The following is an 83074-nucleotide window of genomic DNA, read 5'->3' as shown; positions in this document are numbered from 1 at the left end:
CCCCCCCCCCCCCCCCCCCCCCCCCCCCCCCCCCCCCCCCCCCCCCCCCCCCCCCCCCCCCCCCCCCCCCCACTACCGCACTTTCGACGTGCGGTCCGCAGAGAAGGACTACGGGTTCTGCCGCTCCGCCGTGTCGACCACATTGGTGAGCAGCTGCACCCGGGTCATCGGGCCGATGCCGCCGGGGTTCGGCGAGATCCACGCGGCGACCTCGGCGACGGCGGGGTCGACGTCGCCGACGACACGGCTCTTGCCGGTCTCCGGGTCGGTCTCGCGGCTCACGCCGACGTCGAGCACCACTGCGCCAGGCTTCACCGCTGACGCCTTCACGATTCCGGGCACTCCGGCGGCGGCCACGATGACGTCTGCCGTGCGCAGGAGGTCGTCGAGTCCGACGGTTCCGGTGTGGGTGAGCGTGACGGTGGCATTGAACTCACGACGTGTGAGCAGCGGACCGATCGCCCTGCCGACGGTGACGCCACGGCCGACGACGACCACGTGCTTGCCGGCGAGGTCGATACCGTGACGCTGCATCAGCTCGATCGCGCCTCGGGGCGTGCACGGCAGCGGCGTGTGGATCGGCCGGTTCACGTTGAGGATGAGACGGCCCAGGTTGGTCGGGTGCAGTCCGTCCGCGTCCTTCTCGGGGTCGACCCTCTCGAGGATGGCGTCCGTGTCGAGGTGGGCAGGCAACGGCAGCTGCACGATGTAGCCGGTGCACGCCGGGTCCGCGTTGAGCTCGTCGAGCACGGCCTCGAGCTCGTCCTGGCTGATCGTGGCGGGCAGGTCGCGCCGGATCGACTCGATTCCGACCTCGGCGCAGTCGCGGTGCTTGCCTGCGACGTACCACTGCGAGCCCGGGTCGTCGCCGACGAGCACGGTGCCGAGCCCCGGCACGATGCCCCGCTCGCGGAGGGCGCTGACGCGCTCCTTGAGCTCGGATTTGATGACGGAAGCGACGGCCTTGCCGTCGAGGATCTGCGCGGTCACTACTGCACGAGGCCCGGGTACAGCGGGAACGCGTCTGTGAGCGCCTTCACCCGGGTACGCAGGCCGGCGATGTCCGCACCGGGCTTGAGCGCCGTGGCGATGACATCCGCGACCTCGGTGAACTCGGCGTCGTCGAAGCCCCGCGTGGCGAGCGCAGGGGTGCCGATCCGGAGACCGGATGTCACCATCGGCGGGCGCGGGTCGAACGGGACCGAGTTGCGGTTGACGGTGATGCCGACCTCGTGGAGCGCATCCTCTGCCTGCTGGCCGTTGATCTCCGAGTTGCGGAGGTCGGCGAGCACGAGGTGCACGTCTGTGCCACCGGTCAGGACGTCGACGCCGGCCGCGCGGGAGTCTTCGGCGGTCAGTCGCTCGGCGAGGAGGCGGGCGCCGCGGAGGGTACGAGCCTGGCGGTCCGTGAACTCGGGCTGTGATGCGAGGAGGAACGCCGTCGCCTTGGCGGCGATGACGTGCATGAGCGGTCCGCCCTGCTGGCCGGGGAAGACGTTGGAGTTGAGCTTCTTGGCCAGCTCCATGTCACGGCTGAGGATGAAACCGGAGCGCGGGCCGGCGAGGGTCTTGTGCACCGTCGACGACACGACGTCGGCGAACGGCACCGGCGACGGGTGCAGGCCGGCAGCTACAAGGCCGGCGAAGTGCGCCATGTCGACCCAGAGCTTCGCTCCCACCTCGTCGGCGATCGCGCGGAACGCGGCGAAGTCGAGCTGGCGGGGGTATGCCGACCATCCGGCGATGATGACCTGCGGCTTGTGCTCGAGCGCCTTGTCGCGGACGACGTTCATGTCGACGAGGAAGGTCTCGGGGTCGACGCCGTACGACACGGCGTTGTAGAGCTTGCCGGAGAAGTTGAGCTTCATACCGTGGGTGAGGTGGCCACCGTGGGCGAGTTCGAGGCCGAGGATGGTGTCGCCTGGGGTGGCGATCGCCGACAGGACGGCCGCGTTCGCGGTCGCACCCGAGTGCGGCTGGACGTTGGCGTACGCTGCGCCGAACAGGCTCTTGGCGCGCTCGATGGCGAGCGACTCGGCCACGTCGACGTACTCACAGCCGCCGTAGTAGCGACGGCCGGGGTAGCCCTCGGCGTACTTATTGGTGAGCACGCTGCCCTGGGACTGGAGGACGGAGACGGGAACGAAGTTCTCGCTCGCGATCATCTCGAGGTAATCGCGCTGGCGTCCGAGCTCCTGCTCGAGGACGGCGGCGATCTCGGGGTCGACCTCGGAGAGAGGCGCGTTGAACGTTGAGGACAAAACTGGCTCCTTTAGACAGCGGCGGACAAATGTCAGGTAATCCGTATCAACCCAGGCGTTCGGCCGAATCCGTGTCAGTCGCTCCCCGATGGTGACCATCCGAGGCGGAAATTCTCCTCCGCCTGCACGCCAGTTACGACAGACCGATCATAGCAGCGGATGCCGACACGGCCACCTTCGTGCTGTCATCGGTCCGAACTCGACCCGAACCCCTCGGCAACCCAGGCGCGACGTGCTTTGATGGTGCGGTGACCCACCGAAAAGCCGCCGCATGAGCCCCGCCCGCATCATCCCCCAGCCGACCGAACTGCATGTCGCAGCGAGTGATACGCCGTTCACGCTCATGGAATCGTCCCGGATCCTCGCGACGGATGCCGCGGCATCCGTCGGCGCTTACCTGGCCGGCATCCTGCGGCCGTCGACCGGATACCCGCTGCCCGTCGTGAGCCCCGTCGACGGTGCTGTCGCCGGCCCGGCGGACATCGCCCTCCACCTGGACCTCGCCGACGACCTCGGTCTCGGCGCCGAGGGATACCGGCTCGTCACCGGGGCGTCGGGGACACAGCTCACAGCCGCACGTCCCGCGGGCCTGTTCTACGGCGTGCAGTCGCTGCGACAGATGTTCCCGGCGGATGTGGAACGACGCTCGGTACAGAGCGCCGCCTGGCAGGCCGCAGCCGCGACGGTCACCGACCGCCCGCGGTTCGCCTGGCGTGGTGCGATGCTCGACGTCGCCCGTCATTTCTTCGACGTCGCCGCGGTGTCGCGGTTCATCGACGAGATCGTCCTGTTCAAGATCAACGTGCTTCACCTCCACCTCTCCGACGACCAGGGCTGGCGGATCTCGATCGCCGGCCGGCCCGAGCTCACCGGGATCGGCGCGTCGACCGCAGTCGGTGGCGGGGCCGGTGGTTTCTACACCGAGGAGGACTACGCAGCCATCGTGGCGTACGCCGCCTCGCGGTTCGTGACCGTCGTTCCCGAGATCGACGTGCCTGGGCACACCAACGCCGCCCTGAGCGCCTACCCCGAACTCAACGCCGACGGCGTCGCCCGTGAGCCGTACACCGGCATCGACGTCGGCTTCTCCAGCCTCGATGTGGACAGCGATGCGACCTGGGAGTTCCTCGACGACGTGTTCCGGTCGGTCGCCGCACAGACCCCGGGCAAATACCTGCACATCGGCGGGGACGAATCCCACACCACTCCCCCCGAACAGTTCCCGGCGTTCATCGCGCGCGCGACAGCGCTCGTCGCGAGCCACGGCAAGATCCCGATCGCCTGGCACGAGGCCGGACGCTGCTCGGACCTCGCCCCTGGCACGATCGGTCAGTACTGGAGCTATGTCTCCCCCCAGGACAACGCGGCCGAGAACGCCGCGGCGTTCGTCGACCAGGGCGGCGCGCTCATCCTCTCCCCCGCCGACGTCGCGTACCTCGACATCACCTACGACGAGACGACGCCGATCGGCCAGGCCTGGGCCGGAGGCCCGACGACCGTCAGGGCCGCATACGAGTGGGAACCTACGGCGATACTCCCCGGGGTGTCCGACGAGAAGATCCTCGGCGTCGAGGCGCCGTTGTGGACCGAGACCGTCGCCACCATGACCGACATCCACTACCTCACCTTCCCACGGCTCCTGGCCGTCGCCGAGATCGCCTGGTCGGCGGAAGCGTCCGTCGCGCCCGGCCGCGACTGGGAGGGCTTCTCCGCCCGGCTCGGGGCGTGGTACCCGCGATTCCGTGCGCTCGGGATCGCGGCGTGGCAGGAGGGCACCGAGGAGCCCGGCGCCGTCGCTGGCCTTTCAGACGAAACTCTGGGATGATCGATAGTGATTGCAAAGACCACTTTGCAATCACTATCAATCACCCGGCCCTGGCGCCGACAATGGCAGGAGTTACGCAGATGACCACGACCCCCGGCGCCTGGATGAAGAGCGAGCTCCACAGCCAGCCGGAGGTGTGGGCACGCGCCGCCGAGCTCACGGCCGAGCGGAATCTCCTTCCGTCGGCAGGCCAGCGCATCGCCGTGATCGGCTGTGGAACGTCGTGGTTCATGGCGCAGTCCTATGCAGCACTCCGCGAAGGAGCGGGCCAGGGCGAGACGGACGCCTTCGCGGCCTCAGAGGCGTTCCTCGACCGCGACTATGACGCGGTGATCGCCATCACCCGCTCGGGCACCACGTCCGAGGTTCTCGAGATTCTCGGGGATCTCAAGGGACGCATCCGAACCATCGGAATCGTCGGAGACACCTCGAGCCCCCTCGTCGACCTCGCCGACGATGTCATCGGCCTGCCGTTCGCCGACGAGAAGAGCGTCGTGCAGACCCGGTTCGCGACGACGGCCCTCACCTTCCTCCGCGCGTCCACCGGAGCGGATGTGACGGGCTCGATCCGCGATGCGGAACTCGCACTGACCGAGGACCTCCCCCACGAACTCGTCTCTGCAGAGCAGGTCACCTTCCTCGGCCGCGACTGGACCGTCGGCATCGCCCATGAGGCGGCGCTGAAGATGCGGGAGTCCTGCCAGGCCTGGACCGAGTCGTACCCGGCCATGGAATACAGGCACGGTCCGCTCGCGATCGCCGCCCCTGGCCGCGCCGTGTGGATGTTCGGAGACGCGCCGACCGGGCTCGACGCCGACATCGCCGTCACGGGCGCCCGCTTCGAGAACTCGGCACTCGACCCGCTGGCCGACCTCGTCCGTGCTCACCGGGTCGCGCTCGAGCGCTCCCTCGCCGCAGGCCTCAACCCCGACCTCCCCCGCAACCTCACCCGCTCGGTCATCCTCAGCGCATGACCGGCACGCCAGCCCTCGGCGACGGCGCCGCTGTCCTCGCCTTCGACGTCGGCGGAACGGACACCAAGGCCGGACTCGTCGACACCCACGGCGTGATCCGGGAGGTCGTCAGGGTGCCGACGCCGTACAGCACGGACGGCAGCGGCGATGCCGTGATCGCCCAACTCGTCGTCTTGACCGCCCGGTTCTCCGAGCGGCATCCTGACGTCGTCCCCGAGGCCGCAGGCCTCATCGTCCCCGGCCTCGTAGACGACGAGGCCGGGATCGGCCGCTACGCGGAGAACCTCGGCTGGCGTGACGTCCCCTTCCGCGACAGCGCATCGGCCGCGCTCGGCATCCCCGTCGCTTTCACCCACGACGTGAGGGCAGCAGGCACGGCGGAGTACCGGCTCGGCGCGGCGGGCAACTACGGAAACGCCCTCATCGTCGTGATCGGCACCGGGATCGCGAGCGCCATCTTCATCGACGGCCAGCCCTATTCGGCGTCGGGTTACGCCGGCGAGATCGGGCACTCGGTGGTCGACCCCGGTGGCGTCCTCTGCGCCTGCGGCGGTCACGGCTGTCTCGAAGCGGTCGGATCGGCCGGTGCGATCACGCGCCTGTACAACCGCCAGGTGACGGCGCCCGTAGCCGGGGCCAGGGAGGTCCTCGCCCTGGCACAGGCCGGCGACCCGATCGCGGTCTCCGTCTGGGACACGGCAACAGACGCGCTTGGGCTGGCCCTGGCCCAGTCGGTCGCGCTGCTCGCCCCTGAGGCCATCGTCCTCGGCGGCGGTCTCGCCCAGGCCGGCGACGCCCTCTTCGCACCGGTGGAGAAACGGATGAACTCGCTGCTCACCTTCCACAGACGCCCGGTGCTCCTTCCGGCGACCGTCGGTGAGAACGCGGGCCTGGTCGGAGCGGCCATCGGCGCCCGCGAACGACTCGAACTGGTCAGCGCATGATTCTCACCGTCACCCCGAACCCCGCCCTCGACAGCACGATCACGCTCGACGAGCTCGACCTCGGCGAGACCCACAGGGTCACCCCGGCCGTGACGCGGGCGGGCGGCAAGGGGATCAACGTCGCCAGGGTGCTCGTCCAGCGCGGCTTCGACACCCTCGCCATCGCCCCCGTCGGCGAGAACGACCTCGCCGAGTTCGAGCGCGACCTCGGCCCCGTCCCCGCAGTGCTCGTCGCCGTGCCCGGGCCCGCGCGCCGCTCGACGGCCATCGTCGAGCGTGTGGCCGGCCGCACGACCGTCCTCAACGAATCCGGCAGGGAGGTCCCGCCCCGCGCCTGGTCCGAGGTGAAGGATGCCGTTCGCTCCCGGCTGGCCGGATCCTCCTGCCTCGTCGTCTCGGGGAGCATCCCGCCTGGAGCCCCGGACTCGCTTGTGGCCGACCTCGTCTCACTCGGGCGGGACGCCGGCATCCCGGCGATCGCCGACGCGTCTGGTCCGCACCTGCTTCGAGCCGCAGCCGCGGGCGCCACCCTGCTCAAACCGAACCGCCGCGAACTCGCAGAGGCCACGGGCGAACGAGACCCGCTCGCCGGGGCCCGCGCTCTTCAGGACGCCGGCGCAGGACTCGTGCTCGTGTCGCTCGGCGAGGACGGCATGATGGCCGTCCCCCGCGAAGGCAACGTCTGGCTGGCTGAACTCGACGTCATCCTGCCCGGCAACCCCACAGGGGCAGGTGACGCCGCCGTCGCAGGAGCGGCGTCCCTGATCGCTGCGGGAAGCGGCGACATCCGGGCGATCCTCTCGCGCGCGACCGCGTGGGGTGCCGCTGCCGTCCTCGAACCCCAGGCCGGAAGCGTCCACCCGGACTGCGACGCACTCGAACACCGGCTCACACTCACCGAACTTCCCAGCTGACGAGGAATCATGCCGCTCACCCCCACCAGCACACTGATCAGCCGCGCCGCCGACGGCCGCACCGGCGTCGGTGCCTTCAATGTCATCTCCCTCGAGACCGCCGAGGGCCTTGTCTCAGCCGCTGAACGAGCCGGGCTGGGCGTCATCCTGCAGATCTCCGAGAACTGCATCTCTTATCACGGAGGCCTCGAACCGATCGCAGCGGCGACGCTGGCCCTCGCCTCGTCCTCGTCCGCCGACGTCGCCGTCCACCTCGACCACGCCACGGACGAAGCGCTCGCCCTGGCCGCGATCGACCTCGGATTCGGCTCGGTCATGTACGACGGCGCCACCCTGGACTACGCGGACAACGTAGCCGCCACGCGGAGGGTCGTCGCAGCGGCCCATTCGGCCGGCGTCTTCGTCGAGGCTGAACTCGGAACCATCGGAGGCAAGGACGGAGCACACGCCGCTGGTGTCCGGACGGACCCGGCCGAAGCGGCGTCCTTCGCCGGCGACACCGGTGTCGACGCCCTCGCAGTCGCTGTCGGGTCCTCTCACGCCATGTCGAGCAGGAGTGCGTCCCTCGACATCGACCTCATCGGGCGCATCGCCGACGCCGTGCCTGTGCCCCTCGTCCTGCACGGCTCCAGCGGCGTCCCCGACGACCAGATCGTCCGTGCCATCCACGCAGGGATGACCAAGATCAACGTCTCCACACACCTCAACGGGTTCTTCACCCGCGCCGTCCGCGCAGCTCTCGATGCGGATGCCGGACTGGTCGACTCCAGGAAGTATCTCGGTGTGGGGCGCGCGGCGCTGAGCGCTGAGGCCGAACGGCTCCTCGTCCTGTTCGCGGGTCGGCCGTCCTCGTGAACCGCGCCGACCGGCTGACGGCCGTGCTCGACCTGCTCGCCCGGGACGGCAGAGTCGACGTCGACGACATCGTCAGCCGTCTGGACGTGTCACCGGCAACGGCGAGGCGCGACCTCGACACCCTCGCCGAGCAGCAGCTCCTCACCCGGACGCGCGGAGGAGCAGTCGGTCATTCTGTCGCGTACGACCTGCCGCTGCGCTACCGCCACGAACAGAACGCCGCGCAGAAGGAGCGGATCGCGCAGGCGGCGAGCGCGCTCGTGCATCCGGGCTCGATCGTCGGGCTCTGCGGGGGGACGACATCGACCGCGATCGCCACCTTGCTCACAGCCAGGGCCGACCTGACCGAACCGTCGACGGCCCCGAGCCTGACCATCGTCACCAACGCGGTGAACATCGCCGCCCAGCTCGCTGTCCGCCCCCAGTTCAAGGTCGTGGTGACCGGCGGGGTCGTCCACCAGCGGTCATACGAACTCGTCGGCCCGTACAGCGACCTCATGCTCAGGGAGATCACCCTCGACCTCGCCTTCGTCGGGGTGAACGGGATCGACCCCGAGTTCGGCGCCACCGTGCACGACGAGGGCGAGGCCAGGATCAATCAGCTCATGGCCACACGCGCCGAGCGCGCCGTCGTCGTCGCGGATTCGCACAAGATCGGCAGACGCGCGTTCGCCTCTGTCGGCGGCGCCGAGGTCTTCGACACCCTGATCACCGACGACGGGATCGACGACGAACACCGTGCCGCATTCACAGCGAGCGGCATCACCGTTATCGTTGCTCCGTGACCACCGCTCCTGACGCGCCGCTGATCGTCCACTCCGCCACCCTCGTCTCGGATGGGATGGTGTCGCAGGATGGCTGGCTCTCCGTCACCGGCAACCGGATCAGCGAGGTCGGAACAGGCGACGGCTGGCGCTCGCGCATCGGCCAGGGGTCCCCTGAGCCCGTCGACGCCGGCGGGAGGATCCTCACCGCAGGCTTCATCGACCTCCACTGCCACGGCGGCGGCGGGACCTCGTTCGCCGACGGGCCAGACGGCATCCGTACCGCGCTCGCCGTCCACCGTGCGGCAGGCACCACCCGTTCTGTGCTCTCCCTCGTCACGGCTTCCGTCGACGACCTGATCGACCAGCTGGGCGTCATCGCCGACCTCGCAGCCGGAGACCCCACCATCCTCGGCGCGCATCTCGAAGGACCGTTCCTCGACGCCGGCCACAAGGGCGCGCACGACCCCGAACTCCTGCTCGCCCCGCACCGGTCGACCGTCGCGCGGCTGATCGATGCTGGAAGGGGTGCTCTCCGTCAGGTCACGATCGCCCCTGAGCTTCCCGGCGGGCTCGACGCCGTCCGGCAGCTCACCGACGCCGGCGTCACCGCGGCAGTCGGACACACCGACGCGGACTTCGCCCAGGCGACCGCCGCTTTCGAAGCGGGTGCCGGCATCCTGACCCACGCCTTCAACGCCATGAACGGCCTCCACCACCGCGCCCCAGGGCCGGTCGCGGCTGCGACGGCTTCGGACAGCGTCGTGCTCGAACTCATCAACGACGGCGTGCACGTGCACCCCGAGATCATGCGGATCGCGTTCGCCGCCGCCCCAGGCAGGATCGCCCTGGTGACGGATGCCATGGCCGCCGCCGGTTCCGCCGACGGCGCTTACCGACTGGGGACGCTCGACGTCACGGTGACGGACGGCGTGGCCAGGCTCACCCACGGGGACTCCATCGCCGGATCGACTCTCACCCTCGACGCCGCGCTCCGCCGCGCTGTCACCGAGGTGGGGATCGGGCTGGCGGCTGCCGTCGCAGCGGTCACGTCGACCCCGGCGCGGGCCATCGGCCGCGGGGACGACCTCGGCCGGCTCGTTCCTGGCTATGCGGCCGATCTGGTCCTGCTCGACGCCGATTTCACCGTCACAGCCGTATGGGCGGACGGCGAACAGGTCCGCTGACCCGCTCAGCCGTTGTCGCTCGGCGGGTGGGTGTGCGAGGCGTCCTCGGCGCGGTCGACGCTCTCGGCCAGCTCGTCGCGCATGAGCAGGTCGCGCCGAACGTGATCCGACCGGTACGCGGCCCTTCCGACCATGTGCGCCGAGATCGGCGCAGTAAGGCCCTGGAAGATGATGATCGCCGTGATGAGCGCGAACGAGCCGATGCTGAGCGAGTTGAGGGCGATGTCGAGGCAGATCGCCATCAGCCCGAGGATCTGCGGCTTCGTTGCGGCGTGCAGGCGGGAGAGCACATCGGGGAAGCGGAAGAGCCCGATCCCCGCCGCCGCGCACATCAGGGCGGAAACGAGGATGAGGAACACGGTGATGCCGTCGCGGATGCCGTCGGGAATCATGCGTCGTCCTGCTGAGCCATGAAGCGGGCAAAGCTCACGGACCCGACGAACCCGAAGGCCGCAAGAATGAGCATCACCGGCAGGGTGTCGGTGTGATGATTGAGGGACATCTCCGTGCCGAGCACACACATGATGGTGACGATGAAGACGTCCGAAGCGATGACACGGTCGAGCAGGCTCGGGCCGCGGATGATCCGGTAGAGCGCTGCGATGCCGCCGATGCTGAACAGCACTCCGGCGATGATGAGGGGAATCTCCATCAGTGGGGCCTCCCGTGGCTTGCCCTCGTGAGTTCGTTGGGTTGGCGGACCCGCCACACGTCGTCGCGGGATCCGATGGCCATCACGAGCCGCTTCTCCGTCGCGAAGACCTCTGCGCGGAATTCCTCGAGGTCGGCATCCGTCCGCACGTTGATGACGTGCACGAACAGCACCGACTGCTCGCGGTCCAGGTCGACGACGATGGATCCGGGAACGAGGGAGATGGCCTCGGCCGTGAGCGTCGTGATGAGGTCCGAACGGGTGTCGAGCGGGATGGCCAGGATCGCGCTCGACGGACTGTAGCGGGGGTTCACCACGAGCCAGGCGACGCCGATCGACGCACGGACGATGTCGACGATCAACCTCACGAAGAAGACGACGACGTACCAGAGGTTGATGCGTCCTGACAGGTCGATCGCCGGCAGGTAGAACAGCAGCGACACGAGGATCGCCAGGATGATGCCGCTGAGCACGCTGAGGACGGTGAACTGCCCCCAGACCAGGCACCAGAGCAGGACCAGGCCGGTGAGGAGGACGACCTGGCTGCGCGCGCTCGTCCGGCGGTGCGACTCCGGGCTCATTCGACACCTCCGGGGAAGACGGATTCGACGTACGTGGACTCGTTGCCGGTGTTCGCGGCCGCACGGGAGGCGATGTCGAACAGCGGTCCGGCGAACACGGTGAGCCCGATGGTGAGGGCGACCATCCCGGTGGTCGCCGCCACCATGAGCGCAGGGACACGCTTCGAACGCACCGTTTCCCCCTCGTCCTCTGGCCCTTCGGCCAGAGAATCGAGAAGCGGAGATGAATACCCGGCCACGTCGGCGCTCGAACGCCAGAACGCCATGTTCCAGACTCTCACGAGGGCGTACAGCGTGAGAAGGGAGGTCAGCGCTCCTGCGGCGATCAGGACATAGCTGAGGGGGGTGCCGAGGTCGACGCCGGCCTGGAACAGGCCCACCTTGCCGAGGAAGCCGGAGAACGGCGGGATGCCGCCGAGGTTCATGGCGCCGATGAAGAAAAGCACAGAGACCAGCGGTGAGGCCCTGAGAATGCCGCCGAGGCGGTTGATCGATGTCGTGCCGCCCACACGCTCGACCAGCCCGGTGGCGAGGAACAGGGTGGTCTGGACGGTGATGTGGTGGACGATGTAGAAGATCGTGGCGGCGAGTGCAGCGGTCGACCCGATCGAAATGCCGAAGATCATGTAACCGATGTGGCTGACAAGGGTGAAAGACAGCAATCGCTTGATGTCGGCCTGGGCCAGGGCGCCGAGCACGCCGATGATCAGCGTGAGGAACGCGATCACCATGAGCGGAATGTCGATGTCCACATCGGTGAACAGAACCGTGTCCGTGCGGATGATGGCGTAGACGCCGACCTTGGTGAGCAACCCGGCGAAGACGGCCGTCACCGGGGCGGGCGCTGTCGGGTAGGAGTCCGGCAGCCAGAACGACATCGGGAAAACCGCCGCCTTGACGCAGAAGGCGATCAGCAGGGCGATACAGAGGATCAGCTGCACATCGGCCGGGAGATCGCGGACCCGTTCGGCGATGAGCGCGATCGTGACCGTGCCCGTCGCCGCATAGATGAAGGCGATGGCGGCCAGGAAGATGATCGACGAGGTCAGGCTGATGATGATGTATGTCACACCGGCTCGAATGCGGGCGCCGGTTCCTGCGAGGGTGAGGAGGACATAGCTGGCGGCGAGCAGCATCTCGAACGCGACGTACATGTTGAAGAGGTCTCCGGCCACGAACGCGTCGAACACCCCGGCGGCAAGGATCAGGTAGGTCGGGTGGAAGATCGACACCGGCGTCTCACGGTCACCGTCGGCGATACCCTGCCCGACGGCGAAGATGAGCACCCCGAGAAGCATCAGCGCGGAGATCAGCACCATGATCACCGCAAGCCGATCGGCGACGAGGACGATGCCGAACGGAGCGTCCCACCCTCCGACTTCGACAACCACGGTTCCGTGGGTGTCCACGTGGGCGAGAAGGATGACGGCCAGCACAGTCACGGCAGTCAGCGTGAGCGTGCTCACCGCGATCTGAGCGCGACGGAACCGTCCGAGCACAAGCGCGACAGCTGCTCCGGCCAGCGGCAGGAGTACGACGAGGGGGACGATGGCGTTCATCGGGCCTCCTCGTCCGGTTTCGGTTCGGTGTCGACCTCTGGTGTCGGGTCGATCTCGACGGGGGCGGCGGCACCCGCGCGTTCATTGCTGGCGTCGAGTACTTCCTGGATGGCGTCCTCGTCGAGGTCCACCGCGTCGAAGGCGGCATCCGTCGCGGCCTCGGTGTCGTCTACGTGCTGGTCGGGCACGACGTCGCCCTGATCACCCAGCTGGGCGAGCCACCAGGACCGGTAGATCAGCGCGAGAAGGAATGCAGTGATCCCGAAGTTGATGACGATGGCCGTGAGCATGAGCACCTGGGGAACCGGGTCGGTCATCGACTCATCGGACGCCGTCCCGCTCACGATCGGCGCGGTTCCGCTCTCGCCGCCCACGATCAGGATGAGGAGGTTGGTCGCGTTGCCGACGAGCATGAACCCGATGAGCACCCCGGTCAGGCTGCGTTCGAGCATTACGGTGATCCCGACCGCGTACATGACGGCCATGAGGAGGACGAGGGTGAGGGAGGCGGTCATCGGTCGGCCTCCGTCTCGGAGAAGTCGTCACGGGATTCGGCAGACAGGTCGGCTTCCTCCTGTTGGCGGTCGATTTCGGCGCCGAGGCTGCGGAGGATGTCGAGAGTGAGGCCGACGACGACGAGGTAGACGCCGAAGTCGAAGATCGTGGATGTTCCGAATGACAGGTGGCCGAGCAGGGGGATGTCTGTTTCGAAGTACGCGGACTGCAGCGCCTCCGCCCCGAAGAGCAGGGATCCGATGGCACTGCCGACGGCCAGCACGATGCCTGCCCCGAGGATCTTGCCCGCGTCGATCGGGATGGCCTCGGCAAGTTCGAATCGTCCCCCAGCCAGATAGCGGGCGACAAGGGCGAGACCGGCGAGGAGACCGCCGGCGAAACCGCCGCCTGGCGCGTTGTGCCCAGCGAAGAGGAAGTAGATGGAGACGACGATCGCCGGGTGGAACAGCAGACGGACGAGCACCTCGAGCAGCACTGACCGGTGGTCGGGGGCCAGGGTGCGACCGGCGAGCAGCCAGCTCATCCGGTTGGAGCTCGCCTCGGCACCCGGCGCGACCGGATCGGGGAGCACCCTGCGGCGGTTGCGTCCCCGCCGCTGCTGCTTCGATCCGCTGAGACGTGGAAGAGGACCTGCACGGCCGGTGACGAAGAGCAGGCTGGCGATTCCCGTCGCCACGACGACAAGCACAGCGATCTCGCCCATGGTGTCCCAGGCGCGGATGTCGACGAGGACGACGTTGACGATGTTCCTGCCGTGGCCTTCCTCGTAGGCGAGCCGCGGCCATTCGCGCGCGATGCTCTCTTCCTGGCGTGCGCCGAGCGCGACGACGGCCACGATCGCCATGATGATGCCGACGCCGATGCCGACAGTGGCTCGAAGGACGCGCTTCACTGGTTTGTTGCGCTGGGCGATCTTGATCGGCAGTCGCCGGAGCACGAGAACGAACACGACGAGGGTGACGAGTTCGACGAGAGCCTGGGTGAGAGCGATGTCCGGTGCGCCGTGCAGGGCGAAAAGGGCGACCATGCCGAAGCCGGTTGCGCCGACGAGCAACACCGCAGACATCCGCTGCCTAGCCCGCCCGGCCATCACGGCCGCGATGGCCATGGCCGCGGCGATGAATACCTGCTGTGGGTAATCGAACAGCCGGATGCTGTCTGGCCAGGTCCTGTTCATCGTCGCAGCTGCGCCGAGCGTGACCACGAAGACGACGAGGATGGTACCGAGGTACTGGGGCAGGCCACCGCGCTGGGCGAAGAGCGTGGTGCGGGCGGAGAGCCTGTCGATGAACCGCACGCTCAGCCAGTAGCCGCGCGACATGTCCATGGTGTGCGGAAGCGACGCCTGCACGCGGGCCACCCACTTGCGGTGCCAGAACAGCAGGAGGCCGAGGCCGACCACGACGGCCGAGATGAGCAGCGCGGGCTCGAGGCCGTGCCAGAGGGCCAGGTGGTACGTCCCTTCACCCATCGTGTCCGCGTACGGCTCGAGGTACGGCGACAGGGCGGACGCCCCGATCCCGAGGACGATCGTCGCAGCGGAGAGGATGCCGGGGGCGATGAGGATTCCCCAGCCGTCCGCGTGCAGGCGAGTGGGTTCGGCGTCCGGCCGGGTGGCGAAAGCGCCCCAGAAAAAACGCGCGCTGTACGCGACGGTGAGGACGGAACCGACGGCTGTGCCGATCAGTGCGACCCACCCCCACGGGTCGCCGTGGGCAGCGGCCTCGAAGAAGGCGCCGAAAACGGCCTCCTTCGCCACGAATCCGAGCAACGGCGGAATCCCGGCCATCGATGCGACCGCGATGAGCGTGATGACCGCGAGGGAACGGGATTGCCGGCCGACGCCGGAGAGCTGACGCCAGTCGCGGGTGCCCGCCCTGTGGTCGATGATGCCGACGATGAGGAACAACGCCGCCTTGTAGAGTGCGTGGGCGAGGAGCAGCGTGGCACCGGCGAGGCCGGCGTCACGGCCGCCGAATCCGACGACCACCATGAGGAAGCCGAGCTGACTGACCGTGCCGTATGCGAGAACGAGTTTGAGGTCGTACTGGCGCAGCGACCTCCACGCGCCGAGCAGCATGGCCCAGACGCCGAGACCGATGAGCACAGGCGCCCAGCCCGGGGTTTCTGCGTATCCGGGCGCAAGACGGGCAACGAGGTAGATGCCGGCCTTCACCATGGCGGCCGCGTGCAGGTAGGCGCTGACAGGGGTCGGAGCCGCCATCGCTGCAGGGAGCCAGAAGTGGAACGGGACGATCGCCGATTTCGACAGTGCGCCGACGAGGATGAGCAGGATCGCCGCCGTTGTGGCCGGTCCGGTGAGCCCGGCATCCACGATGGCCGCGAGTGAGGTCGTGCCCGCCTGGACGCTGATCATCACGACGCCGACGAGCATGATGAGGCCGCCGAACGTGGTGACGAGGAGGGCCTGGAGCGCGGCGCCTCTGCTCTCCTTGCGGTCGATGTAGTGACCGATGAGCAGGTAGGACAGGACGCTCGTGATCTCCCAGAACATGAACATCACGAGGATGTCATCTGCGGTGACGAGGCCGTACATGGTGCCCGCGAACGCGAGGAGCAGAGCCGCGAACCGGCCGAGTCCCGGTTCGTCCTTCGAGAAATACCTGGCGCAGTAGACGAGGACGAGCCCGCCGATCCCGGTCACGATGAGGGCGAGCAGCCAGGCCAGCGTATCCACCCTGAACGAGAGCGAGATCCCGAGCTGCGGAATCCACTCGAACGATTCGGTCGCCGCTCCACCGGACAGGACGGTAGGCGTCTGCGTGACGGTGTAGCCGAAGGCCGCGAAAGGCAGAACCGAGATCAGGTAGAAGACACGGGTCGAGAGCAGGCGGGTGAGGGTCCTGGTGGCGCACGAAACAACGAGGAAGGCCAGCAGGATCAGCGCCATGGAGGTCTCTCGGTTGCGTGCGGTGGTCCTCCCAGTTTAAGGGGCGAAGCGCCGCCGCCTGACCACTCGCCCGTTCCCAGAGCCTCTCTCTGGGCGGTTCAGCGCCGCCCGGGCCGTGACGCCACCCGGAGCGTCACGAGAACGACGACGAGGCCGACGAGTACGAGGACGATGTTCGCGATCGGCAACGCGTCGAGCCCGCGCCAGTCGAGCAGCACAGCGCCGAGCAGCGCCCCACCCCCGATCCCGATGTTGAATGCCGTCGTATAGAACGCGCTGGCCGTGTCGCGGATCCGGGAACTCGCGGTGTGCAGGAGCCGGGTCTGCAGAAGTGGGGGCACGAGCCCGAACGCCAGCCCCCAGAACACGACGCCTGCAAGCGATACCCACAGCACGGGCGTGGCGACGGCGATGACACCGACCGCGAACGCGGTGGCCGCGAGAGCGATCACCAGGCCGGAGCCGGTGTGCTTCGCGAAGACCGTTCCGGTGAGGATGAGGCCGAGTGCACCGGCGATGCCGTAGGCGAACAGGACGACGCTCAGATATTCGGGAGCGACGCCGACCTGGTCGATGAGGTAGGGGGCGATGAAGGTGTACAGGGTGTAGTTGCCGACCATCACGACGGCGACGGCGACGCAGAGAAGCGCGACGCCGAGGATGCTCGGATCCCGCCCTGTGGACGCCTCCGCGTGCGACGTGTCGTCGCGCTGCACCGGTGGGAGCCAGCGGATCACGGCGAGCACGCCGACGAACAGTGCGCAGGCGATCGCGGCGAATGCCCAGCGCCAGCCGATGGCCTGGCCGAGTGCAGTACCGAGCGGAACGCCGAGCACGAGGGCGACGGTCCCGCCGGCCAGGGTGATCGAGACCGCGCGTGCGAGGTGCTCACGGTCGACCAGGTGCGCCGAATAGGCGGGGACCATGGCCCAGAACAGCCCGTGGGCGAGGCCGCCGAGCACGCGAGTGGCGACGACGAGTTCGTAGGTCGGTGCGATGGCTGTGAGCAGGTTGCTGACGCCGAGCACGAGAAGGATGGCCACCATGAGGGCATGACGCGGCACCCGGGCGGTGAGCGCCGTCAGCGGGGCGCTCGAGAGAACGACGGTGAAGGCGAAGACCGTGACGAGCAGCCCGATCTGGGAGGGCGAGACGCCGAGCGATTCGCTCATCTCGGGCAGGAGCCCCGTGGGGATCATCTCACTCGAGATCGAGAGGAACACCGTTGCGGACAGGGCGATGAGCCCGATCCATGGGAACGGAGCCGGGCTTTTTTTGGGATGAACCGCGCGGCGCGCGACAGGAATGGGGGAAGTGGTCATCGGGGAATCCAACGACGGCGTTCACTCGGTCGCCGTGGCGAGAACCGAGTTCGTCTACGCGCCGATGTGCGCGCCCAGGGCCGAGCGGGATGCGCTGACCATCGTCCAGTGTACGCGAGACCCGCCGATCCGGCGAGGAATCGGCGGCAACCGGACTGCAATACCCTAGAGGCGTGACTACCCCCGACGCCGCGCGCGAGCACCACAACCACTGGGTCCTGACCTTTGTCTGCGGAGACCGGCCCGGGATCGTGCACGCCATCAGCGGGGCGATCGTCTCCGCCAGGGGAAACATCACCGAGAGCCAGCAGTTCTCCAGTGCGGACACCGGCAGGTTCTTCATGCGCCTGCAGGTCGAGTCGCCCGGCGACCGCGCCGAATTCGAGGCGGCAATCGCGCCAGTCACTGACACATACGGCATGACCTGGCGGCTCGACGTGGTCGGCCGCCCTCTCCGCACCCTCGTACTCGCCTCGACGGCTGCCCACTGCGTCAACGACCTCCTGTTCAGACAGCGCGCCGGGCAGCTCAGCGTCGAGATCCCCCTCGTGCTCTCGAACCACGGCAGTCTCCGCGACCTCGCCGCCTTCTACGGCGTGCCATTCGAGTCTCGTCCGGTGACGGATGCCGCGTCGAAGGCAGCGTTCGAGCAGCGGATCCTCGACGCTGTCGAGGAGTTCGACATCGAACTCGTAGTCCTGGCCCGATACATGCAGATCCTCTCTCCTGAACTGTGCGAGCGGCTGGCGGGGCGCGCCATCAACATCCACCACTCGTTCCTGCCCGGATTCAAGGGCGCGAACCCGTACCGGCAGGCGCACGCCCGCGGCGTGAAACTGATCGGGGCGACCGCGCACTTCGTGACCAGCGATCTCGATGAGGGACCGATCATCGAACAGAACGTGGTGCGCGTGGACCACTCGAGAAGCCCTGCCGAGCTCGTGGCCATCGGCCAGGACGAGGAGAGCCGCACCCTCACCCAGGCGGTGAAGTGGTTCGCCGAGGACAGGGTGCTCCTCGACGGAGCCCGCACCATCATCTTCAAGTGAGCACCGCTTACACTGGACCGGTGCAGGAATCCAGCGACAAAGTCTCTCTCACCCCCAATGACATCCTGAGGTTCTTCCTCGAGATCTTCGCCGTGGTCAGCCTCGCCATCTGGGGCTTCTCCGCGTGGCCGCTGCCGTGGAACATCGTCCTCGGCATCGTGCTTCCCGCCGTGGCCATCCTGCTCTGGGCACTCTTCCGCTCCCCCAAGGCCGTCTTCCACATCGACGTCTATGGCAAGGCGCTCGTCGAGATCGCCGTCATGGGTGCGGCTGCGCTTGCCTGGTGGGACCTCGGGGTACCCGTCGTCGCCGTCGTCTTCGGCGTTCTCGCGGCCATCAGCGGAGTGGTGAACGGCCGTCGGGAACTGAGCTGATGACGGTCGTCGACCGACTCGTCGCTGCCCTCGGCGATGCGGTGTCGACGGATGCCGCTGTGCTGGCCATCACGCAGGCCGACAAGTCCGGCCACGTGTCGGCCTCAGCACCCCTCGCCGTCGTCACCGCCCGCTCCGTCGCGGACGTGCAGGAGGTGATGCGGATCGCCACCGAAACGGGCACGCCCGTCGTCACCCGCGGCGCCGGCACCGGCCTCGCCGGAGGGGCCATCGCTTCTTCGGGCGAGATCGTCCTGTCGACCATGGCGATGGACCGCGTACTCGAAATCAACGAGGCCGACCAGCTCGCCGTCGTCGAGCCGGGGATCCTCAACGGCCGGTTCAACGAGATCCTCGCCGGTCACGGGTTCTGGTTCGCTCCCGACCCCGCATCGAAGGCCATCTCGACCGTCGGCGGCAACATCGCCACCAACGCCGGTGGCCTGCTCTGCGCCAAGTACGGCGTGACACGTGACGCCGTACTCGGGCTCAAGGTCGTCCTCGCCGACGGACGGCTCCTCGACCTGGGTCACCGCAGTGTCAAAGGCGTCACCGGCCTCGACCTCACCGCCCTGATGGTCGGCTCAGAGGGCCTCCTCGGAGTCATCGTCGAAGCGACCGTCAGGATCAGGCGGGCAGTACCTGGCACCATCGCTACCGTCGCGGCGTACTTCCCCACGGTGACGGACGCCGCAGCCGCAGCAGCCGCGATCACGGCAGCGGGCATCCAGCCCGCCGTGATGGAGCTGATGGACCCGGCGTCTCTCGAAGCCGTCGCTTCCCTCCTCGACCTCCCTGGAACCGTCACAGGCGAAGCGCACCTCGCCGTTCAGACCGACGGGCCCGCTGCTGGCGCGGAGGCCGAAGCGGCGGTGGCCGTCATCCGGTCACTCGGCGGGCGGGCGGACCTCACCACCGACCCGGTCGAGGGCGAACGGCTCCTTGCCGTCCGCCGGTCGATGCACCCGGCGATGGAAGCCCTCGGCACGACCCTCATCGAGGACGTCTCCGTGCCGCGGACGGCGCTTGCGGCCATGTTCGCCGAGATCGTCCGGATCGAGCAGCGCTACGGCATCCGCATTCCCACCGTCGCCCACGCCGGAGATGGCAACCTGCATCCGAACTTCGTCTTCTCGGGACCGGAGGTGCCCGAACTGATCTGGCAGGCGGCCGACGAACTGTTCGTGGCTGCCCTCCGTCTCGGCGGAACGCTCACAGGTGAGCACGGGATCGGGATCCTCAAGAAGCGGTGGCTGGGCCAGGAACTCGGCGAAGACCAGCTCGACCTCCAGCGGCAGATCAAGCTGGTCTTCGACCCGCACGGCATCCTCAACCCGGGCAAGGTGTTCTGAGCGCTACGCCTTCAACGCGGGCTCGCTCTGAGGCTCGCGTGCTGACGGATGCGACGGCTCCGGGACGACGGCATCCGTGCGCCGGTTCCTGACCAGGCCGGTGAGGGTCAGCAGGAGACCACCGAGCGCCCAGGCGGAAAGCACGGCCAGCGGGAAGCCGACCTCGGCCGCAGGGAAGTACGACAGGTCCCTGAGCAGGGTCGCCGCGGCGCCAGGCGGGAACCACGCCCCGACGGCGCCCCAGGGTTCAGGAAGGAACTGCGGCGGAGCGGCGGCAGACGCGATCGGGTTGGCGATGAGCACGAACAGGATCACCCCGAGTGCGATTCCGGCTCGCCCGAGAACGGTGTTGAGGCCGACGACAGGAGCGGCGATCGCCAGGAGCGCCAGCGCCACGGCAGCCGAGTTCGGGAGGAAGTCCCCCTGCAGGACGCCGAACCAGCCCTGCAGGATGCCGGCGATCGCCAGGCCGCCGACGACCGCGTAGCCGAGAAGCGCGCCGATCCGGCGCCAGACGCCGACGACGGTGAGTGAGATGGCGATGCCTCCGACGATCCCGCCGATGACCAGCGGGAACGTCGCCGACGCGAGGCCGGTGCCTCGCGGGTCCGTTTCGGCGAGCGGAACGACATCCGTCACGGTGACGACGATCGGTTCAGGCAGGACGATCCCCTGCGCGGCGGCAGCCTGGTTGGCCACCTCCTGCAGCCGACCGGCGAGGCCCGTGAGCATCTGAGTCGCAACGGGGCTGGCCGCGGATGCCGTGAGCACTTCAGGAGGCTGGGAGAGCACGATCGCACCGTAGACCGTGCGGTCCTCGATGAGGGCCCTGGCGTCTCCTGCACTCTCGACCTCGACCAGGTCGAGGAGCCCTGCTGCGTTCTCTTCGAGAGCGGCAGCCACCTGCTGCACCTGGGCGGTCTCACCCGAGATCGCGACGGGAAGATTTTGCGGTTCGCTCGTCACCGCCGGCCAGGAGAAGGCCAGAAGAATGCCAGCGACCACGGCGGCGAGGCCGAGGACCAGAACGGTGATCCGGCCGAACGACGTCGGTTCGGAGGTCCCGGTTGTGTGTGTGGACATGACTGCTCCTAAAAAGAATGTTCGTTCTTTATAGCGTGACACCGGTCCCGCAACTTGTCAAGAACGATCATTCTTTTTAGGCTGTGTTCATGCCCAAAGTGAGCACCGAGTACCGCGCTGCCCGTCGCGAGGAGATCGCGGAAGCCGCTCTGCGGTGCTTCTCGGAACGTGGGTTCCAGGCGACGTCGATGGCCGACATCATCGAGGCATCCGGGCTGAGCGCCGGCGCGATCTACGGCCACTACGCCGGAAAACAGCAGATCGTCATCGCGGTGGCCGAACGAATCCTCGGGCAGCGGTCGATCGAGCTCGAGCATTTCGCCTCCGCCGAGTCGATCCCCTCCCCCGCCGAGGTGATCCGCTTGATGGTGACCCGGGTGGCCGGGGAGTTCGCCGGCACACGCGCGCTCCTCCAGGTCTGGGCCGAGGCGGTGGTGTCTCCGGAGATCACCGAGCTCGTCGACCACGTCTTCGAGCGGGTACGAGCGGCGCTCGTGCTGTACCTGGGAGCCTGGGCGGCTCAGAACCCCCACCCGACCCGCGAGGACCCCGAGGAGTGGGCAGCGACGATCGCCCCAGTGCTCTTCGGCATCGGGCAGGGCTACGTCGTACAGTCGACCCTGCTCGAGTCGTTCGACGCCGACGCCTACTTCAGCGGCGTCGAGGCACTCTTTGCACGACGCGAGGATGTCTAAACCCCTTGCCCACGAGGCGAAGCCTCGTGAAAGGCGGCAGCCAGAACTCAGGCAACCTCGAAAAGGAGAGGGCGACCCTCGACCATCTACACGACGCGAGGGCGCCTAGATCCCCTGCCACCCCGGCTTGTTCGCATAGGTGTACCGGTAATAGTCCGCGAGCTTGAGCTTCGATGCTGCGGCTTCGTCGACGACGACCGTCGCGTGAGGGTGCAGCTGGATGGCGGACCCGGGCACCATCGCAGACAGCGGGCCTTCGAGCGACGCGGCGATGGCATCCGCCTTGCCCTCACCGAACGCGAGCAGGACGAGGTGCCTGGCCCGGAGGATCGTGCCGAGCCCCTGCGTGATGCAGTGCATTGGCACCTGGTCGGGCGAGTCGAAGAATCGGGCGTTGTCTCTGCGGGTCTGCTCGGTGAGGGTCTTCACCCGCGTGAGCGAGGCGAACGAGGAGCCCGGCTCGTTGAAGCCGATGTGTGCGTCGGTGCCGACCCCGAGGATCTGCAGGTCGACACCACCGGCTGCGATGATGGCGCGTTCGTAGTCCGCCCCGGCGGTCTCGATGGTCTCGGTACGTCCGTCGGGGACGTGGATGCGCTGCGGGTCCAGACCGAGGGGTTCGACGACCTCGCGGGTGATGACGGAGCGGTAGCTCTCGGCGTGAGAGACCGGGAGGCCCACATATTCGTCGAGCGCGAACCCGGAAACGCGGCTCAGGTCGAGGTCACGTGCGCGGCCAGCCATGGCCTGGTAGACGGGCAGTGGCGTGGACCCGGTGGCGAGGCCGAGGACGGCGTCAGGTTTGCGCCCGATCAGCTGGACGATCGCATCCGCAACGAGTTCCCCCGCGTCGTTCGAGTTCCCGACGATCACTACTTCTGCCACATCCGCCTCTTTCACGTTGTTTCCCCCAGTCTGGCAGAACCGCCCTCCCGGGTACCTCCCGGAATGCTGCTGGTAGTGTTTTCGGATTCCCCTCCCACCAGACCAGAGGATTTTCCGTGCCCCGAAACCGCACTACGACGGCATCCGTTTTCGGCATCGTCGCCATCGCCGGCCTGATGCTCACCGGCTGCGCCGGCGGACAGTCCAGCGCTGAAGCCTGCACCGTCGTACAGACGACCATGGTCCAGGCCCAGGAGGACCTCTCCGAGAGCGTCGCATCGTTCGGCAACGACCCGGCGGAGGGCGCGAAAGCCGTCGACAAGCTGGCAACGGCGTTCGCCGGCGCCAACGACGACATCACCAACGCCGATGTGAAGAAGACCACGGACAAGGCCGAAAAGGCCCTGGACGGGTTCGCCGCCGAGATGAAGAAGGCAGCGGACGACCCGGCCAACGTGGACTCCGAGGGCCTCACCGACGCCCTCGACGACATCGAGACCACGTTCGCAGCCGTTCAGAAGGCCTGCGAGGCCTGACACCACGCCTCGACGACGAATGCCCCCGATCTCGCGATCGGGGGCATTCGTGTGTCAGCGGGTCTTAGCCGAGACGGGCCTTGAGGTTGGCCGTGATCTCAGCGAGGAACTCCTCCGTGGTCTGGTACGACTGCTCAGGGCCGACGAGAAGCGCAAGGTCCTTGGTCATCTTCCCTGACTCGACCGTCTTGATGACGACGTCTTCGAGGGTGTGGGCGAACTCGATGAGCTGGTCGTTTCCGTCCAGCTTTCCACGGTGCTGCAGCCCGCGTGTCCAGGCGAAGATCGACGCGATCGGGTTGGTCGAGGTCGGCTTGCCCTGCTGGTGCATGCGGTAGTGACGCGTCACCGTGCCGTGCGCTGCCTCAGCCTCGACGACCTTTCCGTCCGGCGTGGCGAGCACGCTGGTCATCAGACCGAGCGAGCCGAATCCCTGCGCGACGGTGTCCGACTGGACATCGCCGTCGTAGTTCTTGCAGGCCCAGACGTAGCCGCCCTCCCACTTCATGGCGGATGCCACCATGTCGTCGATGAGGCGGTGCTCGTAGGTCAGTCCTGCGGCGTCGAACTGCTCCTTGAACTCGGCGTCGAAGATCTCCTGGAACAGGTCCTTGAACCGGCCGTCGTAGGCCTTGAGGATCGTGTTCTTCGTGGAGAGGTACACCGGGTAGTTGCGGGTGAGACCGTAGTTGAGGCTCGCACGGGCGAAGTCGCGGATGGATGCGTCGAGGTTGTACTGAACCTGAGCGATACCGTCTCCAGGCGACTGGTAGACCTCGAACTTCTGCGGTTCCGAGCCGTCCTCGGGTGTGAACTCGACGGTCAGCGTGCCCTTGCCCTTGAACAGGAAGTCGGTGGCGCGGTACTGGTCGCCGAAGGCGTGACGGCCGATGATGATCGGCTTGTTCCAGCCGGGCACGAGGCGCGGAATGTTCGAGATGATGATCGGCTCACGGAAGATGACGCCGCCGAGGATGTTGCGAATGGTCCCGTTCGGGCTCTTCCACATCTTCTTCAGGCCGAACTCCTCGACCCGGGCCTCATCGGGCGTGATGGTCGCGCACTTGACGCCGACGCCGTGCTTCTGGATGGCGTGGGCGGCGTCGATCGTGATCTGATCGTCGGTCTCGTCACGCTTCTGGATTCCGAGGTCGTAGTACTCGAGGTTGACGTCGAGGTACGGGTGGATCAGCGTGTCCTTGATGGACTGCCAGATGATGCGGGTCATCTCGTCGCCATCGAGCTCGACGACGGTTCCTTCAACCTTAATTTTTGACAATGGAGAGCTCCTAGCTTGTGGGGCCTTACGGGCCGCGGACTAGCTTACCCGAGCCGCGCAACTATCTTGATATCGAGAGATATCGCGGCGCAGCGACCGGACGCTCGGCACGCGACATCCTCCGCTGTGAACATCTGACGAATTGTGTCACGCACGAAGGCATCGCTACCGATGAGACCTCCGTTCGGGCTAGCCTTGCACCATGCCTGAGCTGAGACTTGAAGAACTGTCCGCCTCCACGATCGTCGCGGTCAACGCACTGACGCTCAAGCCCGGCCAGGAACAGTTCGTCGCCCCCGTGTCCTATTCGGTCGCCGCGGCCGTCGTGAACCCGGAGACGAGCTGGCAGCGTGTCATCCTCGACGGAGACGAGGTCGTCGGCTTCGTCCAGGCGAACTTCGACCCAGAGGGCCAGGACGAGTTCACGAGCATCCTCTGGCGAATCAACGTCGACGCGGACGACCAGGGCCGTGGCGTCGGCACCTATGCCGTCAAGGCACTCAGCGAAGAGGCCGCAGCGCGCGGCTTCGATCACGTCAACGTCATCTACGAACCGGGCGAGTCCGGGCCGGAGGCTTTCTTCCTCCGCGTCGGCTTCGAGCCCGTCGGCGAAACGCAGTATGGCGAAACAATCGGCGTCCGCAAGCTCTGATTCCGGGCGGCTGTCCCCCGACGATTTCGTCGAGGCGGTCCTCGACGTGGCCGCATCCATCCCGCCGGGACGCGTGATGAGTTACGGCCAGCTCGCCGCGACGCTCGGCTCGAGGTCAGCCCGCGGTGTCGGGCGCGTGATGGCGCACCACGGCAGCGAGGTGCCCTGGTGGCGGGTCGTCCGCGCCGGCGGCCTTCCTCCTTCGGGACATGACGCCGAAGCGCTCGAGCACTACCTGGCCGAGTCGACGCCGATGGCGGCGATGGCGGACGGCGGTTACCGCCTGACGCGGTCGGCGTTCCTGTGAGGGACGGCACCGTTGCGTCGCGGCGTGCGACGCCCGCGCGGGCCAAACGGCTTCGCGCGGGTGTTTTCACACCCGCGCGAAGCCGGAACACCCGCGTCGGCCCGCTCTAGACGAGCGAGTCCCGCCACGCCGCATGCAGCTGGGCGAACCGCCCGGTACCCGAGATGAGGTCGCGGGGTGTCCCGTCCTCGACGATCCTGCCGTGCTCCATCACGAGCACGCGGTCGGCGATCGCGACCGTCGACAGCCGGTGGGCGATGATCACGGCCGTACGGTCGGCGAGCAGGGTCTGCAGCGCCTCCTGCACGAGACGCTCACTCGGGATGTCGAGTGACGCCGTCGCCTCATCGAGGATGAGCACGGACGGGTCGGCCAGAAACGCGCGCGCGAAGGAGATCAGCTGGCGCTGCCCTGCCGACACCCGCCCTCCGCGCTTGTTGACGTCGGTCTCGTAGCCGTTCGGAAGCGAACGGATGAACTCGTCGGCTCCGACGGCCTTCGCCGCCGCGGTGATCTCGTCAGCCGTGGCATCCGGCTTGCCGATGGCGATGTTGTCCGCCACCGAGCCTGAGAACAGGTACGCCTCCTGCGTCACCATGACGATGGCCCGGCGCAGGTCCTTCGGATGGAGGTCGCGCAGGTCCACGTCGTCGAGCGTCACCGTGCCGTCCGTCGGGTCGTAGAACCGCGAGATCAGCTTGGCGAGTGTCGATTTCCCGGCACCGGTCGAGCCGACGAGCGCGATCGTCTGCCCGGCGGGGATGTCGAGGGTGAAGTTCGGCAGCACGACGGTGTCGTCCTTGTATGCGAAGGTGACCTCGTCGAAACGTACGTGGCCGTGCGCCGTCCACAGGTCGACGGGCTGGACCGGGTCCGGCACCGTCGGCTTCTCCTCGAGCACGCCGGAGATCTTCTCCAGCGCGGCCGCTGCCGACTGGTAGGAGTTGTAGAACATCGCCATCTCCTCCATCGGGTCGAAGAAGCGCCTCGTGTAGAGCACGACGGCCAGCAGGGCACCGATGGCGAGCGAACCGTCGACGACACGGAAGGCACCGACCAGCAGGACGGTGGCGACCGCGATGTTCCCGATCAGCACCAGCCCGGGGTCGAACACGCCGAACAGCTGGATGACGCGGGCGTTCACGTCGCGATAGTCCTCGACGAGACCGCCGAACTCCTTCTCGTTGCGCTTCTCCTTGCGGAACGCCTTCACGGCACGGATGCCTGTCATCGTCTCGACGAACTGCACGATCACCCGTGCGGATGCGACGCGCGACTGGCGGAACAGGACCTGCGACCGCTTCTGGAACCACCGGGTCAGGAAGTACAACGGGATGAGCGCGCCGAGCAGCACGAGGCCGCTGGTGCCGTCGAGGAGGAACAGCGCGATTCCCGTGAACAGCATGTAGAGGAACCCGGACACGAGCTGGTTGATGCCCGAGTCGAGCAGCTCACGAATCGCGTCGAGGTCGCTCGTCTGGCGCGAGATGATCCGCCCAGACGTGTAGCTCTCGTGGAACTCGAGGCTCAGCTTCTGCGTCTGCAGGAAGACGCGCTTCCGCAGGTCGATGAGGATGGCCTGGCTGATCCGCGCGCTGAGCACCGTGTACCAGGCGATGAGCCCCGCTCCCACGATCCCGGTGACGAGGTAGATGGCGACGATGAGGAACGTCGGCATCCAGTCACCCTGCTCGAGCACGGCGGGGAGGCCGCGGTCGATGCCGAACGCGATGAGGGCAGGCCCGGCGACCTGCGCCGCCGTCGACACGACGACCACGAGCATGGTGAGTACGACGCGCAGCCGGAGAGGGCGCAGCAGCGACCCGAGCAGGCGCAGCGAGCGCTCCCGGATCTGGGCGCTCTCACCTTTGGTGAAATCGTCGCGTTCTTCGCCCTCGACGCCCTGTACTGAAACGTTGGTCATGCGCCCGCCTCCACGGTGTCGGCGTCGACACTGGACTCGTCGAGCCTCTTGTCGATCTGATCTGCTGCTTCGCGCTTCTCCTCGTCCTCGAGGCTGGAGATCACGAACTTGTAGTGCTCACTCGTGGCGAGGAGCTCGCTGTGCCTGCCGACGGCCGTCACCTTCCCGTTCTCGAGCAGTGCGACGCGGTCGGCGAGCATCACCGTCGACGGCCTGTGCGCGACGATGAGAGCGGTGGTCGACGCGAGCACGCGCCGCAGGGCCGCTTCGACGAGCGCCTCGGTGTCGACGTCGAGCGCCGACAGCGGGTCGTCGAGCACGAGGACTGCCGGCTTGGCAGCGACGGCTCGGGCGAGGGCCAGGCGCTGGCGCTGTCCGCCTGACAGGCTCAGTCCTTCCTCACCGACCATGGTGTCGACCCCGTCGGGCAGGTCGCGCACGAAGTTGGCCTGTGCGATGTCGAGCGCCTCGTCGAGGACGGCTTCCCCTTCGGCGCTGCGCGGGTCGAGGTCGCCACGACCGAGCAGGACGTTGTCGCGGACGGATGCCGAGAACAGCGTCGCATCCTCGAACGCCATCGCGATGTGCCTGCGCAGGTCTTCCCTTGACAGGTCTCGGATGTCGACGCCGTCGAGGGTCACAGCACCGCCTGTCACGTCGTACAGCCGCGTGGTCAATGCCGTCAGCGTCGTCTTCCCCGATCCGGTCAGCCCCACGAGCGCCATGGTCTCCCCCGGCTCGAGTGTCAGGGTGACACCGTTCAGCAGGTCGGGGAATCGTTCGGGCGAATCCTGGTAGCGGAAGTGGGTGTTCTCGAAGCGGAGTCGGCCACGCACATCCGCGATGGTCTTCGGGTGCTCAGGGTCGGTGATCGTGTTCCGGGTGTCGAGCACCTCGAAGAACCGGTCTGTCGCCGTGCGCGTGTCGAAGGTCATGGAGAGCAGGAAGCCGATCGACTCGATCGGGAACCGGAGCACCGTGGCTGTCGCGAAGAACGCGAACAGCTGGCCGACGCTGATCTCACCGGCCGACGCGAGCCACACACCGGTGAGAAGGCACAGCGCGAATGCTACGTCCGGCAGAAGCAGGAGCCACAACCAGATGCCCGCGATCGCCTTGGCCTTCTCGATCTCGGTTCCTCGCAGGCTCTCCGCCTGCGACTCGAAGTTGCGCAGGGCGTACTTTCCCCGGCCGAACGCCTTGAGCACGCGGATGCCGTGGACGGACTCCTCGACGGCGGTCGCGAGGTCACCTGCCTGGTCCTGGCTGCGCCTGGCGATGATCGAGTACTTCTTCTCGAACACGAAGCCGTAGATCCAGATCGGAACGGCCAGGGTCAGGAAGATCGTGCCGAGCAGCCAGTGCCAGTAGAACAGCACGACGGCGCCGATCACGATCGTGACGGTGTTCACGACGAGGAGGACGAGGCCGAATGACAGCCAGCGCCGGATGAGGTTGAGGTCACTGACCGCCCGCGACAGGAGCTGGCCGGACTGCCAGCGGTCGTGGAATGACACCGGAAGATCCTGCAGCCGCGCATACAGGGCGTTGCGCATCTCGGCCTCGACGTACGTGCCCGGCTTGAGGACGAACCAGCGCCTGAGCGCGATCATCACGGCTTCGATCACGCCGAGCCCGAGCACGGCGAGCACCGCCCACCAGATCTGCGACGTGTCACCGGTCGACAGCGGGCCGTCGACGAGTGCCTCGAGGATCAGCGGAATGCACAGGGCGACCAGGCCGGCGGCGAGAGCGGCCGCCATGCCCAGGGAGATGCGCGGCAGGGCCTTGCGGGCGTACGGGAGTATGCGCCAGAGCGCAGCCGCCGTCGACAGCTCGGACTTGTGGGACTTCTTGTCGTCGGGATGACGAGACATGTGTGAACTGATCTTCCTGCGCGGCCACGGCGGGCAGCGCGGTAAATTCCCGGGAAAAGGGATGCGTCACCAAGGGTGAACGTCGAACGGAGAGGGAGGATTCCGGCAGAACCGGAATCAAGCGCAGGTCGCGCCGAAGCGCTGTGCGACCGGGTTATGAACCCGGAAGGGCCGGTCGGCGTGCGCCGAGCGCACCACGGACTGAGACGTGGGAAACCGTCGACCTTGATGTCGGCGATGTGATGTTGTACGTCATGACAGTCCTCCTCAACCGGTTTTGCGTCACTCCACTGCCCCGCGAACCGGCAGGACCGGAACCGCGACAGCCTTTCACCCTATGCCCAAGCCAGCCGGTTGGGCAAGAACTTTTTTCCGGCTCAGCGCACCCGGACGGAGAGGCAGGTGACGCAACCCTCGAGCTTCTCGAATTCGCTGATGTCGACGGAAACGACGGTGTAGCCGCGATCCTCGAGCAGAGCTGCGGTCGCGGGTGCGGCGGCGGAGAGCAGCACGGTGTCGTCGGCCAGCACGACGACGGCGACGCCCTCGCGCTCGGGGACGGCCAGGAAGTGCGGGAAGAAGGCCGGGTCGTCGACGAGGTCGGGGTGGCCGAGGATCGTGCCGTCCGGGAGGGCGGTCACGCTGCTCTTGAGGTGCAGTGCCTTCGTCACCGGAACGACGACGACGGTGTAGCCGAGGGGTGCGGCGATGGCGCGGAGCTGGCGGATGCCGTCGGCGTTGGTCCGGCTGGACCGGCCGACGTACACGGTCGATCCGACCTTCAGCACGTCGCCACCCTCGAGGGTGCCGGGGCTCATGATCCGTTCGATGCGCAGTCCCAGGTCCCGAGCGGCGTCTTCAGCGGCCTCGGCCTCTTCGCGGCGGCCGTCCGTCCCCGCGCGGGCCACGACGGCGGTGTCGCCGAGCAGGACGAGGGTGTCTTCGACGAAGACGGAGTCGGCCAGCGTGTCGGCGAACGCGACCTCGCTGGTCGCCCAGCCGTTCTCGACGAGTGCCGCGACATAGCCGTCCCACTGCGTGTCAGCGAGTTCGGTGTCGACCTCGGCGCGTTCCAGGTGGGTGAGCTGGCCGTCTGCGAGGTTGCCAGCAGGCATCCTGACCAGCGCGATGCGGCGGTCAGTGGCGTGCGGCGCCGTGCGGAAGGCGAGCGAACGGTTGTACACGGAGCGACCGATGGTCGCGGCAAGTATGGTGACGACGATGACGTAGACGCCGTTGATGGTGAGGAACGAGCCCCACAGGTTGCTGATCAACGCGGCATCGAGGGCTGAACCCGCGGCCATGATCGTGATCCCTGAGCCGATCAGGCAGGCGACGATCCCGGTGAACAGTCCGGCCGCGAGAGCCGTGTACCAGCGGACCAGGCCGCCGATGAGGGCGAAGACGAACAGCAGGAGCACGGTGAAGACGCTCGACAGGAAGTAGAAGTCGCTGACCTGGCCGATCACCGCCGCCTGGTACTGCTGCGCGACGTAGAAGAGGAAGACGCTCGCCGCGTGGGTGACGACCGCGACGGTCAGAGCGGCCAGGATTGAGGAAACGAGCCGGCGGCCCCACGAAACAGTCATGCTGCAGAGCCTATCTCCCAGCGGGAGCCGCATCGTGCGCGTGCGACTCCCCCTGCGTGACGTGGAGCGGTTTCAGAGCCCGCTCATCGGCGACTCAGTGGAAGAAGTGGCGTTCCCCGGTGAAGTACATGGTCACGCCGGCCGCCTGCGCGGCAGCGATGACCTCGGGGTCGCGTACGGAGCCGCCCGGCTGCACGACCGCACGGACGCCGGCGTCGAGGAGCACCTGCAGCCCGTCGGCGAACGGGAAGAACGCGTCGGATGCCGCAACGGATCCGGCTGCGCGGTCGCCTGCGCGGGTGACCGCGAGCTGGCAGGAGTCGACCCGGTTGACCTGACCCATCCCGACTCCCACGGATGCCCCGTGGCTGGCGAGCAGGATGGCGTTCGACTTGACCGAACGGCAGGCCTTCCAGGCGAAGGAGAGGTCGGCGAGCGTCTCGGCGTCTGCCGGTTCACCGGCTGCGAGCGTCCAGGTGGAGCTGACGGCCTCACGCGGGAATCGGTCCGCCTGCTGCACCAGGATGCCGCCGGAGACCTGCTTGGCCTCGAGAGGTTCGGGGGTGAAACCCTCCGGCAGCTGAAGCAGGCGCAGGTTCTTCTTGGTGCGGAGGACATCGAGTGCGTCCTCATCGAAGCCGGGGGCGACGAGGACCTCGGTGAAGATCTCCCTGATGGTCTCAGCCATCTTGAGGGTGACCATCCGGTTGGCTGCGATCACTCCGCCGAAGGCCGAGACGGGGTCACACGCGTGGGCACGGCTGTGCGCCGAAGCGATGGCGTCTGGGGCCTTCGGGGCGGCGACCGCGATGCCGCACGGGTTGGCGTGTTTGATGATCGCGACAGCCGGCTCGGAGAAGTCGTAAGCGGCCCGCACGGCGGCGTCGGCGTCGACGAAGTTGTTGTAACTCATCTCCTTACCGTTGAGCTGCGTCGCCTGGGCGATGCCCTGCCCACCCGAACGCAGGTAGAGCGCTGCTTCCTGGTGCGAGTTCTCGCCGTACCGGAGCACGTGGGCCAGTTCGGCCTGGATCGTCAGGGACGCACCGAAGCCCTCGGCGGTGTCGGTGAACCAGCCGGCGACTGCTGTGTCGTACGCGGCGGTGTGGGAGAAGGCACGCGCTGCCAGGTCGCGGCGCTGTGTGAGTGTGGTTCCGCCGGAGTTCAGGGCGTCGATGACCTCCCCGTAGCTCGCCGGTGACACGACGATGGCGACGTTCGGGTGGTTCTTCGCGGCGGCTCGCACCATCGCGGGGCCGCCGATGTCGATCTGCTCGACCACGTCGTCGTTCTCGGCGCCGCTGGCGACGGTCTCAACGAACGGGTACAGGTTGACGACGACGAGCTGGAACGGCTCGACGCCGAGGTCATCGAGCTGCTGCTCGTGCGACGCGAGCCTGAGGTCGGCGAGGAGCCCGGCGTGGACGGACGGGTGCAGCGTCTTGACGCGCCCGTCGAGCGATTCGGGGAATCCTGTCACGTTTGCCACGTCGACGACGTCGAAGCCTGCGTTGCGGATCGTCTGCGCGGTCGAGCCGGTGGAGACGATCTCCACGCCGGCGCCGGCAAGCGCCCTGGCGAGGTCGAGAAGGCCGGTCTTGTCGCTGACCGAGATCAGTGCACGCCTGATCGGGACGAGGTCGCGTTCCCGGTAGAGGCTCTTGTCGTGGCTGGGGCCTGCCATGGTGTTACTCCTTGATTGAGGCGGGAAGGCGTCGGGTCGACAGCGCGCTGAGGTCGAGGCCGTTGGCGATGTCGAGGACGGTCTGCACGAGCAGCCGGCGTTCGACGGGTTTGATGCGTTCGTGCAGTTCGTGCTCGGTGTCTCCCGGGAGGACCGGGACGCGTTCCTGAACGATGATCGGGCCCTGGTCGACTCCGTCGTCGACGACGATGATCGATGCCCCGGTCTGCTCGACGCCGGCGCGGATGGCGTCGCGGACCCCGTGGGCGCCAGGGAACTCGGGGAGGTAGGCCGGGTGGGTGTTGATGAGGTTGGGTGCGAGGGCGCCGACGACGTTCGGCGGGAGCAGTCGCATGAGCCCGCTGAGGACGACGAGGTCGGGGCTCCAGACCGCGATCTGCTCGAGGAGAGCGGCGCCCCACGCGTCCCTCGACTCGTACGAGCTGTATGGGACGACGAATGAGGGGATGCCGAACTCCTCTGCGTGTGCGAGGCCCGTCGCTGCGCGGTCCGCGCCGACGGCGACGACCCTGGCCGGATACTCGGCGTCGGCAGAGGCTTCGAGGAGCGCACGGAGGTTGGACCCCGTGCCCGAGATCAGCACGACGATATTCAGCACGCGGCAATTCTACCGGTGACCGCGCGATCGGACGGCCAGATGTCCGAGGGACGCCTCAGCGCACGCGGTCGGAGGCTCGCATCGACGGCACCGGTTCAGCGTGTGACGTGTGAGTCGAACCGGATGCCATGCCGATCGCGGCGGCGATCGTCACCTCGGCTGCGGCGAAAGCTGCCACCAGCCAGGGGTTGGGACCGACCTGCACCAGGCGGCCAGGCCCGATCGCGCCTCCGGAGATCCAGGCCAGCAGGCCGAGCAGGACTCCGGCCACAACTCCGATCCCGACAGCCGCGAGGAGCAGCCTCCCGACCAGCGGACGCCCGCTTAGAGCGCTGACCAGCCGGGGCCTGACGAGCGTGGCCGCAAAGAACCCGATGAGCACGGGGACGAGGAGTCCGAGGAACCCGAAGGCGAAGTCGCCGCTGGGCACTGCGCCGAGGATGGGGAGCCCAGGCACGGGTCCGACGATCGTGTTCACGGGGGAGATCGCACTCCCGGCCCCGAGCGCGAAGCCCGGGCCGACCAGCCACGATGCGGTCCACACGACGAGGTTGGGCACGAAGGCGATCTGCGCGAGAGTCGTGGCTGCACCGCCGGCGACGCCGAGCTGGGCACCCTGGTAGAGGCTGGTCACGAGTCCGAAGTTGACGAGGAGGAGCAGACCGAGAAGCACGGCGGACACCGCGATGATTCCGGTGACGGCGGCGAACCCGCCGCGGACGGCAGCGGAGAACACGGCACGATCGAACCGGTCGAAGCGCTCGTCGAGGCGTTCCCGGATGCGCGACACGAGACGTCCGATTCGCCCGCCCTGGCCCGCCGGCATCCGGTGCCACCCTCTGATCACCCCGATCGTCAGGCCGACGCCATAGACCAGACCAGGCAACAGGAGCGACTGGACGATCGACGGCCGCAAGACCTCGTCGAGGGCACTGAAGGCGGCGAGTCCGCCGAGGAGGACGACGGTGACCAGCCCGGCGAGGACGGCGCTCTGCCAGTAGCGCGTCGCGACGGACCTGACGCCCGCACGCGCACCCATGACGACGGTGAACGCCGTCAGGGCGAGCGGCGCGATCGTCAGGAAGAACGGCTCAGCAGCCGCAGGGAGGCCTGTACCGGCCACGACGGCCGAGGGAAGCACGACCCGGATGTCGACGCCGTTCCCGAGGAGCCAGATGTCGACGGCGCCCCGCCAGAACACGAACCAGTCGACGGAGAACCCGTATTCGACGGCCCAGAGCAGGGTGAGCGGGACAAGTGAGATGCCGATGCCGATGGCCACAGTGATGAGGGCCTCGAGCGCGGCGAGCATGGCGAGCGTTGTACGGTTCATTCGACTCGAAGTTTAGCTGGCATGCCGGCGGTGCCCGGCCGGAACACGACGAAGGGCGGCAGTTTCCTGCCGCCCTTCTGTGTTGCCTGACCTACAGTCCGGCGATGATCTCCCGCATGAGCCGGGCTGCCTCGCTCGGCGTCTTGCCGACCTTGACTCCCGCGGCCTCGAGGGCCTCCTGCTTGGCCGCGGCGGTTCCCGCAGAGCCAGAGACGATGGCGCCGGCGTGGCCCATGGTCTTGCCCTCGGGTGCCGTGAAGCCGGCGACGTAACCGACGACGGGCTTCGTGACGTGAGCCTTGATGTAGTCGGCTGCGCGCTCCTCTGCGTCTCCGCCGATCTCACCGATCATCACGATGGCCTTCGTCTCGGGGTCGGCTTCGAACGCGGCGAGCGCGTCGATGTGCGTCGTTCCGATGATGGGGTCTCCACCGATGCCGATGGCTGTTGAGAAGCCGATCTCGCGCAGTTCGTACATCATCTGGTAGGTCAGGGTGCCTGACTTCGAGACGAGGCCGATCGGACCCTTGCCCGTGATGTTGGCCGGGGTGATGCCGACGAGGGCCTCACCTGGCGTGATGATGCCTGGGCAGTTCGGACCGATGATCCTGGTCGTGTTGCCCTTCTTCTGTGCGTACGCCCAGAACTCGGCCGAGTCACCGACAGGGACACCCTCGGTGATGATGACGAGCAGCGGGATCTCGGCGTCGATGGCCTCGATGACGGCGTCCTTGGTGAACGCAGGGGGGACGAACGCGATCGACACGTCTGCGCCGGTCTTCTCGATGGCCTCAGCGACGGTACCGAAGACGGGCAGTTCGACGTCACCGTGCAACACGGTGGTGCCGGCCTTGCGTGCGTTCACTCCGCCGACGACGTTGGTGCCGGCCTTGAGCATCAGCGCCGTGTGCTTGGTGCCCTCACCGCCGGTGATGCCCTGGACGATGACCTTGGAATCCTTGTTGAGAAAAATTGACATTGTTTCGTTCGTCCTTTTACTTCGAAGCCAGCTCGGCGGCCTTGTCGGCGCCTTCGTCCATGGTTGCGGCGAGGGTGACCAGCGGGTGGTTGGCCTCGTTGAGGATGCGTCGGCCTTCTTCGACGTTGTTGCCGTCGAGGCGGACGACGAGGGGCTTGTTCGCGGCTGAGCCGAGCTCGGCGAGTGCGCCGACGATGCCCTTCGCGACCGCGTCGCAGGCGGTGATGCCTCCGAAGACATTGACGAAGACGCTCTTCACCTGCGGGTCACCGAGAATGACGTCGAGGCCGGCTGCCATGACCTCAGCGGATGCTCCGCCTCCGATGTCGAGGAAGTTGGCCGGCTTCACGCCGCCGTGGTTCTCACCGGCGTACGCGACGACATCGAGCGTCGACATGACGAGTCCTGCGCCGTTGCCGATGACGCCGACTTCACCGTCGAGCTTGACGTAGTTGAGGTCGGCCTGCTTGGCCTTGGCCTCGAGCGGGTCTGCGGCGTCCTTGTCCTCCAGCTTCGCGTGCGATGCGTGGCGGAATCCGGCGTTCTCGTCGAGCGAGACCTTGCCGTCGAGGGCGACGATGTCGCCTTCCTCGGTGAGAACGAGCGGGTTGACCTCGACGAGAGTCGCGTCTTCGCTCTTGTAGACGTTGTACAGCTTGACGAAGACGTCGGCGACCTTGTCGACGAGTTCTGCCGGGAAGTTCGCGGCGACAGCGATCTCACGCGCCTTGGCGGCGTCGATGCCGTCGAGCGGGTTGACCTCGATCCGCGCGAGAGCTTCAGGCTTCTCGACTGCGAGAACCTCGATCTCCATACCGCCCTCGACGCTTGTGAGCGACAGGTAGGACCGGTTGGCCCGGTCGAGCAGGACGGAGAAGTAGAACTCCTGAGCGATGCGTGCGCCGCCTGCGACCATGACGCGCTTGACGACGTGGCCCTTGATGTCGAGGCCGAGGATGGCCTTCGCTGCCTCGTATGCCTCGTCGGGGGTCTTGGCGACCTTGACGCCGCCGGCCTTGCCGCGGCCTCCGACCTTCACCTGGGCCTTGACGACGACGACGCCGCCGAGCTTCTCAGCTGCCGCGCGCACCTCCTCCGGCGTTTCCGCGACGATACCCGGCAGCACCGGGACCTCGTATTTTTCGAACAGGTCTCGTGCCTGGTATTCGTAAAGATCCACGTGGGTTTCCGTTCCGCTGAGTGCATTGCTGATGTTCGCGTTGGGTGGCGGTCCCGGCGTGAGGGTATCTCGATGCCGAGAGAATTTTGGCCGGTTCCACTCTACTTCGTTGCGGAAGAGCGTGAGCACGCCGCAGAATCCGCTGGACTACAGTTGCCCGGGTGAGCACTCTCCGCGATATGGCCGGCGACGCCGTCCTCATCGCGGGTGGCGGGCGGGCGATTCTGCTGCAGATCGCTGAGCCGGCGGTCGGCGCAGGCGTCGCTGCGCACAGTGATTTCTCGTCTCGACCCCTCGACAGGCTCCACGCCACACTGACCTTCGTCTACACCCAGGTGTACGGCACCGACGCCGAGAAGGACCTGGTGGCGCGGCGTGTCAATCGGGCCCACGCGCCGGTGAGCGGGGATGGGTCAGCGGATGCCCCGCCATACTCCGCATTCGACCCTCACCTGCAACTCTGGGTCGCAGCGACGCTCTACGACACGGCCACGCGGGTGCATGAGCTCATCTATGGCCCGCTCGACGATGCGGCGGCCGACGAACTGTATGCGGAGTATTCGATCATCGGATCGGCATTGCAGATGCCTACGGAGCTCTGGCCGGAGGACCGTGCTTCGTTCCGCGCCTGGTTCGACGACCACGTCGAGGAACTCCAGGTGACACCTGCGGCACGGGCCGTGTGCTGGCAACTCCTGACGGCTCGCTCGGCACCGGTGTGGGTGCGCGCCCTTCTTCCTGTCGTTCGCCTGGCGACGGCCGGGCTGCTGCCTCCCCGCCTCCGCCGCCCGTACGGCTTCGTCTGGACTCCGAAGCAGCGCAAACGGTTCGACCGGATGATCCGTGTCGCCCGTTTCGTCTGGCCGAAGCTCCCCCGAGGCATCCGTCACCTGCCTGTGCGGTTCTACCTGGGGCGGTTCCGCGCCTCCACGGGCGGCTGATTGCGCGTCCGGCGCCGGTGGCTGACGTGGTCGGCGGCGACAACGGCCGCGAGGATCAGGTTCGCGATCCAGCTGAGCGTCAGTGGGGAAACGGTGGAGAAGGTGAAAAAGAGCAGAGCCAGCGCGCCCGCGCCGACGAGGTGGGAGAACTGCCACGGCAGGCCGACGGCACGCTTGAACAGGAAGTTGCCGATCAGGTAGACCGTGCTCGAGCCGCAGATGAGACCGGCCGTCCACCGTTCGACTGCATCCCCGCCCGCGCCACCCAGGGGATGGGCAAGAACCATCTCGTCGGCCACCGCGGTCAGCAGAATGCCGACCACGAGTAGTAGCGGAATGTAGGTGTACGCCACCTGCGCGACAAGTCCTGGTTTCTCGGCCTCGCTGATGAAGTCGCGTCCACCCTCCTGGCTGTGGTTGAAGTAAAGCAACCACATCAGCACGGTGCTCGTGAAGGCGGCCAGGAACGAGAGCATGTCCAGCGGGCTGAGCGTGCTTTCGGCGAAGGACCGGCCGGTGACGAGAATCGACTCTCCGAGCACGATGATGAGGAACAGGCTTACCCGTTCGGCGAAGTGCTCACCCGAGACGTTCCACGTCTCGGCGTCGGAGCGTCCGAGACCCGGAACATGGAAGCGTACCCGGGGACCGATCATCGCAATGACAATGGCTACAGCCCAGATCCACAGCCGCGTCTCTTCCGACATGAAGGCTCCACCCAGCCACAGCAGGCCGGTGCCGACATTCCAGATCGCGATGCGCACGAAGTTTCTGGCGTTCTCCGGACGTGACCTTCGGAAGGCGATCGCCGCGAAGACGCTCCGGCCAAGCTGAAGCGTGACCAGGCTGGCCGCGAACAGGATGGCGTGCTCACCGAACGCGTCCGGAATGGCACTCGACATCAGCACGCCCAGCAGCATGAGCACGAAAAGCATGCCGCGCACGCGGGGATTCTCCGGGTTGAGCCAGTTGGTCACCCACGTCGTATCGACCCACACCCGCCAGACCGCAGCGATGAGAATCAGGGTCTGGAGAAGGGTGACGAGATCGGGGTGGTCGATCAGGGAATGCGAAATCTGCGTGACCGCGAAGACGAAGACGAGGTCGAAGAAGAGCTCGACGTAGGTGACCCGGTGTGCGTCGGCGCCTTCGGTCGGACGCAGCAGGCTGCCGGGTTCCCGCTTCGAAGAATTCATGTCCGTCTCCAGATCGTCATGCACCCGCTGTCATCCTGCCACCCGCGAAGCGGCCACGCCGGGAACCGGCCGGTCACATCGAATGAGCTGACCCGTTGGCGGCGGCGATGTTCACGGCACGCGGCGGCTGACCCACCCTGCGAACAGGGCGTGCAGCAGTGGCAGGACGGAGATCGCCATCAGCACCGTGCCGAAGACGGCGTCGTCGGCACGCAGAATGATACCGCCGAGGAAGAGCGTGGCGAACAGGATCGCGGAGATCACCCGTCGAGTCGTGCGTTCGAGGCTGCCGATGCGCCGCTCGAGTCGGGGATTCTGTACCGAGAACCGGCCCTCGTCGATTCGCGTGGTGAGCTCGTCGAGTCGCTGCGGGAGCCGGGCGACCGTGCCGGCGACAGAAACGGCCTGCTGCGCGAACGACTGGACGACGTTTCCGCTTTCCTGGCGGATCAGCTGACCGGCGTACGGTTCGACGGCATCCCAGATGTTGAACGCGGGGTTGAGCGAGCTGCACATTCCAGACACCAGGGACATCGCACGGATGACGAGCAGGAAGTTCTCGGGGAACTGGAACGGGAGCGAGCGCACGACGTCGCCGAACTCGATCGCGAACGCCCGGAACTCGCGCGGATCCACCTCAGCGAGCTCGGCGAAGCCCATGCCGCCGAATCGAGCGAACAGCGTGGTCATCGCCCGTTCGAGCTCGGCGGTGTCCGCGGACGGCAGCAGAACGCCGACGTCGCGGATGCCGTCTACCATGCCCTTTCCGTCACGCGACGCCGCAGCGATGAGCACCCTGCGCAGGCCCTTCCGGAGTCCTGGGGGCACCTCGCCCATCATCCCGAAATCGATGAAGGTGAAATGCCACGCGCGCATGTCGGGCTCACTGTCGCCGGTTCCGGGGTGAGGTGTCACGAAGATGTTGCCCGGGTGCGGGTCCGCGTGGAAGAACCCGTCCGTGAAGAGCTGGTCGAACATGACGGATGCGAAGTCGATCGCGACCTCGGAGGGGTCGATTCCCGCAGCCCTCAGACCGTCGAGGTCGTTGATCTTGATCGCAGTGACATCCTGCAGCGTCAGCACGCGCCTGGTCGTGCGCTCCCAGACGATCTCGGGAACGCTGACCCGCGAGTCGCCCGCGAAGACCTCCGCGAACCGCTCGGCGTTCGCCGCTTCGTGCAGGTAGTCGATCTCCTCGCGGCTCGTAGTTGCGAACTCTTCGACGAGGGACGGGGCGTCGACGCGATCGGAGACGAGCCGGATGCGGCTCAGCCAGGCCCCGACACGGCGGAGCGCCCGCAGGTCGACGTCGACGATCAGGTCGATGCCCGGCCTCTGGATCTTGACCACGACATCGCGCAGTCCGGTGTCCTGGGCATCGGCATCCGCCAGCGTCGCCCGGTGCGCCTGGCCAAGGGATGCCGCCGCCAGAGGCACCGGGTCGACGAACGAGTACGCACGTTCGAGCGGGACGCCGAGCTCTGCCTCGGCGAGAGCCCGGATGGCGTCGAACGGCACGGGCGGGACCTCATCCTGCAGCCCCTCGAGTTCCTTCGTGATCTCGGGCGGCAGCACGTCGAGGCGCGACGACATGAACTGTCCGACCTTGATCATGAGTCCACCGAGTTCGACGGCGAGTGCGTGGAAGCGCTGTGCGATGCGCTGCAGTCGCGCCGCCCTGCCCCGCGCGGCGAGTCCGCCGAGACCGATCCGGGGCAGGAACAACTCGAACCACCACGTCTGGACGAGGTAGCGCGCGGCGAACCGCGTGATCCTGCGGTACCGGGCACGCAGCCTACCGGCGTCGGTCATCGAATCTCCTTGACGCCGACGTGCGGCGGGTACGCGGCTAGTCCTGAGCGAGAATGGAGAAGAGCTTACGGCGCGCGTCCTCGAGGACGGCGACGGCCTCCTTCACCTGCTCAGGGCTGCCTGAGCGCCCGACCTGCGCGACGGCCTGGGCGAGGTCGATGCCGGCCTTCGGCAGCGCGCTCGAGCGACCGCTGTCACTCGTGCCTGAACCCTCCCACGGTGCGGCCTTCCCGGCTGCGGCATCCGCGACCTCGCGCCCTTCCTCTGTGAGCGAGTATGTCTTGCGGCCGTTCGACTCCTCAGCCTTGATCAGACCTTCGTCGGCGAGCAGCTGGAGCGTCGGATACACCGATCCTGGACTCGGCTTCCAGCTTCCGCCGCTTCGTTCCTCGATCTGCTGGATGATCTGGTAACCGTGCATCGGCTTCTCGGCCAGAAGGGCGAGCACCGCAGTGCGTACGTCGCCGCGGCCCATCCTGGTGCCGCCGACCTTGTGTTCGAACTGCCCCCGGAGCTGCTCCATCGCTTCCCACAGACCCGTCATCGGCCAGCCCTGCCCTGGACCGCGGGTGCCACCGGCGCCGCCGCCGAACCAATCGCCCATGTTCGAATTACTCATGATGACCTCCTCCGCGCCGTCACCCGGTCTGGGCTGAGCGATACTCAACGATATATCGCCCACGCGCTCCGAGGGAAGATTCCGAGCAGACTCCAAGGCAGCGACCCGGCGTCGGAGAGCATCTTCGCTGCGTGGGTGGATGGCATCCCGCCCCGTTCTCGGAGTTACGCCTGGAGCGACATGGAGTGCGGTGGGGATTCCACGCCGCCGACCACTGCCTCCGCCGGGTCCGTCCCGAGCGCGACGATGCGATTGGCAGAATCGACGTGGACGACGTTCGGGACGAACGCCAGCGCCTCCTCCGTCGTCATCTGCCCGTACGAGATGAGGATGACGGTGTCCCCGATGTCGACGAGGTGGGCGGCCGCACCATTGATCCCGATCACTCCGCTTCCCCGCTCCCCCGCGATCGTGTAGGTCTCCAGCCGGCTGCCGTTCGTGACGTCGACGATGGAGACGAGTTCCCCCGGCAGGATGTCTGCGGCGTCGAGCAGGTCGAGGTCGACGGTGACGGAGCCGACGTAGTGCAGGTCGGCGTGGGTGACCGTCGCCCGGTGGATCTTGCCGGTGAACATGGTGCGGAGCATCAGATCTTCTCGATCGGGGCGATCTTGATGAGGAGTTTCTTGAACCCGGCGCCGTCGAATGCGACGTGCGCGATGCGCTTCGCCCCTTCGCCTGTCACGGTCTGCACTCGCCCCTCGCCGAAGTCGGTGTGTCGGATGCGGTCGCCTGAGGCCAGTTCGAGGTTGCCGTTGTCGCGGACCTGGTTGGTGATCCGGTTGGGCCAGTCGCGTTTCTCGGTGAGCGGCTTGTTTCCGAGTTCGCCGCCCGACCATCTTCCTCTGTTCGCGTTGAGCGCCCTGGGCTGGGTGCCCCCGCGCGAGTTCGCCATGCCAGGCGACTGACGCCACTCGATGAGTTCGGCGGGGATCTCCTGGAGATACCGGCTCGGCATCGCGACCGCGGTCTCGCCGTATTGCGCTCGCGTCATCGCGAGTGAGAGGTAAAGACGTTTGCGGGCGCGGGTGATGCCGACGTAGAACAGGCGGCGTTCCTCGGCAGGGCCACCGGGTTCGGAGGCGGACATCCGGTGCGGCAGCAGGTCTTCCTCGATGCCGGTGAGGAACACGGCGTCGTACTCGAGGCCCTTCGCCGTGTGCAGGGTCATCAGCGAAACAGTGCCGCTGGCGTCGTCGAGATCGTCGGTTGCCGCGACGAGGGACACCTCGGTGAGGAAGTCGACGAGTTCGCCGTCGGGGTTGTTGCGTTCGAAGTCCTTCGCGACGGCGACGAGCTCTTCGATGTTCTCGGCACGTGCTTCGTCCTGGGGATCGCGTGAGGCGCGAAGCGCCTCGATGAGGCCACTCTTCGTGACGAGGAGGCTGAGGACCTCGGCGACCTTTCCTTCTGCGACGAGCTTCTCGCCCTCATCGAGCAGCGCGGAGAGCGAGAGGATGGCGTTCGTCACCTTCGGCCCGAGCCCGAGCGCGGTCGCCTCTCGCATCGCCTCGCGGAAACTCAGTCCGTTGTCTTCCGCGAAGCTGAAGAGTGCGGTCTCGGTGGCGGGGCCGATCCCCCTCTTCGGCGTGTTGAGGATGCGACGGAGGGCGAGCATGTCTGCGGGGTTCGCCACGGAGACGAGGTACGCCATGGCATCCTTCACCTCTGCTCGTTCGTAGAACTTCGTTCCGCCCATGATCCGGTACGGCAGCGCCGACCGGATGAAAATCTCTTCGAGCGCACGTGTCTGCGAGTTGGTCCGGTAGAACACGGCGACGTCGCTGTATGCCATGCCGGCCGAGTGCAGTTTCTCGATCTCGTCCGCGACGAACTGAGCCTCGTCGTGCCCGGAGTAACCGGTGTAACCGACGATCTTCTCGCCGTCCCCCACTGCCGTCCAGAGCTTCTTGTCCTTGCGATCGAAGTTGTTCGCGATGACGGAGTTTGCCGCGGTGAGGATGTTCTGGGTGGAGCGGTAGTTCTGTTCGAGCAGAATCACTTTCGCGCCGGGGAAGTCACGCTCGAATTCGACGATGTTGCGGATGTCGGCGCCACGGAACGCGTAGATCGACTGGTCGGAGTCGCCGACGACCGTGAGCGACGCACCGTTCCCCGTCGCGATGAGCGCGTCGTCGTCGACGGTCGGCGGACGCGTCAGCTCACGGATGAGCGCGTACTGTGCATGGTTCGTGTCCTGGTACTCATCGACGAGCACGTGGGTGAACCGCGTGCGGTACGCGGCGGCGACCTGCGGGAACGCACGGAACAGATACACGGTCTGGCCGATGAGGTCGTCGAAGTCGAACGCGTTGGCCGCTGTGAGTGCGCGAGTGTATGCCCGAAAGATCTGCACGAAAGCTGCTTCGTTCGGGTCTTCCGTGTTGGCGTTCCTGGCGTAGCTGTCGACGTCGGCAAGTTCGTTCTTCAGCTTGGAGATCTTCGCGGAGACATTGGAAGGGGTGAACCCGAGGACGTCTGCCCCCTGCTCCTTGATGATGCGCTTGATCAGCACGCGAGAGTCTGAAGAGTCGTAGATGGTGAAGTTCTTCGTGAAACCGAAGTTCTCGGCTTCACGGCGGAGGATGCGCACGCACGCGGAGTGGAAGGTGGAGATCCACATTCCCTCTGCCGCTTGGCCGACGAGGGCACGGACCCGGTCACGCATCTCGGCCGCCGCCTTGTTTGTGAACGTGATGGCGAGGATCTGGCTCGGCCACGCCTCACGGTTCTCGAGCAGGCTCGCGATGCGCCTGGTGAGCACGCTCGTCTTGCCCGACCCGGCGCCTGCAACGATCAGGAGCGCCTGGCCGCGGTATTCGACCGCCTGGCGCTGCTGGGGGTTGAGGCCGTCGAGCAAACGACTGCCGCCGGGTTGGGAGCCCCCGTCGTTCCCGGGGATGGCGGCTGAGTGCCGGCCGTCCATGATGACCGGTGTCGCGGAGTGGGTGTCTGGGGTAGGAGTGCTCGCCATATCTCTCCCAGTTTAGGCCGGGAGTCTGACATTCTCAGCCGGTGAACGCGTCCCTGGCCGCGACACCGAGATCGGGGTGGTCGCAGAAGACGCCGTCGACGCCCGAGGCGAGGATCTGCCCGAACTCGCCCTGCCAGTCGCCGTACTCCGCGGGCTGCCCGATGCCACGGAACGATTTCGAGAGAAAGGCGTTCTCCGGCCGCAGGGTCCAGGTGTAGACGGCCAGACCGCGCCGGTGGGCACGGGCGACGAGATCGTTGGTCCCTCCGTCAGCCGCGAACAGCAGGGATTTGTCGACGCTGATCCCGTCGACCCGGAATCCGTCCTTCCCTGCGGTGAGCGCGTCCAGCCCTGCGTCGGTGAGCGTGTCCGCGTACCGCGGAGCCGATTTACCGAGCGCGGCCACCTGGTCGAACGGCCGGCCCTTCTTCTCGATCAGGTAGACGTAGCTCGCGGGAAGCCCGCGAGCGGCGAGCTTCGCCAGGACGGTCTGCTCGAATGCTTCGACGAACAGCCCCGCCCCGTCGGCGAAACGCGTTCCGGCCAGTTCGGATGCCAACAGCGCGTCGAGCGGAAGGCCCGCCTGCTCGAAGTACGTCGCGTGCTTGATCTCGGCGACCATGCCCAGCCGGCGACCGCTCTGCTCCGAAGCCGCATCGATGATGTCGATCAGGTCACGCAGCCGGAGGACGCCAGAGGTCCCGTCGAAACTCGCGCTCGAACGTCGCAGGTCGGGGATCCGTTCCTTCGAACGCAGAGTCGACAGCTCCTGCCAGGTGAAGTCCTCGGTGAACCAGCCGGTGAGCTCGCGCCCGTCGACGTTCTTCGTCGTCCGGAGGGCGGAGAACTCGGGCCGGATGGCGACGTCGGTGGTGCCAGAGATCTCGTTCTCGTGGCGAAGCACGAGAACGCCGTCCTTCGTCGCGACGATGTCGGGCTCGACGGCGTCCGCACCGAGGGCGAAGGCGAGTTCGTACGACGACCTGGTGTGCTCGGGGCGGTACCCGGGCGCGCCGCGATGACCGATGATGAGGGGTCTGGCCGGCCGGGACGGTGTCATGATCCGAGCCTAGTTCGCGGGAATCCGGATGCAGGGAACGGGCCGGGAATGGACGCTGAATCCTCGGTGTTTCACAGCAAAGACCGCTAGATTGGACGCAGGTTCCGCTCAGCGGACCGATCACATTCCAGCCGTCACGACTGAGAAGGAACGACACAGACATGGCAATGAACAACCCGGCGTTCAACAACCCGGCATTCACGCAGCCGAACGCGGCGGCAGTCGCCGTGAAGACGGCCAGCGCGACCGAACTGCAGGACATGTACAACCGTCCGGCAGCGGGCATCCAGCAGGCTGACCGGATGACCGTCGAAGACACCGTGAAGAAGAGCGCGATCGCCTTCGCCGTGCTGCTCGTGGGCGCAGCGATCGGCTGGACCGTCGGCCAGACGATGCCTGCCGTCACATTCGGCGCCGCGATCATCGGTTTCATCCTCGCGATGGTCAACATCTTCAAGAAGGAGCCGTCCGCTCCCCTGGTCCTCGCTTACGCAGGTTTCCAGGGCGTCTTCGTCGGTGGAATCTCGGGCGTCTTCGACGCACAGTGGTCCGGCATCGTCATCCAGGCGGTCCTCGCGACGCTGACCGTCGTCGGCGTCACCCTGGCCCTGTTCGCGAGCGGCAAGATCCGCGCGTCGAAGAAGGCCACGAAGATCTTCCTGATCGCGATGGTCGGCTACCTCGTCTTCTCGCTCATCAACGTCGGACTCCAGATGTTCGGTGTGGTTCAGGAGCCCTTCGGTCTGAGCTCGTCGGCTAACATCGCGGGCATCCCGCTCGGCATCATCCTGGGTTTGCTCTGCGTCGTCCTCGGTGCATACTCGCTCGTGCTGGACTTCGACTTCATCCAGCGCGGCGTGCAGAACAAGGCACCTCGTAAGTACGGCTGGTCCGGTGCGTTCGGCATCATGGTCACGGTCATCTGGCTGTACCTCGAGATCCTCCGCATGCTCGCCATCGCGCGCGACTAGACGATCACGCATCGAACCCCCGCCGCCCGGCTTCCCGGTGCGGCGGGGGTTTTCTTCTGCCCGCCCGACACCGAGGACCACCGTGAAACCCCGAACGCACCCACCCCGAATCGACACCCTCCGTACGGTCGCGCTGACCGAGGGCGACGCGGCATCCCTCGAACCGGACGACGACCGCGAAGGCGAACGGTTCGCCGATGCGGACCTCAGCGGCACGGACCTCTCCGGCGTCACCCTCAGGGAATGCGCGGTCTCCGACACCGACCTCGATGACGCGAACCTGCGCGGTGCCCGGTTCATCGAGACCGTGTTCACCGCGATCCATGCCCCGGTGCTGCGCGCCTCACGGTCGACCTGGCGTGACACCGTCCTCGAACGCTCGAGGGTGGGATCTGCCGAACTCTTCGACGCCGATTGGAACGCTGTGCGGATCCGTGGATGCAAGCTCGGGTATATCAACCTGCGAGGCGCACGCCTCACCGATGTGGTCTTCGAGGACTGCACGATCGACGAACTCGATCTCGGCGGCGTCACCGCCACCCGCGTCGCTTTTCCCGGGACGACGGTGAAGACACTCGACGTCACCCGCGCCACGCTCGCACACGTCGACCTGCGCGGCCTCGATTTCCGGGTCGTCCACGGACTCGAGGGGCTCGCAGGGGCGACAGTGAATGACAGGCAGCTCGCCGAGCTGGCACCGCTCTTCGCCGCCCAGCTTGGGATCGTCGTCGAGGGCTGAGGCCAGGGCTACGACTGGGCCGAGCGTTGCCGCGACCGGTACGCCGCCACGTGAGCCCTGTTGCCGCAGTTACCGACGTCGCAATAGCGGCGCGACCGATTGCGTGAGAGGTCGACGACGACAGCGTCGCAGTCGTCTGCGGCACACTCGTGCAGACGGGAGAGTTCGCCGGCGCGGATGAGGTCGACCACGGCCATCGCCGCCTCCACCTGTGCTCTCTGGGACACAGGTGCTGACGCGGGAGTCGCGTGCAGGTGCCAGTCCCAGTTGTCATGCCTGACGAGCTGCGGCAGAGCGTCGGCTTCGCGCAGCAGCTCGTTGACGAGGTCGACGACCCCGTCGTCATCCCGCGTCCACAACTCGCGCAACCGCGGTCGGAGCGCACGCATCTGTTCCAGCTCGGTGGCGTCGCCCGTGCGCGACCCGGTGAACTCGAACCGGTCGAGGAACTCCGTCAGTTGCTCGGGCGCCGACAGCTCGTCGTCGCCGCTGTGCGACGCGCCTGGCACCGTGTTGATGAGCGCTGCTGTCGTCGCCAGGGACACTTCCGTGTCATGTGCAAAGAGCATGTTGACTCCTGACGCGCTTCGGGTCTAGTGTCATGAGCATAACCCCATCTTACTCCTGACATCGCGACATCCGGCTTCCTCGAGAGGCCGCGGGCGGAGCTCCCATGACAACACAGACCACGCAAATGGATGCCGTCGCGCCCGCGACGCGAGGGCAGGCATCCGGGATCCTCATCGCCCTGGCCTCCGCGCTGATGTTCGCCCTGAGCGGGCCGTTCGCCAAATCGCTGATGGAGTCCGGCTGGTCCCCAGGGGCCGCGGTCCTCGTCCGGATCGCCGGTGCCGCTGTGGTGCTCCTCGTTCCGACGCTCATCCTGATGCGTGGACGGTGGGGCACGCTGAAGCAGAACGGCCGCATCGTCGGACTGTACGGACTCGTGGCGATCGCCGGCGCGCAGGTCGGTTTCTTCAACGCCGTCTCGTACATGTCTGTCGGCGTCGCCCTGCTCATCGAGTACCTCGCGCCTGTTCTCCTGGTGCTCCTCGTCTGGGCCAAGACGCGTCGTCGCCCAGGCATCCTGACCATCGGCGGCACTGTTGTCGCCGTCGTCGGGATGGTGCTGGTACTCGATCTCACGGGCGAACAGACCGTGCATCCGCTCGGCGTTGCGTGGGCCCTCCTCGCGGCGGTGTCGCTCGCGACGTACTTCGTGCTCGGCACGAAGGTGGGCGACGACCTGCCTCCCCTCGTCCTCGCGGGCGGAGGCCTCCTCGTCGGCACCGTCGTCGTCGCACTCTGCGGTGTCATCGGGCTGCTCCCGCTGGCGTTCGCGACGGCGGATGTGGGGATGTTCGGCATCGAGATGTCCTGGCTGGTCCCCCTCGTCGTTCTCGTGGTGGTATCGACGGTCGCGGCGTATGTCACCGGGATCATCGCGACGTCGCGCCTCGGCACCCGCATCGCGTCGTTCGTCGGCCTCTCGGAGGTCGTCTTCGCGGTCCTGGCGTCCTGGCTGCTGCTGGCAGAGCTGCCTGGCCCGCTGCAGCTGCTCGGTGGCCTCGGCATCCTGGCCGGGGTGATCATGGTGCGAGCGGACACCTACACCCCCGCGTAGTAGGACTGCGCACGCTCGGCAGAAGCACGATCCCTTGTCCTGCCTGGCACCCACTCCAGCCGCGGGCGGAAAGCCGATCGTTTTCGGGGTGTCGAGTTATGAGGATTCCAGGACCGGCTCATCAACGGCTGGACCCGCTCATTAACTGAACCAGGACCGGCTCAGCGAGCCGGTCCTGGAATCCTCATTGTTTGAGCTGAGGAGAAAATGATCGGCTTTCCGCCGCCACCCCTACTCCCACTCAATCGTCCCCGGCGGCTTCGACGTGACGTCGAGCACGACGCGGTTGACGCCGTCGACTTCGTTGGTGATGCGGTTGGAGATCTTGGCGAGCACGTCGTAGGGAAGCCGGGTCCAGTCCGCCGTCATGGCATCCTCTGAGCTGACGGGGCGGAGCACGATCGGGTGACCGTACGTGCGCCCGTCGCCCTGGACCCCGACGGAGCGGACGTCGGCGAGGAGAACGACGGGGCATTGCCAGATCTCGTTGTCGAGGCCTGCGGCCGACAGTTCGAAACGGGCGATGGCATCCGCCTTGCGCAGCAGGTCGAGCCGTTCGGCGGTGACTTCTCCGACGATGCGGATGCCGAGGCCTGGGCCGGGGAATGGCTGGCGGCCGACGATGACCTCGGGAAGGCCGAGTTCGCGGCCGATGGCGCGGACCTCATCCTTGAACAGGGTGCGGAGCGGTTCGACGAGTTCGAAGGTCAGGTCGTCAGGGAGCCCGCCGACATTGTGGTGGCTCTTGATGTTCGCGGTGCCTGAACCGCCGCCGGATTCGACGACGTCCGGGTACAGCGTTCCCTGCACGAGGAAGGCGATGGGGTCTCCGTCATCCTCGAGCGACTCGGCGATGAGATCGGCCTGGGCCTTCTCGAACGTGCGGATGAACTCCCGCCCGATGATCTTGCGTTTCTGCTCCGGGTCGCTGACACCGGCGAGGGCATTGAGGAACTGTTCGCGGGCGTCGATGGTGATGAGACGAACTCCGGTGGCGGCGACGTAGTCCTCTTCGACCTGGCGGCGCTCGTCCTGGCGGAGCAGACCGTGGTCAACGAAGACGCAGACCAGCTGGTCGCCGACCGCTTCGTGCACGAGGGCTGCCGCGACGGCGGAGTCGACGCCTCCGGAGAGGCCGCAGATGACCTTGCCGGTGCCGATCTGGGTGCGGATCCGTTCCACCTGCTCGGCGATGACGTTGCCGGAGTTCCAGTCGGCGGGGATCCCGGCGGCACGGTGGAGGAAGTTCTCGATTACGGCCTGGCCGTACGAGGAGTGCTTCACCTCGGGGTGCCACTGCACACCGTAGAGCCGGCGGGCGTCGTTGCCGAACGCGGCGACCGGGGTGGATGCCGTCGAGGCGAGGACGGTGAAGCCCTCAGGTGCCTTGGCGACGGAGTCGCCGTGGCTCATCCAGACCGTCTGGTCGGTGGGCTGGTCGGAGAGCAGCACTCCCCCGTCGACGGACAGGGCGGCATCCGTCGAGCCGTACTCACGGAGACCGGTGTTGGCGACTTCGCCGCCGAGGGCGCGAGCCATCACCTGGAAGCCGTAGCAGATGCCGAGTGTCGGCACCTCGAGGTCGAAGATGGCGGAGTCGAGAGCAGGGGCGCCGTCCTCGTACACGCTTGACGGACCGCCGGAGAGAACGATCCCCACCGGATTCTTCTCAGCCACCTCTGCGGCGCTGATCGAATGGGGGACGATCTCGGAGTAGACACCGGCCTCGCGCACGCGCCGTGCGATCAGTTGGGCGTACTGGGCGCCGAAATCGACGACGAGGACGGGGCGCTGGCTGGTTGCCTGCTCGCTAATGGGATGCCTCCACTGGGTCGGGGGTGGCGTCTGCTGCGGCTGTGCGGGCGGCGAGGTACGCCGTCACCTCACGGGCCACGCGGACTTCGAGGAAGAAGGACAGGAACGGGATGATGCCGCCGAGCGCGATGAGAAGGAACCGTGTGAACGGCCAGCGCATGAGACTCCAGATGCGGAAGTCTGCGAAGAGGTAGATCACATAGCCCCATCCGTGCACCATGAGGATGCCGAGGGACAGGTTCACGGCCTGCACGCTGTCCGTCGGGACGAACGCGAGGAAGCCGTACGCGCCGCCGAGTTCGAGTTCGAGTCCGAACGCGTACTTCATCAGCATTTCGGCGCAGAGCAGCAGCAGCAGGGTTCCAGTGACGATGGAGGAGATCTTGTAGAACGCCAACGCACCGGGGATGCGCGGCAGATCACTCTCTCGAGGTTGCAGGGGCATGGTCCTATTCTACCGGCCCGTTTCCGGCGCCGAGCGCGTCGGCTTCCTCCTGCGCGCGCTCCCAGGAATCCTTCACGAGCCGGTACCAGAGGAAGATGGCGAAGCCGGCGAAGACGACCCATTCGATGGCGTAGAAGATGTTGAGCCAGTTGACCGTCGTCTCTTGCTCGACGGCGGGGGCGTCGATCGCCACCAGGCCGTCAGGGGCATCCGCGGAGACGATGTACCCGTTGTAGATCGGGCGCTCCTCCATGCCGGGCCAGATGTTCACGAGGGCGGCGACGCTCATCGTCGTCTGTTCGAAGGGGTCGTCCCCGTCCGGCACCTCAGGGGCCTGTGAGGCGTTGAGGCGTCCGGAGACGGTGACGACGGATGCGTCGGTGCCGGCGTTGAGCGCGGCGGCCGCGTTCTCAGCGGTCTCCCGTTCGGCTGCCCATCCGACGGCGACAGCGACGGCGGGGTCGGACGGCGCCGAGCCTGTGGCGAGGTGCCCGGCCACCCAATACCCGGTCGTACCGAGGTTCACCCGTTCACTGATGACCAGGAAGTCGCCGGGCACCCAGCTGCCGTCGATCTCTACGAGCTGTCCGACGACACTGTCGCGGAGTGGTTTGCCCGGGGTCGCCACAGAGGCGAGGCCCACGACGTTCTCGGTGGGCGTCTCGGCGGCCTCCGAGGAGACGACGGCTCGTTCGAGCTGCCACTGCCCGAGCCAGGCGAAGGCTCCCGACACGAGCAGGGCGAGCAGGAGCATGGCGATCCAGCGCGGTTGGACCATCGTGCGAACGAGGCTCACCGGTGTGCTGACGTCGTTCTCAGGAGTCGGTGAACTGCTAGTAATCGTCGTCTCGCTTCGTTCTGTCCTGGATGTTGTCGGTCTGGTTCATCGCCTGTTCGACGATCCTGTCGACAGCCCTCGTGGTCTCGTGTCCGCCGGCGTCCGATGTCGCCGCTTCGACGAGTGCGATCTCCTCAGCAAGAAGGGCGTCGGCCGCTCGTGGTTTGGGCGCCACCTTCTTCTTGCGGAGCACAGCGGCGCCGATCTTCTCCGAATTCGATGCCAGGAGCGGCCCCATCACGCTCATGACGAGCACGTAGAGTCCCGCGAACGGCTGGAGCCTCTCATCGAGTCCGGCGGTGAGCGCGAGGATGGCGAGGATGAGCGCGAACTCGCCCCGGTTCATCAGGATCGCGGCAGCGTTGATCCCTGCCTGGGTGCTGAACCCGTACAGCCTCGCCATGAACTGACCGGCGACGACGTTGAGCACGAGGGTGAGTATCACCGCGAAGAAGACCGGCCAGATCACCAGCGGGAACTGGCTGGGGTCGAGGGTCAGCCCGAAGTTCAGGAAGAAGAAGGCGCCGAAGATGTCGCGGAGCGGCACGGCGACGTGTTCGATCTTCGCGCTGTACCTCGTCGCGCCGAGCACGAGGCCGATGAGGAACGCGCCGATGGCGTCGCTGACACCGAGTACTTCCCCGAGGCCACCGAACAGCACAGCGAGACCGAAGAACAGGATGGTGAACAGTTCGTCATCCTTGGTGCGGAACAGTCGACTGACGTATGCGCCACCCCAGCGGGCGATGCTGAACATCACGACGAGGAAGGTGAAGGCGATCGCCAGCTTTCCGGCGACGTGCCACGGCTCTGATTCCCCGCTGAGCACGACGGAGACGATGGCGAGGTAGATGGCCAGGAAGATGTCCTGCACGACGGTGACGCCGAGGATCATCGGCGTCTCGCGGTTGGCAAGCCTGTTGAGCTCGATGAGGAGTTTCGTCACGATGGCGCTCGACGATGTTCCGATGATGCCGGCGACGATGAGTGCCTCCCTGGTCCCCCAGCCCAGCACGAAGCCGAAGATGAGCCCTGCGCCCATGAGCAGCACCAGGTAGGAACCGCCGGAGATGAGCAGTTTGCCCGCGTTGCCGAAGAACTCGTCCTGGTCGAATTCGAGTCCGAGGTTGAACAGGAGGAGGATCAGCCCGAAGACGGCGATGAGCTCGATGTATGCGCTCTCGAAGTTGAGCGGGAACCAGCCGGTGTTCGGGCTCGCCAGGAATCCGACGATCATGTAGATCGGGATGGCGGGAAGCCCGATGAGTTTGCCGAGGCGGCCGAGGATGTATGCGACGACGAGCAGAGTACCGAGGACGATCAGGTCCGTCCCCAGGGACGTGCTTTCAGCTGCGGCGGCGAACGACATCACTAGCTTCCCGGCGGAGCTTCTGCTGCGCCCTTGAGCCGCGATTCACCGGTACGGAAGAAGGCGAACGCCTTCGCGACCTTCTCCGGGCTGCCTGCCACCACGAGTGTGTCTCCGGGGAAGACCCGGAAATCGGCCGACGGGGCCGGGTTGGCGCTCTCGCCGCGGACGACGGCGACGACGGTGAGTCCGACGATGCCGCGGTCAGCGGGGTCGCCGAGGGGCTGGCCGGCAATGTGGTCCTCGTAGTCGACCCTGAACCAGTCGATGGAAAGCCCGGGAATCTGGTCGAGCGCCGTGAGGGACTCGGTGATCTGAGTGCCGCCGAGCAGTTCGGCGAGGGTGTGCGCCTCGTCCTCGCTGAGCCGGAGGGACACTTTGCTGGCATCCGAGCCGTCTTCGTCGTCGGCGAAGGTGATGAGGTCACTGTGTCCTGAGCGGTGGGCGATCACGCCGACCTTGCCACCGTCATCCGTGACGAACGTGTGCAGGACACCGACTCCGGGAAGCTTTACCCGCCGAACATCGACCATCGCCGGACTCCTCAAGGCTTGTGGGCAGTCCTCAAAGTCTAACGGAGCGCGTGCTCGCCTCCCGCCCTGTCCGGCGGGAGGCGACGGTCACTTGGAGACGACGATGTCCGGTGCCTCCAGGCGGATCCGGTCGGCGGACTCGTCGTCCGGTTGCTCCTGTGATGCGCGCTCGGCTGCGACCCGCTTGAGGTACACCGCGACCTCGTGCTGGGTGCGTTCCTCGTCCCAGCCGAGCACGTCGGCCATGAGGGCAGCGGCCACAGGAGCAGCGGACACGCCACGGTCCCAGGCCTCGATGGAGATGCGCGTGCGCCTGGCTAGGACGTCCTCGAGGTGCAGAGCCCCCTCGTGAGACGCCGCGTACACGACCTCAGCGCCGATGTAGTCGTCGGCACCCGGGAGGGCCTCACCCAGCTCGGGGCGCGCCCGGATGATGTCGAGCAGCTCGTCGGTGAGCACACCGTACCGGTTGAGAAGATGCTCGATCCGAACCTTGTGCACGCCGAACGCCCTGGCGATCTTGCCCCGCTTGTTCCACGCGGCCTGGTAGCCCTCGGCGCCGAGCAGCGAGATGTTGTCGGTGATCGACTTGGCGACCTTGCCGTCGAGCGCATCGGCCGCCGCATCGATGGCATCCTTCGCCATGATCCGGTACGTGGTCCACTTTCCGCCGGCGATCACGACGAGGCCGGGAACGGAGTGGGCGACGAGGTGCTCACGGGACAGCTTGGAGGTCTGGTCGGACTCACCGGCGAGAAGCGGCCGGAGCCCAGCGTAGACGCCTTCGACGTCGTCCCGGGTGAGCGGGACGGCGAGGACCTGGTTGACGTGTTCGAGCAGGTAGTCGATGTCCGCTGCGGTGGCGGCGGGGTGGGATTTGTCGAGGTTCCAGTCCGTGTCTGTGGTTCCGATGATCCAGTGGCGACCCCACGGGATCACGAACAGGACGCTCTTCTCGGTGCGGAGCAGAAGGCCCATGGTGGACTGGAAGCGATCGCGAGGAACGAGCAGGTGGATGCCCTTCGACGCGCGGACCTTGAATTGGCCGCGTTCGCCGACCATGGCCTGGGTGTCGTCGGTCCAGACGCCTGTGGCGTTGACGACCTGCTTGGCTCGCACCTCGAAGCGTTCGCCGGTCTGCAGGTCGTGGGCCTTCACGCCGACCACGCGCTGCCCGACCTTGAGGAAGCCTTCGACCCTGACGCGACTGGCGGCATGGGCGCCGTAGGACGAGGCTGTCCGCACGAGGGATGCCACGTACCGGGCGTCGTCGACCTGGGCGTCGTAGTAGGTGAGTCCGCCGACGAAAGCGTTGTTGCGGAGCGATGGGATCGACTTCTGCACCTGACGCTTCGACAGGTGACGGTGGTGTGGCACGCCGGGCGGGCGACCGCCGGTGTAGCTGAAGATGTCGTAGAGGAGCATCCCCGCACCGATGTAGATGCGTTCGAACACCGGGCGGTTGAGTGGGTAGAGGAACTTCACCGGCTTCACCAGGTGCGGTGCGATGCGCTGGAGAAGCAGGCCGCGCTCGATGAGCGCTTCACGCACGAGCCTGAAGTCCAGTTGCTCCAGATAGCGGATGCCTCCGTGCACGAGTTTCGAGGACCGGCTCGATGTGCCGCTCGCCCAGTCCCGCGCCTCGAGGATGCCCGTGGACAGCCCACGGGTGACGGAGTCGAGAGCGCTTCCAGCGCCCACGATCCCTCCGCCGACGACGAGGACGTCGAGTTCCTTGGTTTTGAGGGCCTCGATTGCGGCGACCCGCTCCTCCACTCCGAGCTTGGTCGAGAATGAAACGCTGTTGGAATTGGCCATTCTTGCCTCCACCGGGATCGAGCCTGTCACGATTCCCGGACTGCCGCTCGAGGTGGCACCGACAGGCTACGCCACCGCATTTACTTTGACGCTAACGCACAGGATGGGCAGTCACAACTGCCTTGCGCCGAGCCTGGCGCGCCCGTACTAATTGGGAGTGGACTGTGCTGGACTCGAACAGGACGCCATCCGCGAAACCGTCAGGAGCTCCCATGGGAACCATTGCCGAGAACATCGTCGCGACGCTCAAGGCCAGCGGCGTCAGCCGTGTGTACGGCCTGCCTGGCGATTCGCTCAACGGACTCACCGACGCGCTCAGGGCGGATGGGGACCTCGCCTGGGTGCACGTCAGGCACGAGGAGGCCGCCGCGTTCGCCGCGTCAGCGGATGCCGGTCTGACCGGTGAACTGGCGGTCTGCGCGGCGAGTTGCGGGCCGGGCAACCTGCACCTCATCAACGGGCTCTTCGACGCCAACCGGTCCCGGGTTCCTGTGCTGGCGATCGCGGCCCACATCCCGAGCGCCGAGATCGGCAGCACCTACTTCCAGGAGACGCACCCGCAGGAGCTGTTCCGCGAGTGCAGCGTGTTCTGCGAGATGGTCGGGTCCCCCGAGCAGATGCCCCGGCTGCTCGAGGTCGCCATGCGGACGGCCATCGAACGGCGCGGGGTCGCCGTGCTCGTCATCCCCGGTGACGTGCTCCAGGCGAAGGCGGAGCAGGCCAGGACCGTTGCGATCCGGCCGACGTCGAGTTCGGTGCTCCCGACCGCCGAGGGCCTGGCCGAAGCGGCAGCGCTGCTCAACGGCGCGGAGAAGGTGACCATCCTCGCAGGGGCGGGTGTCGCCGGCGCGCACGCGGAGCTCCTCGCGCTCGCGGACGCTCTCGGAGCGCCGATCGTGCACGCCCTGCGCGGGAAGGAGCACATCGAGTTCGACAACCCGTTCGACGTCGGCATGACCGGGTTGCTCGGTTTCGCGTCCGGCTACAGGGCCATGGAGGCCTGCGACGCGCTGCTCATGCTCGGCACCGACTTCCCGTACCAGCAGTTCTACCCGGAGGATGCCGTCAAGATTCAGGTCGACGTCCGCGGTGAGCAGCTCGGCCGGCGAACCCCGCTCGACCTCGGCCTGGTCGGGACGGTCAAGGACACCGCGCAGGTGCTGCTCCCGTTGCTGGAACCCAAGACCGATCGCAACCACCTCGAGAAGTCCGTCAGGCACTACCGGAAGAGCCGCGCAGGGCTCGACGATCTCGCCACCAACGACAGGAACCGCGCACCGATCCATCCGCAGTACCTCACGCGGCTCGTCGACGAGATCGCCGCTGACGACGCGGTGTTCATCCCTGACGTCGGCTCCCCCGTCGTCTGGGCGAGCCGGTACCTGACCATGAACGGGCGCAGACGGCTGATCGGATCGTTCAGCCACGGGACCATGGCGAATGCGGTGTCTCAGGGAATCGGCGCACAGGCATCCCACCCCGAGCGGCAGGTCATCGCCCTGGCCGGCGACGGGGGCCTCACCATGCTGCTCGGTGAGCTGATCAGCCTCACCCAGAACCGGCTCCCGGTGAAGATCGTCGTGTTCAACAACTCGTCGCTCAACTTCGTCGAGCTGGAGATGAAGGCGGCGGGACTGGTCAACTACGGCACTGAGCTGGTGAACCCGAACTTCGCCGACGTGGCGACGGCCATGGGCATCCGCGGCATCCGTGTCGGACGCCCCGACGACCTCGACGGCGCCCTCAGGGAGGCGTTCGCCCACGACGGCCCCGCGCTCGTCGACGTGGTCACCGCGAGGCAGGAGCTGTCGCTGCCACCCGCGATCACCGCCGAGCAGGCGAAGGGCTTCACCCTCTACGCCATCCGCACCGTGCTGTCAGGGCGCGGCGAGGAACTCATCGACCTCGCGCGCACCAACGTCGTGCGAAGGATCCTCGATTGAGGTTCCGGAGGACCGGGATCAGCGGACGCGGGCCTGCGGCGCGTACGGAGCCAGGACGACCTCGACGCGCTGGAACTCCTTGAGGTCCGAGTAACCTGTGGTCGCCATCGACCGGCGGAGAGCGCCGACGAGGTTGGCCTTGCCGTCAGCGACGGTGGCCGGGCCGTAGAGGACCTCTTCGAGCGAGCCGATCTGACCGACCTCTACGCGGCGGCCGCGCGGCAGCTGGGAGTGGTACGCCTCCGTACCCCAGTGGTAGCCGCCGCCAGGGGCATCCGTCGCCCGCGCAAGGGTCGTGCCGAGCATGACGGCGTCGGCGCCGCAGGCGACAGCCTTGACGATGTCGCCCGCTGTGCCGAGACCGCCGTCTGCGATGACGTGCACGTACCGTCCGCCTGACTCGTCCATGTAGTCGCGGCGGGCACCGGCGATGTCTGCGACGGCGGTGGCCATCGGAGCGTGGATGCCGAGGGTCGCGCGAGTGGTCGACGCGGCTCCCCCGCCGAATCCGACGAGGACGCCGGCGGCGCCGGTGCGCATGAGGTGCAGCGCGGCCGTGTAGGTCGCTGCGCCCCCGACGATGACCGGGACGTCGAGTTCGTAGATGAACTCCTTGAGGTTGAGCGGTTCCTGGTTCTTCGACACGTGTTCGGCCGAGACGGTGGTTCCGCGGATCACGAAGAGGTCGACGCCGGCGGCGACGACGGTCTCGTGCAGCTCCTGGGTGCGCTGGGGCGAGAGGGCACCGGCGACCGTGACGCCTGCTGCACGGATCTCGGCGAGGCGGGCGGTGACGAGCTCAGGCTTGATCGGGGCGGAGTAGATCTCCTGCATCCGGGCGGTGGCACGCTCGTCGGAGAGTTCGCGGATCTCGGCGAGCAGCGGCTCCGGGTCGTCGTAGCGAGTCCAGAGGCCCTCGAGGTCGAGGACCCCGAGTCCGCCGAGCTTGCCCATCATGATCGCCGTGGTCGGCGAGACCACGGAGTCCATCGGAGCGGCGAGGAACGGGATGTCGAACTGGTAGGCATCGATACCCCAGCTGATCGACACGTCTTCGGGGTCACGCGTCCGACGCGATGGGACGATGGCGATGTCGTCGAAGGCGTAGGCGCGGCGTGCGCGCTTGGACGCACCGATCTCAGTTTCCATACTCACGGTTCCAGCCTATCGTTCGGGGTGGTGGGCGTCGTGGCGGTGGCCGTCGGGCCGGGCGAGTGTTTTCTCCTCCGCGATGCGGAGCATCGCGAAAGGCGGCAGCCCCTGCCAAGGAAATCTCGGAAACGAGACGGCGATCCCCAGCCATGCAGCAGCGGTGGCCGAGCTATCGCCCCTGGGCTCACGCCTCATAACTCGACACCCCGAAAACACTCGCACGGCCCTTGAGTAGCGCGACCGCGGGCGGCAGCGCCTTCGGCGGCTGCGACGCGGACGCACTCACCTGTTCCGGACGGGGTCACCTTGTGCGCCTGGTGAGTGCGTCCGGAAGTGGTGAGTAGGTGGGTCGGGGCGGGCGGCCGCACGCAGAAACGCCCGACCGGAGCAGCAGCTCGGGCCGGGCGTTTCAGGGAGTGGGGTCTCAGCGGCGGTAGTTCGGTGCCTCTACGACGATCTGCACATCGTGCGGGTGCGACTCCTTGAGCCCTGCAGGCGTGATGCGCACGAACTTACCCTTGCTCTTGAGCTCGTCGATCGTGCGGGCACCGACGTAGAACATCGACTGCCGGAGGCCGCCGATGAGCTGGTAGGCGACGGCGGAGAGCGGACCGCGGTATGGAACCTGGCCCTCGATGCCCTCGGGGATGAGCTTGTCGTCCGACGGAACGTCGTTCTGGAAGTACCGGTCCTTGGAGTACGAGGTCTTCTCGCCGCGGGTCTGCAGCGCACCGAGCGACCCCATGCCGCGGTAGGTCTTGAACTGCTTGCCGTTGACGAAGACGAGCTCGCCAGGGCTCTCGTCGCACCCGGCGAGGAGCGACCCGAGCATGACAGTGTCCGCACCGGCGACGAGGGCCTTCGCGATGTCACCCGAATATTGCAGGCCACCGTCGGCGATGACCGGGATGCCGAATTCGCGGGCGGCGAGAGAAGCCTCGTAGACCGCGGTCACCTGCGGCACGCCGACACCGGCGACGACGCGGGTGGTGCAGATCGAACCTGGGCCCACTCCGACCTTGACGGCGTCCGCTCCTGCTTCGGCGATCGCCTTCGCGCCTGAACGGGTGGCCACGTTGCCGCCGATGATGTCGACCTTCGCGAATGCGGGGTCGGCCTTGAGCTTGCGGATGATGTCGAGCACTCCGGCGGAGTCGCCGTTGGCCGTGTCGACGACGAGCACGTCGACCCCGGCGTCGACGAGAGCGCCTGCACGCTGCCAGGCGTCGCCGAAGAATCCGATGGCGGCGCCGACGCGGAGCCTTCCTTCGTCGTCCTTGGTGGCATGCGGGTACTTCTCGCTCTTGTCGAAGTCCTTGACCGTGATGAGGCCTTTGAGCCTGCCTGCGGCGTCCACGAGGGGAAGCTTCTCGATGCGGTGCTGGGCGAGGATCGCGATGGCGTCGTCCGGGTCGATGCCGACCGGCGCGGTGATGAGCGGCATCCGGGTCATGACATCGCGGACGGGGGTCGTGGCCTTCTCGAACGGGGCGACGAATCGCATGTCCCGGTTGGTGATGATGCCGACGAGAACGCCGTCACCGTCGATGACGGGGAGCCCTGACACACGGAACTGGCCGCAGAGTGCGTCGACTTCGGCGACGGTGGCGTCCGCTGTGGTCGTCACGGGGTTGGTGATCATCCCGGACTCGCTGCGCTTGACGAGGTCGACCTGTTCGGCCTGGTCGGCGATCGAGAGGTTGCGGTGCAGGATGCCGATTCCGCCCTGGCGCGCCATGGCGATAGCCATGCGGGATTCGGTGACGGTGTCCATCGCGCTGGAGAGGAGGGGGGTGGCGACGGTGATGCGCCGGGTCAGACGGGAGAAGGTCTCCGCCTCGCTCGGGATGACGTCGGTGTGCCCGGGGAGCAGCAGCACGTCGTCATAGGTGAGTCCAACAAAGCCGAACGGGTCTGAGGTTTCCATTGCTTCCCTTCACGGTGGCGTACCGGCGTCATTGGGGGGAGATGACGGATGCCAGAAACACTGCGCATGGGACCGGTAGTTAATGCTAACCGCAGAAAGGTAACGATTATGCCCTGAAGATGGGCACTTTGAGGTGAGGAATACCCATGTACGAAACATGTAGGTCATAATCGGGTCGTATCGTCAAACAGAGCCGTCTGGCGAAAGTTAATCAGGAGACCTGGCGGTCCCCTGCTCGAGGGACCTGGCGGTCCCGCACTGGAGGTGCAGTGAGTTCCCCTCATTCAGTCCAAGCCCCGCGCCTCAGGCGCACGATCCTGCTGTTTTTTGCGCTGCTGTTCGGCGCTTTAATACTGCAATCGGCGTCAGCGGCACCCGCTCAGGCTGACGAAGTCGGCACGGAATACGACTTCTACTTCGCCGGGAACGTCAAGTACGACAGCGAACCCCTCGAGGGGGTGAACATCACTGTCGACGGCAACGGCTACAAGGCAGACGTCGACACCGATGCCGAGGGCAAGTGGAAGATCGGCGTCCCCGAGAAGGGCACATACACGGTGACCCTCGACGAGGAGACCCTCCCGAAGGGCGTCATCGTCGCCGAAGGCTCCGCGTCCGTCGAGGCGGAGATCAAGCTCACGAACTCGAAGATCGTCAACTACTTCCTCGGTGAGGGAGTCCGGGTGACGGTCAGTTTCTGGGACCAACTGGCCGAGCGAATTGTGAACGGCCTCAACTTCGGCCTGCTACTCGCTCTCGCGGCCATCGGCGCCTCCCTCGTCTTCGGAACAACGGGACTGTCGAACTTCGCACACGGTGAGATGGTGACATTCGGTGCCGTGATGGCCCTGATGTTCACCGGTCTCCAGTTCCCGCTCTGGCTGGCGCTGCTCGCAGCGGTGATCATGAGCGGGGTGTTCGGCTACGCGCTCGACACCGGCCTGTGGAGACCGCTCCGCCGCAAGGGCATCGGAATCGTGCAGGTGATGATCGTCTCGATCGGTCTGTCGCTCTTCCTCCGCTACATCTTCCTGTACTTCATCGGTGGTGGGACCTATCAGCTCCCCGGCGCGGGCGAGGCACGCATCACGCTCTTCGGATCGATCGCGCTCTCGGTGACGGACATGATCAGCATGGGGACCTCGATCGTCGTGCTGCTCGGCGTGGCCTGGTGGCTCGTCAACACCCGCACGGGCAAGGCGACGAGAGCGATCTCGGACAACGCGTCACTCGCCGCAGCGAGCGGTATCGACGTCGACAAGGTCATCCGCATCGTCTGGATCCTTTCCGGTGCACTCGCCGGTCTCGCAGGCATCCTCTGGGCGTACTTCCGCCCGGGGATCAAGTGGGACATGGGAACCCAGATCCTGCTGCTGGTCTTCGGCGCCATCGTCCTCGGTGGACTCGGGACAGCGTTCGGCGCACTCCTCGGCTCGATCATCGTCGGGCTCCTCGTCGAGATCTCGACGCTCTGGATCCCGTCGGACATCAAATACGTGGGCGCACTCGTCGTGCTCATCGGCGTGCTGCTGGTCAAGCCTCAGGGCATCCTGGGGCGCAAAGAGAGAATTGGATAGGAGGACGCCATGGACTGGGAATCAATTCTGTCGAACACCGCCTCCTGGCTGATCAGCCCGGAGACCATTGCCTACGCATTGGCCGCCCTCGGACTCGCCGTCCACTTCGGATACGGCGGACTGCTCAACTTCGGTATGGCCGGCTTCATGGCGCTCGGCGCCTACGGCTACGCCATCTCGATCCTCACGTTCGGACTGCCCTGGTGGGCAGGCATCATCGTCGGCATGCTGGCATCCGTCGCCTTCGCCTTCATACTCGGTATTCCGACGCTGAGGCTGAGAGCCGACTATCTCGCCATCGTTACCATCGCGGCCGCTGAGATCGTCCGCCTGCTCTTCACCACGCAGGTCTTCGACGATGTCACCAACTCGGCGGACGGACTCGGCAACTACCACGCCGGTTTCCGCGCGGCCAACCCGTTCCCCGAAGGCACGTACGGTTTCGGGCCATGGACATACAACGCCAACGGCTGGTGGGTCAGGATCTTCGGCATCGGACTGCTCATCGTCGCAGCGCTGCTCGTCTGGCTGCTCATGCGCAGCCCGTGGGGCCGGGTGCTCAAGGGCATCCGTGAGGACGAGGATGCCGTGCGTGCGCTCGGCAAGAACGTCTTCGCGTACAAGATGCAGGCGCTTGTCGTCGGTGGCATCTTCGGCGCCCTCGGCGGTGTGGTGTTCGCACTGCCATCGGCGGTGGTGCCCAGCGTGTACGTCACAAGCCTGACCTTCTTCATCTGGACGATCCTCCTCCTCGGTGGAGCGGCCACGGTGTTCGGTCCCATCCTCGGCTCGGTCATCTTCTGGGTGATCATGGGCTTCCTCTCCAACGTCCTGCCCGCGATGGCGTCGAGCGGCCTGCTGCCGTTCATGTCGACCACCCAGGCGGCGACACTCCGCTTCATCCTCGTAGGACTGGCCCTCATGCTGATCGTGATCTTCAGACCACAGGGCATCCTCGGCAACAAGAAGGAGCTGACCTTTGTCAAGCAATAGCTCAGCGTCGGCCCGTCCGGTCAAGACCACAGGCCTGCACGTCGGAGACGCCGCCCCCGGCGTCGCCAAAGTGGACCCGATCGTCATCGCCGACAACGTCACCCGCACGTTCGGCGGTCTCAAGGCCGTCGACGTGGAGCACCTCGAGATCCCGCGCGGCGCCATCACAGCCCTCATCGGCCCGAACGGTGCAGGCAAGACGACCCTGTTCAACCTGCTCACCGGGTTCGACAAACCGGACACGGGCACCTGGACCTTCGACGGCACACGCCTCAACGGAGTTCCGGCGTTCAAGGTGGCCAGGATGGGGCAGGTCCGCACCTTCCAGCTGACCAAGGCGCTCGGCCTGCTCACCGTGCTCGAGAACATGAAGCTCGGGTCGCAGAAGCAGTCAGGCGAGAACATCTTCACCAGCCTGATCAAGCCGCTGTGGCGCAAGCAGGAGGACGAGATCGAGGAGCGGGCGATCGAGATCCTCGCCCGGTTCAAGCTCGACACCAAAAAGGACGACTTCGCTGCGAGCCTCTCCGGCGGGCAGCGCAAGTTGCTCGAAATGGCGCGGGCGTTGATGAGTTCGCCGAAGCTCGTCATGCTCGACGAGCCGATGGCCGGCGTCAACCCGGCCCTCACCCAGTCACTCCTCGATCACATCCTCAACCTCAAGGAAGAGGGCATGAGCGTCCTCTTCGTCGAGCACGACATGCACATGGTCAGGCACATCGCCGACTGGGTGATCGTGATGGCCGAGGGACGTGTCGTGGCGGAGGGTGACCCGGAGAGCGTCATGCAGGATCCTGCCGTGATCGATGCCTACCTGGGAAGCCACCAGGACGTCGACCTCGGCGTCGTCACCGGCCGGGTCTCCGGCGAGAAGACCGCAGCGGTCGAAGAACTGCTCGCGGAAATCGATGCAGAGGTGGGACTGACGGATTCTTCGGCGTACGTCACGGACACGCAGACAGACGACGCAGCGAAAGACGAGGACACCAAGTGAGCACCGCAACGATCGCACCCGAGACCGTCGTCGAGGTCACCAACCTCACCGCCGGTTACCTGCCGGGCGTCAACATCCTCAACGAGGCGAACCTGATCGCGGCCAAGGGCGAACTCATCGGGATCATCGGACCGAACGGCGCGGGCAAGTCCACGCTGCTCAAGGCCATCTTCGGCCAGGTCAAGGTTCGCGGTGGTGAGATCCGCCTGAACGGTGAGGACATCACCGGGCTCAAGGCCGACAAGCTCGTCTCTCGTGGCGTCGGTTTCGTCCCGCAGACGAACAACGTCTTCCCGAGCCTGACGATCGAGGAGAACCTGCAGATGGGGCTCTTCCAGAATCCGAAGATCTACAACCAGCGCCTCGAGTTCGTCACCGGGATCTTCGCGGAACTCGGCAAGCGGCTCAAGCAGCGCGCCGGTTCGCTGTCCGGTGGTGAACGCCAGATGGTCGCCATGTCCAGGGCGCTCATGATGGACCCGCACGTGCTCCTGCTCGACGAGCCCAGCGCCGGTCTGTCGCCCGTTCGCCAGGACGACGCGTTCCTGCGTGTGTCAGACATCAACAAGGCCGGCGTGACCACGATCATGGTCGAGCAGAACGCCAGGCGCTGCCTGCAGATCTGTGACCGCGGCTACGTGCTCGACCAGGGCACGGATGCGTACACCGGCACGGGGCGCGAACTGCTCAACGACGAAAAGGTGATCGGGCTCTACCTCGGTACCCTGGGCCAGGACGACGAGGAGTAGCCCTCCCCGACCGCGCTCGACGAAGCCCCGCAGGCCTGGCCTGCGGGGCTTCGTCGTGCGATCGGGCTCCTGCGGTGATCCGGAAGGTCAGCGACCGCGACTCCGGTCGGAGGATGAAGTCCGGCCAGACATCGGGACCGCAGGCACGGGAGCCGGGGCCGTGCTGGGCGGCATCCAGGTAGAGATTGCTGCGATCAGCTCGTGGGGCGCTCCTGTAGCCGCTTTCCTGCGGTCGGGCATACCGGGACGGTCAGGTCGTCGATGCAGGACGTGTAGCGCCAGATGCGGGCTGCGCGCATGCTGTCCGGGTAACGACTCCTGCGGCCCTGCGCTCATCCACCAGGCCCGCTACACGAGTCGCTCCACGGTGTGATGGAGCTGTATGCCGTTCTCGTGCGCGAGTCCCCCTGCCACGAAAAACGGTGGCCGCGGGAGACCCGCGACCACCGCCCGTTCAGTGCGACCTAGTTGATGCGGTCGTACTTGTTCTCTTCGTTGTACTCGTAGACGCCGATGGTCGCCTCGGTCGGGTCGCCGTTCTCGTCGAACGTGATCGGACCGGAGTTTCCGTCGTAGTCAGCGGTCTTGCCGTCGTTGATCAGTGCAGCACATTCTTCGAATGTCTTGCACTTCTCGCCGTCGCCTGCACCACCGGAGACTTCCTGGAGCTTCTCGGCGATGTCGACACCTTCGGTCGAGTTAGCCGCCATGGCAGCCAGCGCGAGAAGCACGACAGCGTCGTACGTCTCAGCCGCGTAGCTGTAGTCCTTCAGCTCTTCGTTGCCCTCATCGGCCCAGAACGCCTGCAGTCGATCGGTGAAGTCACCGAGCTTCGCAGTGTCGAGACCCGGCAGCGTTCCCTTGGCGCCCGTGAGGGTGCCTGCCGGGAAGTCAGCCGAGTAGTCGGAGAGGTTTCCGTCGACGAAGTACATGTTCTCTGACGGGTAGCCGGCGAGAGCAGGAACGATCGTCTTCGTCTCCTCGAACGCGATCAGGGCGATCGCGTCGGGGTTGGCAGCCTTCAGCGCGCTGACCTGTGCGTCGAACGAGGTGTCACCGGTGTTGTATGACTGCTCCTCGACGACCTCGCCGCCCGCGGCCTCGAACGCTTCACCCGTGAACTTGGCGAGGCCGGTTCCGTATGAGTCGTTGAGGTACAGGATTCCGAGGGTTTCCTTGCCGTCTTCGGCAATGAGGTTTCCGAGAACCTCGCCCTGGAGGACGTCGCTCGGAGCGGTTCGCCAGAACAGCCCGTTGTCGTCCCACGTGGTGAAGTCGGCCGAAGTGTTGGCCGGCGAGAAGTGAATCACGCCTGCACCGGTCACCTCATCGATGAACAGCTTCGACACACCGCTGGATGCGGCGCCGACGATGGCTGAAACGCCTGCCTGGAGCAGTCGCGGAACCTCGGTGGCGTATGCCTTGTTGTCGGTGTCGCCTGAGTCGCCGTATTCCATCTCGATCTCGATGCCAAGGTCAGCGTCGTTGATTTCCTTGGCTGCGAGTCCGGCGCCTGCTTCCTCGGGCGGGCCGAGGAATGCGAGGTTGCCTGTCTGAGGCAACTGCGTACCGATCTTCAGGGTCAGGTCGCCTGACGGCTTCTCGTTGTCCCCGCCTTCGCTTCCTCCAGGACTTGCGCATCCGGTGAGAACCAGCGCGCTGGCCCCCAGGAATGCAAGCCCACTCAGAGTGGCTGTGCGGGTGCGTGAGCGGGAGGCCGTAGCCCGGGTGAAAACGCCCATGTTGCTCCTATGCTGTGTCGTATCCAAAGGACAGTGCTCTGTACTGTCGTTGTGCCAACCTATTCGAGCAATCGCCGGCGAACAATACGTATGGGTTACATCCGTGTAACGAGAGCGCAATCGTTACAGTTCGTGATCTTTTCGCGCGGTCAGGGCGCCGCTGGTGCAGATTTGTTGCGCATCACGGACGACCGTCGCGCGCTCGCCGCCATATCGACGGTCAGGATGATGAGAGCGATCCAGACCAGGCCGAACCCGATCCAGCGCTCGATCGGCATCTCCTCATGCAGGATGAGCACCCCGACGAGGAACTGGATCACCGGCGCGAAGAACTGGATGAAGCCCATCCAGACGAGGGGCAGCCGGCGGGATGCCGCGGCGAAGAAGAGCAGGGGAACGGCCGTGACGACGCCGGTGCCGATGAGCAGCGCTGTATGCATCGGGCTCACCGTCCCGATGGTCAGTCCGCTGGTGACACCGACGACGACGAGCTGGATGATCGCGACGGGCAGGAGCCACGCGGTTTCGAGAGTGAGTCCTGCGACGGCATCCACCCGCGGTCCGACGCGCTTCTTGATGTACCCGTAGAAGCCGAAGGAGAACGCGAGCACGAGGGCGATCCAGGGCACGCCGTTGCCCCCGACCGCGAGGACGAGAACGGCGACGATGCTGATACCGACCGAGATCCACTGCACGGTCCTCAGTCGTTCACGGAGGAAGAAGACGCCGAGGAACACCGTGACGATCGGGTTGATGAAGTACCCGAGCGACGCCTCGACCACCTGATTGCTGAGCACGCCGTAGACGTAGGTCTGCCAGTTGATGAAGATCAGCACCCCGGCGAGCGCCATCGTGAAACTGATCCTGGGGGTGACGAGCAGCCGCGAGAACGGCTTCCACGCCCTGGTGACGGTGAGGAGGAGGGCGCAGAACACCAGCGAGAAGATGATGCGTGCGGCGACCAGCTCGAATGGTCCGGTCGGAGCAAGGAGAAGGAAGTAGAGCGGGAGCCCACCCCACAGGGTGTACGCGGCGATCGCGGAGGCGAGGCCCGCGCGATTCAGCCTGGCGGGGACTTCGGCACCTGGGGTCACAGTGCCTCCTGTGACGACGTCGACATCGGCAGGGTCTGACGCGGTAGGCACCTGTCGATGCTACTCGCTGCCCCGCAGGACACCCGGCGGTTAACGGACGAATCCCGGATGGTTTCCGCCATCCGGGATTCGAGCGTGTACAGGGTGCTGTATTAGCGGACCACCACGGCGAGAACGTCGCGGGCCGAGAGGACCAGGTAGTCCTGGCCGTCGAACTTCACTTCGGTTCCGCCGTACTTGGAGTAAATCACCTTGTCGCCGACGGCGACGTCGAGCGGAACGCGGTTGCCGTTGTCGTCGATGCGGCCGGGGCCTACTGCTTCGACGACGCCCTCCTGGGGCTTCTCCTTGGCGGTGTCAGGGATGACGAGACCCGAAGCAGTTGTCTGCTCGGCGTCGACCTGCTTGATGACGATGCGATCCTCGAGCGGCTTGATGGAGACCGACACGGTTGACCTCTTTCTGAACTAAGACTTGAGTTAGCACCCTCACATCGAGAGTGCTAACGCCAGTCTAGGCATCCGCTGGCACTCTCGCAACGTGAGTGCCAATCCAGCGCCGTGGCCTTGGTAGGTTTGCGGGATGGAGAGAGCCGAACTGGTCGAATTGCTGACGCCGGAGGGACTGACCCTGCTGGACGAGGTCGCCGGGGCGGATGCCGTCGGCGATGTCGTGGCCGCCGTGTCACGTCTCAGGGCAGCAGGGCACTCCCCCTCCCTCGTCGCCACCGTGCTCACCCAGGCCAGGCTGCGGCACAAGGCGAGGGGCAAGTTCGGCGACTTCGCCTCACGGATGCTCTTCACCGAGGCAGGACTGGAACAGGCAACACGGCTTCGTGTCGCTGCGCTGCACGCAGGCCGGTTCGAATCCGCAGGGCTCCGCCGTGTCGCCGACCTCGGCTGCGGCATCGGAGGTGACGCCATGGCCCTCGCCGCCCTCGACCTCGAGGTGACCGCCGTCGACGTCGACGAAGTGACCGCGACGGTCGCGAGTTACAACCTCGCCCCGTTCGAATCCGCCCGTGCCGAGCACGCCGCCGCCGAGGACATCGACCTCACGTCGTTCGACGCACTGTACTTCGACCCGGCCCGCCGGACCGCCGGGCACGTGAACACCGCGAGGCTCACCCAGTACTCCGACTACACCCCGTCGCTCGACCTCGTCGTCGGCGCGGCCGCAGACCGGCCCACAGGCGTCAAGCTGGGCCCGGGCTTCGACCGCAGCCTCATCCCCGAGGATGCGGAGGCCCAGTGGGTCAGTGTCGACGGGCAGGTCGTCGAGCTCGGCCTGTGGTTCGGGGCGCTCGCACGAGACGGCATCCGCCGGTCAGCCCTGGTCCTCGATTCGGCCGGGAGCCATGAGGTCCACGCAGGTGAGGACAGCGCCGACGTTCAGGTCGGAGCGCTCGGCGGGTACCTCTGGGAGCCGGACGGCGCGGTGATCCGTGCCCGCCTGATCGGCGATGTGGCCCGTTCGCTGAACGCCCGCATGCTCAGCGACGGCATCGCCTATCTCACCGGCGACGAGCCTGCCGGGAGTCCGTTCGCGACCGGCTTCCGTATCGTCGAGCGTTTCTCGCTCGACGAACGCACGCTCAAACGGGAACTACGGTCCCGCGGGATCGGAACCCTCGAAGTGAAGAAGCGCGGGGCGGACATCGATCCGGCCGCGTTCCGAAACCGGATGAACCTCAAGGGCCCCAACAGCGCCACCCTCGTCCTCACACGGGTGGACGGACGGCACGCGGCGCTGCTCTGCGAACGCCTCTGACCTTCCACTTTCACTCTATTACCCCGAGGGGGGCTTGCCGCAAGACCCGGGTCGTGCCGCACACTTGCTGGTCGTGAGCGGAAGACGACGGACGGGAGTGATGGAATGCGAGTTGTCCTGTGGGCGGCGGCAACGGGCACAAACGGCACGGTGGTTGGCGTGACGTGGACCCGCTGATGACAAGCGTCTTCGACCTGCCCGACCGGCTGGCAGGCAAACGGGACCATACGCTGATCGCAACAGATGACGAGCATTTCGCGGCCATCGCAACCAGTCTCGAGGAGTCGATCGCCGATGCATCCGACCGTCTCGATGCCGCGCGCCGCGCACCGGCAGGCCCGGGCCAGCAGGCGCTGGACCGGGACCTGGAGGTGCACAGGCTGACCGCTCGGCTCCGCCTCCTGCGCCGTTTCGGTCTCGACCTGTGCCTCGGACGGATGGTCGGCGCCGGGAACCCAGAACCGGTGTATGTCGGGCGGTTCGGCCTCACCGACGGTGCGGGACGCCGGCTCGTGGTCGACTGGCGTTCTCCCATCGCCGAGCCGTTCTTCGGGGCGACGCACGCCAACCCGATGGGCCTCGTGAGCCGCAGGAGGTATCGCTGGACCCGCGGCCGGATCAGCGACTACTGGGATGAGGTGTTCACCCCGGACGGGCTCGAGGGCGGCCATGCGGCACTCGACGACCAGTCCGCCTTCATCGCCAGCCTGGGCAGCAGCCGGTCGCCGCGGATGCAGGACGTGCTCGGCACGATCCAGGCCGATCAGGATGCCATCATCCGCGCCTCGTCTCGCGGCGCCCTCGTCGTCGACGGCGGCCCTGGAACGGGGAAGACCGTCGTCGCCCTCCACCGCACCGCCTACCTCCTCTACGCGGACCCCCGGTTCGGCCACCGCAAGGGTGGCGCACTGTTCGTCGGTCCGCACCAGCCCTACCTGGACTACGTCGCCGACGTCCTCCCCGGCCTCGGAGAGGACAGCGTCGAGACCTGCACTCTGAAGGACCTCGTCCCTGAGGGAGCCTCGGCCGCGATCGAACCGGATCCGCAGGTCGCCGCGCTGAAGTCGACCGTCGCCATGGTGACGGCGATCGAACCGGCGGTCGGGCTTTACGAGGAACCACCGGCCAGGGGGATGACCGTCGAAACCCCCTGGGCGGACCTCTGGCTCAGCGCAGAGGACTGGGCGGAGGCCTTCGAGGCGCCGGAACCGGGAACACCGCACAACGACGCACGCGACCAGGTCTGGGAGGCGCTCCTCGACATCCTGACCGACCAGCTCGACGACGATGAGGTGCCACCCGCCCTGCTCCGCAGGGCGCTCGTCCAGAACGACGGCCTGACCCGAACATTCACGAAAGCGTGGCCTCTGCTCGATCCGGTCGCCGTCGTGGCGGACCTGTGGTCGGTTCCCGCCTACCTGCGCAGGTGTGCTCCCTGGCTCTCACCGGATGAGGTCGGGAAGCTGCAACGCCAGGAGGCCAGGGCCTGGTCGACCTCCGACCTCCCCCTCCTGGACGCGGCACGTCAGCGCATCGGCGACCCAGAGGCATCCAGAGGCAAGCGTCGCCGCGCCGCGACTCTCGCCGCCGAGCAGGAACAGATGGCTAGAGTTGTCGACGACCTCATCGCCGGCGACGACTCGGAGATGCAGGTGATGTCGATCCTGCGCGGGCAAGACGCCAGGAACACACTCGTCGACGAATCCGCGTTGCCCGGTACCGATCCCGATCTTCTTGCCGCCCCGTTCGCTCACATCGTGGTGGACGAGGCCCAGGAACTGACCGACGCCGAATGGCAGATGTTGCTGCTGCGCTGCCCCTCGCGAAGTTTCACCATCGTCGGGGACAGGGCGCAGGCGAGGCACGGGTTCACCGAGTCCTGGGAGGAGCGGCTCCACCGGGTCGGCCTCGACCGCATCGACCTGGCGACCCTGAGCATCAACTATCGGACGCCGGAGGAGGTCATGGTGGAGGCCGAGCCGGCCATCAGGGCCGCCCTCCCCGACGCCAACGTGCCGACCTCGATCCGCTCGAACGGCATCCCCGTCCTGCACGGGACAGCAGAGGACCTCCGCGAGATCCTCGACACGTGGCTCGCGGCGCACGCCGACGGGATCGCGTGCGTGATCGGCGATCCGTCGTTCCCGGGGATGTCCCGCGTTCGCTCGCTCTCCCCTGAGCTGTCCAAGGGGCTCGAGTTCGACCTGGTCGTGCTCATCGACCCTGAACGGTTCGGCACGGGGATCGAAGGTGCTGTGGACCACTACGTCGCGATGACCCGCGCCACCGAGCGGCTCGTGATTCTCACGACGTGACTCGAGCCGGTCTCTTCACATGCGGGGCGCCGCACTCGCAAGCCCTCGACAGTGGGTCGACGAGCGTGATGTCCTGAGGATTCATCCACCAACGAGAGAGAGAAGGATGCCCCATGGCAACTGTCAACTCCGACATCGACGTCCACGCACCGATTTCCACCGTGTACAACCAGTGGACGCAGTTCGAGTCGTTCCCGCAGTTCCTCAGCGGAGTGGACGAGGTCGTGCAGAAGACGGACAGGACCACGCACTGGACGGTGTCGATCGCCGGCGTCACCCGTGAGTTCGACGCCGAGATCACCGAGCAGACCCCCGACGAGCGCATCGCCTGGAAGAGCACAGGAGGAGAAGACCACGCAGGGGTCGTCACGTTCCACCGGCTCAGCGACGACGAGACGCGGATCTCCGTCCGCCTCGACTGGTCCCCGAAGGGCGTCGTCGAGAAGGCAGGCGCACTGCTCCAGGTCGACGACATCCAGATCGGCCACGACCTGAAGAAGTTCAAGGAACTGATCGAGTCCAACGGCTTCGAGACCGGCGCCTGGCGTGGCTCGGTCGACCGCGCGCCTGACGCGACCGGGCGCTAGAGCCCCGCCGCGCCTCAGGCCTGGTTCCGCGCTTCGGCTGGGGTATCCCACCCGGCCTGGGGCGTTTGGCATGTCCCGCGGAAGACGTACTGCGATGGCAGCTTCCGTTCGTGGCTCGACCAGTCGATCGCTGGACGGCGCTGTTCGGCAGGCAGATAGCCGAGCCGGTACACCGCCATCAGCTCGAGGCTGTCCGGTACCTGCAGGATCTTCTCGATCTTTGCCCAGTTCCCCGGGACTTCCATCGGGAACGAGACGAACTGGATGCCCATCCCCAGTTCGACGGTCGCCAGCCAGACGTTCTCCATCGCTGCGCCCATGCTGAAAACGGAATAGAACGACGACAGTTCGCCTGGCCGGTATTCCGCGCGGTCGAGCATCACGCCGAGGAGCAGGGGCGACCCGGCGACGAGCCGGCGGTTCTCTTCCCCGAGCTTGTGAGGAACCCGCATGGTGTTCATGAGCTTCTGGCCGCGTGAGGTGAAGACCTGGCTGGTGAACGGCCGGAGGGCGGCCGGGAGCCGGTCGAAGAGCATTCCGTCCCGACGCGTCGCCATCTCTTCGGCGCTGAATCGGAAATACGGCTTGTACCGCTCGAAGAAGGTGCCATTCGACATGGCCTCCGTCATGCTCTCGCCGCTGATGGTGGCGATCTCCTCGATGGTGGAGCGGTCGTCGACGATCACGAAACGCCACGGCTGGCTGTTCAGCTGGGAGGGCGCGCGCCCTGCGAGCTCCATGAGGAGGCGCTGGTGCTCTTCACTCACCGGATCGGGCAGGAACGGCCCGTTCGTGGTCTTCCTTCTGCGAACGACGTCGAGAAACTCCACGGGCTACCTCCAGGCCTTGATGAGGCTCGCCACGAAGAACGGCGCGGCGCTGAGTGCCGTCACGATGTGCCGTCGGGAGTGCGAGCTGATTGCGGGGATGAGAACGAGGGGGACGGCGGCAGGGAGCAGGAGCCACCCAGCGCGGTTGCGGCTCCAGAGGAGCGAACTGGCCGCCACTCCGGCGAGGCTGGCCGTCGAGATGTAGAGCGCGTGGTGAACCCAGTGCGCCCGCCCCGTCGTCAGCGCGCCGGTGGCGACGGCGACACCGAGCGCGCAGTTGGCCGCGTAGCTCGTCGTCGCGGCGGTGAACAGCACAGCGGGATTGACGGACACGGGCATCCTCCTGTTATGACGAGGTCAGGGCGAGCCAGGTGACGATGCTGTAGACCAGCCACCCGGCGGAGAGGATCGCGCCGACGAATCCGGTGACGATCGCCGACAGCGCGATGCCTGACGCGTGCGGTTCACGGGATCGGGCGAGGAAGCCGAGCACGATGGCCGCGACCGAGAGCAGGATCGTCCAGCCGAAGAAGATGCCACCGACGACTCCGATGATCCCGAGGACGAGGCCCGTCTTCGCGAATCGCGCGGACGGGCCTGCCGGCACCGCGGGGGCAGGCATGCCGTACGACTGTGCGTACCCTGCCTGTGCGGGGTAGGCGGGCTGACCGTATCCTGGTTGGTTCTGCTGGCCGTAGCCGGGCTGCGGCTGGCCGTATCCCGGCTGCTGCTGCCCGTATGGAGGCTGGCCGTATGCCGGCTGCGGGCTGCCCTGTGCGGGCCCGAAGCCGGGTGAGCTGGGCGGGGCGAAGCCGGATGGCTGCGGGGCCGGGACGCCGTATCGAAGGTCCTGCTGCGGCTGCTGCGACTGCTGCGCTGCGGGCTGCTGCGGGGCGGGCTGCTGCGCTGCGGGCTGCTGCGGGGCTGCGGGCTGCTGCGGGGCTGCGGGCTGCTGCCGCGGCGCGTGCCTGGGCGCAGGCTGGCCGAAGGGGTTGGGCGGCGGTATCGACGGGCTGCCGTAGCCGGGAGTGCCGACGGGCTCGGACGACGGACCGGAACCGGGGGCCTCCGCCCGCGTCTCGCCGGAATCCGCCGGCGGAGCCGCCACCGGAGGAAGAGGCGGACGTTCGGGCAGGCTCTCGGAATTCCGGGGGTCTGTCATGGGTTCTCCTGTCGCCGTCGCACTGGTCGCCGTGTCGTCCTCGTGAGAGCGTGCACAGGCATCCCAGACTGCCACACTACAGCGGCGATCCGCTCGGATGCCGCTCCGCCGCGACGGTTCAGCGCACCTGGATCTCAGTGACCGGCAGCGTCGAATCGGCGGAGAAATCGAGGGTCGACGGGTCATGGCCCGCCATGATCAGCTGCGCACCGAGTTCGGCGATCATGGCACCGTTGTCTGTGCACAGGGACAGCGGAGGGATGCGCAGGGCGACACCGGCCGCTTCTGCCCGTTCGACGGCGAGCTGCCTCACCCTGGCGTTGGCCACCACGCCGCCGCCGAGGAGGAGCCGGGGTACGCCGTGGTCGGTGCAGGCCGCTATCGCCTTGGTGAGGAGGACGTCAGCGACGGCCTCCCTGAAGCTGGCCGCGACATCCGCGACGGGCACCTCGTTGCCGAGATCCTGTTGCTTCTCGACCCACCGGGCAACCGCCGTCTTCAGGCCGGAGAACGAGAAGTCGTATCGGTGCCTGACGAGGTCCTTCGGCAGTGTCAGTCCACGGGGGAAGCGGATCGCCTTGGGGTCTCCTGATGCGGCCATGCGGTCGATCTCCGGGCCACCGGGGTATGGCAGACCGAGCACACGGGCCACCTTGTCGAATGCCTCCCCCGCCGCATCGTCGATCGTCTCTCCGAGGAGCTCGACGTCGCTGACCAGGTCGCGCACGAGCAGTAGCGATGTGTGTCCCCCCGAGACGAGAAGCGCGATGGTCGGGTACTCGAACGGGGTCCCTGACTCGTCCAGGATGTCGGCACCGACGTGCCCGACGAGGTGGTTCACCGCGTAGATCGGCTTGTCCAGGGCGACGGCCAGCGCTTTCGCCGCTCCGACGCCGACCATCAGCGCCCCTGACAGGCCCGGTCCGCTCGTCACGGCGATGGCGTCGAGGTCGTCGAGCCGGATTCCCGCCTCATCGACGGCTGCGGTGAGCGCCGGGATCAGTGCTTCGAGGTGTGCGCGTGCCGCGACCTCGGGAACGACGCCGCCGTAGCGGGCGTGCTGGTCCATCGACGAGGCGATGGTGTTGCTGAGGAGCGTCCGGCCGCGCACGATACCGATCCCGGTCTCGTCGCAGGACGTCTCGATGCCGAGGACGAGGGGAGCGTCCCGGTTGATCACGCGATCGCTCACGAGGCACCGACCGCCGGTGCTGGACGGGTCAGTTCGAGTTTCATCACGATGGCATCGACGTCATCGGGCTGGTAGTAGCCGGGGCGTACACCGATCGCCTCGAAGCCCAGCGATCGATACAGTTCCTGCGCTCCGTCGTTGTCCGCGCGGACCTCGAGGAACACGTCACGGACTGCTGCGGCTCGTGCCGTCCGGATGAGGGCATGCATGAGGACGCGGCCGAGTCCCATCCTGCGGACGTCGGGAGAGACGGCGATCGTCTGGACGTCCGCCTCCGTCGCGCGCGGTGGAGCCATCAGCCCCGCATAGCCCTGGACGATGTCTGGAGCTCCGAGTGCTGTTGCGACCACGTAGTGCGTGTTCTCCGAGGCGAGCTCGTCGCGCATCGCCGACTCGGACCAGGCATCCGTGGCGAACACCGACGTCTCGATCTCCATGATGTGGTGCAGGTCGGCGACGGTGGCCGTTCGCAACTTCCAGGTCATGCGGTGACCCGCTTCCGCGTCGACAGGCTGACGTCGGGAGAGCGAAGATACAACGGCTCGTCGGGGGCGAAGGCGGCTCCTGCGGCCCAGGTCGCCTCGGCGAGCATGCCGAGCGCGCCCGCGGACACGTCGACGGCATCCAGCCGGAATCCGGCGTCCGTCGGCACATCGTCGGGTTTGGCCAGGCCGGGCCCGCTGGACCGGACGGGGAGCCCGTTGGCGGTGACGCCCGAATACGTCGACCAGTACAGCTCCCGCCTGCGGGCGTCCGTCGCGATGAGGAGATCACCGGTGTTGCCCCGGCCGTACCAGTCGAAGGCGACGGCGTCGTGGCTCACGAGCGGGACGATCGGTTTGCGAGCACCGAAGGCGAACGCCCTCGCGGCCGCGATGCCGATACGGAGGCCGGTGAACGGGCCGGGGCCCATCCCGCAGGCCACGGCAGACAGATCGGCGGCGGAGACCCCTGCGCCGGCGAGCGCGTCCCGGATGAGCGCTCCGACGACTTCGGCATGCCGCATGGTGTCGTCGACGGCGAGTTCGGAGAGGATGCCGTCATCACGATCCACGACGGCGACGGAGGTCCCGGTGGAGGAGTCGATGGCGAGAAGCACGGATCCAGCCTACGCGTTTGTCGGCGTCGTTCCCTGTTCGTGCTGCGGCACGAGAGGAAGGATGAGTTCGAACACCCGACGCAGTTCGTCAGGTGGCAGCGGCGGAACCAGCACGCCGGCACCGATGGCGATGAGGTGGGGCAGCAGCGCCGCGGTCCGCGCCGTGGTTTGATCGCCGGTGATCCGCACCCAGATCGAGGCCAGGAGTTGCAGCCTGGCCTCGTCGATCCGCTCCTGCGTCCGGCGAGCCGATTCGTCCTGCACCGCCCACGCGCGCAGGGACACCTCGAGCTCAGGGCCGAGTGGCCCTGGTCCGTTGCTGCCGACCCAGCCGGTGAGCCGCGCGAGCGCGTCCCTCGGCTCCACACCGGCGGCGAGGCCTGCGGCTTCCTCCAGTGACTCGGTCACCCGGCGTTCGATGTCATCCAGGAGCGCGAGCCGGTATCCGGCCGCCCCAGCGAAATGATGGTGGAACGACCCCTTGGTCACCCCGAGCCGCGCGGCGAGCCGGTCGATCTTCAGCCCCGCCGGACCATCGGAGGCCAGGACGTCGCGTCCGACTTTGAGCCATTTCTCTCGCGCGTTCACGCTAGAAAACATACCATACCGTATGGTACGGTATGGCTCAATGGTGGGAGGGATCATGACGGAACTGACCGTCATCGGCGGCGGAATCGGTGGACTGGTCGCGGCCATCACGGCGGCCGAGCGGGGCGCTTCAGTGACACTGTTCGAGGCGCACAGCACTCTCGGCGGGCGCTGGCGATCGACCGATCCACCCTGGATCGCCCACGAGGGCCCGCATGTCGTCTACCGGGACGGTCCGATCTGGGCATGGCTGCGCGAGCGGCACTTGCTCGGCGAGACGCGGGCGGTTCCGCCTGCTGCTCTGTTCAGGTTCGTCTTCCGTCATCACGGGTCGCTGAGACGGATGCCGCCTGCCGGCCTGATCCGCGCCCTGGCCGGCCGCGGGCGGACCGCCCCCGTCGATCGCTCGTACCGCGACTGGGCAACCGAGCAGTTCGGTGCAGAGTCCGCTGCGCTGTCAGCAGCGGCATCCGGTGTCGCCCTCTTCGCGCGGGACCCTGGCTCGCTCTCCGCGGCTTTCGTCTGGGAGCGGTTCACCCGCGTCTTCTCCTTTCCCCCGTCGGCCGGCTACCGGCGGCATGGCTGGGGTGCCCTCTTCACCGCGCTCGGGGAGCGTGCCCGGTCGCTCGGGGTACGGATCGAATGCGATGCGCGGGTGTCGACGATCGGTCCAGGGCGGACCATCGTGGCCACCGAGCTCGAGTCGGCCCGCGGGCTCCTCGGCGATCCAGCGCTCGACTGGCCATCCGGCAGGGCGGCTCTGCTCGACCTCGGCCTGGCGAAGAACACGCGCGATGCCTTCGTCGTCAGTGACCTCGACGAGGCAGGTTGGCTCGAACGCTTCAGCGCCCCTGACCCGTCGTTGTCACCGCCAGAGACCTCGCTCGTCCAACTTCAAGTGCCGCTCGGACCACTCGAGTCGAAGGCGGAGGGAGTCGCGCGGCTGGAGCGGCTCGCAGATCTCGCGCTTCCCGAGTGGAGGGGCAGGGTGGCGTATCGCCGAGTCGCTGTCGCCAACCGTCGCTCGGGCGCACTCGATCGGCCCGGGTTCAGCTGGAGGGACAGGCCGGCCATCGACCGTGGGGACGGTGTGTTCCTCGTCGGCGACCGGGTCGCTTCGCCCGGGCTGCTCAGTGAGGTGAGCGTCGCGAGCGCGCTTAGGGCGGTCGACCTTGCCCTCGTCGGCAGCACCTCGCTCAGGAATCGTGGCGGGTGATCCTGATGCGCCTGGGCTCGTCCGCCGGATCGGCTTCGTCGCTGTCCGACTCCCCCGCACCGGTGGGCCTGTCGATCTCCACATCGAGCCAGCGGGAGGCGACCGCGTCGACGAGCCCCCTGCCCCACTCGACGATGACGACGCTCCCGCCGAAGTCGATATCGAGGTCGTCGAGTTCGAGGGCGTCGGTGAGCCGGTAGGCGTCCACGTGCACGAGGGGAGGTCCACCGACGAGGCTGGGATGGGTGCGCGCCAGGACGAAGGTCGGGCTCGTGACCGGGCCACGGACGCCGAGACCCTCGCCGATCCCGCGGGTCAGGGTGGTCTTGCCTGCACCGAGCGGCCCGGTGAGCACGAGAAGGTCTCCTGCCGCGAGCGTTCGCCCGAGCCGAACCCCGAAGGCATGCATGTCGTCCGAGGTCGGAATCACGGTGTCGACGGGGACCTCGATCACGACTCGTACCTTCGCGTCACCCTGGCACCGATCCTGGTCACGATCTCGTAGTTGATCGTCCCTGCAGCCGCCGCCCAGTCTCCTGCGCACGGGTAGCCGGCAGCAGGGTCGCCGAACACGACGACGTCGTCGCCGACCGCGACGTCCGTGTTGCCGACGTCGACGACGAACTGATCCATGGCGATCCGACCGGCCACGCGGAACCGGCTGCCGGCGATCGAGACATCGCCGGTTCCTGAGGCCTGGCGCGGGATTCCGTCCGCATAGCCGAGCGGGACGAGGACGAGGGTCGATTCGCCCGTGGTGCGATAGGTGTAGCTGTAGGAGACACCTCTGCCTGCTGGTACACGCCGCACCGCTGCGACCTGGCCGTGGAGTGTCATCACCGGAGTCAGCCCGAGGTCCGCCGAACTGCGGTCGTCGAACGGAGACAATCCGTACATGCCGATCCCGATCCGCACGGTGTTGAACCGCGACTCGGGCAGGTCGATCGCAGCGGCCGTCGCCGCGAGGTGCACGAGGTCTGGGGCGAGGCCTGCCTGCTCGGCGAGGGCAAGTCCCTGGTGGAATGCGGCGAGCGCGGCACGGTCGTCGGTCGCCGAGGCGTTGGAGAGGTGCGAGAAGATTCCCCTGACCCTGACGGCACCCGACTGCTCCAGTTCCCTCGCGCGACGGAAGGTCTTCGCCCAGTCGGCCTCGGCGATGCCGTTACGGCTGAGACCGGTGTCGAGTTTGAGGTGGATCTGCGCGGTCGCATCGCCGACGGCATCCGCGATCTCGTCGAGTTGCGCAGCAGAGGACACTCCCAGGTCGATCTGCCGTCGCGCCGCATCCGCGAAATCGGCGCCGGGCGGGTGGAGCCAGCAGAGTAGCGGTGCCTCGATACCCGCGTCGCGCAAGGCGAGGGCCTCGGGGATGTCGGCGGTTCCGAGCCAGTCGGCTCCCCCGGCGAGCGCGGCGCGTGCGACGGGAAGGGCGCCGTGCCCGTAGCCGTCCGCCTTCACCACCGCGATGAGATGGGGCGTTCCGACGACGGCGAGGAGATGGCGGATGTTCGCGGTCACGGCATCGAGGTCGATCACCGCTTCCCTGAACCCGCTCATGCGGCTCCCACCGGGGCGTCGGCGCGCTCGGCGACGACGAAGGCGACGGCCGCGCCGGCGTCGTGGCTCATCGACAGGTGCAGCGAGGTGATGCCCCTCGCTGCGATGACATCCGCGGTCTCACCGCTGATCTCGAACCGGGGGTCGCCCTGCGGGTCGTTCGAGACGGTGATGTCGAGCCAGTGCACGCCGTCCGAACTTCCGAGCGCCTTGATCAGTGCTTCCTTGGCGGCGAACCGTCCGGCCAGCGAACGCAGTGGCCTGTCCCGTTCGCTCTCGGCGAACAAGCGGTCGCGGAGCCGGGGCGTCCTGTCGACCGCACGTTCGAAGCGTGCGAGGTCGACGAGGTCAACACCGATGCCGACGATCACTCTGCACCTCTCTCCCCCGCGGAAACCCTGCCCGCCGACGGCGCTACTCGACCGTGACGGACTTCGCGAGGTTGCGCGGCTGGTCGACGTCGAGCCCCTTCGCGCTGGCGAGCTCCATGGCGAAGATCTGCAGCGGGATGACCGCGAGGAGCGGCTCGAACAGCGGTGCGGCGAGCGGGATCCGGATGACGACGTCGGTGAACGGAAGCACCGAAGCATCCCCCTCTTCGGCGATCGCGATGACCTTCGCACCGCGGGCACGGATCTCCTGGATGTTGGAGACGACCTTCGAGTGGATGGTCGCGGAGCCACGCGGGCTCGGCACGACGACGAAGACGGGCTGTCCGGGCTCGATGAGCGCGATCGGCCCGTGCTTGAGCTCGCCTGCCGCGAATCCCTCTGCGTGGATGTAGGCGAGTTCCTTGAGCTTGAGCGCTCCTTCGAGCGCGATCGGGAACCCGACGTGGCGGCCGAGGAACAGGACGGCACGGGAGTCGCTCATCCAGCGCGCGAGCTGGGTGACGACATCCTTCTCGCCGAGGATCGTCCGGATCTTCGCCGGGATGTCGACGAGCTCGCGGGACTGCTCGGCGAGGACCTCAGGGGTCTGCGCGCCGCGGACGCGGGCGAGGTGCAGTGCGAACAGGTAGAGGGCGGTGATCTGCGCGACGAACGCCTTCGTCGATGCGACAGCGACCTCGGGGCCTGCGTGCGTGTACACGACGGCGTCGGACTCGCGCGGGATGGTCGCACCCTGGGTGTTGCAGATGGAGAGGGTCTTCGCTCCGGCCTCGCTCGCGTACTTGACGGCCATGAGGGTGTCCATGGTCTCACCGGACTGGCTGATCGAGACGACCAGGGTCTGCGGGGTGATGACCGGTTCGCGGTAACGGAACTCGTGGCTGAGTTCGACGTCGACGGGGATGCCCGCCCACTTCTCGAGCGCGTACTTGCCGACCTGTCCGGCGTATGATGCGGTGCCACAGGCGATGACGACGATGCGGTTGATGTCGGTGAAGAGTTCGTCGAGACCGTTGAGCTCGGGGATGACGACCTGACCGTTCTCATCGATGCGTCCGCGCAGTGTGTTGGCGACGGCATCCGGCTCTTCGTCGATCTCCTTGGCCATGAAGCTGGACCAGCCGCCCTTCTCGGCTGCGGAGGCGTCCCACTGGATCTCGAAGGGCTCGACCTCGACAGGAGCGCCGAAGAAGTCGGTGACCTCGACCGAGTCAGGAGTGATCGAAACGATCTGGTCCTGACCGATGGCGAGGGCGTTCTGGGTGTACTCCACGAAGGCGGCGACGTCGGAGGCGAGGAAGTTCTCGCCCTCTCCGAGGCCGATCACGAGAGGCGAGTTGCGGCGGGCGCCGACGACGAGGCCCGGTTCGTCCTCGTGCACGGCGAGGAGCGTGAACGCGCCCTCGAGCCGGGCGACGACGTGCTGGAACGCCTCACGGAGGTTCTGGGTCTGACGGTACTCACGGCCGAGGAGAACTGCGGCGACCTCGGAGTCGGTCTCGCTGATGAAGGTGAACCCGTCGTCGAGGAGTTCCTTCTTGAGCGGGGCGAAGTTCTCGATGATGCCGTTGTGGATGAGGGCCAGTTTGCCGTCGTCACCGAGGTGCGGGTGGGCGTTCTGGTCGGTCGGAGCTCCGTGGGTGGCCCAGCGGGTGTGCCCGATTCCTGTGTGGCTGACCTCCATGGCGCTGGCCTTCACGTCGCCGGCGAGGACAGCGAGCTTTCCTGCGCGCTTCCTGGTGCGCATCTCCCCCGCCTCGTCGATGACGGCGACGCCGGCGGAGTCATACCCGCGATACTCCAGACGGCCGAGACCGCTGAGAAGGACATTGATGCTGTCATTGCTGCCGACGTAACCCACGATTCCACACATGGGCTCAAGGATACCGGCAATAGACTGGGAACCTATGTCCGACCCCTCCTCCGGCACCGCGTCGCACTCCCAGTCGACCCCATTCGTCGAAATCGACCGTTCGGACTGGGCCAGGCTCGCACCGTCCACGCAGTCGCCTCTCACGGACGCCGAGGTGTTCCAGCTGCGGGGCCTCGGCGATCGGCTCGACCTCAACGAAGTGGCGGAGGTCTACCTCCCGCTGAGCCGGCTGCTCAGCCTCTATGTGGCGAACGCGAAACGACTGCACGACTCCACCAGCGCTTTCCTCGGCGAGAAGACCGACAGGACGCCGTTCGTGATCGGAGTGGCCGGATCGGTCGCCGTCGGCAAGTCGACGGTCGCGCGGCTCCTCCGCGAACTGATGTCGCGCTGGGCAGACACCCCGAGGGTCGAACTCATCACGACGGACGGTTTCCTCTACCCGAACGCCGAGCTGGAACGCCGGGGCATCATGGGCAGGAAAGGGTTCCCCGAGTCCTACGACCGGCGGGCACTGCTCCGGTTCGTCAGCGCCGTGAAGAGCGGCGCCGGCGAGGTCCGCGCGCCGTTCTACTCGCACCTCAAGTACGACATCGTCCCCGACGCACAGGTCGTCGTCCGTCGCCCCGACGTGCTCATCGTCGAGGGCCTCAACGTCCTGCAGCCGGCCGGGAACGGCCACAGGCTCACCGTGAGCGACCTCTTCGACTTCAGCATCTACGTCGACGCCAGGACGTCGGACATCGCCTCCTGGTACGAGGAACGGTTCATGGCGCTCCAGCGCGGCGCATTCACGAACCCGAACTCGTTCTTCAACGTCTACGCCTCGCTCACCGAGGACGAAGCCAGGGAGAAGGCCAGGTTCTACTGGCGCGAGGTCAACGAACCGAACCTGCTGGAGAACAT

General features: G+C 66.9%; 77 protein-coding genes and 1 riboswitch (1 of these 78 cut by a window edge). Of the genes, 28 read left to right on the top strand and 49 right to left on the bottom strand.

The annotated features are described in order from the left end of the window. Positions 1–108 precede the first annotated feature (108 nt). Both AC1M2K_RS16990 and glyA read right to left on the bottom strand, forming a co-directional pair. Complete coding sequence (locus AC1M2K_RS16990) at positions 109–990, bottom strand: bifunctional methylenetetrahydrofolate dehydrogenase/methenyltetrahydrofolate cyclohydrolase (RefSeq protein WP_480241866.1); 882 nt, start codon at positions 988–990, stop codon at positions 109–111. Further along, the gene (gene glyA, locus AC1M2K_RS16985; RefSeq protein ID WP_480241865.1) at positions 990–2261 is read right to left on the bottom strand and encodes a serine hydroxymethyltransferase; all 1272 of its coding nucleotides are present in this window, start codon (positions 2259–2261) and stop codon (positions 990–992) included. Before glyA ends, AC1M2K_RS16990 begins: the two co-directional genes overlap by 1 nt. Before the next feature lie 42 nt (positions 2262–2303). Further along, a riboswitch (ZMP/ZTP riboswitch) is annotated at positions 2304–2408 on the bottom strand. Between the two features lie 124 nt (positions 2409–2532). On the opposite strand from glyA, the gene AC1M2K_RS16980 reads away from it, so the two are divergent. The 7 genes from AC1M2K_RS16980 (at position 2533) to nagA (ending at position 9724) form a co-directional block, all read left to right on the top strand. Beyond that, complete coding sequence (locus AC1M2K_RS16980; protein WP_480241864.1) at positions 2533–4086, top strand: beta-N-acetylhexosaminidase; 1554 nt, start codon at positions 2533–2535, stop codon at positions 4084–4086. A gap of 80 nt (positions 4087–4166) precedes the next feature. Beyond that, entirely contained in the window at positions 4167–5060 is an 894-nt protein-coding gene (locus AC1M2K_RS16975) for an SIS domain-containing protein (protein WP_480239329.1), read from the top strand. Further along, a complete protein-coding gene (locus AC1M2K_RS16970; RefSeq protein WP_480241863.1) occupies positions 5057–6004 on the top strand; it encodes an ROK family protein in 948 nt (315 codons plus the stop codon). Before AC1M2K_RS16975 ends, AC1M2K_RS16970 begins: the two co-directional genes overlap by 4 nt. Continuing rightward, on the top strand, positions 6001–6918 hold the full coding sequence (locus AC1M2K_RS16965) for a 1-phosphofructokinase family hexose kinase (RefSeq protein WP_480241862.1): 918 nt from the start codon (positions 6001–6003) through the stop codon (positions 6916–6918). Before AC1M2K_RS16970 ends, AC1M2K_RS16965 begins: the two co-directional genes overlap by 4 nt. A gap of 9 nt (positions 6919–6927) precedes the next feature. Next, the gene (locus AC1M2K_RS16960; RefSeq protein ID WP_480241861.1) at positions 6928–7773 is read left to right on the top strand and encodes a class II fructose-bisphosphate aldolase; all 846 of its coding nucleotides are present in this window, start codon (positions 6928–6930) and stop codon (positions 7771–7773) included. Further along, positions 7770–8558 carry a DeoR/GlpR family DNA-binding transcription regulator gene (locus AC1M2K_RS16955; protein WP_480239325.1) on the top strand — a complete coding sequence of 263 codons (789 nt, stop codon included), beginning with the start codon at positions 7770–7772 and terminating at the stop codon, positions 8556–8558. Before AC1M2K_RS16960 ends, AC1M2K_RS16955 begins: the two co-directional genes overlap by 4 nt. A gap of 56 nt (positions 8559–8614) precedes the next feature. Continuing rightward, positions 8615–9724, top strand: a complete 1110-nt coding sequence (gene nagA / locus AC1M2K_RS16950; RefSeq protein WP_480241871.1) for an N-acetylglucosamine-6-phosphate deacetylase — start codon at positions 8615–8617, stop codon at positions 9722–9724. 5 nt (positions 9725–9729) lie between these two features. On the opposite strand, the gene mnhG is transcribed toward nagA, so the two are convergent. The 7 genes from mnhG to AC1M2K_RS16915 all read right to left on the bottom strand — a co-directional run bounded on the left by mnhG (position 9730) and on the right by AC1M2K_RS16915 (position 17265). Continuing rightward, positions 9730–10116, bottom strand: coding sequence for a monovalent cation/H(+) antiporter subunit G (mnhG, locus tag AC1M2K_RS16945; RefSeq protein ID WP_480241860.1), 387 nt, complete (start codon positions 10114–10116; stop codon positions 9730–9732). Further along, positions 10113–10376, bottom strand: coding sequence for an MrpF/PhaF family protein (locus AC1M2K_RS16940; RefSeq protein ID WP_480239323.1), 264 nt, complete (start codon positions 10374–10376; stop codon positions 10113–10115). Before AC1M2K_RS16940 ends, mnhG begins: the two co-directional genes overlap by 4 nt. Next, positions 10376–10957 (bottom strand): Na+/H+ antiporter subunit E, encoded by a 582-nt coding sequence (locus AC1M2K_RS16935; RefSeq protein ID WP_480241859.1) that lies wholly within the window; start codon positions 10955–10957, stop codon positions 10376–10378. Before AC1M2K_RS16935 ends, AC1M2K_RS16940 begins: the two co-directional genes overlap by 1 nt. Next, entirely contained in the window at positions 10954–12516 is a 1563-nt protein-coding gene (locus AC1M2K_RS16930) for a Na+/H+ antiporter subunit D (RefSeq protein ID WP_480241858.1), read from the bottom strand. The genes AC1M2K_RS16935 and AC1M2K_RS16930 overlap by 4 nt, the downstream gene beginning before the upstream one ends. Beyond that, the gene (locus AC1M2K_RS16925) at positions 12513–13031 is read right to left on the bottom strand and encodes an NADH-quinone oxidoreductase subunit K (protein ID WP_480241857.1); all 519 of its coding nucleotides are present in this window, start codon (positions 13029–13031) and stop codon (positions 12513–12515) included. The genes AC1M2K_RS16930 and AC1M2K_RS16925 overlap by 4 nt, the downstream gene beginning before the upstream one ends. Further along, positions 13028–15943, bottom strand: coding sequence for a Na+/H+ antiporter subunit A (locus tag AC1M2K_RS16920; protein ID WP_480241856.1), 2916 nt, complete (start codon positions 15941–15943; stop codon positions 13028–13030). The genes AC1M2K_RS16925 and AC1M2K_RS16920 overlap by 4 nt, the downstream gene beginning before the upstream one ends. Before the next feature lie 98 nt (positions 15944–16041). Next, positions 16042–17265 (bottom strand): MFS transporter, encoded by a 1224-nt coding sequence (locus AC1M2K_RS16915; RefSeq protein ID WP_480241855.1) that lies wholly within the window; start codon positions 17263–17265, stop codon positions 16042–16044. Positions 17266–17438: 173 nt separating this feature from the next. Between AC1M2K_RS16915 and purU the strand changes: the two genes are divergently transcribed. Genes purU through AC1M2K_RS16900 form a run of 3 tightly spaced genes read left to right on the top strand, consistent with a single transcriptional unit; the run spans position 17439 to position 20040 of the window. Continuing rightward, positions 17439–18314, top strand: a complete 876-nt coding sequence (gene purU, locus AC1M2K_RS16910) for a formyltetrahydrofolate deformylase (RefSeq protein ID WP_480239317.1) — start codon at positions 17439–17441, stop codon at positions 18312–18314. Positions 18315–18334: 20 nt separating this feature from the next. After that, on the top strand, positions 18335–18688 hold the full coding sequence (locus tag AC1M2K_RS16905; protein WP_480239316.1) for a YrdB family protein: 354 nt from the start codon (positions 18335–18337) through the stop codon (positions 18686–18688). Further along, entirely contained in the window at positions 18688–20040 is a 1353-nt protein-coding gene (locus tag AC1M2K_RS16900; RefSeq protein WP_480241854.1) for an FAD-binding oxidoreductase, read from the top strand. The genes AC1M2K_RS16905 and AC1M2K_RS16900 overlap by 1 nt, the downstream gene beginning before the upstream one ends. Positions 20041–20043: 3 nt before the next feature. Here the strand turns inward: AC1M2K_RS16900 and AC1M2K_RS16895 are convergent, their stop codons facing one another. Next, the gene (locus AC1M2K_RS16895) at positions 20044–21123 is read right to left on the bottom strand and encodes a hypothetical protein (RefSeq protein ID WP_480241853.1); all 1080 of its coding nucleotides are present in this window, start codon (positions 21121–21123) and stop codon (positions 20044–20046) included. Positions 21124–21212: 89 nt separating this feature from the next. Here AC1M2K_RS16895 and AC1M2K_RS16890 point away from each other — a divergent pair, with 89 nt between their 5' ends. Next, a complete protein-coding gene (locus AC1M2K_RS16890; RefSeq protein WP_480241852.1) occupies positions 21213–21818 on the top strand; it encodes a TetR/AcrR family transcriptional regulator in 606 nt (201 codons plus the stop codon). A gap of 105 nt (positions 21819–21923) precedes the next feature. Here the strand turns inward: AC1M2K_RS16890 and AC1M2K_RS16885 are convergent, their stop codons facing one another. Further along, positions 21924–22703 (bottom strand): glucosamine-6-phosphate deaminase, encoded by a 780-nt coding sequence (locus tag AC1M2K_RS16885; protein ID WP_480241851.1) that lies wholly within the window; start codon positions 22701–22703, stop codon positions 21924–21926. 116 nt (positions 22704–22819) lie between these two features. Here AC1M2K_RS16885 and AC1M2K_RS16880 point away from each other — a divergent pair, with 116 nt between their 5' ends. Next, positions 22820–23239, top strand: a complete 420-nt coding sequence (locus AC1M2K_RS16880; RefSeq protein WP_480239311.1) for a hypothetical protein — start codon at positions 22820–22822, stop codon at positions 23237–23239. Between the two features lie 64 nt (positions 23240–23303). Here the strand turns inward: AC1M2K_RS16880 and AC1M2K_RS16875 are convergent, their stop codons facing one another. After that, complete coding sequence (locus tag AC1M2K_RS16875) at positions 23304–24518, bottom strand: NADP-dependent isocitrate dehydrogenase (protein WP_480241850.1); 1215 nt, start codon at positions 24516–24518, stop codon at positions 23304–23306. 202 nt (positions 24519–24720) lie between these two features. On the opposite strand from AC1M2K_RS16875, the gene AC1M2K_RS16870 reads away from it, so the two are divergent. Both AC1M2K_RS16870 and AC1M2K_RS16865 read left to right on the top strand, forming a co-directional pair. After that, positions 24721–25170 (top strand): GNAT family N-acetyltransferase, encoded by a 450-nt coding sequence (locus tag AC1M2K_RS16870; protein ID WP_480239309.1) that lies wholly within the window; start codon positions 24721–24723, stop codon positions 25168–25170. Continuing rightward, a complete protein-coding gene (locus AC1M2K_RS16865; RefSeq protein ID WP_480241849.1) occupies positions 25139–25477 on the top strand; it encodes an MGMT family protein in 339 nt (112 codons plus the stop codon). Before AC1M2K_RS16870 ends, AC1M2K_RS16865 begins: the two co-directional genes overlap by 32 nt. A 106-nt stretch (positions 25478–25583) precedes the next feature. Here AC1M2K_RS16865 and AC1M2K_RS16860 read toward each other — a convergent pair whose 3' ends face one another. The 8 genes from AC1M2K_RS16860 to sucC form a co-directional block, all read right to left on the bottom strand. After that, on the bottom strand, positions 25584–27401 hold the full coding sequence (locus AC1M2K_RS16860) for an ABC transporter ATP-binding protein (protein WP_480241848.1): 1818 nt from the start codon (positions 27399–27401) through the stop codon (positions 25584–25586). After that, a complete protein-coding gene (locus AC1M2K_RS16855) occupies positions 27398–29278 on the bottom strand; it encodes an ABC transporter ATP-binding protein (protein ID WP_480241847.1) in 1881 nt (626 codons plus the stop codon). The genes AC1M2K_RS16860 and AC1M2K_RS16855 overlap by 4 nt, the downstream gene beginning before the upstream one ends. Positions 29279–29655: 377 nt before the next feature. Then, positions 29656–30867 carry a dimethylargininase gene (gene ddaH / locus AC1M2K_RS16850; protein ID WP_480241846.1) on the bottom strand — a complete coding sequence of 404 codons (1212 nt, stop codon included), beginning with the start codon at positions 30865–30867 and terminating at the stop codon, positions 29656–29658. A gap of 94 nt (positions 30868–30961) precedes the next feature. Further along, positions 30962–32551 (bottom strand): bifunctional phosphoribosylaminoimidazolecarboxamide formyltransferase/IMP cyclohydrolase, encoded by a 1590-nt coding sequence (gene purH, locus AC1M2K_RS16845; protein WP_480239304.1) that lies wholly within the window; start codon positions 32549–32551, stop codon positions 30962–30964. A 4-nt stretch (positions 32552–32555) separates the two neighbouring features. After that, positions 32556–33170 (bottom strand): phosphoribosylglycinamide formyltransferase, encoded by a 615-nt coding sequence (purN, locus tag AC1M2K_RS16840; RefSeq protein WP_480239303.1) that lies wholly within the window; start codon positions 33168–33170, stop codon positions 32556–32558. 55 nt (positions 33171–33225) lie between these two features. Then, positions 33226–34503, bottom strand: a complete 1278-nt coding sequence (locus AC1M2K_RS16835) for a cell division protein PerM (RefSeq protein WP_480241845.1) — start codon at positions 34501–34503, stop codon at positions 33226–33228. Between the two features lie 91 nt (positions 34504–34594). Beyond that, positions 34595–35482 (bottom strand): succinate--CoA ligase subunit alpha, encoded by an 888-nt coding sequence (gene sucD, locus AC1M2K_RS16830; RefSeq protein ID WP_480239301.1) that lies wholly within the window; start codon positions 35480–35482, stop codon positions 34595–34597. Between the two features lie 16 nt (positions 35483–35498). Beyond that, entirely contained in the window at positions 35499–36662 is a 1164-nt protein-coding gene (gene sucC / locus AC1M2K_RS16825) for an ADP-forming succinate--CoA ligase subunit beta (protein WP_480239300.1), read from the bottom strand. 161 nt (positions 36663–36823) lie between these two features. On the opposite strand from sucC, the gene AC1M2K_RS16820 reads away from it, so the two are divergent. Then, complete coding sequence (locus AC1M2K_RS16820) at positions 36824–37603, top strand: oxygenase MpaB family protein (protein WP_480241844.1); 780 nt, start codon at positions 36824–36826, stop codon at positions 37601–37603. Here AC1M2K_RS16820 and AC1M2K_RS16815 read toward each other — a convergent pair. From AC1M2K_RS16815 to AC1M2K_RS16790, 6 genes are all read right to left on the bottom strand, one after another. Then, complete coding sequence (locus tag AC1M2K_RS16815) at positions 37567–38799, bottom strand: low temperature requirement protein A (RefSeq protein WP_480239298.1); 1233 nt, start codon at positions 38797–38799, stop codon at positions 37567–37569. The two genes, AC1M2K_RS16820 and AC1M2K_RS16815, sit on opposite strands and share 37 nt — an antisense overlap. Before the next feature lie 111 nt (positions 38800–38910). After that, the gene (locus AC1M2K_RS16810) at positions 38911–40611 is read right to left on the bottom strand and encodes an ABC1 kinase family protein (protein WP_480241843.1); all 1701 of its coding nucleotides are present in this window, start codon (positions 40609–40611) and stop codon (positions 38911–38913) included. Between the two features lie 37 nt (positions 40612–40648). After that, entirely contained in the window at positions 40649–41230 is a 582-nt protein-coding gene (locus tag AC1M2K_RS16805; protein ID WP_480241842.1) for a PadR family transcriptional regulator, read from the bottom strand. A gap of 164 nt (positions 41231–41394) precedes the next feature. Next, positions 41395–41817 carry an aspartate 1-decarboxylase gene (gene panD / locus AC1M2K_RS16800; protein ID WP_480241841.1) on the bottom strand — a complete coding sequence of 141 codons (423 nt, stop codon included), beginning with the start codon at positions 41815–41817 and terminating at the stop codon, positions 41395–41397. Further along, positions 41817–44204, bottom strand: a complete 2388-nt coding sequence (locus AC1M2K_RS16795) for an ATP-dependent helicase (protein ID WP_480241840.1) — start codon at positions 44202–44204, stop codon at positions 41817–41819. The genes panD and AC1M2K_RS16795 overlap by 1 nt, the downstream gene beginning before the upstream one ends. Positions 44205–44238: 34 nt before the next feature. Further along, positions 44239–45264: a glycerophosphodiester phosphodiesterase family protein gene (locus tag AC1M2K_RS16790; RefSeq protein ID WP_480241839.1), complete on the bottom strand. Its 1026-nt coding sequence runs from the start codon at positions 45262–45264 to the stop codon at positions 44239–44241. Positions 45265–45425: 161 nt separating this feature from the next. Between AC1M2K_RS16790 and AC1M2K_RS16785 the strand changes: the two genes are divergently transcribed. After that, positions 45426–46235, top strand: a complete 810-nt coding sequence (locus AC1M2K_RS16785; protein WP_480241838.1) for a Bax inhibitor-1/YccA family protein — start codon at positions 45426–45428, stop codon at positions 46233–46235. An 82-nt stretch (positions 46236–46317) separates the two neighbouring features. Continuing rightward, positions 46318–46974, top strand: coding sequence for a pentapeptide repeat-containing protein (locus AC1M2K_RS16780; RefSeq protein ID WP_480241837.1), 657 nt, complete (start codon positions 46318–46320; stop codon positions 46972–46974). An 8-nt stretch (positions 46975–46982) separates the two neighbouring features. Here the strand turns inward: AC1M2K_RS16780 and AC1M2K_RS16775 are convergent, their stop codons facing one another. Then, positions 46983–47543, bottom strand: coding sequence for a CGNR zinc finger domain-containing protein (locus AC1M2K_RS16775; RefSeq protein ID WP_480241836.1), 561 nt, complete (start codon positions 47541–47543; stop codon positions 46983–46985). A gap of 104 nt (positions 47544–47647) precedes the next feature. Here AC1M2K_RS16775 and AC1M2K_RS16770 point away from each other — a divergent pair, with 104 nt between their 5' ends. Continuing rightward, on the top strand, positions 47648–48598 hold the full coding sequence (locus AC1M2K_RS16770; RefSeq protein ID WP_480241835.1) for an EamA family transporter: 951 nt from the start codon (positions 47648–47650) through the stop codon (positions 48596–48598). Between the two features lie 231 nt (positions 48599–48829). Here AC1M2K_RS16770 and guaA read toward each other — a convergent pair whose 3' ends face one another. The 6 genes from guaA to AC1M2K_RS16740 all read right to left on the bottom strand — a co-directional run bounded on the left by guaA (position 48830) and on the right by AC1M2K_RS16740 (position 55416). Next, entirely contained in the window at positions 48830–50413 is a 1584-nt protein-coding gene (guaA, locus tag AC1M2K_RS16765) for a glutamine-hydrolyzing GMP synthase (RefSeq protein WP_480239336.1), read from the bottom strand. Then, positions 50409–50858, bottom strand: coding sequence for a DUF3817 domain-containing protein (locus tag AC1M2K_RS16760; RefSeq protein ID WP_480241834.1), 450 nt, complete (start codon positions 50856–50858; stop codon positions 50409–50411). Before AC1M2K_RS16760 ends, guaA begins: the two co-directional genes overlap by 5 nt. 4 nt (positions 50859–50862) lie before the next feature. After that, positions 50863–51654 (bottom strand): SURF1 family protein, encoded by a 792-nt coding sequence (locus AC1M2K_RS16755; RefSeq protein WP_480241833.1) that lies wholly within the window; start codon positions 51652–51654, stop codon positions 50863–50865. A gap of 37 nt (positions 51655–51691) precedes the next feature. Beyond that, on the bottom strand, positions 51692–53065 hold the full coding sequence (locus AC1M2K_RS16750) for a cation:proton antiporter (RefSeq protein WP_480239286.1): 1374 nt from the start codon (positions 53063–53065) through the stop codon (positions 51692–51694). 2 nt (positions 53066–53067) lie between these two features. Next, complete coding sequence (locus AC1M2K_RS16745) at positions 53068–53598, bottom strand: cation:proton antiporter regulatory subunit (RefSeq protein ID WP_480239285.1); 531 nt, start codon at positions 53596–53598, stop codon at positions 53068–53070. A gap of 87 nt (positions 53599–53685) precedes the next feature. Further along, a complete protein-coding gene (locus AC1M2K_RS16740) occupies positions 53686–55416 on the bottom strand; it encodes a glycerol-3-phosphate dehydrogenase/oxidase (RefSeq protein WP_480241832.1) in 1731 nt (576 codons plus the stop codon). A 212-nt stretch (positions 55417–55628) separates the two neighbouring features. Between AC1M2K_RS16740 and poxB the strand changes: the two genes are divergently transcribed. Continuing rightward, complete coding sequence (gene poxB / locus AC1M2K_RS16735; RefSeq protein WP_480241831.1) at positions 55629–57359, top strand: ubiquinone-dependent pyruvate dehydrogenase; 1731 nt, start codon at positions 55629–55631, stop codon at positions 57357–57359. Positions 57360–57377: 18 nt separating this feature from the next. Here the strand turns inward: poxB and AC1M2K_RS16730 are convergent, their stop codons facing one another. Both AC1M2K_RS16730 and guaB read right to left on the bottom strand, forming a co-directional pair. Continuing rightward, entirely contained in the window at positions 57378–58508 is a 1131-nt protein-coding gene (locus tag AC1M2K_RS16730; RefSeq protein ID WP_480241870.1) for a GuaB3 family IMP dehydrogenase-related protein, read from the bottom strand. Between the two features lie 427 nt (positions 58509–58935). Continuing rightward, positions 58936–60438 (bottom strand): IMP dehydrogenase, encoded by a 1503-nt coding sequence (gene guaB / locus AC1M2K_RS16725; protein ID WP_480239282.1) that lies wholly within the window; start codon positions 60436–60438, stop codon positions 58936–58938. A 269-nt stretch (positions 60439–60707) separates the two neighbouring features. Here guaB and AC1M2K_RS16720 point away from each other — a divergent pair, with 269 nt between their 5' ends. From AC1M2K_RS16720 to AC1M2K_RS16705, 4 genes are read left to right on the top strand one after another with little or no spacing between them, the layout of a single operon-like run. Beyond that, entirely contained in the window at positions 60708–62015 is a 1308-nt protein-coding gene (locus AC1M2K_RS16720; protein WP_480239281.1) for a branched-chain amino acid ABC transporter permease, read from the top strand. Between the two features lie 9 nt (positions 62016–62024). After that, positions 62025–63008, top strand: coding sequence for a branched-chain amino acid ABC transporter permease (locus AC1M2K_RS16715; RefSeq protein ID WP_480239280.1), 984 nt, complete (start codon positions 62025–62027; stop codon positions 63006–63008). Continuing rightward, positions 62995–64002: an ABC transporter ATP-binding protein gene (locus AC1M2K_RS16710; protein ID WP_480241830.1), complete on the top strand. Its 1008-nt coding sequence runs from the start codon at positions 62995–62997 to the stop codon at positions 64000–64002. Before AC1M2K_RS16715 ends, AC1M2K_RS16710 begins: the two co-directional genes overlap by 14 nt. Next, entirely contained in the window at positions 63999–64751 is a 753-nt protein-coding gene (locus tag AC1M2K_RS16705; protein ID WP_480239278.1) for an ABC transporter ATP-binding protein, read from the top strand. The genes AC1M2K_RS16710 and AC1M2K_RS16705 overlap by 4 nt, the downstream gene beginning before the upstream one ends. A gap of 464 nt (positions 64752–65215) precedes the next feature. Here AC1M2K_RS16705 and AC1M2K_RS16700 read toward each other — a convergent pair whose 3' ends face one another. The 3 genes from AC1M2K_RS16700 to groES all read right to left on the bottom strand — a co-directional run bounded on the left by AC1M2K_RS16700 (position 65216) and on the right by groES (position 68036). Then, on the bottom strand, positions 65216–66493 hold the full coding sequence (locus tag AC1M2K_RS16700) for an ABC transporter substrate-binding protein (RefSeq protein WP_480241829.1): 1278 nt from the start codon (positions 66491–66493) through the stop codon (positions 65216–65218). Positions 66494–66642: 149 nt separating this feature from the next. Then, positions 66643–67587: an EamA family transporter RarD gene (rarD, locus tag AC1M2K_RS16695; RefSeq protein ID WP_480241869.1), complete on the bottom strand. Its 945-nt coding sequence runs from the start codon at positions 67585–67587 to the stop codon at positions 66643–66645. 152 nt (positions 67588–67739) lie between these two features. Beyond that, positions 67740–68036, bottom strand: coding sequence for a co-chaperone GroES (gene groES, locus AC1M2K_RS16690; RefSeq protein WP_121672470.1), 297 nt, complete (start codon positions 68034–68036; stop codon positions 67740–67742). Positions 68037–68169: 133 nt separating this feature from the next. Between groES and AC1M2K_RS16685 the strand changes: the two genes are divergently transcribed. The 3 genes from AC1M2K_RS16685 (at position 68170) to AC1M2K_RS16675 (ending at position 72259) form a co-directional block, all read left to right on the top strand. After that, complete coding sequence (locus AC1M2K_RS16685) at positions 68170–69357, top strand: class I SAM-dependent methyltransferase (RefSeq protein WP_480241828.1); 1188 nt, start codon at positions 68170–68172, stop codon at positions 69355–69357. Positions 69358–69533: 176 nt separating this feature from the next. Beyond that, on the top strand, positions 69534–71672 hold the full coding sequence (gene helR, locus AC1M2K_RS16680; RefSeq protein WP_480241827.1) for an RNA polymerase recycling motor ATPase HelR: 2139 nt from the start codon (positions 69534–69536) through the stop codon (positions 71670–71672). Positions 71673–71785: 113 nt separating this feature from the next. After that, complete coding sequence (locus AC1M2K_RS16675; protein ID WP_480241826.1) at positions 71786–72259, top strand: SRPBCC family protein; 474 nt, start codon at positions 71786–71788, stop codon at positions 72257–72259. Positions 72260–72273: 14 nt separating this feature from the next. Here AC1M2K_RS16675 and AC1M2K_RS16670 read toward each other — a convergent pair whose 3' ends face one another. The 7 genes from AC1M2K_RS16670 to AC1M2K_RS16640 form a co-directional block, all read right to left on the bottom strand. Then, a complete protein-coding gene (locus tag AC1M2K_RS16670; RefSeq protein WP_480241825.1) occupies positions 72274–73089 on the bottom strand; it encodes a nitroreductase family protein in 816 nt (271 codons plus the stop codon). Between the two features lie 3 nt (positions 73090–73092). Next, entirely contained in the window at positions 73093–73422 is a 330-nt protein-coding gene (locus AC1M2K_RS16665) for a hypothetical protein (protein ID WP_480241824.1), read from the bottom strand. A gap of 13 nt (positions 73423–73435) precedes the next feature. Continuing rightward, positions 73436–74251, bottom strand: coding sequence for a DUF4190 domain-containing protein (locus AC1M2K_RS16660; protein ID WP_480241823.1), 816 nt, complete (start codon positions 74249–74251; stop codon positions 73436–73438). Between the two features lie 118 nt (positions 74252–74369). Continuing rightward, the gene (tsaD, locus tag AC1M2K_RS16655) at positions 74370–75443 is read right to left on the bottom strand and encodes a tRNA (adenosine(37)-N6)-threonylcarbamoyltransferase complex transferase subunit TsaD (protein WP_480239271.1); all 1074 of its coding nucleotides are present in this window, start codon (positions 75441–75443) and stop codon (positions 74370–74372) included. Then, the gene (rimI, locus tag AC1M2K_RS16650) at positions 75440–75928 is read right to left on the bottom strand and encodes a ribosomal protein S18-alanine N-acetyltransferase (RefSeq protein WP_480239270.1); all 489 of its coding nucleotides are present in this window, start codon (positions 75926–75928) and stop codon (positions 75440–75442) included. Before rimI ends, tsaD begins: the two co-directional genes overlap by 4 nt. Then, entirely contained in the window at positions 75925–76542 is a 618-nt protein-coding gene (gene tsaB, locus AC1M2K_RS16645; protein ID WP_480241822.1) for a tRNA (adenosine(37)-N6)-threonylcarbamoyltransferase complex dimerization subunit type 1 TsaB, read from the bottom strand. The genes rimI and tsaB overlap by 4 nt, the downstream gene beginning before the upstream one ends. A gap of 9 nt (positions 76543–76551) precedes the next feature. Continuing rightward, positions 76552–77130, bottom strand: coding sequence for a TetR/AcrR family transcriptional regulator (locus AC1M2K_RS16640; RefSeq protein ID WP_480241821.1), 579 nt, complete (start codon positions 77128–77130; stop codon positions 76552–76554). Between the two features lie 55 nt (positions 77131–77185). Here AC1M2K_RS16640 and AC1M2K_RS16635 point away from each other — a divergent pair, with 55 nt between their 5' ends. Continuing rightward, entirely contained in the window at positions 77186–78346 is a 1161-nt protein-coding gene (locus tag AC1M2K_RS16635; RefSeq protein ID WP_480241820.1) for an NAD(P)-binding protein, read from the top strand. On the opposite strand, the gene tsaE is transcribed toward AC1M2K_RS16635, so the two are convergent. From tsaE to glmS, 4 genes are read right to left on the bottom strand one after another with little or no spacing between them, the layout of a single operon-like run. Further along, a complete protein-coding gene (gene tsaE, locus AC1M2K_RS16630; protein ID WP_480241868.1) occupies positions 78327–78755 on the bottom strand; it encodes a tRNA (adenosine(37)-N6)-threonylcarbamoyltransferase complex ATPase subunit type 1 TsaE in 429 nt (142 codons plus the stop codon). The genes AC1M2K_RS16635 and tsaE overlap by 20 nt on opposite strands. A gap of 41 nt (positions 78756–78796) precedes the next feature. Next, positions 78797–79903 (bottom strand): alanine racemase, encoded by a 1107-nt coding sequence (alr, locus tag AC1M2K_RS16625; RefSeq protein ID WP_480241819.1) that lies wholly within the window; start codon positions 79901–79903, stop codon positions 78797–78799. Further along, entirely contained in the window at positions 79900–80274 is a 375-nt protein-coding gene (locus AC1M2K_RS16620; protein ID WP_480239267.1) for a holo-ACP synthase, read from the bottom strand. The genes alr and AC1M2K_RS16620 overlap by 4 nt, the downstream gene beginning before the upstream one ends. 43 nt (positions 80275–80317) lie before the next feature. Beyond that, a complete protein-coding gene (gene glmS / locus AC1M2K_RS16615) occupies positions 80318–82168 on the bottom strand; it encodes a glutamine--fructose-6-phosphate transaminase (isomerizing) (RefSeq protein WP_480239266.1) in 1851 nt (616 codons plus the stop codon). 34 nt (positions 82169–82202) lie between these two features. Between glmS and coaA the strand changes: the two genes are divergently transcribed. Continuing rightward, a protein-coding gene (coaA, locus tag AC1M2K_RS16610) for a type I pantothenate kinase (RefSeq protein ID WP_480239265.1) crosses the window boundary here: on the top strand, positions 82203–83074 show its 5' portion. Its footprint extends 85 nt past the window's final position; 872 of the gene's 957 nt are visible here — the first part of the coding sequence; the start codon lies at positions 82203–82205; its stop codon lies off the right edge, out of view.

The sequence above is a fragment of the Mycetocola sp. Y171 genome (assembly GCF_056713165.1).
The sequence above is the reverse complement of the archived record's forward strand: the minus strand, read 5'-3'. Positions and strand labels throughout refer to the sequence as shown.

Excerpts from the sequence above, each read along its gene's own strand:
- AC1M2K_RS16980 (WP_480241864.1), top strand. The coding sequence starts at position 2,533 with ATGAGCCCCGCCCGCATCATCCCCCAGCCGACCGAACTGCATGTCGCA.
- AC1M2K_RS16975 (WP_480239329.1), top strand. The coding sequence starts at position 4,167 with ATGACCACGACCCCCGGCGCCTGGATGAAGAGCGAGCTCCACAGCCAG.
- AC1M2K_RS16970 (WP_480241863.1), top strand. The coding sequence starts at position 5,057 with ATGACCGGCACGCCAGCCCTCGGCGACGGCGCCGCTGTCCTCGCCTTC.
- AC1M2K_RS16965 (WP_480241862.1), top strand. The coding sequence starts at position 6,001 with ATGATTCTCACCGTCACCCCGAACCCCGCCCTCGACAGCACGATCACG.
- AC1M2K_RS16960 (WP_480241861.1), top strand. The coding sequence starts at position 6,928 with ATGCCGCTCACCCCCACCAGCACACTGATCAGCCGCGCCGCCGACGGC.
- nagA (WP_480241871.1), top strand. The coding sequence starts at position 8,615 with ATGGTGTCGCAGGATGGCTGGCTCTCCGTCACCGGCAACCGGATCAGC.
- mnhG (WP_480241860.1), bottom strand. The coding sequence starts at position 10,116 with ATGATTCCCGACGGCATCCGCGACGGCATCACCGTGTTCCTCATCCTC.
- AC1M2K_RS16940 (WP_480239323.1), bottom strand. The coding sequence starts at position 10,376 with ATGGAGATTCCCCTCATCATCGCCGGAGTGCTGTTCAGCATCGGCGGC.
- AC1M2K_RS16935 (WP_480241859.1), bottom strand. The coding sequence starts at position 10,957 with ATGAGCCCGGAGTCGCACCGCCGGACGAGCGCGCGCAGCCAGGTCGTC.
- AC1M2K_RS16930 (WP_480241858.1), bottom strand. The coding sequence starts at position 12,516 with ATGAACGCCATCGTCCCCCTCGTCGTACTCCTGCCGCTGGCCGGAGCA.
- AC1M2K_RS16925 (WP_480241857.1), bottom strand. The coding sequence starts at position 13,031 with ATGACCGCCTCCCTCACCCTCGTCCTCCTCATGGCCGTCATGTACGCG.
- AC1M2K_RS16920 (WP_480241856.1), bottom strand. The coding sequence starts at position 15,943 with ATGGCGCTGATCCTGCTGGCCTTCCTCGTTGTTTCGTGCGCCACCAGG.
- AC1M2K_RS16915 (WP_480241855.1), bottom strand. The coding sequence starts at position 17,265 with ATGACCACTTCCCCCATTCCTGTCGCGCGCCGCGCGGTTCATCCCAAA.
- AC1M2K_RS16900 (WP_480241854.1), top strand. The coding sequence starts at position 18,688 with ATGACGGTCGTCGACCGACTCGTCGCTGCCCTCGGCGATGCGGTGTCG.
- AC1M2K_RS16895 (WP_480241853.1), bottom strand. The coding sequence starts at position 21,123 with ATGTCCACACACACAACCGGGACCTCCGAACCGACGTCGTTCGGCCGG.
- AC1M2K_RS16890 (WP_480241852.1), top strand. The coding sequence starts at position 21,213 with ATGCCCAAAGTGAGCACCGAGTACCGCGCTGCCCGTCGCGAGGAGATC.
- AC1M2K_RS16870 (WP_480239309.1), top strand. The coding sequence starts at position 24,721 with ATGCCTGAGCTGAGACTTGAAGAACTGTCCGCCTCCACGATCGTCGCG.
- AC1M2K_RS16865 (WP_480241849.1), top strand. The coding sequence starts at position 25,139 with ATGGCGAAACAATCGGCGTCCGCAAGCTCTGATTCCGGGCGGCTGTCC.
- AC1M2K_RS16860 (WP_480241848.1), bottom strand. The coding sequence starts at position 27,401 with ATGACCAACGTTTCAGTACAGGGCGTCGAGGGCGAAGAACGCGACGAT.
- AC1M2K_RS16855 (WP_480241847.1), bottom strand. The coding sequence starts at position 29,278 with ATGTCTCGTCATCCCGACGACAAGAAGTCCCACAAGTCCGAGCTGTCG.
- ddaH (WP_480241846.1), bottom strand. The coding sequence starts at position 30,867 with ATGACTGTTTCGTGGGGCCGCCGGCTCGTTTCCTCAATCCTGGCCGCT.
- purH (WP_480239304.1), bottom strand. The coding sequence starts at position 32,551 with ATGGCAGGCCCCAGCCACGACAAGAGCCTCTACCGGGAACGCGACCTC.
- AC1M2K_RS16835 (WP_480241845.1), bottom strand. The coding sequence starts at position 34,503 with ATGAACCGTACAACGCTCGCCATGCTCGCCGCGCTCGAGGCCCTCATC.
- sucD (WP_480239301.1), bottom strand. The coding sequence starts at position 35,482 with ATGTCAATTTTTCTCAACAAGGATTCCAAGGTCATCGTCCAGGGCATC.
- AC1M2K_RS16815 (WP_480239298.1), bottom strand. The coding sequence starts at position 38,799 with ATGAATTCTTCGAAGCGGGAACCCGGCAGCCTGCTGCGTCCGACCGAA.
- AC1M2K_RS16810 (WP_480241843.1), bottom strand. The coding sequence starts at position 40,611 with ATGACCGACGCCGGTAGGCTGCGTGCCCGGTACCGCAGGATCACGCGG.
- AC1M2K_RS16805 (WP_480241842.1), bottom strand. The coding sequence starts at position 41,230 with ATGAGTAATTCGAACATGGGCGATTGGTTCGGCGGCGGCGCCGGTGGC.
- panD (WP_480241841.1), bottom strand. The coding sequence starts at position 41,817 with ATGCTCCGCACCATGTTCACCGGCAAGATCCACCGGGCGACGGTCACC.
- AC1M2K_RS16795 (WP_480241840.1), bottom strand. The coding sequence starts at position 44,204 with ATGGCGAGCACTCCTACCCCAGACACCCACTCCGCGACACCGGTCATC.
- AC1M2K_RS16790 (WP_480241839.1), bottom strand. The coding sequence starts at position 45,264 with ATGACACCGTCCCGGCCGGCCAGACCCCTCATCATCGGTCATCGCGGC.
- AC1M2K_RS16785 (WP_480241838.1), top strand. The coding sequence starts at position 45,426 with ATGGCAATGAACAACCCGGCGTTCAACAACCCGGCATTCACGCAGCCG.
- AC1M2K_RS16775 (WP_480241836.1), bottom strand. The coding sequence starts at position 47,543 with ATGCTCTTTGCACATGACACGGAAGTGTCCCTGGCGACGACAGCAGCG.
- AC1M2K_RS16770 (WP_480241835.1), top strand. The coding sequence starts at position 47,648 with ATGACAACACAGACCACGCAAATGGATGCCGTCGCGCCCGCGACGCGA.
- AC1M2K_RS16760 (WP_480241834.1), bottom strand. The coding sequence starts at position 50,858 with ATGCCCCTGCAACCTCGAGAGAGTGATCTGCCGCGCATCCCCGGTGCG.
- AC1M2K_RS16750 (WP_480239286.1), bottom strand. The coding sequence starts at position 53,065 with ATGTCGTTCGCCGCCGCAGCTGAAAGCACGTCCCTGGGGACGGACCTG.
- AC1M2K_RS16745 (WP_480239285.1), bottom strand. The coding sequence starts at position 53,598 with ATGGTCGATGTTCGGCGGGTAAAGCTTCCCGGAGTCGGTGTCCTGCAC.
- AC1M2K_RS16740 (WP_480241832.1), bottom strand. The coding sequence starts at position 55,416 with ATGGCCAATTCCAACAGCGTTTCATTCTCGACCAAGCTCGGAGTGGAG.
- poxB (WP_480241831.1), top strand. The coding sequence starts at position 55,629 with ATGGGAACCATTGCCGAGAACATCGTCGCGACGCTCAAGGCCAGCGGC.
- AC1M2K_RS16730 (WP_480241870.1), bottom strand. The coding sequence starts at position 58,508 with ATGGAAACTGAGATCGGTGCGTCCAAGCGCGCACGCCGCGCCTACGCC.
- guaB (WP_480239282.1), bottom strand. The coding sequence starts at position 60,438 with ATGGAAACCTCAGACCCGTTCGGCTTTGTTGGACTCACCTATGACGAC.
- AC1M2K_RS16715 (WP_480239280.1), top strand. The coding sequence starts at position 62,025 with ATGGACTGGGAATCAATTCTGTCGAACACCGCCTCCTGGCTGATCAGC.
- AC1M2K_RS16700 (WP_480241829.1), bottom strand. The coding sequence starts at position 66,493 with ATGGGCGTTTTCACCCGGGCTACGGCCTCCCGCTCACGCACCCGCACA.
- AC1M2K_RS16685 (WP_480241828.1), top strand. The coding sequence starts at position 68,170 with ATGGAGAGAGCCGAACTGGTCGAATTGCTGACGCCGGAGGGACTGACC.
- helR (WP_480241827.1), top strand. The coding sequence starts at position 69,534 with ATGACAAGCGTCTTCGACCTGCCCGACCGGCTGGCAGGCAAACGGGAC.
- AC1M2K_RS16675 (WP_480241826.1), top strand. The coding sequence starts at position 71,786 with ATGGCAACTGTCAACTCCGACATCGACGTCCACGCACCGATTTCCACC.
- AC1M2K_RS16660 (WP_480241823.1), bottom strand. The coding sequence starts at position 74,251 with ATGACAGACCCCCGGAATTCCGAGAGCCTGCCCGAACGTCCGCCTCTT.
- rimI (WP_480239270.1), bottom strand. The coding sequence starts at position 75,928 with ATGACCTGGAAGTTGCGAACGGCCACCGTCGCCGACCTGCACCACATC.
- AC1M2K_RS16635 (WP_480241820.1), top strand. The coding sequence starts at position 77,186 with ATGACGGAACTGACCGTCATCGGCGGCGGAATCGGTGGACTGGTCGCG.
- tsaE (WP_480241868.1), bottom strand. The coding sequence starts at position 78,755 with ATGCATGCCTTCGGGGTTCGGCTCGGGCGAACGCTCGCGGCAGGAGAC.
- alr (WP_480241819.1), bottom strand. The coding sequence starts at position 79,903 with ATGAGCGGGTTCAGGGAAGCGGTGATCGACCTCGATGCCGTGACCGCG.
- glmS (WP_480239266.1), bottom strand. The coding sequence starts at position 82,168 with ATGTGTGGAATCGTGGGTTACGTCGGCAGCAATGACAGCATCAATGTC.